This is a genomic window from Aquimarina aggregata, assembly GCF_001632745.1.
GTDB classification, from domain to species: Bacteria; Bacteroidota; Bacteroidia; order Flavobacteriales; family Flavobacteriaceae; genus Aquimarina; species Aquimarina aggregata.
Genome location: NZ_LQRT01000006.1, coordinates 1 through 115,343, shown reverse-complemented (window position 1 = coordinate 115,343; position 115,343 = coordinate 1). Strand labels below are relative to the sequence as shown.

The 115,343-nt window shown below is 32.5% G+C and carries 98 protein-coding genes, 5 tRNA genes and 1 pseudogene (1 of these 104 running past the window's edge); 52 read left to right on the top strand and 52 right to left on the bottom strand.

The window, feature by feature from the left end; translation table 11 throughout:
* The 17 genes from AWE51_RS09460 to AWE51_RS09380 form a co-directional block, all read right to left on the bottom strand.
* Positions 1 to 97: the start of a DoxX family membrane protein gene (locus AWE51_RS09460; protein ID WP_066312652.1), read on the bottom strand. 275 nt of this gene lie to the left of the window's left edge; only the first 97 of its 372 coding nucleotides appear in the window; it begins with the start codon at positions 95 to 97; the stop codon falls past the left edge of the window.
* A 36-nt stretch (positions 98 to 133) separates the two neighbouring features.
* Entirely contained in the window at positions 134 to 619 is a 486-nt protein-coding gene (locus AWE51_RS09455) for a hypothetical protein (RefSeq protein WP_066312650.1), read from the bottom strand.
* Positions 620 to 730: 111 nt separating this feature from the next.
* Positions 731 to 1,579, bottom strand: a complete 849-nt coding sequence (locus AWE51_RS09450) for a helix-turn-helix domain-containing protein (RefSeq protein ID WP_066312647.1) — start codon at positions 1,577 to 1,579, stop codon at positions 731 to 733.
* A gap of 194 nt (positions 1,580 to 1,773) precedes the next feature.
* A complete protein-coding gene (locus tag AWE51_RS09445; RefSeq protein WP_066312646.1) occupies positions 1,774 to 2,289 on the bottom strand; it encodes a hypothetical protein in 516 nt (171 codons plus the stop codon).
* Positions 2,290 to 2,312: 23 nt separating this feature from the next.
* Positions 2,313 to 4,139, bottom strand: coding sequence for an endonuclease (locus tag AWE51_RS26100; RefSeq protein WP_082832378.1), 1,827 nt, complete (start codon positions 4,137 to 4,139; stop codon positions 2,313 to 2,315).
* Positions 4,140 to 4,327: 188 nt separating this feature from the next.
* Positions 4,328 to 4,645: a hypothetical protein gene (locus AWE51_RS09435; RefSeq protein WP_066312645.1), complete on the bottom strand. Its 318-nt coding sequence runs from the start codon at positions 4,643 to 4,645 to the stop codon at positions 4,328 to 4,330.
* A 4-nt stretch (positions 4,646 to 4,649) separates the two neighbouring features.
* Positions 4,650 to 5,153, bottom strand: a complete 504-nt coding sequence (locus tag AWE51_RS09430) for a hypothetical protein (protein WP_147405071.1) — start codon at positions 5,151 to 5,153, stop codon at positions 4,650 to 4,652.
* Positions 5,154 to 5,235: 82 nt separating this feature from the next.
* Positions 5,236 to 6,627, bottom strand: a complete 1,392-nt coding sequence (locus AWE51_RS09425) for a GH1 family beta-glucosidase (RefSeq protein WP_066312642.1) — start codon at positions 6,625 to 6,627, stop codon at positions 5,236 to 5,238.
* A 55-nt stretch (positions 6,628 to 6,682) separates the two neighbouring features.
* Entirely contained in the window at positions 6,683 to 8,281 is a 1,599-nt protein-coding gene (locus AWE51_RS09420) for an MFS transporter (protein WP_066312639.1), read from the bottom strand.
* Between the two features lie 414 nt (positions 8,282 to 8,695).
* Positions 8,696 to 9,190 carry a hypothetical protein gene (locus tag AWE51_RS09415; RefSeq protein ID WP_066312637.1) on the bottom strand — a complete coding sequence of 165 codons (495 nt, stop codon included), beginning with the start codon at positions 9,188 to 9,190 and terminating at the stop codon, positions 8,696 to 8,698.
* Positions 9,191 to 9,310: 120 nt separating this feature from the next.
* On the bottom strand, positions 9,311 to 9,787 hold the full coding sequence (locus tag AWE51_RS09410) for a hypothetical protein (protein ID WP_066312627.1): 477 nt from the start codon (positions 9,785 to 9,787) through the stop codon (positions 9,311 to 9,313).
* 100 nt (positions 9,788 to 9,887) lie between these two features.
* Complete coding sequence (locus tag AWE51_RS09405) at positions 9,888 to 10,415, bottom strand: GNAT family N-acetyltransferase (RefSeq protein ID WP_066312625.1); 528 nt, start codon at positions 10,413 to 10,415, stop codon at positions 9,888 to 9,890.
* Between the two features lie 108 nt (positions 10,416 to 10,523).
* Entirely contained in the window at positions 10,524 to 10,808 is a 285-nt protein-coding gene (locus AWE51_RS09400) for a ubiquitin carboxyl-terminal hydrolase family protein (RefSeq protein WP_066312623.1), read from the bottom strand.
* Positions 10,809 to 10,812: 4 nt separating this feature from the next.
* Positions 10,813 to 12,477, bottom strand: a complete 1,665-nt coding sequence (locus tag AWE51_RS09395) for an FAD-dependent oxidoreductase (protein WP_066312622.1) — start codon at positions 12,475 to 12,477, stop codon at positions 10,813 to 10,815.
* A 3-nt stretch (positions 12,478 to 12,480) separates the two neighbouring features.
* Positions 12,481 to 13,317, bottom strand: a complete 837-nt coding sequence (locus AWE51_RS09390; RefSeq protein ID WP_066312738.1) for an aldo/keto reductase — start codon at positions 13,315 to 13,317, stop codon at positions 12,481 to 12,483.
* 11 nt (positions 13,318 to 13,328) lie between these two features.
* Positions 13,329 to 14,720, bottom strand: a complete 1,392-nt coding sequence (locus AWE51_RS09385) for an ATP-binding protein (protein WP_066312619.1) — start codon at positions 14,718 to 14,720, stop codon at positions 13,329 to 13,331.
* Positions 14,721 to 14,806: 86 nt separating this feature from the next.
* Positions 14,807 to 15,451, bottom strand: a complete 645-nt coding sequence (locus AWE51_RS09380) for a flavin reductase family protein (protein ID WP_066312616.1) — start codon at positions 15,449 to 15,451, stop codon at positions 14,807 to 14,809.
* A gap of 61 nt (positions 15,452 to 15,512) precedes the next feature.
* On the opposite strand from AWE51_RS09380, the gene AWE51_RS09375 reads away from it, so the two are divergent.
* Together AWE51_RS09375 and AWE51_RS09370 are read left to right on the top strand one after the other, a co-directional pair.
* Entirely contained in the window at positions 15,513 to 16,316 is an 804-nt protein-coding gene (locus AWE51_RS09375; protein WP_066312613.1) for a class I SAM-dependent methyltransferase, read from the top strand.
* Between the two features lie 215 nt (positions 16,317 to 16,531).
* Positions 16,532 to 17,890: an FAD-dependent oxidoreductase gene (locus AWE51_RS09370; protein ID WP_066312608.1), complete on the top strand. Its 1,359-nt coding sequence runs from the start codon at positions 16,532 to 16,534 to the stop codon at positions 17,888 to 17,890.
* Here AWE51_RS09370 and AWE51_RS09365 read toward each other — a convergent pair.
* From AWE51_RS09365 to AWE51_RS09325, 9 genes and pseudogenes are all read right to left on the bottom strand, one after another.
* On the bottom strand, positions 17,880 to 19,244 hold the full coding sequence (locus tag AWE51_RS09365) for an aldehyde dehydrogenase (RefSeq protein WP_066312605.1): 1,365 nt from the start codon (positions 19,242 to 19,244) through the stop codon (positions 17,880 to 17,882). The genes AWE51_RS09370 and AWE51_RS09365 overlap by 11 nt on opposite strands.
* A 47-nt stretch (positions 19,245 to 19,291) precedes the next feature.
* Complete coding sequence (locus AWE51_RS09360) at positions 19,292 to 20,233, bottom strand: sterol desaturase family protein (RefSeq protein WP_066312602.1); 942 nt, start codon at positions 20,231 to 20,233, stop codon at positions 19,292 to 19,294.
* A gap of 159 nt (positions 20,234 to 20,392) precedes the next feature.
* On the bottom strand, positions 20,393 to 21,268 hold the full coding sequence (locus AWE51_RS09355; protein WP_066312598.1) for a hypothetical protein: 876 nt from the start codon (positions 21,266 to 21,268) through the stop codon (positions 20,393 to 20,395).
* Between the two features lie 125 nt (positions 21,269 to 21,393).
* Positions 21,394 to 21,822 (bottom strand): VOC family protein, encoded by a 429-nt coding sequence (locus AWE51_RS09350; protein ID WP_066312596.1) that lies wholly within the window; start codon positions 21,820 to 21,822, stop codon positions 21,394 to 21,396.
* Between the two features lie 92 nt (positions 21,823 to 21,914).
* Positions 21,915 to 22,748, bottom strand: a complete 834-nt coding sequence (gene rluF, locus AWE51_RS09345) for a 23S rRNA pseudouridine(2604) synthase RluF (protein ID WP_066312594.1) — start codon at positions 22,746 to 22,748, stop codon at positions 21,915 to 21,917.
* A gap of 90 nt (positions 22,749 to 22,838) precedes the next feature.
* Entirely contained in the window at positions 22,839 to 23,678 is an 840-nt protein-coding gene (locus AWE51_RS09340; RefSeq protein ID WP_066312591.1) for an alpha/beta hydrolase, read from the bottom strand.
* A pseudogene (locus AWE51_RS09335) lies at positions 23,675 to 24,044 on the bottom strand (cupin domain-containing protein). Before AWE51_RS09335 ends, AWE51_RS09340 begins: the two are co-directional and overlap by 4 nt.
* A 13-nt stretch (positions 24,045 to 24,057) precedes the next feature.
* Positions 24,058 to 24,618, bottom strand: coding sequence for a hypothetical protein (locus AWE51_RS09330; protein WP_066312589.1), 561 nt, complete (start codon positions 24,616 to 24,618; stop codon positions 24,058 to 24,060).
* A gap of 38 nt (positions 24,619 to 24,656) precedes the next feature.
* Entirely contained in the window at positions 24,657 to 26,192 is a 1,536-nt protein-coding gene (locus AWE51_RS09325; protein WP_066312587.1) for a helicase HerA-like domain-containing protein, read from the bottom strand.
* Positions 26,193 to 26,302: 110 nt separating this feature from the next.
* Between AWE51_RS09325 and AWE51_RS09320 the strand changes: the two genes are divergently transcribed.
* Both AWE51_RS09320 and AWE51_RS09315 read left to right on the top strand, forming a co-directional pair.
* Positions 26,303 to 26,746 carry a RidA family protein gene (locus AWE51_RS09320; protein ID WP_066312585.1) on the top strand — a complete coding sequence of 148 codons (444 nt, stop codon included), beginning with the start codon at positions 26,303 to 26,305 and terminating at the stop codon, positions 26,744 to 26,746.
* Positions 26,747 to 26,814: 68 nt separating this feature from the next.
* Entirely contained in the window at positions 26,815 to 27,444 is a 630-nt protein-coding gene (locus AWE51_RS09315) for a 7-carboxy-7-deazaguanine synthase QueE (RefSeq protein WP_066312581.1), read from the top strand.
* Positions 27,445 to 29,332: 1,888 nt separating this feature from the next.
* Here the strand turns inward: AWE51_RS09315 and AWE51_RS09310 are convergent.
* Positions 29,333 to 29,866 carry a DUF2911 domain-containing protein gene (locus AWE51_RS09310; protein ID WP_066312579.1) on the bottom strand — a complete coding sequence of 178 codons (534 nt, stop codon included), beginning with the start codon at positions 29,864 to 29,866 and terminating at the stop codon, positions 29,333 to 29,335.
* A 257-nt stretch (positions 29,867 to 30,123) separates the two neighbouring features.
* Here AWE51_RS09310 and asnB point away from each other — a divergent pair, with 257 nt between their 5' ends.
* On the top strand, positions 30,124 to 31,788 hold the full coding sequence (gene asnB, locus AWE51_RS09305) for an asparagine synthase B (RefSeq protein WP_066312578.1): 1,665 nt from the start codon (positions 30,124 to 30,126) through the stop codon (positions 31,786 to 31,788).
* 373 nt (positions 31,789 to 32,161) lie between these two features.
* Here the strand turns inward: asnB and AWE51_RS09300 are convergent, their stop codons facing one another.
* The gene (locus tag AWE51_RS09300) at positions 32,162 to 33,331 is read right to left on the bottom strand and encodes a M12 family metallopeptidase (RefSeq protein WP_066312577.1); all 1,170 of its coding nucleotides are present in this window, start codon (positions 33,329 to 33,331) and stop codon (positions 32,162 to 32,164) included.
* Positions 33,332 to 33,871: 540 nt separating this feature from the next.
* Here AWE51_RS09300 and gyrB point away from each other — a divergent pair.
* The 5 genes from gyrB to secDF all read left to right on the top strand — a co-directional run bounded on the left by gyrB (position 33,872) and on the right by secDF (position 42,016).
* The gene (gene gyrB / locus AWE51_RS09295) at positions 33,872 to 35,812 is read left to right on the top strand and encodes a DNA topoisomerase (ATP-hydrolyzing) subunit B (protein WP_066312574.1); all 1,941 of its coding nucleotides are present in this window, start codon (positions 33,872 to 33,874) and stop codon (positions 35,810 to 35,812) included.
* An 87-nt stretch (positions 35,813 to 35,899) separates the two neighbouring features.
* On the top strand, positions 35,900 to 36,901 hold the full coding sequence (locus AWE51_RS09290; RefSeq protein WP_066312573.1) for a DUF6588 family protein: 1,002 nt from the start codon (positions 35,900 to 35,902) through the stop codon (positions 36,899 to 36,901).
* Between the two features lie 88 nt (positions 36,902 to 36,989).
* Positions 36,990 to 37,916, top strand: a complete 927-nt coding sequence (mdh, locus tag AWE51_RS09285; protein ID WP_066312572.1) for a malate dehydrogenase — start codon at positions 36,990 to 36,992, stop codon at positions 37,914 to 37,916.
* Positions 37,917 to 38,141: 225 nt separating this feature from the next.
* Positions 38,142 to 38,756 carry a hypothetical protein gene (locus tag AWE51_RS09280; RefSeq protein WP_118502711.1) on the top strand — a complete coding sequence of 205 codons (615 nt, stop codon included), beginning with the start codon at positions 38,142 to 38,144 and terminating at the stop codon, positions 38,754 to 38,756.
* 230 nt (positions 38,757 to 38,986) lie between these two features.
* Positions 38,987 to 42,016, top strand: a complete 3,030-nt coding sequence (gene secDF / locus AWE51_RS09275; protein ID WP_066312569.1) for a protein translocase subunit SecDF — start codon at positions 38,987 to 38,989, stop codon at positions 42,014 to 42,016.
* A gap of 191 nt (positions 42,017 to 42,207) precedes the next feature.
* Here secDF and AWE51_RS09270 read toward each other — a convergent pair whose 3' ends face one another.
* The 14 genes from AWE51_RS09270 to AWE51_RS09210 all read right to left on the bottom strand — a co-directional run bounded on the left by AWE51_RS09270 (position 42,208) and on the right by AWE51_RS09210 (position 54,531).
* Positions 42,208 to 43,977 (bottom strand): tectonin domain-containing protein, encoded by a 1,770-nt coding sequence (locus AWE51_RS09270; RefSeq protein ID WP_066312568.1) that lies wholly within the window; start codon positions 43,975 to 43,977, stop codon positions 42,208 to 42,210.
* A gap of 345 nt (positions 43,978 to 44,322) precedes the next feature.
* Complete coding sequence (locus tag AWE51_RS09265) at positions 44,323 to 45,960, bottom strand: AraC family transcriptional regulator (protein ID WP_066312566.1); 1,638 nt, start codon at positions 45,958 to 45,960, stop codon at positions 44,323 to 44,325.
* A gap of 22 nt (positions 45,961 to 45,982) precedes the next feature.
* Complete coding sequence (locus AWE51_RS09260; RefSeq protein ID WP_066312735.1) at positions 45,983 to 46,483, bottom strand: DUF192 domain-containing protein; 501 nt, start codon at positions 46,481 to 46,483, stop codon at positions 45,983 to 45,985.
* A 101-nt stretch (positions 46,484 to 46,584) separates the two neighbouring features.
* On the bottom strand, positions 46,585 to 46,962 hold the full coding sequence (locus tag AWE51_RS09255) for a hypothetical protein (RefSeq protein WP_066312564.1): 378 nt from the start codon (positions 46,960 to 46,962) through the stop codon (positions 46,585 to 46,587).
* On the bottom strand, positions 46,962 to 47,111 hold the full coding sequence (locus AWE51_RS26430; RefSeq protein WP_157766054.1) for a hypothetical protein: 150 nt from the start codon (positions 47,109 to 47,111) through the stop codon (positions 46,962 to 46,964). The genes AWE51_RS09255 and AWE51_RS26430 overlap by 1 nt, the downstream gene beginning before the upstream one ends.
* A 58-nt stretch (positions 47,112 to 47,169) precedes the next feature.
* On the bottom strand, positions 47,170 to 48,525 hold the full coding sequence (gene creD / locus AWE51_RS09250; RefSeq protein WP_066312562.1) for a cell envelope integrity protein CreD: 1,356 nt from the start codon (positions 48,523 to 48,525) through the stop codon (positions 47,170 to 47,172).
* Positions 48,526 to 48,551: 26 nt separating this feature from the next.
* Positions 48,552 to 49,196, bottom strand: a complete 645-nt coding sequence (locus tag AWE51_RS09245) for a DUF1361 domain-containing protein (protein ID WP_082832377.1) — start codon at positions 49,194 to 49,196, stop codon at positions 48,552 to 48,554.
* Between the two features lie 11 nt (positions 49,197 to 49,207).
* A complete protein-coding gene (locus AWE51_RS09240) occupies positions 49,208 to 49,498 on the bottom strand; it encodes a hypothetical protein (protein ID WP_066312561.1) in 291 nt (96 codons plus the stop codon).
* Positions 49,489 to 49,956 (bottom strand): Coq4 family protein, encoded by a 468-nt coding sequence (locus AWE51_RS09235; protein ID WP_066312560.1) that lies wholly within the window; start codon positions 49,954 to 49,956, stop codon positions 49,489 to 49,491. The genes AWE51_RS09240 and AWE51_RS09235 overlap by 10 nt, the downstream gene beginning before the upstream one ends.
* Before the next feature lie 53 nt (positions 49,957 to 50,009).
* Positions 50,010 to 50,303, bottom strand: a complete 294-nt coding sequence (locus tag AWE51_RS09230) for a winged helix-turn-helix domain-containing protein (RefSeq protein WP_066312558.1) — start codon at positions 50,301 to 50,303, stop codon at positions 50,010 to 50,012.
* A gap of 65 nt (positions 50,304 to 50,368) precedes the next feature.
* Positions 50,369 to 50,974 (bottom strand): hypothetical protein, encoded by a 606-nt coding sequence (locus AWE51_RS09225; protein ID WP_066312555.1) that lies wholly within the window; start codon positions 50,972 to 50,974, stop codon positions 50,369 to 50,371.
* Between the two features lie 194 nt (positions 50,975 to 51,168).
* Positions 51,169 to 51,702: an ankyrin repeat domain-containing protein gene (locus tag AWE51_RS09220; RefSeq protein WP_082832376.1), complete on the bottom strand. Its 534-nt coding sequence runs from the start codon at positions 51,700 to 51,702 to the stop codon at positions 51,169 to 51,171.
* A gap of 87 nt (positions 51,703 to 51,789) precedes the next feature.
* A complete protein-coding gene (locus AWE51_RS09215; RefSeq protein ID WP_066312553.1) occupies positions 51,790 to 53,310 on the bottom strand; it encodes a catalase in 1,521 nt (506 codons plus the stop codon).
* A 291-nt stretch (positions 53,311 to 53,601) separates the two neighbouring features.
* Positions 53,602 to 54,531 carry a hydrogen peroxide-inducible genes activator gene (locus AWE51_RS09210; protein ID WP_066312730.1) on the bottom strand — a complete coding sequence of 310 codons (930 nt, stop codon included), beginning with the start codon at positions 54,529 to 54,531 and terminating at the stop codon, positions 53,602 to 53,604.
* Positions 54,532 to 54,887: 356 nt separating this feature from the next.
* Between AWE51_RS09210 and AWE51_RS09205 the strand changes: the two genes are divergently transcribed.
* A complete protein-coding gene (locus AWE51_RS09205; RefSeq protein ID WP_066312728.1) occupies positions 54,888 to 55,244 on the top strand; it encodes a DUF1801 domain-containing protein in 357 nt (118 codons plus the stop codon).
* Positions 55,245 to 55,253: 9 nt separating this feature from the next.
* On the opposite strand, the gene kdsA is transcribed toward AWE51_RS09205, so the two are convergent.
* The gene (kdsA, locus tag AWE51_RS09200) at positions 55,254 to 56,072 is read right to left on the bottom strand and encodes a 3-deoxy-8-phosphooctulonate synthase (RefSeq protein ID WP_066312551.1); all 819 of its coding nucleotides are present in this window, start codon (positions 56,070 to 56,072) and stop codon (positions 55,254 to 55,256) included.
* 123 nt (positions 56,073 to 56,195) lie between these two features.
* Here kdsA and AWE51_RS09195 point away from each other — a divergent pair, with 123 nt between their 5' ends.
* Together AWE51_RS09195 and typA are read left to right on the top strand one after the other, a co-directional pair.
* Complete coding sequence (locus AWE51_RS09195) at positions 56,196 to 56,732, top strand: DUF3575 domain-containing protein (protein ID WP_066312549.1); 537 nt, start codon at positions 56,196 to 56,198, stop codon at positions 56,730 to 56,732.
* A gap of 151 nt (positions 56,733 to 56,883) precedes the next feature.
* Positions 56,884 to 58,683 (top strand): translational GTPase TypA, encoded by a 1,800-nt coding sequence (gene typA, locus AWE51_RS09190; protein ID WP_066312548.1) that lies wholly within the window; start codon positions 56,884 to 56,886, stop codon positions 58,681 to 58,683.
* 103 nt (positions 58,684 to 58,786) lie between these two features.
* Here typA and AWE51_RS09185 read toward each other — a convergent pair whose 3' ends face one another.
* Positions 58,787 to 59,440, bottom strand: a complete 654-nt coding sequence (locus tag AWE51_RS09185; protein ID WP_066312540.1) for a hypothetical protein — start codon at positions 59,438 to 59,440, stop codon at positions 58,787 to 58,789.
* A gap of 1,169 nt (positions 59,441 to 60,609) precedes the next feature.
* Here AWE51_RS09185 and AWE51_RS09180 point away from each other — a divergent pair.
* A complete protein-coding gene (locus AWE51_RS09180) occupies positions 60,610 to 60,948 on the top strand; it encodes a tRNA-binding protein (RefSeq protein ID WP_066312538.1) in 339 nt (112 codons plus the stop codon).
* A 5-nt stretch (positions 60,949 to 60,953) separates the two neighbouring features.
* Here AWE51_RS09180 and AWE51_RS09175 read toward each other — a convergent pair whose 3' ends face one another.
* Positions 60,954 to 61,637: a cell division ATP-binding protein FtsE gene (locus AWE51_RS09175; protein WP_066312535.1), complete on the bottom strand. Its 684-nt coding sequence runs from the start codon at positions 61,635 to 61,637 to the stop codon at positions 60,954 to 60,956.
* A gap of 515 nt (positions 61,638 to 62,152) precedes the next feature.
* On the opposite strand from AWE51_RS09175, the gene AWE51_RS09170 reads away from it, so the two are divergent.
* The 6 genes from AWE51_RS09170 (at position 62,153) to AWE51_RS09145 (ending at position 72,020) form a co-directional block, all read left to right on the top strand.
* Entirely contained in the window at positions 62,153 to 65,179 is a 3,027-nt protein-coding gene (locus AWE51_RS09170; protein ID WP_066312534.1) for a tetratricopeptide repeat protein, read from the top strand.
* A gap of 29 nt (positions 65,180 to 65,208) precedes the next feature.
* Entirely contained in the window at positions 65,209 to 66,951 is a 1,743-nt protein-coding gene (locus AWE51_RS09165; RefSeq protein ID WP_066312532.1) for a TonB-dependent receptor, read from the top strand.
* 46 nt (positions 66,952 to 66,997) lie between these two features.
* Positions 66,998 to 67,810, top strand: coding sequence for a M23 family metallopeptidase (locus AWE51_RS09160; protein WP_066312531.1), 813 nt, complete (start codon positions 66,998 to 67,000; stop codon positions 67,808 to 67,810).
* A gap of 81 nt (positions 67,811 to 67,891) precedes the next feature.
* Positions 67,892 to 68,494 (top strand): GNAT family N-acetyltransferase, encoded by a 603-nt coding sequence (locus tag AWE51_RS09155; protein WP_066312530.1) that lies wholly within the window; start codon positions 67,892 to 67,894, stop codon positions 68,492 to 68,494.
* A gap of 191 nt (positions 68,495 to 68,685) precedes the next feature.
* On the top strand, positions 68,686 to 70,053 hold the full coding sequence (locus tag AWE51_RS09150) for a right-handed parallel beta-helix repeat-containing protein (RefSeq protein WP_082832374.1): 1,368 nt from the start codon (positions 68,686 to 68,688) through the stop codon (positions 70,051 to 70,053).
* Positions 70,054 to 70,229: 176 nt separating this feature from the next.
* A complete protein-coding gene (locus tag AWE51_RS09145) occupies positions 70,230 to 72,020 on the top strand; it encodes a DUF885 domain-containing protein (protein WP_066312525.1) in 1,791 nt (596 codons plus the stop codon).
* A gap of 97 nt (positions 72,021 to 72,117) precedes the next feature.
* On the opposite strand, the gene AWE51_RS09140 is transcribed toward AWE51_RS09145, so the two are convergent.
* Entirely contained in the window at positions 72,118 to 72,606 is a 489-nt protein-coding gene (locus AWE51_RS09140) for a GNAT family N-acetyltransferase (RefSeq protein ID WP_066312524.1), read from the bottom strand.
* A gap of 26 nt (positions 72,607 to 72,632) precedes the next feature.
* On the bottom strand, positions 72,633 to 73,070 hold the full coding sequence (locus AWE51_RS09135; protein ID WP_066312523.1) for a hypothetical protein: 438 nt from the start codon (positions 73,068 to 73,070) through the stop codon (positions 72,633 to 72,635).
* Between the two features lie 285 nt (positions 73,071 to 73,355).
* Between AWE51_RS09135 and AWE51_RS09130 the strand changes: the two genes are divergently transcribed.
* On the top strand, positions 73,356 to 74,981 hold the full coding sequence (locus AWE51_RS09130; RefSeq protein WP_066312522.1) for an amidohydrolase: 1,626 nt from the start codon (positions 73,356 to 73,358) through the stop codon (positions 74,979 to 74,981).
* 76 nt (positions 74,982 to 75,057) lie between these two features.
* On the opposite strand, the gene AWE51_RS09125 is transcribed toward AWE51_RS09130, so the two are convergent.
* Together AWE51_RS09125 and AWE51_RS09120 are read right to left on the bottom strand one after the other, a co-directional pair.
* Positions 75,058 to 75,840, bottom strand: a complete 783-nt coding sequence (locus tag AWE51_RS09125) for a hypothetical protein (RefSeq protein ID WP_232517369.1) — start codon at positions 75,838 to 75,840, stop codon at positions 75,058 to 75,060.
* Between the two features lie 127 nt (positions 75,841 to 75,967).
* On the bottom strand, positions 75,968 to 76,681 hold the full coding sequence (locus AWE51_RS09120) for a class I SAM-dependent methyltransferase (RefSeq protein ID WP_066312520.1): 714 nt from the start codon (positions 76,679 to 76,681) through the stop codon (positions 75,968 to 75,970).
* Between the two features lie 52 nt (positions 76,682 to 76,733).
* Here AWE51_RS09120 and AWE51_RS09115 point away from each other — a divergent pair, with 52 nt between their 5' ends.
* Positions 76,734 to 77,252, top strand: coding sequence for a YkgJ family cysteine cluster protein (locus tag AWE51_RS09115; RefSeq protein WP_066312722.1), 519 nt, complete (start codon positions 76,734 to 76,736; stop codon positions 77,250 to 77,252).
* Positions 77,253 to 77,325: 73 nt separating this feature from the next.
* Here the strand turns inward: AWE51_RS09115 and AWE51_RS09110 are convergent, their stop codons facing one another.
* Positions 77,326 to 78,633 carry an exo-beta-N-acetylmuramidase NamZ family protein gene (locus AWE51_RS09110; protein WP_066312518.1) on the bottom strand — a complete coding sequence of 436 codons (1,308 nt, stop codon included), beginning with the start codon at positions 78,631 to 78,633 and terminating at the stop codon, positions 77,326 to 77,328.
* An 8-nt stretch (positions 78,634 to 78,641) separates the two neighbouring features.
* On the opposite strand from AWE51_RS09110, the gene AWE51_RS09105 reads away from it, so the two are divergent.
* The 3 genes from AWE51_RS09105 to AWE51_RS09095 all read left to right on the top strand — a co-directional run bounded on the left by AWE51_RS09105 (position 78,642) and on the right by AWE51_RS09095 (position 82,549).
* On the top strand, positions 78,642 to 79,949 hold the full coding sequence (locus AWE51_RS09105; RefSeq protein WP_066312516.1) for an ABC transporter permease: 1,308 nt from the start codon (positions 78,642 to 78,644) through the stop codon (positions 79,947 to 79,949).
* 96 nt (positions 79,950 to 80,045) lie between these two features.
* Entirely contained in the window at positions 80,046 to 81,407 is a 1,362-nt protein-coding gene (locus AWE51_RS09100; protein WP_066312498.1) for a pyridoxal-phosphate dependent enzyme, read from the top strand.
* A 161-nt stretch (positions 81,408 to 81,568) separates the two neighbouring features.
* The gene (locus tag AWE51_RS09095) at positions 81,569 to 82,549 is read left to right on the top strand and encodes a helix-turn-helix domain-containing protein (protein ID WP_066312497.1); all 981 of its coding nucleotides are present in this window, start codon (positions 81,569 to 81,571) and stop codon (positions 82,547 to 82,549) included.
* Between the two features lie 296 nt (positions 82,550 to 82,845).
* On the opposite strand, the gene AWE51_RS09090 is transcribed toward AWE51_RS09095, so the two are convergent.
* On the bottom strand, positions 82,846 to 83,703 hold the full coding sequence (locus AWE51_RS09090) for a peroxiredoxin family protein (protein ID WP_066312495.1): 858 nt from the start codon (positions 83,701 to 83,703) through the stop codon (positions 82,846 to 82,848).
* A 201-nt stretch (positions 83,704 to 83,904) separates the two neighbouring features.
* Between AWE51_RS09090 and AWE51_RS09085 the strand changes: the two genes are divergently transcribed.
* From AWE51_RS09085 to AWE51_RS08960, 26 genes are all read left to right on the top strand, one after another.
* Positions 83,905 to 85,185, top strand: a complete 1,281-nt coding sequence (locus AWE51_RS09085) for a DUF2851 family protein (protein WP_066312490.1) — start codon at positions 83,905 to 83,907, stop codon at positions 85,183 to 85,185.
* A gap of 29 nt (positions 85,186 to 85,214) precedes the next feature.
* On the top strand, positions 85,215 to 85,436 hold the full coding sequence (locus AWE51_RS09080; RefSeq protein WP_066312488.1) for a PspC domain-containing protein: 222 nt from the start codon (positions 85,215 to 85,217) through the stop codon (positions 85,434 to 85,436).
* Positions 85,433 to 86,449, top strand: coding sequence for a potassium channel family protein (locus tag AWE51_RS09075; RefSeq protein ID WP_066312482.1), 1,017 nt, complete (start codon positions 85,433 to 85,435; stop codon positions 86,447 to 86,449). Before AWE51_RS09080 ends, AWE51_RS09075 begins: the two co-directional genes overlap by 4 nt.
* Positions 86,450 to 86,549: 100 nt before the next feature.
* Entirely contained in the window at positions 86,550 to 88,151 is a 1,602-nt protein-coding gene (locus AWE51_RS09070; RefSeq protein WP_066312478.1) for an alanine/glycine:cation symporter family protein, read from the top strand.
* Between the two features lie 13 nt (positions 88,152 to 88,164).
* Positions 88,165 to 89,025, top strand: a complete 861-nt coding sequence (locus AWE51_RS09065; RefSeq protein ID WP_066312475.1) for a ComEA family DNA-binding protein — start codon at positions 88,165 to 88,167, stop codon at positions 89,023 to 89,025.
* A gap of 228 nt (positions 89,026 to 89,253) precedes the next feature.
* Positions 89,254 to 90,420, top strand: a complete 1,167-nt coding sequence (locus AWE51_RS09060) for an acyl-CoA dehydrogenase family protein (RefSeq protein ID WP_066312472.1) — start codon at positions 89,254 to 89,256, stop codon at positions 90,418 to 90,420.
* Positions 90,421 to 90,625: 205 nt separating this feature from the next.
* Positions 90,626 to 92,005 carry an alpha-amylase gene (locus AWE51_RS09055; RefSeq protein WP_066312470.1) on the top strand — a complete coding sequence of 460 codons (1,380 nt, stop codon included), beginning with the start codon at positions 90,626 to 90,628 and terminating at the stop codon, positions 92,003 to 92,005.
* 86 nt (positions 92,006 to 92,091) lie between these two features.
* Positions 92,092 to 92,286: a 30S ribosomal protein S21 gene (rpsU, locus tag AWE51_RS09050; RefSeq protein WP_024768892.1), complete on the top strand. Its 195-nt coding sequence runs from the start codon at positions 92,092 to 92,094 to the stop codon at positions 92,284 to 92,286.
* Positions 92,287 to 92,406: 120 nt separating this feature from the next.
* Entirely contained in the window at positions 92,407 to 93,297 is an 891-nt protein-coding gene (locus tag AWE51_RS09045; protein WP_066312468.1) for a tyrosine-type recombinase/integrase, read from the top strand.
* 73 nt (positions 93,298 to 93,370) lie between these two features.
* Positions 93,371 to 93,673 (top strand): ribosome hibernation-promoting factor, HPF/YfiA family, encoded by a 303-nt coding sequence (gene hpf / locus AWE51_RS09040; RefSeq protein WP_066312466.1) that lies wholly within the window; start codon positions 93,371 to 93,373, stop codon positions 93,671 to 93,673.
* A gap of 101 nt (positions 93,674 to 93,774) precedes the next feature.
* A tRNA-Thr gene (locus tag AWE51_RS09035) sits at positions 93,775 to 93,848 on the top strand.
* A 124-nt stretch (positions 93,849 to 93,972) separates the two neighbouring features.
* Positions 93,973 to 94,054: transfer RNA gene (locus AWE51_RS09030), tRNA-Tyr, on the top strand.
* A 135-nt stretch (positions 94,055 to 94,189) separates the two neighbouring features.
* A tRNA-Gly gene (locus AWE51_RS09025) sits at positions 94,190 to 94,262 on the top strand.
* A gap of 126 nt (positions 94,263 to 94,388) precedes the next feature.
* Positions 94,389 to 94,460, top strand: a tRNA-Thr gene (locus AWE51_RS09020).
* A gap of 58 nt (positions 94,461 to 94,518) precedes the next feature.
* Positions 94,519 to 95,706 (top strand): elongation factor Tu, encoded by a 1,188-nt coding sequence (tuf, locus tag AWE51_RS09015; protein WP_066312464.1) that lies wholly within the window; start codon positions 94,519 to 94,521, stop codon positions 95,704 to 95,706.
* A 62-nt stretch (positions 95,707 to 95,768) separates the two neighbouring features.
* A tRNA-Trp gene (locus tag AWE51_RS09010) sits at positions 95,769 to 95,841 on the top strand.
* Between the two features lie 101 nt (positions 95,842 to 95,942).
* Positions 95,943 to 96,140: a preprotein translocase subunit SecE gene (gene secE / locus AWE51_RS09005; protein ID WP_066312461.1), complete on the top strand. Its 198-nt coding sequence runs from the start codon at positions 95,943 to 95,945 to the stop codon at positions 96,138 to 96,140.
* A 9-nt stretch (positions 96,141 to 96,149) separates the two neighbouring features.
* Positions 96,150 to 96,704, top strand: a complete 555-nt coding sequence (gene nusG, locus AWE51_RS09000) for a transcription termination/antitermination protein NusG (RefSeq protein ID WP_066312456.1) — start codon at positions 96,150 to 96,152, stop codon at positions 96,702 to 96,704.
* Positions 96,705 to 96,780: 76 nt separating this feature from the next.
* Complete coding sequence (gene rplK, locus AWE51_RS08995) at positions 96,781 to 97,218, top strand: 50S ribosomal protein L11 (RefSeq protein ID WP_066312455.1); 438 nt, start codon at positions 96,781 to 96,783, stop codon at positions 97,216 to 97,218.
* An 18-nt stretch (positions 97,219 to 97,236) separates the two neighbouring features.
* Positions 97,237 to 97,932, top strand: coding sequence for a 50S ribosomal protein L1 (gene rplA, locus AWE51_RS08990; RefSeq protein WP_066312454.1), 696 nt, complete (start codon positions 97,237 to 97,239; stop codon positions 97,930 to 97,932).
* Between the two features lie 15 nt (positions 97,933 to 97,947).
* The gene (rplJ, locus tag AWE51_RS08985) at positions 97,948 to 98,469 is read left to right on the top strand and encodes a 50S ribosomal protein L10 (protein WP_066312448.1); all 522 of its coding nucleotides are present in this window, start codon (positions 97,948 to 97,950) and stop codon (positions 98,467 to 98,469) included.
* 69 nt (positions 98,470 to 98,538) lie between these two features.
* Positions 98,539 to 98,916 carry a 50S ribosomal protein L7/L12 gene (gene rplL / locus AWE51_RS08980; protein ID WP_066312445.1) on the top strand — a complete coding sequence of 126 codons (378 nt, stop codon included), beginning with the start codon at positions 98,539 to 98,541 and terminating at the stop codon, positions 98,914 to 98,916.
* A 242-nt stretch (positions 98,917 to 99,158) separates the two neighbouring features.
* Complete coding sequence (gene rpoB / locus AWE51_RS08975) at positions 99,159 to 102,968, top strand: DNA-directed RNA polymerase subunit beta (RefSeq protein WP_066312443.1); 3,810 nt, start codon at positions 99,159 to 99,161, stop codon at positions 102,966 to 102,968.
* Positions 102,969 to 103,072: 104 nt separating this feature from the next.
* The gene (gene rpoC / locus AWE51_RS08970; protein ID WP_066312441.1) at positions 103,073 to 107,374 is read left to right on the top strand and encodes a DNA-directed RNA polymerase subunit beta'; all 4,302 of its coding nucleotides are present in this window, start codon (positions 103,073 to 103,075) and stop codon (positions 107,372 to 107,374) included.
* A gap of 145 nt (positions 107,375 to 107,519) precedes the next feature.
* Positions 107,520 to 107,834 (top strand): DUF3467 domain-containing protein, encoded by a 315-nt coding sequence (locus AWE51_RS08965; RefSeq protein ID WP_066312438.1) that lies wholly within the window; start codon positions 107,520 to 107,522, stop codon positions 107,832 to 107,834.
* Positions 107,835 to 107,994: 160 nt separating this feature from the next.
* Positions 107,995 to 108,315 carry a DUF962 domain-containing protein gene (locus AWE51_RS08960; protein ID WP_066312437.1) on the top strand — a complete coding sequence of 107 codons (321 nt, stop codon included), beginning with the start codon at positions 107,995 to 107,997 and terminating at the stop codon, positions 108,313 to 108,315.
* A gap of 194 nt (positions 108,316 to 108,509) precedes the next feature.
* On the opposite strand, the gene AWE51_RS08955 is transcribed toward AWE51_RS08960, so the two are convergent.
* Positions 108,510 to 110,096 (bottom strand): peptide chain release factor 3, encoded by a 1,587-nt coding sequence (locus AWE51_RS08955; protein ID WP_066312436.1) that lies wholly within the window; start codon positions 110,094 to 110,096, stop codon positions 108,510 to 108,512.
* Between the two features lie 583 nt (positions 110,097 to 110,679).
* On the opposite strand from AWE51_RS08955, the gene AWE51_RS08950 reads away from it, so the two are divergent.
* Positions 110,680 to 115,343, top strand: a 4,664-nt coding sequence (locus tag AWE51_RS08950; protein WP_157766053.1) for a GEVED domain-containing protein, incomplete at its 3' end; no start/stop codon positions are given.

Genomic DNA, 115,343 nt, shown 5'->3' with positions numbered 1-115,343 from the left:
ATACGCTATCAGGATGCGCTGTAAATTTAAATCTAAGTGTTTGAATCAAAATAATTGCAACGATAATTCGTAGCAATAGGGGTGCTATTTTTTTCATGGTTGGAGTTTGTGTTGATTACGTTTTTAAGGGATTTTAGAAATCTATAGAAAGTACACTAGGCAAATCATCTATTTTACCATTAAAAGTACTTTTTCTTGAAACACTATATAGTTGTTGTAAATTATTGTCTTTTTTAAACTGATGTTTTAATTCGGGTAATTTATCTCTAAGAAAAGCAGCAAAAGCTTCAGCATCACGACTTCGATTTGCCCCTTTGCGAATAGTTTTTAAATATCCTGCAGTCAAAATTTCTAAATTACTTCTTTCCGAAAGAAAAAGTAAAAAGCGTCCTTCTAGTTTTGCTTTTTTAATTTGTTTTCTAAAATCAATTTCATCAGAAGAAATTAAATTTTCGTTATAATTACTAAAATTATTTGTGTATACAACTTCTTCAAGATTGTCATTTAGATAAACAGTCTCTAACTCTTCTTCATATCTTGTTTGGGCATTACTTACGGCAAAAGCCAAAAACAAAATGCTGAGTAATCCTAGTTTAATTTTAATTATCAAATTTTTCATATCTATCCCCTTTATTCGAAATTTGTTTTCAATGATATATTTTACTTTTTTGTTCAACAAAGTTGCAACAAAATTAGGTGTGATAGAATGGAGCTTTTTCCTTTACATTTGTCAATAATTCCCTTGAGGTTCTAATTTTAATTGTTTTTTGAACTCCGACGGAGAAAATGATGTATGCTTTTTAAACATTCTGCTAAGATGAGAAGCATCCTCAAAACCTAATTCATAGGCTATTTCTTTAGCAGTTTTATCAGTATATATAAGTAGGCGTTTGGCTTCCAAAATTACGCGATCATGAATGATCTGCAAAGGACTTTTCTTAAGTTTAACAAAATTATTGGATAATGTTTTAGGTGATTTAAACAATTTTTCTGCATAAAATGCTACAGAATGTTCTTTTCTGAAATGAGTATCGACAAGCATATTAAACGATCGGATCAAGTCTCCTTGGTCCTCAACATGATCAAAATTACTTTGTTGCTTAATAAGACGAGTGGTAGTGATAATAAATCTGGCCATTAACATGCGTAGCATCTCTGCCTGAATGGTATCTACAGTATCAAGTTCATCTAAAAATACACTATGTAGTTGTTCTAGTTTATTACGTTCAGAAACACCAAGTTTAACTAAAGAAACGGCACTGTTGCCATGAAATAAAACACCCATACAGCTTACTTCTTTATCGTGATCCTTAATACAATAAAATTCACGATTAAATTGATAAACTATAAGATCAGAGCCGCTTAAGTATTTAAAATATTGATTTGGAGTTAGAACAACAATACTATCTTTTTCTAGGGTTGTTACAATTCCATCAATTTCGATAATTACTTTACCATTTTTAGACCAAATGAAAGTATAAAGACTAATTAGTTTTGATACTTTATAGTCTAATAACAACTCTTCATCGGCTACTTTTAATAAAGCTTCGGTTGAAAATTCTTTAAACTCCTTAATCATATGAGATGTTTGTCGATTTTTTGTTAGCTACATTACAAATAATAAAGGTAAGTTTTTTTTGGTTTTATTATCGACAGGGTTATTATTTTCATAAAAGTAATTGGGGGTAGCTTTTATAATTATGATAGTAATATCCTTTTGTTTAAGATTAGAATATAGGTGTCTATTTTGTGTTTTTAATTCTTCTAACGTATTTATTCTTGTTTTTTAAACCCTTCTGGAAGTTCCCAAGTTTTAGATGACTTTTTTATTGTTTGTGCCACAGAATAACCTAAACTGTACAGTTGTTTTTTATCGTTTGTCGAGATGTTTTTAAAATTCACTTTTTGAAGCTTTTTAATAAATTCTCCAAGTTCTACCATTTTAGCTTCTACCTCACGGTCTTCTACAGCAGATAATTCTACCCAATACAATTGCCAGAATCTTTTTAGAGCATGCTTACATTCTTTGGATTGATAATCATCTGCATAAATTATACTAGATATTGTTTCGGTAGTTTCTTTATATTTAATTGATTGGATTTCTTTGAATTTTGAAATGGCTTCAAACTGATTTCCCAGATGTATTTTTTTGAGTTCAAATGCCCTTTGTTCTAGTTCGTTTTCTTGTAATTTTCTTTGTCCTTTATTAAACTGATATACCCCAATTAGTATTCCTGCTAGAGTTACAACAGAGGTTAGTGACTTGATTATTAATTCTGATTGTGTCATAGTTATTAGATTTTATTGAGTAATTATAATCCTTTCTTGAAATCAATCTTATCGCCCAATTCCGGAAAATCAATTAAAGGGTTTCTATTGCCTTGCATTTGATGAATTTTATAGTTTCTATGTTTTTCATAAATAGTTACTGGGTGTTTTTGATTCCATTGTAGTAGTGTGTTTAGTCTTGATTCGTCATAATTATTATCTAACATTCTTGGGTATCTTAGTAAATAATAGAGTGTGGCTCGAGCTACTGCTCCTTTGTTAAATTCGGGCTCGAATTTTTTACCCTCTCTTTTTCCGCATTCTTCTTGAACTACTTCTTCAATTTGAGCAGGATTATAATCTGCAAAATCATAGTAGGGGATATTACTTCTAAAACTGTTGCATCTAGACTCACAAGCAAAGAGATGATGTAAGTCACCTTTCATAGGATTGCGTTTGGTAAACCAAGATTGAGGGACAACATGTTCGCAATTATAGGGTAGACTATACTCTATGCTATCTATAGAGGCTGAATAATCTTCAAGTAATACTAGATTATTATTTTTCTTAAGTTCTAATAATTTTGATTTCCTTTCTAAATCAACTCGATCATCTTCTAGTATAAGCTCTTCTACTGTAAATTCTTTTCCTGAGTAAATACTGCGAATTTTTCCGTTTTCTTGTACATCGACTTCAGGATATACATATTTAGAAGGCTTATACGGTAAAATATTTTGGTGAGATCTACGAAGTAATATATTTAGGTCATTAAATAATTGATCATTATTATTTAGATCAATAGTTGTATAATATTCTTTGATTTTTAAATTATCCTTTTCACTATTATAATAATCATTATCTACCCCAATACTGGGTCTTTTTATGGAGCCATTTACAAGATTATTGCCTTGTAGAATTTGACGTAAGAAGACTTTTTGATTTTCTGTAGCATTTAACCGAAGGTACTTAATGATTGAGCTAATTCGTATTCCCTCATTGGCTATCCAGTTAATAGCTTCTTCCCCGTCAAAATGACTCCATATTCTTCCGTCTTTAGTAAGAATATTACCTTTAGCATCTCTTTCTGGAACACCAGAATGATGTAACGCAACTACTTCCCAATCCTCGTTAAAGACAGACGATCCCGATGATCCGGGTTCAGTATCAGTTTTATAATGTACAAATTGATCAAAAATATCAATTACTTCATTATTCCTTAGAGCAATTTGTTTTCTTTCTCCATTTGGATGTTGAATTATAGATACTTTTTCTCCTATTTGCAATTTCCCGATTTCTTCAATTAATTTAAGACTTCCAAAATCTGTTAAATTACTTCTTCCGTCATAAGAGACACCTTTTACAAATACAATTGTAAAATCAAGATCTTTTGATGTTATAAAAAGTTTATCTGGTTCAAAATTAAAAGCAACAGGATTTGTGGGATATGAATTCTGATCTTCTTGATAATTAAACTCTATATAGCTTTTATGTGCATCACTTTTAGAGGTAATAACATGATTATTGGTAATCATTAAATTTTCCCCGATCAAAAAGCCAGTACCATAGCCTTGCCCGTTATCAGAGTTAATTGTGATACGACCTACTGCATGTGATGCATGCAATCCCTTTGATAAAAAATTAATATTTAGTAAATCATCAGTTCCAATAAGTCGTTCTCGTGTTATTTTATCTGTAAACAAAACGCTATTACTTTCTAACCCTTTGTATTCTAGTCTTTTAAGAAGTTGACTTGTGTCAATGTATTTTCCAGAAGGTTTGAGTGCATTTACTTCTGTTCTGTAATCTTTTCTTCTTTCATATCTTTTTTCTGTTATAGATAGATTTTCTAAAAAGCGGTCTACGATGATCATTTGGTGGTGTATTTAGTGAATAATAATTTGTTGTTTCAAAATTATCTTCATTAAAGACATAGTTCAATACCCAATAATAGGTATATTGAAAATGATTGATATACAGTTGTTTAGGAGAGGATGAATAGTCAAACAAAATTTTCTACATGTACAAATAATACTGAGAATTCCGTAGATTTAAGAAGTTGTTATTTCACTGTAGAATCAATGACTTTCCAAAGGACATCAATAATAGCATTCCAAACGGTCTCTATGGTTGCAGATAAAATACCTTTAAGTGTATTTACAAAATTTGTTGTCATAGCTTCTAAGCCATCTAAAAAGAATTCTTTTAATTCTTTATCAATATCGCCATTTTCAACTCCTTTTTGAATAATTATAGTTTGTTTAGCAATAGCTTCTACTTGGCGTTCACTAAAACCTCTAACACTAGAGATGTCTTTTTCTAAAATCAAAGAAGCAACATTTTTAATCTCTGTAATGAGATTTACTACTTTTTCGTCCATTATATTATCGTTTTAAAAAGCTTTCATAGGTTATTGCTTGATCAAGAAAGATTTCTATTTGACCTTTAAATGCTTCTACAGCAAATGGTTTAATGCCTTTAGATCTATCGGTATCTTTCATTTTAGTTAGTGTTTCTGCTATTTTTTGAAATGCAAATGCACTAGGGTAATATTCATCTTTTACAGTTGTATGCCCTTTGATTTTAAGGAGCTTGTTAATTTGTTTTGTAGCTACATTTCGAGGCACAGGTCTGGCTCTTGCCTGAAGTTTTAATGCATCAAAAGCACCTATTAAGTAATTGTATATTGGTTCTCGATTTTTAAAAGTTTCCTGAGTAACACCATTACTTACAGATGCCACAAAACTCATCGTCTTTTGACTTGTAACACTAACACTCTCTACAATAGCTTTATCATATTCTGGTGCTAGTACTGTTTTGCAGCTTGTTATAAAAAGCATACTGCATAGTAAAGTAAGTTGAACAAACCTTATACTTATGATACTCATAGAGCTATTTTTGTATTAAAAGTTATTCTCTTTTAACACGGAAGATAAGAACTATTTTTTGAATTTTAGAAGGATCAAAAAATTATAGCAAGTCTATATTAGCGCTATTGTTTTTTATTGCTTCTCTAAACCAAAGTGCCGATTTTTTTGGTTTACGCTGTAGTGTTTCAAAATCTACGTAATGTAGCCCAAATCTTTTGTCGTATCCAGAAGCCCATTCAAAGTTATCCATAAAGGACCATGCAAAATAACCTTTTAATTTTACGCCACCTTCAATAGCCTGTTGACAGGCATTTAAGTATCCTTTGTAAAACTCTAAACGTTCTTGATCATTAACTTTTCCGTCGATGAGTTGATCGGCATAGGCGCATCCGTTTTCTGTAATGTAAATTTCTGGTTTATCATAACGATTATCGATCCATTCTAACATTTTTTTACATCCCCAAGGTACAACAGCCCAGTTCATTAAAGTAAGATCCCAATTTTTATCCAACGACAGATCCACTTCTTGATCTTCAGAGATACCACCATTTCCATAAACATTTCGGTCTTTAGGACTACCATCATCATGGGCTGCATACATTGTAGTATAGTGATTTAATCCAAAAAAATCAGAAGTGCCTTTAATCATTTTTTGTTCTTCTAAAGAAAATTTTGGTAATCTATCTCCTAAACGTTCTTTCATTGTTTCAGGATAATCTCCTTTGTATATAGGATCTGCAAACCAAGCCAGAAAAAACTGTAAAGCTCTTTCTGCAGCCTCTTTATCTTCATTACTATCTGTAAGGGGTTCTCTCCAGTCACAATTATTAGTGATCCCTATTTGGCCTTTTTGATGTTTATATTTTTTTCTATAGATATGTACGGCCTTAGCATGAGCAAGAATTAATTGGTGACCCGCTAAATACGGTTCAGAAGTAGAAACTCTACCAGGAGCAAATACACCTTGTCCATAACCAAGAATGGCAACAACCCAAGGTTCATTTAGGGTTATCCAGTTTTTTACACGATCTCCAAAACGTTCAAAGCATAAGTCAGCGTAAGTGGCAAAATGATCCGATATTGAATCTCCTAACCAACCATCGTCCTCTAATTGAAGCGCTAATGGCAAATCCCAATGATATAAAGTCACCCAAGGAACAATATCTGCTTTTATAAGTTCATCGATTAATTCAGAGTAAAATTTAATTCCTTCTTCATTAATTTTTCCTTTTCCTGTTGGCATAATTCTAGACCACGCTATTGAAAAACGATAGGCTTTAATCCCAAGATCTTTCATGAGTTGGATGTCTTCTTTGAACTTATGATAGTGATCACAAGCAATTTCACCTGTTTCGCCATTATGTGTTTTACCTGGAATACTCGAAAAAGCATCCCAAATAGAAGGCCCTTTGCCATTTTTTGTTGCAGCACCCTCTATTTGATAAGAAGAAGTAGCGGTACCCCATATAAAATCATTTGGAAATGTGTTCATTTTTAAAAATTGTGTAAGTATGGTTATTGATAAGAGCTAGTTAATTTATAATTTGTTATTCTGAAATTCTTCTTTGATTTAAATCAGAAGTTATTTGTCCCATTTTTTTACTAGTTAAAGGGTACATAAGCATCATAGCTGCAGCAATGAGTGCCACTATAGTAGGAATCCAGCTCATCAACATAATCATACCGGGAATAGCACCTTCTATAGTTAACGTATCTTGCCCATTGTAATTAAAAGCACTTAAAGTAAAACCGACTATAGCACCAGCTATCCCACCACCAAATTTTGTGGCAAAAGAGCCTGCAGAGTAAATGAGTCCTGTTGCTCTTCTTCCGTTTTTCCATTCTGAAAAATCTGCTGCATCTCCTAACATTACAAAAAATAAAGTAGGAAACATTGCAGAAGCGAATTCTGATATAATTCCTATTGAGAATATTGCACCGATGCTTTCTTTTGTGCAGAATACAAATAAGGCATTTACAACACCAGAAAAAATTAAGGCATAAATAAATAGATTTCTTTTTCCGAATTTTTTACTCAATGGGGCAGTGAAAAATGCTCCTGCAATTGAAGCTAGCATTAAGCCTACTAAATAAGAGGCGGATAGCAATTGATCATTTAAATAATGAGTGAAATAAATAATTACAATACCTTGTTTAATAGAGTTGTATATATTAAACAATAGACCTATAATAAGTAAAACAACCCAAGGTTTATTGGTAAACAGATTTTTGAAATCTTTCCATAAATTACTTTTTTGATCTTTTGGAGGTAATATTCGCTCCTTAGTGGTCAAAAATGTAATTAACATTAATAGGGCTAATAATGCCGACATTACAAACATAGATTTACTATATCCCTGTTTTTGATCAATAATTGAAATGTCATCATTTGATAGTTCTTTCTCTCCAGTAATTGTAAAGCTATAATTTTGCCCTTTTGTCATTTGAAAACTCTTACCTGTAGTTGGTGCATTTTCAGTTTTGTTTGGGTCGTTCCATACAAAAGTGGCAATACCATCTTTAGTTTTAATGTTTACATGCTCAACATCTTTCGAAGCTAAAATATCTACTTTGAACGTTTCTTCATTTATTTTGGAAATTTGGATTGATGGATCTACATTACCAAAATAAGCTACCAAAAAGAGTAAAGCTCCTTGAACTAGCATACCTCCTGCAAAAGCTCCTGCCATTCTAAAAGAACCAATACTGGTGCGTTCTTTATCATCACCAGTCATTACACCCATAAGCGCCCCATAAGGGATGTTATTTGCGGTATAAACTAAAGTAAAAAATAGATAACTGGCATATGCATAAAATATTTTGCCATTTTCTCCTAACTCAGGAGTAATAAATAATAAAGATAGAGATAAGCCTAGAGGTATAGCAGTCCACAAAATCCATGGGCGAAATTTACCATATTTAGAATTGGTTCGATCACCAATAATACCCATTAATATATCACTAATACCATCGCTTGATCTGGCAACAAGTAATACGAGACCTGCAGTTGCAGGAGTTAAACCAAAGACATCGGTATAAAAAATAAATAAAAAGGTAGCAACACCTCTCCATGCAATATTTGCAGCACCATCACCAAGTGCGTAACCTATTTTTTCTTTTAACGAGACTTTGTTATTTGTTTCCATCTAATATGGTTTTCTAAAAGTTTATATTTTGGATTTTGCCTCATGGATATGTTTCTTCTTTTCAAAGAATTCTATTAACTCATGTGGTAAGTATGGGGTATAGAAGAGTGAAATAAGAAAGTATCACAGACAAAAGATGTTGTTCTATCGGTCAATTTAATATGACTATTGTCACTCAAATATATATTTTTAACTTCACAATAGAATGTTTAGATATGAACTTTACTAGACAATTTTAAAAATAAGAGGAGATTTTTCGAATTTAAGTAAATTTGTTAAGATTTATTAAAGATTTAATTTTCGACAAAAATTGAAAATTGAGATGTAAAGATGATTAATTCGTAAAGTTAAATAACAAAATGTAATACATTTTCTAAAATTACTTTTATTATATGTCAATACTATAAGTTTGGATTAGTTTTGTTCTGAGATTAATTTTTCATTTAGTTTTTGAAGATAAACTTTTTGGAGTTTACTCCAGTAACTTGAAGTCATAGGGCTTTTATATAACTTTTCTGTTTTTCTGTCCAGAATAGAAAATTTCTTTACGCTATATAGGTAATCTCTTTGTTTCGAATAGTTGTATCCAGCAGATTGATAGTTGTAATCAAAAATAAACCTATAGATATCGGTATTTTTGTATTTCTCATCTTCTAAGAATTCACTTTCAGTAACAAACTCGTACTTGCCTTTGTAAATCTTCTTGACATTCTTTTTTAAATATTTATTGTAACTTCTGTGATGTGTTATAAATATCATTGTAGTAGTATCATCCTTTCCAAATTCTACGGGGATGGCTCCTTTTTCTTCTGTTAGTTTTTTGTTTGCAACTGATTTGGTAATAGCTCCACAAGAACTTAGTAAAAAAGAAAAGAGTATTAAAAAGACTGTTTTTTTGAGAGTATTCATAGTAAACTTGTTAAGGTTTTATTGTTCGATTGATGCTTTCCTGTTTACTAAAATACAGATTAATCTTGTACAGATTTTTGTGGACTTATCTAATGGGTAAAAATATATAAGTGTGTGATGTTATTTTAATCTCCTGTAAAGTTCAATATTCTGGTAAATAGTGTCGTTATTTTTATATTGAATGATCTGTTTTAATACATCTTCTTTAGATAGATCTATTTTTATTGGATAGATGTTAGTATATGCTCTTAAAGGAATTGACATTGATGTTAATGTTTCTGTTAGAGTATCACTTTTATATGTATAAGTTCCGTAACCATGCCATTCTAAAGAATCAATAGTTGCATTAGATGTCCACATTACGTAGCCATCAAGGTAAATTTTATGTTGGACTTTAGTACTATCCGAGATTATTGTATCACTATTTGAAAGACGGTAGAAGTTGGTTTGTTTCCATACACCTTCTAAGGGATCTATTGTTTTATGAATTGAAGTATGCTCTAATTTCTGTTTACAAGAGCAATGCATAAATGTAAACCAAAAGAAAAGAACTAAATACCTTAAAATCCTAATAGTAATAAAACTAGTGCTTTTCATTATGGTTTGAGTTTAATGATTGAAGGTAGTGATTATTAAGATAGGAATTTAAAAGAATTTGAGTTGTTACAAGATAAAGATTTGATTTAATCTATTCTTCCTATTCATTGGCAGAAACAGTAAGGTTTATTTCGAATAAACAAACTGGACCTTGCTTATAGTGTTCAGGTAATCCTTGAGTATTTTTCAGGTCAAAAAAACCTAGAAAATCAAACCCAGATTTTTTATAATGAGCTATTAATTTTTCATTATTACCTATGGTGTCTAATCGAATATACTTTTTATGTGCTTTTTGTGCATATTCTTTTGCCCACTCTACAATTTTTGTCACAAAGTTGTGTCCTCGAAAATCTGGATTAGTAGCAATTCGATGTATATAAATTGCGGGATCACTATTTTTTTCTTCCCAAATTTGTTCATCGCTAAATGTTGTAGCCCAAATACAAGCGATTTGATTATCAATAATTATTTTCCATTGGTGATTTTCTGTAATCTCTTGAGTTATAAGTTCTCTTTGAAACTTAGGCCATAGAACTACTGTTTCTTTTGATTTTTGATATGCTGTAGCAATTTTATATAATCTAAATATTTCATCAATGTCGGTGATAGTAGAATTTTCTATATTCATAATGGTCCTATTTTGTGAATACAAATATCTTAGTAATTTTTAGGGAATAGAACCCGAAACTTGCTAAGGTTTAAAAATTAAACAAGAGTCATATAATCTGTAAACGGTTTAATATTGTAAGAAAGATTTGTGTTCATAGCACCATGCCCATTTTTCATTTGGTTCAGCAGAGATTATGACAGAATGTGCATTGTGTGATGCATAATGATTGCTCGCATGTTTATTGGGTGAAGAATCACAACAAAGTGTAATACCACATTCCTGACAAGTTCTTAAATGAACCCAAGAGTCTCCTGTTTTGATACATTCTGAACATTGATAACTATCGTTTTTTTTGATCGTATTTTTATCAAAATGTTGTAAATGATCACATATTTTTGGTTTAAAAGCCATAGTCTTATCTTTCTGCTAAATATTCGTGTACAAATTTTATAGCCATAGCTCCTTCACCTACAGCAGAAGCAACTCTATTCATAGCGCCTGCTCTAACATCTCCAGATGCAAATATTCCAGGACTGCAGGTTTCTAATAAAAATGGTTCTCTATCTTTTTTCCAGATTTTTCTAAAATTATCATATCTGGTTAAATCTCTACCTGTTTCAATAAAGCCTCGTTCATTTTTAATAATATCAAGAGCTAACCAATCAGTATAAGGTCTCGCACCAATAAAAATAAATAATGCATCTGCCTTTACTGTTTTTGTTTCTGCAGTAGCGCTGTTGCTAAGTTTTAATTCTTGAAGACGTTCGTTTTTGCCAATTGCTTTGGTGATATTAGTATGTCCTAATACGATAATATTTTCAATAGCATCTATCTGATCAATAAGATAACTAGACATACTACTTGATAGGTCTTTTTTACGAATTACAATATGTACATTTTTTGCAAATTTGGAAAGGTATACAGCTGATTGTCCGGCAGAGTTTCCTCCTCCAACGATATAAACTTCTTTATTATGACATGCTTGCGCTTCGGTCATTGATGATCCGTAGTAAATCCCTGCTCCTGTATATTCTTCGATACCTTCTGAGTCTAGTTTTCGGTAATTGACGCCTGTGGTTATGACTACACTTTTTGTACTAATAGATTCCCCATTACCCAACATAATATTTTTATAGCCATCTTTTTCTGAAATAGAAGTAACTTCCTGAGGGGATAAGAATTCTATTCCAAATCGTTTAGCTTGAGTGATAGCTCGATGTGTTAATTCTTGACCACTTAGTCCGTTAGGAAACCCTAAATAGTTTTCTATTCTAGAACTGGTGCCGGCTTGGCCTCCTGGCGCATGTTTCTCAATTAATAAAGTTTTTAAACCTTCGGATCCTCCGTATACGGCAGCAGCAAGTCCCGATGGTCCAGCACCTATGATGACTACGTCATATAGATTGTCTTTAGGATGTGCATTTAATCCAAGTGCTACAGCAATATCTACAATGTTTGGGTTTTTTAAACATTCCCCATTTTGTAAAGAAACAACAGGCATATCCTTTGCGGTAAGACCATAAAGATTGATAATCTCTTTAGCTTTTTCATTATTTTCTACATCTAACCACTGAAAAGGAAACAAATTGGCTGATAAAAAATCTTTTATATCATGAGATTTAGGAGAAAATTGATACCCTAAAACTTTAATACCGTCAAATTCTGGTTGGAAATCTAGTTGCCAAACGTCTAATAAGTCATCTAATGTTGGATAGAGCTTTTCTTCAGGCGGATTCCAAGGTTTAGTTAAGTAATAGTCTAGCTGAACATCATTAATAGCTTTAATAGCTGCATCAGTATCAGAATATGCAGTTAGTAACACTTTTTTTGCTTTCGGATAATATGCTTTGGCTTTCGTTAAAAATTCTACACCTAACATTTCGGGCATTCTTTGATCTACTAAAAAGAGTGCAATAGTCTCACTTTTCTTTTTTAAATCAACTAACGCTTCAAGTGCATCATTTGCAGAATCAGTACTCATGATCCTGTAATTACTTCGATACTCTGATTTTAAATCTCTAGTTACAGCGCGTAATACCTGTGGATCATCATCTAATGCAAATATGATAGGTTTCTTCATGTTTTAAAAATTGAAATTATCAGGATCTGGCCCAGTTCTTTGATTTTTATCTAATGCATCGATATAATTCATATCCTCAGCAGATAATTCAAAATCAAATAGATTTGCATTAGCGATAATACGTTCTTTTTTAACGGACTTCGGAATTGTAATAACCCCTTTTTGTAAATTCCAGCGTAATACAATTTGAGCTACAGTTTTTTGATATTTATGAGCTAAATTATCTAGTATTGATAGTTCGAAAATTTTTCCTTGCATCATAGGTGACCATGCTTCATAAATAATTTTATGTTTATTACAAAAATCGATTAGGTTTTGTTGTACCAAATGAGGATGAAATTCCATTTGGTTTACCATAGGAATAATTTCTGAATGGGATATTAAATCTTCTAAATGATGTTGCATAAAATTACTAACACCGATAGCTCTTATGCGTTTTTGTTTATACAACGTTTCTAATGCTTTCCAGGTGTCATTATATTTACCTTTTACTGGCCAATGTATCAAATATAAGTCTAGGTAATCCAGTTGTAATCTTTGAAGACTTTCCTCAAATGCTTTGATGGTGGTGTCATAACCTTGATCAGAATTCCACACTTTACTAACAATAAAAAGTTCTTCTCGCGATACTGAAGCAGTACGAATCGCTTTACCAACACCTTCTTCGTTTTTGTAAATACTTGCAGTATCAATATGTCGATAGCCATGGTCAATAGCCCAATGTATAGCATTAATTACTTCACTATCGTTATCGGCAAGATATACCCCCAATCCTAAATAGGGCATTTTAATGCCATTATGTAAATCAAAAGTTCCTTTGATATTTGTAATGTTACTCATTTGTATTTGTGTTAATTGATAGGTAAGCATACGGTAAATATTGTTTCTCCTTTTGTTGAGGTAACTTTAATACTTCCGTTATGTTGATTAATAATTCGTTGAACAACTTCTAATCCCATTCCTGTGCCTTTACCAATACTTTTTGTCGTAAAGAAAGGATCAAAGACGGCATTAATATGTTCTTTAGATATTCCTTTTCCGTTATCGATGATTTCGATTTTTATGAAATCCCCATCATCTTTTGTTGTTATAATAGTTAATGTGCCACCGTGGTCCATAGCATCAATTGCATTGTCAATGAGATTAGTCCACACTTGGTTGATCTCACTAACAAAAATCTTAGGAGCAATGAGATTGTCTTGAAATTGTTTTTTTATAATAATGCCTTTTTGCTTTAACTTATGATTTAGCATTGTTAATGTACTTTTTATACCTGTATGAATATCTGTGGCAACCTTTTCTGGAGTTTGATCCATATGCGTATAGCTTTTTACAGATTGTACAAGATTAGAAATTCGATCAGAAGCTTCTTCTATTTCATCTACCATTTTTTCGGTAGTTAGTACATTTTCAATCCATTCAATAGTCGTAGGAAAACTTTTAGCTCCTATTTCTTTATGGATACTTTTTATTGCAGAAACGTCAATACAAAAATCTAATAGTGTTTCTGTTAGTTCATAGGCATTAGTGACATTATGGTTTTCTAGCCAATCTTCAAGTTGATCTTCTTTTTCATTACGCTCTATTAGCGACATATTATTTTCAGGACGATTGGTGATTTTATCAAATAGCAGGTTGTTAACAATATCTATTTCTTCGTTGGTGGCCTGAATTGAAATAATTCTTTTAAACTTTTCTGGCACATGTGATAAGTGTTTTTTAAGAGCTTTTGCACTGCGCAACATAGCAGAGGCGGGGTTATTTAATTCATGCGCTAGTCCTGCAGATAATTTACCAAGTGCCATCATTTTTTCAGATTGTAAATTGTTTTTTGTAAACTCTCTGACTCTTGATGTCATGTTATGCACTAAACTTTCTGTAAGTTCATAGTGTTTAGCGATCATTTCTTTAAAAAATGATTTCTCTAAGATTAAAAGCTCTGTATCTTCAGTTACTTCACCATAACCAAGTGCAGACTGAGCTCTAGAAAAAGGGAGTAGACCACCAATGGTGTTGGTATTGATGTAACTAACAAATTTATAATTTCCGTTTTGTTTGATTTTTATAGCAATTTGACCTTTAAGCACAATAAATAAACTATCAATGGCGTCACCTTTTTCAAAAGAGAAATCTCCAATGTTATATTTCTGAAGATGCGAGTGATCTATAAGCCATTGCAATTGGTCATCAGGTACGGTACTAAAATCAGGAATTTTATGAAGATGATCTACAGAAATTTTCATCCTTTAAAATTAGTCAATAAAAAAAGCCTCTGCAATATTTCGAAACGTTTGAATTCTTAAGGTTTTTATAAAATTAACTGTAGTTCTTATGAATTGTTTAGCAAAGATTTTGTTTTTAGGTCTGGTTTAGCATAAGCAAATCGATCAAGTAATGTGGGTAATGCATATCCATCTAAACCAATAGAAGCAACCGTTTGAGCTTTATCAAGTTGTACCCAACCATCTGTATGGATGTAATCATTATTAATATACAAATGTTCAACAGATCCAATAACTAAAATTGTGTCGTTTTCTTTTATTAGATATTCATTTACATACTTACAGCCTAATTTTATAGGACTATCTTGAACATAAGGAGGATAAAAGTTATCAAGGAATACTTCGTTGAGGTTTGTCTTTTCAAATTCTGAAATATCTTCATCGTATTTAGCAGCGGTATGATGCGCATCTTTAATCATATGCTCAGATACTTGATTAATAGTAAAAAAATCTGTTTCCCTGATATTTTTATAGGTGTTTCTAGGAACTGTTGTTGGACGCATTATAAAACCAATCATTGGGGGATTACTACCAATATGAACGATAGAGTTAAAGATTGCTGCATTTGTAGTTCCATTTTTACTTTTTGTTGCAATAATATTACAGGGTTTATATCCTGTGCAGCTATTCATTAAATTTGCGCGATATCTAGAGGGTAATTCTTTAAGTTGTTCTGATGTAAAATGATTCATTTATATTTAAAGATTATTTTGATAAAATAATTGTTATTCAAATCTAATTAATCTTAAAGCGATGTCTGAAAAATTTAAAGAGTATTTTGAAACTAATAAAGAAACTTGGAATAAAAAAGTTAGTGTTCATGCCAAAAGTGCTTTTTATGATATTGACAACTTTAAGAAAGGTGAAACCTCATTAAAAAAGTTTGAATTAGAAGCCCTTGGCGATGTATCTGGTAAATCTATATTGCATTTGCAATGTCATTTTGGACAAGATACTTTAAGTTGGAGTAGGATGGGAGCTAAATGTACAGGGGTAGATTTATCAGAAGAAGCGATTATATTGGCAGAACAATTAAATTTAGAATTAAATCAAGACGCTAAATTTGTATGCTGTAATGTTTTGGATACGTCTACTTTTGTTAAAGATAAATTTGACATTGTTTATACAAGTTATGGTGTTATTGGTTGGTTACCAGATTTAAAACCTTGGGGTAAAATGATCGCCGAACGTTTAAAGTCAGGAGGAACTTTTTATATTGCAGAGTTTCATCCTATTGTTTGGATGTTTGATTACTTAGAAAGTGTACCGACTCTCAAGTATGGATATCATCAAAAAGATGTTATTTATGAAGAGTATCAAGGAACCTATGCTGATCAGGATTCTAAAATGATTAGTAAAGAATTTGCCTGGAATCATGGTTTAGGAGAAGTGGTTTCGGCACTTGCCGAAGCAGGACTTACGATAGAATATTTAAGAGAGTATGATGAATCTCCTTATGAAATCTTTCCGGATTTAATTCAAAATAGCAAAAAAATGTTTGAAACTAAAGATAAATTGTATCCTTTACTTTTTACGATTAAAGCTACACTTAAGTAAATTATACTTAGCACATCCGTTCGTATTAATTTGAGATGTATCAGATTGTAGATGATTGTATATTAATTCGCTAATAATCGTTACATTTACCGAAGGTTTTAATGTCTGCATATGCTCTTTATAAAGATTGTAGCTTACTTTGTTGGATGCATTAAAACTCGAATCTTTCCAGATTGTATGTAGTATTCCAACTTGTTGTTAATTGCAAATAATATATGCAAACAAAAAATATAGCTATAATAGGTAGTGGGCTTGTCGGTTCATTATTAGCACTCTATTTAAGAAAAAGAGAATATACAGTTACAGTTTTTGATAGAAGACCCGACATACGAACGATAGAGTTTAGCGGTCGTTCTATTAATTTGGCAATGTCTGTTAGAGGTTGGAAAACACTTGATAAAATAGGAATAGGTGATGAAGTTAGAAAACTGGCTATCCCTATGAACAAGAGAACAATGCATGTAACGGGAGAACCGATTTATCATCAATATTATGGTAAAGATGGGGAAGCTATTTCTTCAATTCCTAGAGGGATATTGAACAAAAAAATGATAACCCTTGCAGAGGAAGCTGGAGCAGTTTTTAGATTTAATGAAAAAGTATGGGATATTAATTTGCCAGAGGCAAAGATTTATACAGGAGAAACGGAAAGAGGAGAGTGGAAAGAATATAAATACGATATGATTTTTGGGTGTGATGGCGCTTTTTCTAGAGTACGTCATAAAATGCAAAGAAGAAGTAGATTTAATTATTCTCAGAAATTTTTAGATACGGGGTATAAAGAATTAGGAATTCCTGCTAATACCGATGGGACTCATAAATTAGATAAAAATTCATTGCATATTTGGCCAAGAGGTAAATTTATGCTTATCGCATTACCTAATCTTGATGGTAGTTTTACGTGTACATTGTTTATGCCCCATGAAGGTGATAGTTCTTTTGAAAAATTGACAAACGATGAAGCCGTAATGCAGTTTTGGAAACAATATTTTCCTGATACAATTGCTATCATGCCGACTTTACTCGAAGATTTTAAAAGTAATCCTACTAGTGCATTAGTTACGATGAAATGCTACCCTTGGACCTATTGGGATAAAGTAGCGTTAGTAGGAGATTCTGCGCATGCAATAGTGCCTTTTTACGGACAAGGTATGAATGCTGGTTTTGAAGATATTTCAATTTTGGACGAAATTATAGAAAATGAAGGAGATAAGAATTGGGAAGAGATTTTTGAAATGTATCAAAAATCTCGTAAACCTAATGCCGATGCGATTGCAGAACTTTCATACCGTAACTTTATAGAAATGAGTAGCAAAACAGCAGATCCAGAGTTTATTTTAAGAAAAAGAATTGAAAAACAATTCTCTCAAAAATATCCTGATAAATGGTTACCGTTATATTCTAGAGTGACATTTAGTCGTAGACCATATTCTGAAGCTCTTAATATTGGAGATCAACAAGCTGCAATTATGGATAAAGTAATGAAGTTAGATGATATAGAGAACATATGGGATACCGAGCAAGTAGAACACTATATTCTTGGACTTTTAGAAGATAAAAAAGTTATCCAATAATTTTCTTAAGCCATTTTAATTTTTTGGCGCTATATGGGGCATATTTTAAATCAAGCTCTATTAAAAATGATTTTTGTAGGATGCTTTTGTAATGTGAAAAAGTTTCGAAACCATATTTTCCATGGTAATTTCCTATTCCGCTATCACCAACACCTCCAAATGGAAGTTTTTGTTCAGTAAAATGCATAACAGCATCATTTACGGCACCACCTCCAAAAGAGATTTCATTTAAGATCTTATTCTTTAGTGCTATGTTTTTAGTAAAAACATAGCAAGACAAAGGTTTTGACAATGTTTTTATTTGTTTAATAGCATCGTTAATATTAGTATACTCTATAATAGGTAAAATAGGTCCAAATATTTCATCTTGCATAACCTTATCTTCAAAATCTACACCTGTTAGAATGGTAGGAGGGATGATGCGATTTTCTTTATTGCAATTTCCTCCAATATAGATTTTATCACTGTCAATTAAACTCTCGAGACGTTCAAAATTCTTATCATTAATAATTTGAGTATAATTATGATTGTCTACATTATAATCAGCTTTTTCGATTTGTTTCTTTATCGCCGATAAAAATGTTTCTTTTATGCTAGATTCGACCATAACATAATCAGGAGCTATACAGGTTTGACCTGCATTTAAAAATTTACCCCAGACTAATCTTTTAGCGGTCATTTCTATATTGACATCTTTAGTAATAATTGCGGGACTTTTGCCACCTAATTCTAAGGTTACCGGTGTCAAATGTTTTGCCGCTGCTTGGTAGATGATTTTACCAACAACTGCACTACCTGTAAAAAATATCTTATCAAACTTGTGATTAAGCAAGGCTGTAGTTTCTTTTACACTTCCTTCTACTACTTTAAAAATTTTCGGATCAAAATTTTCATTAACCAATTCAGCCATTATAGCTGCAGTTTGTGAAGGTATTTCACTAGGTTTTAAGATTACGGTGCACCCAGCCGCAATTGCTGCAATTGCAGGGCAGAGAGATAATTGATACGGATAATTCCAAGCGCCAATAACTAAAACAGTTCCATAGGGTTCAGGAATAATATAGCTTTTCCCTGGGAGGTTAGCCAAGCCTGTTGATACCCTGCGTTTTTTTGCCCATTTTTTTACTTTTGAAACCGCAAGATCAATTTCATGATAAATAATAGATAATTCTGTAGTATATGTTTCGAATTCTGATTTTTTAAAATCTTGATAGATCGCTTCATATAAACGTGTTTCATTTTTTAACAAAACACTTTTTAAACGTTTTAACTCATTAATTCTATACGAAAGGTCTTTTGTAGTATTTGTATTGAAAAAATGACGCTGTTGATCAATAAGGTGCTGATAACTCATGGTAAAACTAGCAATGGATTATAAAAACAAGAAACGTATGGTTGATACTAAGTTAAACTTTTTTGTTTATTTAATTCAAGTTCGCGTTGCATTTGTTTTACCGTTAATGTGCTGCCATCATGACTCCATCCTGGAGGTCCAAAAATGTACATAAATTTGTGGTACCAGTTTTTAGATTTTTTAGTGTCATTCCATATATCCTTGTACTCATGAGTTAAGATTACCCATGGGTTATAAGAATTGGGAGCGTGAGTTACTCCATACTGTACTTCTATATTTTCATCTAATTCTTTCCAAGTACCAAATATTTTATCGAATATATTAAGAAATCCACCATGATTTTTATCCATGTACTCTACATTTTTAGCATGGTGTACTTGATGCATAGTATGGGTGTTAAATACCTTTTCTATAATTCCCATTTTGGGTATGTAAACAGAATGTAACTGGAATTGCCATAGTGCTTCTATACCAAGGCAAACAATAACCATTTCAGGAGGAAATCCAATAGCTGGCATCCACATATAAAATAAGGGTTTATATAAAAGTGTAAACCAACCGTTACGTACTGCTGTTCCTAAATTGAAATTATCTGAAGAATGGTGTACTATATGTGCAGCCCACAAGGCTCTTACCATATGGTTTTGTCTATGAAACCAATAGTATGTGTAATCATCTGCTAATTGACATAAAAGCCAAATATACCAAGCATAACCAAAAGATTGCCAACCCATAATGTTTGTGCGGACCCCATTAACCTCAGGATTAAAAAATTCATATACATAATGAAAAAGGACAATCGAAAAAACAGTTTTAATTAATGGCCCCAGTATTGCGGAACCTACCCCCATAAATACGCTTGCACCAAGATCTTTCCATTTGTAAAGATCTTTTTTGTCATGATCATGAGTTTTACTGTAAGTAAGTTCTACTAAAATTAGTCCTAAAAAGCAAGGCACTCCATAGACTAAGGGGTTTGTTAAATCCATTTTTTCTTTTTCGAGTTATTCTGGGAGCGGAATATATGAAGATTTTTTTAGTATACCTTTAACAATATACCGGTAATTATACAAAAGTTGTTTTTTTAACGATTGTCTAATGTTAAATATTGTTTCTGTGTCTAAAAGAAGTGTCGAATACTTTTTTTATCACTTAATATTTCCACCAAGTGCCACATATGCTTCTAAAACATTTTTGATAGCTTTCTTTTCATTTTTGCTAATCGTTCTGGTACTTACATCATCTTTTCCTACAAATCTTATCTTGGCAATTTTACTAGAAGCGATAGCTTTAGTCATTAGCATATCTTCATTTTTTATTACGCGATCTAACCATTCTCTTTTTCCTCCTGATTCTTCTTTAGAATTAAATTCACCAGGCGTATTTTCTTCTAATTCGAATGTCTTCTTATCGGCTATAATTTCTATTCTTTCTATAAATAGCCATTTCTTTTTAGAGAAATAGTTAATAGATATTCCTATCCATGGTTTTTTTTCTTTTTTGCCAATATATGCTTGAATATAATTTTTGGTATTCAATTTGGTTGAAGATTTGTCGGAATACCAAGTGACATCATCATTGATATCGTATTTTTTGTTCATTTTGGCAATTGCGGCTTCTTTCTTTTTTTGTCTCGCTTTTCTTTCTTTCTCTTCTTTTTCGCTTAAACCTTCATTTTTCTCCTCTTCTTCAACCTCGGTATCTTGATCATTTTGAGCACGAGCTGTTTCTAATATTTTGTTCTCTACCCTTTTTAGTAATCTTTTGCCTTTTTTTCCTTCATCAGAATTAGCATACTTTGCAATCAAAGTCTTAAGTTTTTCACGACTTTTAGTGAAATCCGAAGCATCATAATAAACATTGGCCTTTTCTAAAATTTCTGCAGGAGTTAACTCACACTCAGCAATTTCTTTTTTTAGCTTTTCGTTTTCTTTTTTTAGTCTATCAAAATCCGCTTGTGGAACACCACAGCTTACACTAAATAACAACAATAACGTGTAGGTTAATAGGGTAACGTTTTTCATGGTTAGGGAGTATTTATCACTTGATTATGAATATTTTAGCGATTAAATATACTAAAAAAGTGTTAACCTTTGTGATTTTATGTTAAAACCCTAATGTTTTTGTTTGTAAAATGTGGTATATGTAGTTATTTGGCAAAAATTTGTGAAGTATTTTTAAAGGCTTTAAATTCTAAGGCGTTTCCGCATGGATCGTAAAAAAACATTGTGCCTTGTTCTCCGGTTTCTCCTTTAAATCGAATGTAGGGTTCTATTACAAATTTAATTTCTTTTTTAGTTAATTTTTCTGCAAGTGTTTCCCATGTATTCCATTCTAAAATAACTCCGAAATGTGGAACCGGAACGTCTTTACCATCCACAGGGTTGCTGTATGTAGTTTCGTGATCTGATTTGGCTTTATAATGAATGACTAATTGATGACCAAAGAAATTAAAATCTACCCAATGCTGACTAGATCTGCCTTCTTCAAGCTCTAAGATGTCACGATAAAATTGCCTAGCTTTTTTTAAATCATCTACTGGTATGGCTAAATGGAATGGTGAAATTTGTGTGTTCATGCTCTATAATGTAATAAGTAAGAAATTTACTTAATCTATAGAATATGTATTAGTGAATACTTGAAATTGACATTTAATTAACAATTAACCTTTTAACGATCTCGACGTCTTTTATTTCTTGGTTTATGGGTAGTGTGTGTCTTTTTAGGGGTTGAGTTATTAAATCGTGTTTTTCGTTTTGGGGTTTCTAAGATAGACGCTTCTTCTGTTTTACTAGAGTCATCAACATCAGAGTTAAGCACCTTTAATTCTTCGTCACTTAAATAGCGCCATTGGCCAACAGCAACATCTAATGCTACATTCATAATGCGAATTCTTTTTAAGCTAGTAACTTCATATCCTAAATATTCACACATTCTACGAATTTGCCTATTAAGCCCCTGAGTTAAAACAATTCTGAAATTGTATTTGTTTATTTGTTCTACTTCACATTTACGAGTAATTGTATCTAGAATTGGAATACCATTACTCATTCGTTTAATAAATTGAGGACTTATTAGTTTATTAACGGTAACTACATACTCCTTTTCATGATTATTGCGAGCTCTTAGAATTTTATTTACAATATCTCCGTCACTAGTTAAGAAAATAAGGCCTTCACTGGGTTTGTCTAATCTACCAATAGGAAAAATTCGTTTGGGATAATTAATATAGTCTATAATATTATCTTTTTCATTTTGTGCTGTAGTACATACGATTCCAACAGGTTTATTAAAAGCAAGATACACATGTTTTTCTTTAGGTGCACTAATCAATTCACCATCAACATGTACTGTGTCATCCGGACTAACTTTAGTTCCCATTTCGGGAATTTGACCATTTATAGTAACCCTTTTTTGATCGATTAATTTATCGGCTTCGCGACGAGAACAATACCCTACTTCACTTAGGTATTTATTTAATCTGGTAAGTTTAGAATTTTCCACGCACAAAGGTAAATAATATAAAATTATGAATACCTAATTATTGGTTTTTGAATATTAGTACTTTATATAATAACATCAATACGATATTGATTATTTGCTTAAAAAATCCAAAATCATAGTATCGACCTCATTAAAGAAGAGAGAGTGCCCATAATTCTCGGTTGTAATAAAATTAATTCCGCTCCAATTATTCGCTATTCGTTCTGCTTCTGCATAAGGTGCAATGTCATCGTTTTTATCATGAATTAAAAGCCCTTTTTGAGAAATTTTTTTTGCAAATTCAGAAATTGTAAACTCTTCAAAATAATGTCCATGTTTATCCTTAAAATATTGATTTAATGCTTGCATGAATTTTTGAGAAAGTTTCAATATTCCTTGATACTGTTTCATAATTCTTGATAAATCTGATGGAGGAGCCAGAATTACTAGCTTATCTATTTCTTGATCAGGATAGGTGTATTGATGAAATATGGTAGTCATGCCACCTACAGAATGACCTATAATGTGATTTGGACGATATAAGGCTATCATTTTTTGAAGACATTCTGTATATAAAGGTACATTTAAGATTTTACCCGATGAATTGCCATGTGCAGGCGCATCAAAAGCGATGATGTTATATCCTTTTTTGTGTAATTTTTGTATAATATTTTTCCAGCGGTGTGTATTACTTTCCCATCCGTGAACCATTAATATTGTTTCCCCAAGACTAGGCCATCTATAGGTTTGAAGACGCAAAGATTCTAGTGATATTAATTCATCTTTGGCATCTTCTAAAAAATCTTCTTGTTCAGGTAATACCTTACCTTTTCTAGGAGTACAAAATAATGTATACGCTTTACGAATTGCTTTTTTAGGGAAAAAAAAGAATAAGAATTGGAAATATTTTCCAATCAAGACGGGTAGATGTTTTTTAAACTTTTCTTTCATTCATTTTCTCGATGTACAGATTCTGGTGTAAATGCAGGTGTGCAAATTGCCAGATATTCGCAAACTGTGTCAAAGGGGTTGGGTATATTGAACCCTAGTGTTTTTTTCAATTTTAATAGATTGACCTGATGATAATATTACAATTTCTCCATCAATAGTGAATTGCTTTTTACCTTTTATAATATAAGTGTACTCATCAAATTCTGGAGTTTGAAACGGCTCACTCCAACCAGGTGGTGCTATCATATGTGCAATACTAATTTTAGAATTACCATCTGTAGCTTTACCAAAATGCTCTTCAATTAATTTACCATCGGTTGTAGGTACCACAAAAGGAGAATCTTGAACTGTATATTTTTTTGCCATCTTCATTTAATTATCATTCCCATTGTAACCAGAAATGTTTAATTCTAGCAGTATCAGGAATATCTGAAATTTCAATTTTTGAATCTGTATTAAACTTAAATTTTTCGGGTAACTCCTTTTTGTCAATAGTAAAATAAGCTTGTAGACTATCCACAAAAATTACAGCAGTACTTAATGTATTATTAATTTTAGAAACATTGTATTGTTCTTTTATATCTTTAAAAGTACTGTTAGAGGATAAACCTGAAGCTGTCTTATATCTAGGGTCTATAACCTGTATATTCCCTATAGTAGAAGAAACGTCTGTGTCTTTCTTAGGTTCAAGAACAAGTAATTTAGCTCCTCCTTTTTCATAAATCTCTATTTCATTTGTGGTGCCTAATAATTTATTATCAGGAGAACTTTTGGCAATAGAATCATTTGCAAAAATAGAATCTAATTTGTTAATAGGGATTTCATTTGTTAATAATCCAATCCTATTGATCGAAATTTCAAAAGGGTTTTGTTTTTTTTCTTTTTGGCAACTTAATATAAGTACTAATGCCAGTGCTGTTTGAAAAATTCTACTTTTCATAATTGATTAAATAATTTGGTTTTATATGTAAACGAAAATTATTTTAATAACTTATTTAGGACTCCTAATGCACCTCTAATAAAAGTTGCACTGGTTAAAACTTTGATAACGGCTTTTTCTGTTGCACTTGTTCTACTTCTTCGAGATCTAGAGCCGGAAGAGGTTTTTTCAAGTTTTTCTCGTTCTTTTTTTGCTGCCGCTTTAGCTTCGTCAGCTTCAGCTTTTTCTATTTTCTCATTTAAAAGTTCATAGGCACTTTCTCTATCAATCTCTTTATTATATTTTGAAGAAAGTTTAGATCTTTTTAATAGGTCTTTTAATTCACTATCGGTTAACACATCCATTCTACTCATGGGTGCTCTTAACATTGTAGCAGCTAGAGGGGTGGGGCGGCCTTTTTCGTCAAGAGCAGATACCAATGCTTCTCCAATCCCTAAGGATGTTAGTATTTCTTTGGTGTCATAATATTTTGAATCCGGGTAATTCTCTGCAGTGAGTTTAATGGCCTTTCTGTCTTTTGCAGTAAAAGCTCTTAGAGCATGTTGTACTTTTAACCCTAGTTGACTTAAAATTCCATCAGGAACATCAGTTGGGTTTTGTGTTACAAAATATAAACCTACTCCTTTAGAGCGTATTAATTTAACAATACTTTCGATTTGATCCATTAGTGCATTCGAAGCTTCTTTAAAAATCAAATGTGCCTCATCCAGAAATATTACCAATTCGGGTCTTCCGCTATCACCTTGCTCAGGAAAAGTACCATATATTTCAGCAAGAAGACTCAACATAAAGGTTGAAAATAACTTTGGTTTATCTTGTATGTCAGTTAACCTGATAATGTTGATCATACCTCTTCCGTTATCATCTAATCTACATAAATCTTGAACATCGAAGGATGTTTCTCCAAAAAATAGATCAGCTCCTTGTTGCTCTAGTTCTACTATTTTTCGCAAGATAGCCCCAGTAGAGGCTGTAGAAATTCGACCATAATCTTTTTCTAATTCTTTTTTTCCTTCTTGTGTAGCAAATTGTAGTACCTTTTTTAGATCTTTTAGGTCTAATAAAGGTAGTTTGTTGTCGTCACAATATTTAAATATGACAGATATAATACCTGCTTGTGTAGTCGTAACATCCAGAATTCTAGATAGTAATACAGGTCCAAATTCACTAACAGTAGCTCTAAGTCTAACACCGTTTTGTTCTGATAACGATAAAATCTCTACCGGAAACCCTTTTGCTTCGAACGGGATTCCAATTTTTTCATGGCGTTCATCGATTTTAGGGTGTCCTGGACTTGCAGCCGCAATACCACTAAGATCTCCTTTTATATCCATTAACAGGACCGGTATTCCTTGATCACTTAAATTTTCTGCTATTACTTGTAACGTTTTAGTTTTTCCTGTACCCGTTGCTCCCGCAATCAAACCATGGCGGTTTAATGTTTTTAATGGCACCTTAACATGAGCATTTGTAACAGTTTCGCCTTCATGCATGGCAGCTCCCATGGTTAAAAAATCACCTTTGGTTTTATAACCTTCATTAATATGATCCAGAAATTCTTGATGGTCACTCATAATAGCTTTAATTTTTGATAAAAATAGGAATCTTAACTTTTCTATAGAAATTATAGTTTACTTTTAATGTAAAATACGTTTAATTTAGAACTTTTAATAGTATTAAGTTTATGAAAAAATTAGTGATGATCATTTGTCTTTTTTTAATGGGTATAGGTTGCAATGCACAGTCAACTGAAGTTACTTTTCATAAAACCCATGAGCCTAAAAAAGAAGGAGCTCCGTTTTCAGACGCAGTTCAAGTAGGTAATTTGTACTTTTTATCAGGACAGGTGGGTATGGATCATACTACCAGGAAATTAGTTGAAGGAGGAATTAAAAACGAAACAAAACAAACGTTAGAAAATATTAAAGCTGTTTTAAACCATCATAGTCTGACTATGAATGATGTAGTTAAGTGTACCGTAATATTGGCAGATATAAATGATTTTTCTGCATTTAATGAAATATATAAAACATATTTTCCTCAGAAACCAGCGCGTACAACTTTTGCTGCAAAAGGTCTTGCTGTAGGAGCAAGTATAGAAATAGAATGTATCGCCGTTAAAAAGTAATACAGCTTTTGTATTGATACTAAAGATTTCAAGAATAATTATTTTATGTTGCGTACCTTTGCGCTCTTATGCAAGAGAGTGTACAAAAATTGGTAAATATTGGAGAAATGCTTCCTTTAATGGAAGAGTTCTATACAATACAAGGAGAGGGATATCATAAAGGAACGGCCGCTTATTTTATTAGAATCGGAGGTTGTGATGTAGGATGTCATTGGTGTGATGTAAAAGAAAGTTGGAATGCAGATTTACATCCTCCTACGCTTACAGAAAAAATAGTTGATAACGCTTTGAAATATAGTAATGTAGTTGTTGTAACAGGAGGAGAGCCCCTTACTTGGGATATGACATTGCTTACTCAAGGACTTAAAAGTAAAGGTGCCCAAACTCATATCGAAACTTCTGGAGCGTATCCTCTTACCGGTGACTGGGATTGGATTTGTCTTTCTCCTAAAAAGGTAAAACGACCTACTAAACAAATTTATGGGGTGGCCAATGAATTAAAATGTATCATTTATAACAAAAGTGATTTTGCATTTGCAGAGGAGCAAGCTGCTAAAGTTTCAGAAGATTGTATATTGTATTTACAACCTGAATGGAGTGTGAGAGATAAAATGATACCTCTTATGGTAGATTTTGTAATGAAGAATCCAAAATGGAGAGTGTCTTTACAGACGCATAAGTACTTAAATATCCCGTAAAAAAAGTAAGGTAAATAACAATATAGAGATTTTGTTGAAAACACAAGTGTTTGATTATAAATACTTTACGGTTTTTCCGTAAGAAATAGAGAAATCTCCCTTAGTTTTTAATGTTAAAAAGTGAGTAATTCCTTACTTAAATTGTTAAAAATTTACATTTTTATTACCAATAATCTTATTCAATAATTATTCTGTCGATTTTCTATCTTTTATTTTAACATTTATTTGGAATAAAAACTAATTGTTGTTAGTTTTAAATAAGTAATTTAAAATCAAGGGGCTATGAAACAATTCTACACTATTTTTGAATCAAATTTCAAAACTTTCGTTAATTTTTTAAGCGAATTACCTGGTGCATCTAGATATGCAATGCGTAAATAATAATAAGATCCTAATATGACATTAGAATTTTAGTATTGCTTAGGCAATTGGTATAGTATAAAGAGAGATTATCATAATTGATAATCTCTCTTTATTTTAATAAACTTCAGAAATTAATATGTTTATTTAAGTATTCTCTATAAAAAAGCATTTAATAAAATAGATTTAGACAGAGTTCCTTAGTTTGCTAAGTATGGTTTTATGTTATAATCCTAAACCAGTGGTCTAATAGTATAGTAATTTAAAATAGACTACGTGAAAAATAATGAGGTGTTTAATTGTCACAATTACTTTCTATTCTGTAAAGTTCATTGTTTTTTATCCTAGTATAATGATATAACATCAAAAACTAAGATTGAAAAGTATGTCAAAAAGGGGGAGAATACCCCTAAAACAGCACTTTTTTAAGTAAGAATTTTCTTATTTTTATTTAGCAACATAAGCTTTTATTATGTTTTTTATCTAAGCTAACATGTTTTATATCTAAAACGATTAAGAGTAAATGTTAATTTTTTTATTGAATTGTAAGATGCAATGTATCTTTGTAAAGCAAATAGTAACAAATTATAAATCAACATATTATGAAACTTTTTTTCGGTATTTTAGTAATTAATGTAAAAGCTTTAAAAAGATTTATTGGAGAATTACCTGCTGCAAGTAGTAATGCAATTCATAGGTAGATTTTACTAGTTTATCTTTTGCTTCTTTATTCTTTAAGAAGCGCTTGTAAATAACAAATTAGGGAATTGATACATAGATAATTTAAGGGAAATTACCCGGTGCATTAAAAAAAACACACATATATAAACTGATATTAAATTAATTAATGTGTTTTGTTTCGAGAAGGACTTTGAAATGCGTTTAGTTAGGGAAATAAATACTTTTGATAATATCTTTTAGTAGTACACTGTACTAATTTTTGTAAAAAATTAAAAACCAATTGATTATGAAGCTATTTTACGGAATAATCACTATAGATATAAAGGCTTTAAAGAAATTTTTGAAACAATTACCAGCAGCATGCAGTAATGCAATTCATAGATGATTTTTATGAATTTGGGATTAAATTGTTGTCAATATTGAAATAAAAGAGATAATATTTTTGGGGAAATTACCCTATTTATCTTTGTAAAAAATAACAATTACTTGTAAATATGATTGTTAGTTTTTGTCACTCTGTGTATGTTATCGATAAAATCTTAAATTATAACTAATTTATATATAAATCATTGACATCATGTTATTAAGATGTTATATTTGTTCAATTAATTAAAAATAAAAATATGGGGCTATTTTACACAAAATTTAGAATTACTTTTAGGATTGTAATGGATTTTTTATCTGAATTACCAGGGGCGTCGAGTCACGCTATTCACAGATAAGATATCTAAGGAAAAAATTGTATTATCATTTGATAATAGTATAATCATTCATTTTGGGCTTGAATGATCATTAGAAATAATAGCTCGGTAACTTAGTTACCGAGCTATCTTTTTATATATACTTACTATAGGTAAAAAGGAACTTCTACACGTGCAGTATCCCACCCCATAACCATGTGGTAACCTTTGTCTACTTTTTTAAAGGCTATAGAAAATACTTCTAAAGCGTCGCCAGAAGCAGCTGGTACTTTTATTCTTGCAACATCTTTGCTTTCGTCATATGTATATGCACCCCATACATCTAGAGTAGAGCTAAGTATAATTGTCCATTCTTTTTCTCCAGGAATAGTAAAAAGTGAATATGTTCCAGCTTTTACTGTTTTGTCTCCCATTTTTACATCTTTAAAGAACTTAATCTCAGTAGCTTCGTCAGCCCCGGTTCTCCAAACCTTGTCAAATTTTACTAATTCTCCAAAGACTTTTCTTCCTTTTTTCTGAGGACGACTATAAACAACTTTAATTGCTGGCGCAGCATTTCTATCTGCTTTAGCATATGTAATATCTGTTGGACTTTTTTGTAATCCAGCAAATTTTTGCGCAGTAATAGTAGATAAACTACCTAATAGCATAATGGCTACAAGTAAGAGTGATTTTTTCATAATAGTGATTTTATTTTAATTATTGACGTAAAGATATAGGCGAACTTACAAGCTAAATGTTAATCGAGTCTATAATTTCTGTTAAATATTAAGAATAACAGATTGATAGTATGTCTTCAAAATTTTAATAAAATAGTTGTTATTCGTTATTAATAATCTTGTTTTAGTTATAATTATTAATTAAAAGATGTTTTAATGTTTAATAAATGTAATCTATATCTCATATTTGAATTCTCAAATAAAAGAAAAAGAAGATTATGTGCGGAATTGTATGTGCTTTTGATTTAAAGCAAGATTCAGAGGTGTTAAGACCTCAATTATTAGAAATGTCAAAAAAAATTCGTCATAGAGGCCCGGATTGGAGCGGTATATATTCAAATACAAATGCAATACTTGCTCATGAGCGTTTAGCAATTGTAGATCCAGTTTCAGGAAAACAACCTTTATTTAGCGAGGATAAAAAGTTAATACTAGCAGCAAACGGAGAAATCTATAACCATAGTGAGTTGCGTGAGCAATTCGAAGGTAAATATAATTTTCAAACAGAATCTGATTGCGAAATCATATTGGCACTTTATAAAGAAAAAGGAGTAGACTTTTTAGATGATCTTAATGGTATTTTTGCTTTTGCTTTATATGATGTAGAAAAAGATATTTATTTAATTTCTAGAGACCATATGGGGATTATTCCATTATATATGGGGTGGGATCAAAACGGAACATTTTATGTAGCATCAGAACTTAAAGCCTTAGAAGGTGTTTGTTCAAAAATTGAATTGTTTCCTCCAGGTCATTATTTATATGGTAACGATAGTGAGTTAAAAAAATGGTATGTTAGAGATTGGTCAGAGTATGAAACAGTAAAAGAAAACCAAACTAGTATAGATGAGCTTAGAGATGCTTTAGAGGCTGCGGTTCATAGACAATTGATGTCTGACGTCCCTTACGGAGTTCTTTTGTCAGGAGGATTAGATTCTTCTGTAACTTCTGCGATAGCAAAGAAGTATTCAGAAAAAAGAATAGAGTCTGGAGATACTAAAGAAGCTTGGTGGCCTCAATTGCATTCCTTTTCTGTGGGGTTAGAAGGATCTCCAGATTTAGCTGCGGCACAAAAAGTAGCTGACCATATAGGTACTGTACATCATGAAATAAAATTCACAATACAAGAAGGATTAGATGCGATTAAAGATGTGATTTATAATTTAGAAACCTATGATATCACAACTATTAGAGCGTCTACGCCAATGTATCTTATGGCAAGAGTGATTAAGTCAATGGGCGTGAAAATGGTACTATCCGGCGAAGGTGCAGATGAAATTTTTGGGGGTTACCTTTATTTTCATAAAGCTCCTAATGCACAAGAATTTCATGAAGAAACAGTACGTAAATTAGATAAACTACATATGTACGATTGTTTACGAGCTAATAAGTCATTGGCTGCTTGGGGTATTGAAGGACGTGTGCCATTTTTGGATAAAGAATTTATGGATGTAGCAATGCGAATCAATCCTAAGGATAAAATGATCAATGGAGAACGAATGGAAAAATGGGTGATTCGTAAAGCATTTGAGTCTTACTTGCCAGAGAGTGTAGCATGGAGACAAAAAGAGCAGTTCTCTGATGGTGTAGGGTATAGTTGGATAGATACTTTAAAAATGGTGGTAGATAACGAGGTGTCTGATGAACAAATGGCAAATGCACATTTCAGATTCCCGATACAAACACCACAAAACAAAGAAGAGTTTTACTATCGTACAATATTCGAAGGACATTTTCCTAGCGATGCAGCAGCTTTAAGTGTGCCGCAAGAACCATCTGTTGCTTGTAGTACTAAAATTGCATTAGAGTGGGATGAAGCCTTTAAAAACATGAATGACCCAAGTGGAAGAGCAGTGGCTAATGTACACGATGAAGCGTATTAAAATATTTAAGATAACCAACAGCCTTTATAGCTGAAAGTTGAGTAAATTGAGAAGTAAAACCCCGAAAAATCTTTCGGGGTTTTCGTTTGTTATGACTTAAATTTAATGTTGTTTAAGTATTTTTATACTTATGGTATTGATGTGTTTTGAATGGTTGGAGTGCAAAACAGCGTCTTTTGTATGTTTTGTCTGCTTGGATTTAAGGGTGGTGAGATAATAGAGAAATTGAAAACAGTTTTTTCATCGCGATAGGAGTAAGTGATAGTGTGAAAAGCAAAGAAATTAAAATTGTTTTAAATCAAAACTTAAGCGTATTAAAAAAGGCTATGGTGAAAACCATAGCCTTAATGTTATAATGAATTTAAAAATGTTCTTAATTAGCACATTGTCCTAAATTAGACCATCTTCCATTACTTTGTAACTCGTATAAGAATCCTTGAAAAGTAACTCGATCTCCAGCTCTATATCTTGTACCTCTATTATATGCGGCTACACCCTCGCAAATATCTTGAGGAGTTGTTGCATCACATTCTTTGATACGATTCCATCTAGAAAAATCTCTTTCATATAAAGAACCTCTGTAGGTTACTCTGTCTCCAACAGTATATTGTCTTCCTCTTACCCATTCGTCAACGCCTTCGCAAGTGTCAGTGTCTCCACCGCCATCACCACCGTCACCACCTGGGTATAATTGGTTGGTTCCTGCAATATCACCAGCAGATAATCTTGATCTAAACGGTATACGACTACCGTCTAATTCTAACATTACCGGTTGTCCATTTTTAGAAAATGTGAAACTACTATAGATCATAATAGATTCTACATCAAATCTTCCTGGATTTACTGAGTTGTTATCCACTCTAAATTGGCTAATAGCTCCATCTTGAATATTTTCTGGAAAAATTCGAACAAATTGATCCCTGTCACTACGATTTTGCTCATGTAAATACCCTAAAGTATGCCCGATTTCGTGTGTCATTACTCCAAACCCAGTTCTTACTCCCATATTGATAGTACCACGAGTACCCTGAACTCCAAGAGATGCAGAGGCACAATTACATTGAGCACCACTGTTACGGATTGTTACATAAAAACTTTCATTAGTTCTTTCTTTGAAACGAATATTAGTTTTGTTTTTCCATTCATCCATAGCATCAAAAGTAACTTGACGTTGATTACTTGATAAACTGTTGTCTAGAACATAAATAATGGTATTGTTGGGCCATTTTCTAACACCTCCAGCTAATCCTAACTTAGGATCTGAACTTAAACCTGCGCCTGGTTCTGGATTCGCGTCATACGCTACTATTTCATCAGAAAGTTGAGCTGAGTCAAATAAAACATCTCCAAATTTAAAAGTATTGTTTCCTATGTCTTCAACCTGTATTAGGTCTCCTTTAAAATATTTGTCAACAAGTTGTTCTTGTTCTCCGCCTGTTTCTTCTGGTAAGTCTTCAATACTCTCATTAGAACAAGAGGTAAAGAAAAGTCCCAAACTTAATGCTGAAACTTTAGCAAGATTAATAAGATTTTTAGTTTTCATTTTTTAAATTAATTGTTTTGAGTTTGTAAATTATTTCAGTGCTGATAACTGATTTGATGAGCCCGTTATTTCAAATGAGCGGGTTAAAAGTATTGTAAATAGTGTTAATTCCTGTTAACAGTTGATTATTCGTTAGGGATTAGTTATTAAGCGTATTCGTTTTTTTTGAATTTGTAAATTAAATAATAGTACTTGTATAAATAATTAAAAATTTGATGGGATGTATTGTTGAAAACGATCACACTAAAAGAGGGTCGAGGTTGGGAAATATAAAGTAGACCGATACAAAGAAATTATGATAATGATTTTAAAGCCTCCAGATCGAGTTTTAGAAATGTTATAGAAATTATAAAATAACAGCAAATCTTGTTTAAGGTTGTTTTTAGCTATTTTAAGCGAGTTTTTTCTTTTTCTGGTACTTTTCTTAACGAATTGTTGATAACTCTTTAAATCATCTTTGGTAAAACGCTTTCATCCTTTTACTGTTTTTTTATCTTTGTTTGTTGTCAAAAAAATAAAATAATTAATAAGGGATATTTTATGAGCGAAGAAGCTAATAAGAAAAACTATTCAGCAGACAGTATTCAGGCACTCGAAGGAATGGAGCACGTACGTATGCGTCCGTCGATGTATATTGGAGATGTAGGGTCTCGTGGTTTGCACCATTTAGTATATGAGGTTGTTGATAATTCTATCGATGAAGCACTAGGTGGATATTGTGACGCTATAGATGTTACTATTAATGAAGATAATTCTATCACAACCAAAGATAATGGTCGTGGTATTCCTGTAGGGATACATAAAAAAGAAGGTGTCTCTGCTCTTGAAGTTGTAATGACAAAGATTGGAGCTGGGGGTAAATTTGATAAAGATTCATATAAGGTTTCTGGTGGTTTGCACGGGGTTGGAGTTTCTTGTGTGAATGCATTATCTGATCATTTGCATGCAATTGTGCATAAAGATGGTAAGGTATGGGAGCAAGAGTATGAAAGAGGTAAGCCTGTATACCCTGTAAAATCAACAGGAGATACTGATTTTAATGGTACAATAGTTACATTCAAGCCTGATGCCAGTATTTTTACACAAACACTAGAGTATAATTATGATACTTTGGCAAGTCGTATGAGAGAATTGGCATACCTTAATAAAGGTATTACAATAACGCTTACAGATTTGCGCCATCAGGATGAAAAAGGAAATAATGTTTCCGAAACTTTTCACTCTCAAGAAGGATTAAAAGAATTTGTAAGATTTCTAGATGCTAGTCGTAGTTCGATCATTGCAGAAGTGATTTCTATGGAGGGTGAGAAAAATGATATTCCTGTAGAAGTTGCTATGATTTATAATGACTCCTATGCAGAAAACTTACATTCTTATGTAAATAATATTAATACTCATGAAGGAGGTACACACCTTTCTGGTTTTAGACGAGGGTTAACAGCTACTCTTAAAAAATATGCAGATGCTTCGGGGTTATTAGATAAATTAAAGTTTGAAATAGCGGGAGATGATTTCCGAGAAGGATTAACGGCAATTGTTTCTGTAAAAGTTCAGGAGCCACAGTTTGAAGGGCAAACAAAAACCAAATTAGGAAATAGAGAAGTAACATCTGCAGTGTCTCAGGCTGTGTCTGAGATGTTAGAAAACTATCTTGAAGAAAATCCTAATGATGCCAAAACCATTGTGCAAAAAGTAATTCTTGCTGCTCAGGCACGTCATGCTGCCAAAAAAGCACGTGAGATGGTACAACGTAAATCCGTAATGAGTATTGGTGGTTTACCAGGTAAACTTTCGGATTGTTCAGAGCAAGATCCTGCATTATGTGAAGTGTTTCTTGTCGAGGGTGATTCGGCAGGTGGAACTGCAAAACAAGGACGTGATCGTATGTTTCAGGCAATTCTTCCACTTCGTGGTAAGATATTGAATGTAGAAAAAGCCATGCATCATAAAGTTTTTGAAAACGAAGAGATTAAAAATATATTTACTGCCTTAGGTGTTACAATTGGTACAGAAGAGGATAGTAAAGCATTGAACCTTTCAAAATTAAGATATCATAAAGTAGTTATTATGTGTGATGCCGATGTCGATGGTAGTCATATCTCTACTTTGATTCTTACCTTCTTTTTCCGTTATATGAAAGAATTAATTGAAGCGGGACATATTTATATTGCAGCACCACCATTGTATTTAGTGAAAAAAGGAGCTAAAAAACAATATGCTTGGAATGATGATCAACGCGATAGAATCGTTAAAGAATATGGAGAAAATTCGAAAATTCAACGATATAAAGGTCTTGGAGAGATGAACGCAGAACAGTTGTGGGATACTACAATGAATCCAGAGTTTAGAACAATGAGACAGGTAACAATAGATAATCTAACAGAAGCAGATAGAATTTTCTCAATGCTTATGGGAGATGAGGTTCCTCCACGTAGAGAATTTATCGAGAAGAATGCCGTTTATGCTAATATTGATGCATAAATAGTATTTTAAAAACGTATTTAAAATCCGCTATATCTTGGTATAGCGGATTTTTTTTATATTGCACTGCCTATTAAATCTAAACTTATGAAAAAACTTACAGTATTAATCTTTTTGTGTTTGAGTCAAGTTACCTTTTCTCAAACAGATATCGATCAAATCCTTGAAATAGGTGTCGAAAATGCACAGAAGTTTAGTGAGGATTATTTTGCCCCTGCTGGCGAAGCTCTGATTAATAATATGTCTAACGGTTGGTATACAACAGCAAAAACAAAAAAACTTTGGCATTTCGAAGTGGGATTTGTGGGTAACCTTTCTTTTGTGAGAGAGGATAAGCAATCCTTTATTTTAAATGTAGTCGAGTATGATAATTTGACCTTTAGTAATGGTCAGTTTAGTCAATCAGTAGCAAGTACGTTAGGAAATAATACAGATAATATTTCTGTAATTATTAATGAAGGACAAGCTTCTGAGTTAGAAGTTGTGTTACCAGATGGTATAGGGAGTTCTGTAATTAAATCTTTACCGTCGGGCTTTATTCAAGCATCAATGGGATTAATAAAAAGTACCGAGGTTAAGATACGTGTTTTACCTAGAATAAAAGCAGTAGAAGATGCAGAGATACAGTTATATGGTATAGCATTTCAACACGAAGTTACAGATTGGGTGTATTCATTAAGAAGATGGCCAGTTAAACTTGCAGCCCTAATTGGGTATACAAATGTAAAAGGATTTTATGATTTAAATGCAAATACCGGCGTTGTAGGAACAGATCAAGAAGTTCGCTTAAATTCTAACTCTTGGTTACTTACTACGATTGTATCCACCAAAATGCCTGTTTTCAATTTTTATGGTGGTTTAGGGTATTATTTTGGTGCTAATAATGCAGATTTATTAGGGACATATCAAATTCAAAATGGACCATTCACTTCAGATGAAATTACAGATCCTATTAGTGTTAAAACAAAAACAAAAGGAGTAAAGGCGACTTTAGGAGCTAGAGCGACTTTTGGAGTTTTTAAAGCTAATCTGGATTATACACTTCAGAATTTTAATAATCTGTCTTTAGGACTTAGTTTTGGCTGGTAATTAACACTTTATTTGTTAATTAATTCATTAAAGAATTCGTATTTTCGCGGGACAAATAAATTTTTAATTTCATTCAAAAAAATATATCATGAAAGTTACAGTAGTAGGAGCTGGTGCAGTAGGTGCAAGTTGTGCTGAGTATATTGCCATAAAGAATTTTGCTTCAGAAGTAGTATTGTTAGATATCAAAGAAGGATATGCAGAAGGTAAGGCGATGGATCTTATGCAAACTGCGTCGTTAAACGGATTTGATACAAAAATAACAGGAACTACAGGGGATTATTCTAAAACTGCTGGGAGTGATATTGCTGTAATTACTTCAGGAATTCCTCGTAAACCAGGAATGACACGAGAAGAGTTAATAGGAATCAATGCAGGGATCGTAAAAACAGTTTCTTCTAGTTTGATAGAGCATTCTCCAAATACAATTATTATTGTAGTAAGTAACCCTATGGATACAATGACGTATCTAGTGCATAAAACCACAAACCTTCCTAAGAACAGAATTATAGGTATGGGTGGAGCATTAGATAGCGCTCGCTTTAAATATAGATTAGCTGAAGCTTTAGGAGCACCAATATCTGATGTAGACGGAATGGTAATTGGTGGTCACAGTGATAAAGGAATGGTTCCTTTAACAAGATTGGCAACTAGAAATAGTGTTCCTGTTTCAGAATATATTTCTGATGAAAGATTAGAGCAAGTAGCAGCTGATACCAAAGTAGGTGGAGCTACACTTACTGGATTATTAGGAACATCTGCTTGGTATGCACCAGGAGCCGCAGTGTCTGGATTAGTGCAGGCAATAGCTTGTGATCAAAAGAAAATATTTCCTTGTTCTACACTTTTAGAAGGAGAGTACGGGTTAAATGATCTTTGTATCGGAGCTCCAGTTGTTTTAGGTAGCAATGGTATCGAAAAAATAGTAGAAATAAATCTTAGCGATGCTGAAAAAGCAAAATTAGCAGAAAGTGCTGAAGGTGTTAAGAAAACAAATGGATTATTAGAATTATAATCTAAATAACAATATTTTAGAATAAGGAGCTACTGAATGAAGTAGCTCCTTTTTTTGTTTAGAAATACTGTGGCTACAGTTTTAATTGATTGTTTTTGTGATTTTAGATGGGTTTGTTGGTTTTAAGTTTTTGCATGTCAAATAGTTACTAGTGTTAGAAAAAGGGCAATAGATATTTGTAAGAAGACGTTATAAATGCAGTTTATATTTTTTATATTTGCGACGATGAAGAAAAAATGGTATTTCGGAATTTTGATTACTGCATTTACAGCGCTTGTTGTAATGCAGGATAATGCCGTTATACCAAATCAAGAAATTGTATTAGAATTTGTTGATATAGAGATTAGTTCTCAGGAAGCTCAAAATGCCGTAGCATCAGTAAAAATAAAACTAGAATCTTTAGGAGTAAAAAATCCAAAAATTTCTAAAGAACTAGAAAAAGGAAAACTTAAAATTTCTTACTACAGTGATGCAGATGCGAGTTTTATAAAAAAGATACTATCTAAAGAAAAAAATATAGCGCTTGATCATGTTTTATATGATCAAAATAATAAAGAAAACCAGTTTCCTAAACACAAAAATCTTAAAGACTATAATCTAGATGTCTATGAACTTCAGAAAAGCTTAGACTCTGATGTTGATTTTAATGGGAAATATGTTTTAGAAATAGAACAAGAAGGATATGCTAATTTTAGTGCCCTTAACTTTATTACACTATCAAACGAAGATGATGTATACCGGCGCGTTAGAGTAGCTCAAAAAGTAAATGATCGTATTGCAATAGCAATAGATACTATTTCTTATGTAATTCCCGAGGTAAGAGCTGGCCCAATTTCTTAATTGGAATTCGAAGCTTTTAAAGATTCCCTACTACTATAGTTTTTTATTAAAAGTTACACATCACTTTTGTAAAGTGATGCCAAAAAGCAGGTTAACTTTTCAATAGAGCTGTTGTCAATAAACTGATAACACTCAATCACAAAAAAGTAAATAATTTATAAACAACTGTCAAATCTTAAATGAGCTATAAAGATGCTTGTTTGTATAGATTTGACTAAAATAACTCAATAATGCAAAATAAAGGTATTGTTAGGATATTTGCGGTTTTATTTGGTTTGGTATGTATTTACCAATTATCATATACGTATTTGACCTACACAAAAGAAAAAGAAGCAGAGGCTTATGCTATACAAAAACATCCAGGAGAAGATGCTTCTAGATTAAGAGAAGTAGCACAACGTGTATATTTAGATTCTATTGGTAAAGAAGAAATCTTTGCTGGTATTTCATATAACGATGCAAAGGATAAAGAGCTTAATAAAGGGCTTGACCTTGAAGGAGGTATTAATGTTATTCTACAAATTTCTGTAAAAGACATTTTAAAAGGGTTGGCGAATAATTCTAAAGATCCATCTTTTAACCAAGCATTACTTGCAACGGATGAATTACAAAAGGATAGTCAAAATAACTATATAGACGATTTCTTTTCTGAGTTCGAAAAAATTCCTGATGCAAAATTAGCATCTCCAGATATTTTTGCAAACAAAAACCTGAGTGATGATATCATTTATGATATGACAAACGATCAGGTAGAGCCAGTGCTTAAAAAGAAAATAGATGAGTCTATTGCTTCTGCATTTGAAGTGTTACGTAAACGTATCGATAAATTTGGGGTTACTCAACCAAACATTCAACGTCTGGGAGAATCAGGGCGTATTTTGGTTGAACTTCCAGGTGCCAAAGATATTGAGCGTGTAAGAAGTTTAGTAACTAGTACAGCTCAACTTGAATTTTGGGACGTGTACAAGTCTGAAGAAATGTTCTCTTTCTTGTTTTCTGCCAATAACTTATTAAAAGAACAAACTGATAAGGTTGAGAAGATTAAGGAAAATGTTGAGGAGAATACAGAAGTAGATAGTACAAACATAGATACGACTCAAGTTGATTCTCTTAAAACAGATGCAGATGCTGCAATTGATGATCTATTAGCAGATGCAGAAGATTCAACAAATGTAGAAACACAAGTAAATCCATTATTTGATCTTGTTGCTGGTCAAGGAGGTCAAGGAGGTCCAGTACTTGTTTCTGTATTAAAAAAGAATGCTGATCAGTTCATGGCATATCTTAATGATCCAAAAGTAAGAGCACTATTACCTGCAGAGCAGCGATATGCGAAATTTGCATGGGGTAAAGCAGAAAAAGATTCTGAGATTTTAGATTTATATGCTATTAAAGGCAATCGTGATAATAGCCCAGAATTAAGTGGTGGAGTTATTACAGATGCAAGACAAGAATTTAATCAGGTTGGTAAAGTTACTGTTACTATGCAAATGGATGGTAAAGGAGCTAAGAAATGGGAAGAAATGACAGGTCGAGCATTTACGCAAAGAAGTCAAATTGCAGTTGTGCTTGATAATGTAGTGTATTCTGCACCAGGTGTTACTACAGGAGCAATTAGTGGAGGAAGAAGTGAGATCACCGGAGATTTTTCTATTGAAGAAGGGCAAGATTTAGCAAATGTATTAAGAGCAGGTAAATTACCAGCTTCAGCAGATATTATCCAAAGTGAAGTAGTGGGACCATCTTTAGGTCAAGAAGCTATTGACAGTGGTATTATGTCATTTGCTATTGCATTAGTATTAATATTAATTTGGATGATATTTTACTATGGTAAAGCAGGTGCTTTTGCAGATGTAGCCTTAGTAGTTAATATTCTATTTATTTTTGGTGTATTAGCTGGTTTAAAAGCAGTATTAACATTACCTGGTATTGCAGGTATTGTATTAACCATTGGTATGTCGGTGGATGCAAACGTGTTAATATTTGAAAGAATTAGAGAAGAACTTGCTAAAGGCAAGTCACAAGCCGATGCTATAAAAGATGGATTTAGTAATGCATTATCTTCAATCTTAGATGCAAACATTACTACAGGTCTTACAGGATTAATCTTATTGATTATTGGTACAGGTCCAATTAAAGGTTTTGCAACTACATTATTAATAGGTATTCTTACATCATTATTTACAGCGATTTTTGTAACAAGATTGTTTATTGATGGTTATGGTAAAAATGGTAAAGAACTTGCATTCTCTACGGGAGCAACTAAGAACTTGTTTAAAAATGTAAATATTGATTTCTTAAAGAAACGTAAGGTTGCTTACGCAATTTCTTTAGTGATCATTTTAGCAGGAGCAGGGTCATTAGCAACTCAAGGGTTGGATTATGGAGTTGATTTTGTTGGAGGTAGAACATATACTGTACGTTTTGCAAAAGATGTTGTACCTACAGATGTTGAAAAAGATCTTATCGCAACGTTTGAGAGTGCTCAAGCAAAAATATATGGATCAAATAATCAATTAAAAATTACAACAAAATATAAGGTTGATGAAACTGGTGAAGAAATAGATGCAGAAATTTCTAATAAATTATATACTGCTTTACAACCGTATTTAACAGATGGATTAACGTATGATGAATTTACTAATGGGGATGAAGATAAGCAAGTGGGTATTATGCGTTCTATGAAAGTTGGACCTACTATTGCCGATGATATTAAACAAGCAGCTTTTTGGTCTGTATTAGGGTCATTAATTGTAGTGTTTATGTATATTTTATTACGATTTAGAAGATGGCAATTTAGTTTAGGAGCAGTAGCCGCTGTATTCCACGATGTTCTTATTGTATTAGGGATCTTCTCACTTACCTATAAGTTCATGCCGTTTAATATGGAAATTGATCAAGCATTTATTGCAGCCATATTAACGGTTATTGGATATTCATTGAATGATACGGTGGTAGTATTTGATAGAATTCGAGAGTTTTTTAAAGAACATACTGGCTGGTCATTAGATAAAAATGTAAACGGAGCTTTAAATAGTACATTAAGTCGTACGTTAAACACCTCGTTAACTACTTTATTAGTGCTTATAGCTATCTTTATATTTGCTGTGCCTTTAAGAGGATTTATGTTTTCATTAATAATAGGGGTGTTAGTAGGTACGTATTCTTCATTGTTTATTGCAACACCAATAATGCATGATACAATTAGGAAAGTTGGACTTAAAGATAAAGCACCAAAAGAAGAAGAAAAGAAAAAGTAATTTCAATGGGTTTAACTTTTATAGTTGAACCCTTTTTTTAAATATTGATAGAGACTATTATAGAATTTTGACTATACGTCTTTGATAACATTAAAAACCCCCCAAGAATTAAATTCTTGGGGGGTTTTAATGTTAATACCAATACTAATGTTTTAGTGAAAACCAATCATACTTTTTAAATATTGAATAGGTTATAAAACAAATTTGATCGTTTTAGTTTCACCATTAAGTACAACTTTGGCAATATACATTCCAGAAGCTAAAGTTCCTTCAATTAGTCGAACAGTTAGATTTGTCGAAGGAGTGTTAAAAGATTTTGAATATACTTTTTGACCTGAACCTAAAACACTATATACATCAACTTTAAGATCGCCTCCGTTTTGAGACTTAATATTTAAATCAATGTTTCCATACCTTTCATGTACCGCAGATAAGCTAAAAGCGCCGGTATCTGATGTTATTTTTACAGACTTGGCAGCATTGGCCATTCTATAAATTTTGGTATTTACGTCTGTTATCCATACCGATCCATCTGTACCGCATCCGACATCATTTACATTTTGTCTCATATTGGTCCAAGTATTGTTAGAAGGATTATATCTATAAAGGGTGTTATTATTAGTTACTACCCATGCTCTTCCTTGTTTATCAACATCAACTCTTGTTGCTCCGCCACCACTGGTTTGAGACCAACTGTTGTTATTATAAAAGAAAATTCTACCATTAGAATCAACTCTGTATATAGAACCACTAGTACCGCTACAACCAATATCTACGGCATTGCCAGGAATTCGTGTCCAGTTTCCTCCATCTCTCCTGTAAATCTGATTGCCAGCATTCACTACCCATGTTCTACCTTGATTGTCTACATCTACTTTTAATGCTGTACCTCCTAATCTACTAAAGTTATTATTAATGCTATTATTATTTTTTGAAGAAATCTGGCTATTTGTCTCTGTAATTGAAACACCAAGTCCTGCACCAGCATCTTGTACATTTCCTCTAATGAAACTCCAAGAATTACCATTTCTTGCATACATCTGTCCACCTGCGGCAACTACCCAGGCTTTACCAGCATTATCAACAGATACGTTTGAAGCGCCTCCACCAATTTCGACCCATCCAGAGCCACCAGGAGGGTTACCGCCCCCAGATTTTGGTTTCCAAGTTCGTATGTATTTAAACCTAGCAACCTTTTGGTATCTGTTATCTATAGCACCTTCGACCTGTTGGATAGAAGGAAAAGGTGTCATCCAACTATAGGTTTCTGTATTAAGCAAAGCATGCATGGGTTCAAGAGTGCTGTTTGTAACTAAGTCTCTTACTAAATTTCCATCTAAATAAAAATGAATTCGACTTCTACCGACCCAATGTAATCCGTAGGTTACAAAATCAGTACTAACTGTTTTTCCGTTAGGTAGGGTAAATGATTGCGGTTGTGGTTGATCGTTTGTAAAATTAGGTTGTGGATTGTGAACGTTTGTATTATGTTGATTTCTTGAAGCAATACCTCCAAATGCTTCTTGAATATCGATTTCATCGGCTCTACGGTTAGCATCCAGATCATTGTTTACTAACCAGAACCCCGAACCTATTCGTAATCCAGAGGCCTTGTATTGAGCTTCTATATACATTCCTTGTTTCATGGCTTTCGATGCGCTATATATAGCACCACATCTAAGATAATCTCCCTGACCATTTCTGTTTTGGACAGACGTTTCCATCCATAACTCTCCATCTCTAGTATAGGCATTTCTGCCTTGACCAAATAAACAAGGTGTTCTTCCTTTCCAAAATGGGTGTCCGAATTTCCATTTGTTAGTGTTTAATGGATTGTTAAATTCATCAGTAATTTCGGGTACAGCTTCCCACGCTCCGGGGTTTTGTTGTATAGGTGATTGAGCGGTTACTCCCAGAAATGTTAAATAAACAAGTAGGGTAAATAAATACTTTGTTTTCATAGTGATATTTGTGTTAAGTGTTAGTTAACAACAAGTTATTGTTTAAAACAAGCGAAAACTTTAACTAAATTACCTTATGGTTGTATATAATTATCTTTTGTTGGTGTATTTGTCTGAATATCAATATCTTCTGAAGTATGTGGATGTGTTAGAACTCTTTAACTAGTGGAGAGATAAAACTAACTAGACTTCTTTTTGTAAAAAAGGTATAATTATTACTATTATTATAATCAATGTTGACTAGACAATTTTAGGATATTCATTGATACTCTTATACTTTGGATTGAGCGAGTGTAAGAATATCTTGTAAATATTGATTGACTTTTTCAAAGGAACTATAAATCCTTATAATGTTATAAGTTTTAAAGATTCTTCTCTGTATTCTGAAGGAGTTTTCCCCACTAGTTGTTTGAATACTCTGTTAAAAGATGTTTTACTATTAAAACCTGCTTCATATCCTATTGCTAAAATTTTGAAGTCTTTATATTTTGGATTTTTTATTAAGTTTTTAGCTTCGTTTACGCGATAAAGATTTATAAAACTATTAAAGTTTTTTTCTAGACATACATTTAATACTTCAGAGAATTGATGAATGGTCATAGATAAGTTTTTGGCTATATCTGATTGTTTGATTTCAAAATCTAAATAAGGTTTTTCGTTATCCATATAATCAAGAATCTTTTTCATATAAATCTCTCTATCTTTTTGTGACAATAAAGATTTCTGATAAGGAATTTGAGTTTTTTCTTTTGATGAACTTAAGGCTAAATTTTGTTTAGCAAGAATCTGTAGGTTTGTTTTCAGTGTTTCATTTTCATTCCTTAAAAGTATCCGATCCTTTTTTAACTGCTCGGCTTCTTGACTAACTCTTTTATTCTTTCTAAGGTAATAAAACAATACGCATAGCAGTATTGAAATAAAAATAATACTAGATAGATAGAGTATCTTTTTTTCTCTAGATATTTCTCTTAAGTCCTCTTCGATTTTTTTTATCTCTATTTCCGTTTCTAAACGTTTGGCTTTGGACAAAGAATTATAGTATAATCCTTTTACACGATCATGGCCTTTTTGATGATTTACAGCTTTTTCAAACTTTCCAAGTTTGTCGTATATGTAAGCAAGCTTTTTGTGCGTATACATTTCTGTTCTTCTGTACTCATACGTAAAAGCCAGTCCCAAAGCCACTTGTAAGGGTTTTTCTGCCTCCTCTAATCGATTAAGTTTTATCAGTGCACTACCCATATTATAATGGGTTGATGCATTGAGTTCTTTAGATAGTTTTTGATCATTTAGTGTTAATGCTTCTTCACTATACTTTACAGATTGCTCATACTGTTTTAATTGATAATAACTATCGGCTATACTATTTAGAGCAGATACAATGATATCATTGCGTCTAAGTTTTTCTCCTATTTCTTTTGATTTTTTGAAGTATTCTAATGCTTCTTTATATTTAGTATTGGCTACGGTTAATTCTCCTAAACCTGAATAAGTAGCCATTCTATATATGTCTGGTCCCTCGTGCTTGTTTATATACCCTAGTGCTTCTTCAAATACTAATTTGGCTTTATTGTGATATTCAATCTCATTATAGATATTTCCCAGGTTAATTAAAATAACAGTGCGCCTCTTGTAGCTTTCAGGTATTGATGTAACTAATTCTAAAGATTTCAGGTAGTAGTTTAAAGCTTTGTCATATTCAGCTTTCTTTTTATAGTAAATCCCTAGCCGAGTGATTGCATCAATTTCAATCTCCTTTAGATTATTTTTTCTTGCAATACGTAAAATAGAATCTGTAAATATTTTGAATCGTTCGTATTCACCTTTGTTGTAATAATCTCCCTGTAGTTTTGTTAGTCTATCAATAGTTTCATTAACTATAGTTTTATGTTTTTGTGTGGCTCCATTTTTTTCTTGAGCGCCGATATGTGTTACAGAACAAATACATAGGACAAGTACTATTTTTAAAACTAGGTTAGTCATATGATAAAAGAAGATTTAGTATCTAAAGTTTTGAAAAGGAAATAGAATCCCCTGTTTTAAGATTCCAGAGATCAGTTAGTTTCGCATTTACTTCAAGAATGTATTTGGCAGGACCTTTTGAAACTAAAGATTTTTCATCAAGAGGTTTTGCCTCTTTTTGTATGCTTACTACTTTGTGCCCTTGATCTATATAGATAATATCTAATGGAATTAGTGTGTTTTTCATATAAAAGCTTTGAACCTTATTTTCTTCAGATATGAATAACATTCCTTGTTTATTTTCCATAGTTTTTCTGTACATCAAGCCTGTCTCACGTTCATAATCCGAATCGGCAATTTCGATATCTAATTGGGTAATAAGTTTAGGGATTGAGTCTTCTAAAGTAAACAAAGATAGTTCTCCTTCTTTGGTGAAACTTATTTCTTTAGTAATTGTTGTATTGCTTTTTTGGTCTGTTTTGCAAGAAAACATAGCCAGAGTTATACATAAGAGACTAAGCGAATAAATATGTGTGGTTTTCATGTTATTTTCTTTTGTAGAAGCTAAAAGTAGCCAAAAAAGCCACATTTCAAAAATATGATATGCAGCTTTTGTTGATTAACTAGTAAGTGTGTACTATATGCTTACCATTTTACTAAATGAATGATAATAGTTTTTTCGTCTTTACAAAAACCTATAAAATGATAATCATTACCTTTATTTGATGAAGCAAAGAATACGTAATTTTGATCTCCTGTTTGCGCTTTTATCCAGTCGTAAGGTTTGCTGCCGGTATCTTGATACTCCATAAGTTTTTTAGAATTTTTTACTTCAGAAAGTAGCTTTTTAAAATCATTTTTATTTACAGATATCGCAGCAGCCGACATATATTCACCATGAAAATCTGGATATGTTGCTTTTTTAAACTTAAAATAAGCACTTTTAGGTAATTCAAGTTCTGTTATGGTTTGAAACTCTTCTGTGTAAAAATCATCTTGGGGTAAGCTATCAATATAAATCATTATGCTACTATCACATAAGGAATAACAAAAACCACCAACCCAATCATTAACGCCTTATTTGGATAATATTTTTTAATAATTTTAAAGACTATAAATGAAATTAAAAGAGGTCCTCCAATAACTATTATTAAGAAGATTAGAATTATCATGAACATAGCATTTTATTTAGTGATAGCGCAACTCCTTTTTTTTTAGATTGACGAAGCTCTAATCGTTTTTCCAATCTATTCTGCGAGAGATCATCATTATACTTCCTAGAATTAGGAATAGTCCAATGCTACCTACTAGTAATGCATAATTTTCTAATTGAATGATCACAAATATAAAGGTGTATAAAGCGGCTAGAGAAGCGGCTACAAATCCCATAAACTTTATACTTTTTAAAATAGCTTTTGCATACATGGATATAAGGATAACAACAGAGAACCCTGCAATCATATACGCATATAAAAAACTAGAATGTTCAGAAATAGAGATTAGTAATGTGTAAAACATGGTAAGTGCCAAACCTATCATTAAATATTGAAAAGGATGTATATCAATTTTGCTGATCGTTTGGATTAAAAAGAAAACTAAAAAAGTTAATGCGATTACTAGATACCCGTATTTGCTTGCGCGTTCACTTTTTTGATATTCATCGACAGGTATTAATAATTTTACTCCAAATGCAGATGAATTGATATAAGGTAATTCTCCAAAAAACTCTTGTTCAAATTCTCTATTTATTTGTAGTACTTTCCAATCTGCTTTAAATCCGTTTTCAGTTATTTCTTTAGTTTTTGTGTTTGGTAAATAATTACCATTAAAACTTGGTGATGCCCAATTCGAAACCATTGAGACATTGGTTTCTCTACCAACTGGAATGAAACGTAGTTGTTCACTACCATTAATAACTAAATCTAAATTAAAGCTAATGGCTTGATCTTTTGGTAATGAATTTTCTTTAAGAAATTTAGTTTCTAAGGTGTTGGTGTTTGAATTTTGAATGTAACGAGATCTTAGCGGGTAAGCGTTGTTTCCAATATTGAGTTCTAGGTTACTCTTAATTCCTTTAAGATTTGTAGAATTTATAATTACTGTTGCTTTATTCCATAAAATATCTTCATCCTTAATGTCCTGGATGTCAAAATTAGGAGATTCAAAAGAACCTTTAATTTTCATATCGGCGGTATATACAACAGATTCGTAGATGCTTCTTCCTAAGGTTTCGGATTCTATCTTAGACTTTATATCTAAAGTATTAGGAAAGAAAAATGCATGTTTTATTGTAATGATATCTTCTTCATTATAGGCTTTAGTCTTGTCATCCCAGGTTTTTTTGAGAGAGTGGATTTGATAGGGTATTTTAAGAACTGGACCATATAAAAGTACCTCATTTCCCCATTTTTGGTTAATTTCTTTTACGACTTCTTCTTGACGATAAGCACGCTCTTGTATTAAATTTTTTATATAGGATAAGGGAATCAATAAAACTAAAATCAAAATACCAACCATAAGCATACGTATGGTGATAGATGTTTTGATCCATTGTCCAAATGACTTTTTTTGTTTTTGAGTTTCCATAGTTTTTAAAATTATATTGTTACTAATTATTTGTTTTCTTGACAGTATTGTATTAGCCGATATGTAATGATCAAAAAGAATCCAAAACCAATAGTGAATGCCCATGTGTTTATGTGTTCAATAGGAAATAGAACTCTTTTAAAAATATCAGATAGAATTGCTAAAGGGTTTTGAAGAATATCCCAACTGTTCCATCTTAATACTCTTCCTAAATAGATTCCGAAACCACAAAGTAATAATGTAGCATTGATGATGATATGAGTTTTGAGTTTTGAAAATTGTGCTTGTAGTAGTTTTTGCATCATTTGTAATGAAACAAACCCGATGATCATACCGTTGATAGCAAAGGATAAAATAAGGAGTACATCAAACCAAATCGTCTGTAGAGTGCTAATTCTAATATGCTGTAAGTCAGTTAAGATATAAGGCGCATTGGGAAGAAATACTAACCAGATTGTAAAACCAAGCCAGAACACAAAACGATTTGTAGTTTTTATACCTAGTAAAAATGTTACTAAATAAGGGATACATGCTAAAAAGAGATTCCATACAAGAAATAAGTAATAAATAGAATCAGTTTTTATAATTCTGATTAGTAAGAGTATAAAGCTAAAACCTACAGAGATAGTAAAGCCTTTTATAAAAGGTAATTGTTTGTATATGGTATTCATTGTCTTAAGTGCTATAAAATGATGGTTAATATGTATCCAATAGTAATCGGGATGTTGAGTAAAAAAATCAAAATCGTCATTCTGTTTTCTTTCTGGTATTGCGGATTTATAAAAGAGCTAATTGCAAGATCAATTAGAATAATGGTATTTAATACTGCTGCGATTATTACATACAATAATCCTATTCTTACTATTTGTAGAGTTTGATGTAAATGAAAGGTTAGCAAGAGTATTGTGCCGATTAAGAAGCTGATCAAAGCAATTATAAGGGCAGTTTTGTTTTTAGTTTGTGTTATTTCCATAAGGGTATAATTGAAAGCGTTGTTTGTAATTCTTTTAAAGGTTGATATAAGAGGTTTTTATAATTTAATTGATGAAAAGGATGCGCTTTTCGCCCTTTTATATAGAATGACTTGAATGTCTTTAGTTTATCGGGGTAGAGTAGACTTCCTAAAAGGATTACAGAGAATAAATAGATGCTTCGTTTGCCATTTCCTAAAAGATAAAATTGCATTGATATTTCTTCTGAAACAGATATGCCAATACCTGTAAGTACATGAAAGACATCATGGTTCTCTAATTTTGGTTGAGGTGTGAAATCATGTTTAAGTAAGAAACATCCTAAATGAAAACCAAGACTATTCTTGGGATAGTAGATTAATTGTTTAATCGATATATCCCAAGGGATTTCTTTTTTGAACCACTTTTTATATGGTTTTTTACTCCACTCGTATATAGTTTCTAGTATAAATGCTCTCATTTTTATGTTTTAAAAGTACTTTGAAATTCAAAGTAAAAGAATAAAAAAAATACCTATCCTTTTAATAATTTTTCAATGGCTTCTACGTGTTTTTTAAAAGCTTCTCGCCCTTTTTTAGTGGCGCTATAACGTGTGTTAGGCTTACGACCGATAAATGATTTTTCAACTTTTACGTATTCTTCTTTTTCTAGTGCTTTTGTGTGACTTGCCAGATTACCATCGGTAGCACCAAGAAGTTCTTTTAGCATTTTAAAATCGGCAAACTCATTTACGACTAGTATGGACATAATTCCTAACCGAATTCTATGATCAAAAGCTTTATTTATATTGTCAATTATGTTTTTCATCTGTGATTCCTGTTTTTATCAGGAATTTTTTGTTATGCTTCGAAATCTATGATTACTGTATGATTTTATCTATCATGATTGAAGTAAATCAGGCTCCCGTAAACGATATGCATTACTCCAAAACCAAGTACCCAAAACCAAAAACCATACCCTGGATAAATTGCGCAGATCAAACCTAATACAATTTCTGTATATCCCAAATATTTTACATTACCAATAGTGTATTTTGATGCATTCACTAATGCTAGACCATAAAAAATAAGCATTAATGATCCAGTTAACCCATAATGATGACTAGAGATTTTTATAAGAATATAGGCTCCACCAGTGAGTAATGGTATCAAAAAAGCGGTAATTAATCGTTGTGAAGCACTATTCCATAAAGTTTCACTGTTTTTTCGTGCTTTTCTAGTGCTTAAAAAAATAGCTGTGACTATACTTAAGGTAGCTACGACTATTAGGTCAAGCAATATATAACTGAATATTTTGCCATCAAGGATTAAATAGTCTCTCCCGCTTATACTTACAAGGTAGTACGCAATTGCAGCGCCTATAAGTGCATAGATACCTGCCATGATTCCTGATAAACCACTAAGCGAAAAAAATCGTGATGATTTATTCATCATATCCTTGATCTCGGTAATGTCTTTTAGATAATCTTCTGTGCTCATATTAAAAGTACTTTGAAATGCAAAGTAAAATTAAAATATTGAATTGTGCAAATTTTAAACGAGTTATACTTCTCCAAACAATAATTAATGAGTGGTTTTTGAGTTAGGAGATGTTATATAGTAGTGTTGTATGTCCGGTTTTGTGATGAACTAAAAAAATGAGTCCAAAATTTTTAGACTCATTTAGCTTTTGGTTACCTAAGGATATTTGCAAGTTCTACATTGGCTTGCTTTTTTGCTAGATCATAAGGAGTGTCACCATAACTATTCTTTATGGTTTTGCTGGCTTTAGCTTCTATTAGTAACTCTACAATAGCTTTGTTTCCAAAAGTTGCGGCAAAGTGCAAGGCAGTGGCGCCATTGTAATTTTGCTGATCAATGCTCACTTTATTTTTGATTAATATTCTAGCGATATCTGTATACCCTTGAAAAGCTACTCCCATTAAAGCAGTATTCCCTGAGGTGTCTGCAAGGTTAATATTTGCGTTTTTAGAGATTAAGTATTTTACTATTTCTGATTGATTATTATAAGATGCTAATATTAATAAAGAGAAACCTTTAGAGTTTTGATAATGTAATAAATCGTTATTTTTTTTAATAGCTTCTTGTAATATTTCAAGTTTCCCTTCTCTTACGACTTGTTCTAAAAGATGAAAATCTTGACTCTTTATGATATTTGGTATTATCAAACTTAGAAATACCATAGTTAACCATATTTTTGTTTTCATAACTATGTTTAGTAGTGTTAAAAATCAAATAGCCTTTAAAAGAAATTAAGAATAGGTTCTGTTAAAGGCTATTTTGTAATGTGTTATTTATCTAAAATCTTTAGCAGAAAAACCTAAAGCTTTTGCTACTCTCATGCCGTAATCTTTATCGGCACGATAAAAATGAGTAATCATTTTCTTTTGAACATCTTTACTATTAACCTGACTTAAATCTCCTACAAGATTTGCGATTAAATGTTCCTTTTCTGTATCAGTTAGAGAACGATAAAATTCACCTGCCTGACCATAATTATTTGTTTTATTTATAGGAGATTGCACAATGATTGCTTTCTCTGCAGAGCTATAAGATGCATTTCTATACTTATTTTCTTCGGCTACAGGTATATGATTACTTGGTTCATAATTAATGTCTGGATTGGGAAAACTACTGTTTCTAGAACTGTTCCAACTATCTGAATTATAGTTTATAACTTTGTTCTTAGGTTGATTAACCTTTATTTGTTGAAAGTTACCACCAAGTCTATGACGTTGCGTATCAAAATACGAAAATAATCTTCCTTGTAACATTTTATCTTCAGAAGGTTCTACACCTGGAATTAGATTTCCGGGAGCCATTGCTATTGATTCTACTTCTTCAAAAAAGTTAACCGGATTGCGGTTCAGAGTCATAGTTCCAATTTTAATTAAAGGAAATTTTTTCTCTGACCAATGTTTGGTGTCATCTAGAGGCCAAAAGTCAAAACTATTAAGATCTTCTGGTTTAATGAACTGAACATATAAATCCCATTGTGGAAATTTTTTAGTTTCTATATCTTTTCGTAAGCTTTCTGTAGCGTGACCAACATTTTTGGCTTGGATTGCAGATGCTTCTGCTGGAGTAAGGTTTTGAACTCCTTGTTTGGTTTTCCAGGTATACTTTAGGTATACTACTTTTCCTTCTTTATTTACCCATTTAAATCCATGAACACTACTTCCATCCATGTATTGATACCCTTTTGGGATCCCTAAGTCAGTAAATAACCTTGTCACCATATGTGTTGCTTCTGGTGAAAGACTCCAAAAATCAAAATATCGATTGGGGTCTTGTTTATTTGTCACAGGAGATGGTTTTACAGTATGAATAAAATCAGGAAATTTTATTGCATCTCTAATAAAAAATATAGGAAGATGATTTCCTACAATATCATAGTTTCCTTCTTCTGTATAAAATTTTACTGCAAACCCTCTTGGGTCTCTTGCAGTTTCTGCGGACCCCTTACCATGGGCGACTGTAGAGAACCGTACAGCTACATCAGTCTTTTTTCCGATTTTTTGAAAAGGAACAGCCATTGTATATTCAGACATGTCAGCAGAGGCTTCAAAATAACCAAAAGCTCCAGTACCTCTTGCATGAACAACTCTTTCAGGAATACGTTCTCTATCAAAAGCAGCAAGTTTTTCGATTAAATGAATGTCTTGTAATAAAACAGGGCCATTTACACCCATAGTTTGTGAATTTTGATTGTCTCCAACCGGGGCGCCAAAATTCGTTGTCAATTTTTGAGAAAAGCCATTTAAATAGAGGCTTAAAACCAAAAGTAATACTAGTGTTTTCTTTTGTGTGATCATGAATAAATTATTTAAAATATATTTAGTTGCACACAAAACTAATTACAAAACAACATTAATAATTTGGACTTTAGTATCCATAAATTATACAGTTATAACTAAAACTTATAGCTTTGTTAAATCAATAAATTTTAATTATCAAAAATAAATGAAACTCAAATCGATATAGTGGTATGGTAATCTGATAGGGTTTTCATTAGCGTATATTATATTTTATAATAAATATTACGAAGAAGATACGGTACGAATTGGATCTTTAAAATATTTGGTGTAGTTAGGCTTGAGTTTGAATTATCGCCATGCTACCTTACGGTAATTATTGATTTCTTTTAGATTATCAGGAATGCTCTTTTTGATAGTCAAATGCAGATCATCTATAAGTTTTTCTTTTGTAAAATTTTTATTAATGACAATACTGATTTCTCTTGTAGGCATAGGGTTTAAAAACGATTTTATAAATCTATCTTCTGATGGGTGGTTAACAGATAGTTGAGGCACTAAACTATACCCTAGACCAGCTTTTACTAATCTTTTAATGGTTTGAATAGAGCCACTTTTAAAGCTAAAATGGTGGTTTGAATGTTCTTTTTTATGCTTACAAATATTTAAGACTTGATTTCTAAAACAGTGCCCTTCTTCTAGTAGCAAAAGTTTTTCTGGAGTGAGATCATCTTGATTTACTTTTTCTGATTGGCTAAATTGTTTTGGATCTTTACAATATAAAAGAAAGGGTTCTTGATAAAGGTGTACTTCTTTCAAACCTGGATCTTCTAGAGGGGTAGATATTATACTAATATCTAAAGTGCCATTATGTAATGCTTTAACGATATGTTCGGTTTGCATTTCTTTAATGGTTAGTTTAATATTTGGATGAGTAGTTAAAAACTCTTCAAGAAAAAGAGGAAGAAGGTAAGGAGCTATTGTTGGTATAATACCTAATGTATATTCTCCAGAAATATTAGTCTTGTCTCCATAAGCATATTCATTAAATTCATTTACTTCGCGTAAAATAGATTTCGCTTTTGCAATCAATATTACGCCGATGGGAGTAGGTTCAAGAGGAGTTTTTTCTCTGTTAAAAATTGTTGAACCAATTTCGTCTTCTAATTTTTTTACTTGAATAGTTAATGTGGGTTGCGTTACAAAACATTCTTCTGCAGCTTTTACGTAGTGTCGTTTATGGTCAAGGGCGACTATATACTTGAGTTGTTGGAGTGTCATATATGTTGGTTGGTTATTGATAATATAAATACTCGTATTTATATTATCAATTTGACGTAAAAAATTATAATAACTTACTTTGTATGTAGAACTATTTTCGAATCTGTTAAAAATACACATGCTAAGATCAGTTACATGTTTTAGAATAGATGTTGATTTTAGTCGACTAGTAATTACTATTTTCCGATTTTTTAATTTCAGTAACTATTAGTGATGCAGTATTAATTCTGTAGTATTACACATATCGTTGAAGCTATCTACCACTTGTTTTTTGCAACATTTGTAAAGAGTAAGTGGTTAGATTTTTCAATTTGAAAAGGAATATTTATATTGTCATATCTTGATTGTATAATGATATGAATCCAGCAGAAACCTATATTCTTAATCAACAAGAACCGTATAAAACTATACTACTACATTTACAAGTGTTAATAGAGAATACGGTTTCTTCAGTAGAACTACTTTATAAGTACAAAATACCCTTTTATTATATTGATGGTAGACCATTTTGTTACTTAAATGTAGCTAAGGATTATGTAGATTTAGGGTTTTGGAATGCTGGTCATATTACTGTGCACTCTGATCAAATGGTCACCGCAGGACGTAAGGTCATGAAATCTCTACGATATAGAAATATTGAAGAGATTAATGAGATGGTTTTAATTGAAATTCTAGAAAATGCCTATCAAGTAAAAGATAAGAAGTTTTACTAATAAGTATGTCTATAGATTATTAATTGTTTGTCTTATTGCAACTAAATTACTTAATAACTTTTCTAAGTATTGTAAGTCTAGCATATTTGCTCCATCACTTTTCGCATTTGCAGGGTCGAAATGTGTCTCTATAAATAAACCATCAACACCAGTTGCAATACCTGCACGTGCTATAGTTTCTATCATATCAGGTCTTCCTCCAGTAACGCCACTTGATTGATTTGGTTGCTGTAAAGAATGTGTAACATCTAAAACCGTTGTACCATATTGTTTCATTGTAGGTATTCCTCTAAAATCCACAACCATATCTTGATATCCAAACATGGTTCCTCTATCTGTAATCATAGCTTTAGAATTACCAGAATCTGTAACCTTTTTTACAGCATGTTGCATGGCCTCTGGGCTCATGAATTGACCTTTTTTTAGGTTAACTGTTTTTCCGGTATTAGCTGCAGCCACAACAAGATCAGTTTGACGTACAAGAAACGCTGGGATTTGTAGGATATCCACATATTCTGCTGCTAGTGTAGCGTCTTCGTTTTCGTGAATATCTGTTACTGTTGGGATTTCAAAAGTTTCTCCAACTTTACGTAAAATTTTTAATGCCTTTTCATTGCCAATTCCTGTAAAACTATCTATACGACTGCGGTTGGCTTTTTTAAAAGAACCCTTAAAAACATATGGTATCTTCAGTTTTGATGTGATCTCTACGACTTTTTCTGCTATGCGTAGGGCCATTTCTTCTCCTTCTATAGCGCAAGGCCCAGCAAGTAAGAAAAAGTTATTGGCATCAAGATTTTTTAAGTTTTCAATTTCAGAAAGATCCATATGATATTTTTAAAAAGGCAAAGATAGGATTTTTAATAGTTGAAGTAAAGAATTATTGGTAAAAGTAACTATGGCAAGATGTTTGATTTCGACATAGACATTCACATAAAAAAACTTAGTATAATGAAAAAAATATTCACAGCATTTTTATTTTTAACTGTAGCTTTTGTAAACGCTCAAGGAAACACAAATGAAGTAGAAAAACATCAATTTAAAGCAAATCTATTACTAACTCCTGGAATAGAATATGAAGTTGGGCTCAATAAAAAAACTACCTTAGATTTTAGACTAGGTACCGGGCTTATATATGTGAAATCTAATGATGAAGAGGAGTATGGTGTTTTTTTGACCTTTGAAGGTGCATATCGATATTATTATAATTTTGAGAAAAGAGCACGTAAAGGGAAAAAGACATCTGGTAATTCTGCAAATTATATCGCTTTAACCTCATTGTACACGAATTTAGACCCGATACTGGGAGACATAGATATTAATGATAGCTATTTGGTACAGGTTGGACCTGTTTGGGGATTTCAACGCACATATAATTCTGGTTTAAATCTTGGTTTGGACTTGGGTGTTGGTTTTGCATCTACCGATGACTATGGTATTATAACACCAATTGTTAATTTTAGATTAGGTTGGGCATTTGGGAAATAATGTAGAATAAGAAGTATTAATTTTTTAAAATACAAGCAGCTTTATATGAAGGTTTTGTAAACTTTAATATAAAGCTTTTTTAATAATTAAGTTTTCATATACAACCTGTTGAAATAACTCGTACCTTTGCAGCCTTAAAAATGAGGCGTTTATGACAGCTATAAAAAATATTGCGATAATTGCTCACGTAGATCATGGTAAAACTACGTTGGTAGATAAGATTATGTACCATTGCCAATTATTTCGTGAGAATGAAAATACTGGTGATTTAATTTTAGACAACAATGACCTGGAACGTGAAAGAGGTATTACCATTACTTCTAAAAATGTTTCTGTCATATACAAAGACACTAAAATTAATATTATAGACACTCCTGGTCACGCCGATTTTGGAGGAGAAGTAGAGCGTGTATTAAACATGGCAGATGGAGTATTATTACTTGTTGATGCTTTCGAGGGACCTATGCCTCAAACACGATTTGTACTACAAAAAGCTATTGATCTTGGTTTAAAACCTTGTGTAGTTGTTAATAAGGTGGATAAAGAAAACTGTACTCCAGATGAAGTTCATGAGAAAGTATTTGACCTTATGTTCGAATTAGGTGCAGAAGAATGGCAATTGGACTTTCCAACAGTATATGGTTCTGCAAAGAATAACTGGATGAGTGAAGACTGGAAAAATGAGACGGATAACATCGAGCCATTATTAGATATGGTAATAGAACATATTCCTGCTCCAAAAATAGAAGAAGGTACAACTCAAATGTTGATTACTTCGTTAGATTTTTCTTCATTTACAGGACGTATTGCTATCGGTCGTTTACAAAGAGGTACATTAACTGAAGGAATGCAAGTTTCTCTGGTAAAACGTGATGGATCTATTAAGAAATCAAAAATAAAAGAACTTCATACTTTCGAAGGTTTAGGAAGAATGAAAGTAGAAAAAGTCGAAGCTGGAGATATATGTGCCTTAGTTGGACTAGAAGGTTTCGAAATAGGTGATACAGTAGCCGATATTGAAAATCCTGAAGGATTAAAAACTATCGCTATTGATGAGCCAACAATGAGTATGTTGTTTACAATTAATGACTCACCTTTCTTTGGAAAAGATGGGAAATTTGTAACCTCAAGACATATTAAAGAAAGACTAGAGAAAGAACTTGAAAAAAACTTGGCATTACGAGTTAATGAAACAAATAGTGCTGATAAATTTTTAGTATTTGGTCGTGGTGTATTGCATTTATCTGTCCTTATCGAAACAATGAGAAGAGAAGGTTATGAGTTGCAGATTGGTCAACCTCAGGTAATTATAAAAGAGATTGATGGCGTAAAATGTGAACCAATAGAAGAGTTAACTATAGATTTACCTGAAAATGTTTCAGGAAAAGCTGTGGAAATGGTTACCCTACGTAAAGGTGAAATGCTAAGTATGGAAGCAAAGGGAGATCGTATGGTTTGCGAATTTTTAATTCCATCTAGAGGGATTATAGGTTTACGTAACCAACTTTTAACTGCTACTGCAGGTGAGGCCATTATGGCTCACCGTTTTAAAGAATATCAGCCTTTAAAAGGAGACATTCCAGGAAGAATAAATGGTTCTTTGGTTTCAATGGAAAAAGGATCTGCTATTCCATATTCAATAGATAAACTACAAGATAGAGGTAAGTTTTTTGTTGACCCAGGAGAAGATATTTATGAAGGGCAAGTTATCGGAGAGAATTCTCGTGGAGATGATATGACCGTGAATATCACCAAAACTAAAAAATTATCTAACGTACGTTCTTCTGGAGCAGATGATAAAGCTAAGATTGTACCTGCAATTAAATTTTCACTAGAAGAAGCTTTAGAATATATTCAGAAAGATGAATACGTTGAAGTGACTCCTAATCATTTAAGATTGCGTAAAGTATTCCTTACTGAAGTAGAACGTAAGAGAAATAAAATTGTATAAATATATTGTATTACATACATAAGGAAACCCCAAATCATATGATTTGGGGTTTCTTTTTTACCAGTATATGTTAATAGTAAAAACTATACAGAAAGTTAAGACTCTAGAAGAAGGTTCTATAACTCGTACGTGCATCTAATAATCCACTTTTAACACCACTTCTAAAAACTTGAATATGGTGTAAATATTGATCTAGTCCACCAACTAATCTAAAAGAATAAGATCTGTTAGTTTCTGGTAGTGGTGTAACTGATTGTCTAAAGAATCTGTTATAACCATTTCTCCCAGAAATTACATGAACCTCAGTACTTCTGCTACCTGTATTGGATTTTTTAATTGCGTACATTGTTAACCCTCCTCTTGGTGTTAGTCCTACTAAGAAATCAAAGTTTGATCCAGTTTCGTGTAGCGCTGTGCCAGTTTGTATGATGAATTTTGTAAACCCAGATTTTCCATCTAAAACATGTATTTCTGTACTTCTAGTACCAGTACTTCTGGTTTTGATTGCTACTAAGTCAGCAAACCTATCAAAATTTACATCTAAATAAAAGCGTCTAAAATTACTACCGCTAACCGAAGAAATTAGATTTTTTGAACTGGGATTGGCGATTTCTCCTGTCCATTCTTCTTCAGAAATACCTATTTCTTGTATACTTTCTTGAGTTAACTCATCTTCTTCATTTTTATCACAACTATAGGTGATAAGTAAAATAGATAATAATAAAACTGATTTTGTTAAAAGATTAATTGTTTTCATAAATAATTAGGTTTTAAAATAAAAGAGTAGTTTAAAAATCTATTGTTAGTGCCTGCTCTTTTGGGTTAATGATTTTCTTAAAACCAAAGGTAATTGTGTCATTATTAGAAATAAATCTATCGTTGTTGGGATTTATAAATTAAGAGTTTAAATTTATAAATATCATGTGTCATGTCAAGGTTTTAATTATTTAGTTATATGAATGTTACGATGTTTTTTCATGAAAAAAATAAGGTTTTGTGAACCGATAAAGTTTGTTGTAAGGGTTTAAAGTCTTTTACAAGTACTACTCGATATAGTGTCTAAAAAAAGACAATACAAAACGTAATAATTTAATATAAAAAAGCAGTCTGAAGTATATACTTCAGACTGCCTGTCGATATTTTGGGGTAAATTTGGGGTAAAATTAGTTGTTTGGTTGGGTTAAATATTTTTCGGCTAAGTCAAATATTTGTGGTTTTTCAATTTTGGGGCGAAATACCATAAAAACATTAATCTAATTTTATACTACAAAGTTAAGATTACTTTCTTGAGTAAAACTTGTAAAAATCAATAAAATATCGTTAAAAAGTTATTTTTTTACGATTAAAGGTGCATTTATTAAGGTTTTATAGGGTTTTGAGAGCTTTTTTCTTTCGTTTTTCGAACGAGAATCTAATTACAACACCTAACTTGATTTGAATGATATTTTCATAAAGCTTTTGAACTTTTATTTCATATAAAGAATAGTTCTGTTGATAGTACTAAAATGAATTAATTTGTAGATTTATAAGTGCTATCTACTTATGCTAAAAGCAGTGTTCTTAATAGGGAAGAGCTGTTTTTTTAAAGAAAAGTCCCGAGAGGGGGATCGGGACTTTAGATAATATTTTGGGGTAAATTTGGGGTTTATTTAATTTTGGGGCAATCAATTGGGCTTTTCGATTTTGGGGCGAAGTGCCAAAAACAATGTCTTAATTTTATATTACAAATGTAAGAAGAAATACCGTTTCGTAACTTGTAAAAACCAACAAATATTCGGTAAAAAGCAATTTATTTTCGACAAAAAACACATTTTTTATTTTTTACCATCAAATGTAGTACTGTTTATGCGTAAAATGTACGAACTAACATATAATCAATTAGAAACTTTATTATTTTTATCATACTACATAAAAAATGATTATTTAATGGAAACACATTTACACTGGGAAGACTTTATGAAGGTTGATATGAGGGTTGGAACAATACTAAGTGCAGAATTATTTAAAGAGGCAAAAATGCCAGCTTATAAGATGATTGTAGATTTTGGAGAGTTTGGTAAAAGAAAAACATCAGCACAAATAACAAAATTGTATGCAGCCAAAGAGTTGATAGGAAAGCAAGTAGTTGCAGTTGTTAATTTTCCACCAAAACAAATAGCCAATATGATGAGTGAATGCCTTGTACTTGGAGTAGTAGGTCTAGACAATGATGTCACCTTGTTAAGTCCTACCAAAAAAGTAATTAATGGATTGCGTATTGGCTGAAAAATTTATGCTTTTCGTTGTACTACCTCAAAAACTTTGTTGCCATCACATTTTAGAGTTTTTGAAGGATATTTAAGAAGAAGAGCGTAGTCATGGGTAGCCATAAGAATGGTATTACCATTTTTATTAATGTCTTGTAATACTTCCATAACCTCTACAGAGGTTTGTGGGTCAAGATTTCCAGTGGGTTCATCTGCTAGTATAAGTTCTGGGTCATTTAGTAATGCTCTTGCAATCGCAATACGTTGCTGCTCGCCACCAGATAATTGATAAGGATATTTAATACCTTTTGTTTTCATACCAACTTTGTCTAACACATTATCAATTTTACTGTCCATTGCTTTTTCATCTGTCCAACCGGTAGCTTTTAAAACAAATAACAGATTGTCTTTTACAGTTCGATCATTAAGTAATTTAAAATCTTGAAATACAATACCCAATTTCCTACGCAAAAAAGGGATTTGATTTTCTTGTAAACTTGGTAAATCAAAATCCACAATACTGCCTTCACCTTCTAACAAAGGTAGATCTCCATATAGGGTTTTCATAAAGCTACTTTTTCCGGTTCCGGTTTTACCGATCAGATATACAAAATCTCCTTTGTTAACTTCGACATTAACATCAGATAGAATTAAGCTTTCGCGTTGATAAATTGATGCATCTTTTAGGCTCAATACCGTATTGGACATAGTTTATAGTTCTGGATTAATAATACTTCGTAAAAGTAAAAAGTTTTCGTTAAAAAAATGACTAATATTTAAATAAGCAATTTATTATATAAATAGACCATGAGTTAGTAGAACCAAAGTTTTAAATAATTTATTGTAAAATCAGTATAAAATATATATAAAATCGGTTTTTATGTAATAGCGTTAATAATGCAAGAAGTTTTGAAAGATGAAATCTCTAAGTACTTAATCTTATAAGAACCATTAATAGTTTAAGATTGACTTATTTTTTTGATATCACAGTCATAAAGAATTCATAATTCTAATAATGAGGTGTAATTATCTCTAAAATGTTTCGTTATTAAAATGAAGATTAGGCTATCTTTAACACAAAATTTATTCGCGGGAAACGATATTTACTTTTAATTAAAAATAAGACTATTAACACCTAACAGGATTTACTCTCTAGTTATATAGATACTTGGTGTATCTATAAACAAGGGTTGGTTCTAGTTGTTGGTTTTCTAATATATTAGATGAATACTATGAAATACATCGCTTTGATGCTTTTTGTGATTAGCCTGTCAGTCGATTTAACTGCTCAGCAATCCGAAATTTATACGAATGAGTTAGTCTTGTATAATCAGGCACTAGAATTGTATAATAACAAACAATTTCTCGCAGCACAAAATCTTTTTGATAAAGTTCGTGATGCTGTAAATGACGAGAATATTGATGCGAATTGCTCATATTATATAGCAAATTGTGCAGTATGGTTAAATCAAAAAGATGCAGATCAACTTCTTGAAGATTTTGTAGTACAATATCCAACCAGTATTAAACGAAATGCGGCATATTTGGATGCAGCAACCTATTATTTTGATAATGGAAAATACGCTTATGCTAGGAAATGGTATGAAAAAGTAGATCAAGGTAGTTTAAGTAGAACCGAAAAAGAGAAATATAATTTTAATAACGGTTATGCATACTTTAAAATACAACGGTTTAACGAAGCTAAAAAGTATTTAAACCGAGTTCAAGATTCCCCGGAATATGGGGCTAAAGCAAAGTATTACCTCGGTTTTATAGCCTATGAAGGAGATAATTATCAAGAGGCAGATAAGTTATTTGATGAAGTAAAAGATTTAGATCAATACAATAAAAATCTATCCTATTTTCAGAGTGATATGAATTTTAAATCTGGAAATTTTCAAGAAGCTATTACCGAAGGAATATCGCAATTGCCAAAATCAAAACCATCAGAAAAGTCAGAGTTAAACAAGATCATAGGAGAAAGTTATTTTAATCTTGGTCAATATGATAAAGCAATACCTTACCTTAAAGGATATAAAGGAAGAAAAGGAAAATGGAATAATACAGATTATTATTTCTTGGGATATGCCTATTATAAACAAGGCGATTATCAAAATGCGATTTCTGAATTTAATAAAATTGTAGGGGGTAAAAATGCAACTGCACAAAATGCATATTACCATCTGGCAGAATCATATTTAAAAACAGACCAAAAACAGCAAGCGCTTAATGCGTTTAAAAATGCTTCAGAAATGAATTTTGAAGCTAAAATTAAAGAGGATGCGCTATATAATTATGCCAAATTAAGTTATGAAATAGGGAACTCTTATGAAAGTACACCAAAAGTTTTATTGAGATATCTAGATGAGTATCCAAGCACAGAATTTAAAGAAGAAATCAAAGAGCTTTTGATCAGTTCCTATATAACCTCTAAAAATTATAAGGAGGCAATGGACTTATTAGAAGGTAGCCGCAATTTTGCAGATAAAGAAGTGTATCAAAAAGTAGCTTTTTATCGTGCTATAGAATTATACAACGAAAACAATCATGCAGAGGCGATAACCTATTTTGATAAATCTTTGAAACAACCAGTAGATCCAAATTTTACATCTAGAGCGACATATTGGAAAGCAGAAAGTGAATATCTGCTTAACGATTATGATAGTGCTTTAATAGGATTTAAGCAGTTTCAAGGAAGCACAGGAGCTTCAACTACAGTAGAATATCAACAGATAGACTATAATTTAGGATACACATATTTTAAGTTGAAACAATATCCACAAGCAGCAAAGTATTTTGAAACTTTTTCTGAAAAAGATAATGTTGATGAAGCTAGACAAATAGATACATACCTTAGGTTAGGTGATAGTCATTTTATTTCTAGTAAATATTGGCCGGCTATGGAAGCCTATAACAAGGCAATCAAGAAAAACGGACCAGATTCTGATTATGCACATTACCAAAAAGCTATTAGTTATGGTTTTGTAAATAAGCATGATAAAAAAATACAGGATTTAGAAATGTTTCTAAAACAATACCCAAGATCAACATATAGAGATGATGCGATGTTTGCTTTAGGGGATGTTTATATTTCAGAAAATAAAACAGAACGCGGTATCCAAGCGTATGATCGTTTGATACGAGATATACCTAGAAGTTCATATGTGCCTAAAGCATTATTAAAACAAGGTCTTGTGTTTTACAATGGAGATCAAGGAAATAAAGCCTTGTCTAAATTCAAAAAAGTAGTAGCAGAGTATCCTGATACAGACGAGGCGTTACAAGCGGTAAATACTGCAAGATTAATTTATGTAGATTTAGGTAGAACCGATGAGTATGCTACTTGGGTAAAAGGGTTAAGTTTTGTTGATGTTAGTGACGCTGATCTGGATAACACCTCATATGAAGCAGCAGAAAAACAGTTTTTAGAAAATAATGATAATGCGGCTATCTCAGGATTTGAAAAATACTTAAATGAATTTCCTAATGGCTTACATGCGTTAAAAAGTCATTTTTATCTCGCACAATTATATTTCAAAAATAACGATAAAGATGTAACGATTCCTCATTATGAATATGTGCTTAAAAATGATAGAACAGAATTTACAGAGCAAGCATTGGCAAGATTGTCACAGGTGCATCTAGAAAATCGTAGCTACGAAAAAGCCATCCCGATATTAGAACGTCTAGAAAGTGATGCAGATTATCCGCAAAATATCATTTTTGCACAATCTAATTTAATGAAATCATATTATCAATTATTGAAGTATCAAAAAACAATCGAATATGCAGATAAGGTATTGGCTAATCCTAAAATTCAAAATGATGTAAAAAGTGATGCTAAAATTTTTACTGCAAGAGCAGCATTAAAAACTGTAGATATGGTACGTGCTAAAAAAGCGTATGCCGAAGTACAAAAAATAGCTACAGGAGAATTAGCAGCAGAGGCATTGTATTATGCAGCATATTTTGAAAATGACGAGGGAAAATACAAGTCGTCTAACGAAACCATTCAAAAATTGGCTAAAGATTATCCAGGATACCGATTATATGGTTCTAAAGGGTTATTATTAATGGCTAAGAATTTCTACGGACTTAAAGATGCCTATCAAGCCACGTATATTTTGGAAAGTGTGATTAAGAATTTTGCAGATTTTCCTGAAGTAATTGATGAGGCAAGTGCCGAACTCAAAAAAATCAAAGCCAAAGAGGCAAAAACAAATTCATCCATCCAAACTGAAGAGCAGTAGTAATTAGTTTTAAAAATGACGCGTATCTTATGATTAGATATTTTCAAAAAACAATACCTTTTATTTGTATGGGTATAGTAAGTTGGGGAACACTTGCACAAGAAAAAGAAGAAGAAACCCTGGATACAGAACGTGTAGTAATTGTTAAAGCTTATACGCCTACAATTAGCGATGCATTTAAGATAAAATCTACACCGATACTTAATGATTCTGTTACCCAAAAGAAAAAGCAAATACGATACAGTATTTTTTCTGTTCCAGTGGCATCTACTTATACACCTGCAAAAGGAAAAGCGGCTAATATTGATCGACCTAAACGTATTAAGATTTATGATAATTATGCAACATTAGGATTTGGAAACTTTACCTCTGCACTAGCAGAATTTTATAGTAATTTTCAAATCAATCGTTCTGATAATCTAGGGATATACTTGCATCATAATTCTTCGCAAGGGGGTATCGATGAAGTGCAATTAGATGATAAATTTTACAATTCATTTTTAGACGTTAATTATACTTCGCGTAGTAGAAAATATACTTATGGTCTAGAAGTGGGAGCAGAACACCAGTTGTATAATTGGTATGGGTTACCTGAGGTGCCCACATTGACTCAAGAACAAATTGCAGCTATAGATCCTCAACAAAGTTATTTCGGAATTAAATTAGGAGGAAAACTTCAGTTTGATGATTTATACTTTAAAAAAGCTTCTTTAAGATATCGCTTTTTTGGTGATGCTCTAGGGTCTACAGAACATCATGTGGTGGCAAAACCTACATTTGAGTTCGAAATGGGAGACTCATTAATCAATACCGATTTTATTGTAGATTATGTAAGCGGAAGTTTTGATCGTGACCTGGATCCTGTCTTACAAACCCCAAATAATTATGGGATACTTAATTTAGGTGTAAACCCCAGTTTGGTTATTTTGAGAGATAATCTTACGGTGAATTTAGGAGCAGCAGTATATTATAGTATTGATACCGAAAACAGTGATAATGATTTCTTTATTTATCCAAAAGTTACCGCATCGTATAGATTGTTAGATGAGGCTGTAATAGCTTACGGTGGGTTAGAAGGAACATTGCAACAAAACACGTATAGAAATGCAGTGCAAAAGAATCCTTTTGTTTCACCAACATTAATTTTGGAACCTACAAATATGCTTTATGATGCCTATATTGGATTAAAAGGTAAGATTTCAGATATAGTGAGTTATAATGTTCGTGGGAGTTATATTTCTGAAGATGAAAAGCCTTTATTTGTTAACAATAGAAGTGCTACACTTCAACTGGAAGGTTACGATTTTGGAAATTCTTTTTCTTATCGTTATGATGATGTAAATACAGTTATAGGTTATGGAGAACTTAATTTTGAAATCAATAAAAAGTTTAAACTAGGAGCTGCTGCAGAATATTTTAGTTATAGTAGTGAAGATGAGCAAGAAGCTTGGAATCTACCAGAAATAAAGGCATCGGTATTAGTAGACTACCAAATCAACAAGCAGTGGTTTTTAGGAGGGCAATTATTTTATGTAGGTGAACGAAAAGATATAGATAATACCGTTGCGGTTGTACCTACAGTTCCCGAAGCAACAGTTACATTAGATTCTTATTTTGATGCTAATATTAACGTCGGCTATCGATTAAATGATCAACTGTCTTTCTTTGTAAAAGGAAATAATTTAGTAGGAGATAATTATGAAAAATGGGTGAATTTTCCTGTTCAGGATATTCAAATCTTAGGAGGAGCGACATATAAGTTTGATTATTAACAAAATCAGGAATAACTTTTGTTATATTTAATAAAAGTAAACCCCTATGAAAAATACTATTCTGGTTATTTTAAGTTTATGTTCATTGATTGTCTTTTCGCAAGATAACTTTAAGCTTTATTATGAAGAAACAGATAATGGATTTGTAATTCTAGCAGATAACGATGAGTATAGTCCGGTTTCTGCCAAGATGAATTTTACACTAGAAAATCTTAAATCGTCTAATGGAAATAATAAAGTATTTGTAGTGCCAGCCATGACTAAGCGACATATAATTACTAATTTAAGCGTGATTGATCGAAAAAAACGGGTGAAATTAGGGTATGAGTCGGTGTATAATCATGGTGATCATAATCAAAAAGAGTATGATAAAGATTTCAACTATTATCTTCCCTATGGTAAAGGAAATACATTTTGGCTTTCTCAAGGGTATAATGGAGCTACTTCTCATAAAAATGAAAATGCATTAGATTTTAAAATGCCTATGGGTACCAAGATTTATGCTGCTAGAGGAGGAGTTGTTATAGATGTTGAAGAAAGTAATAGCAAAAGCTGTACAACACCAGAATGTGCGAAACTGAATAATTTTATATTGGTCTATCATAGTGATGGTACTTTTGCAGAATATACACATATCCAAAAAGGCGGAGCCAAAGTGACTGTTGGTGATCAGGTAAAAATTGGTCAGCTAATCGGTTATAGCGGAGATGTAGGTTGGGCAACAGGTCCTCATTTACATTTTATAGTGTTTCTTCAAGAGCTTAAAGATAGGGTTACTTTAAAAACAAAGTTCCTTATAGATACCGGAAAAAAAGCCATTCTACTTTCAGAAAAAGAACAATATACAAGAGCATACTAGCCTTGAATCATTTTATAGGGTTTTTGAGCATAAAATGAGGTGACCTTAATAGGTGGTAAATTAATTAATATTATTATTTAAATGCTAAATTTTGATTTTTCAAAAGTATATGTGCTCGAAGATGATTTTGTAAAACTTCGACCATTACAAATGAACGATATAGAGCATCTGTTGGATATAGCTAATGAACCTGGTATTTGGGACTACTCATTTATAAAAGGGGATGGAGAAGAGCGGCTTACAGCATATATAAAAACTGCGATAACTAATAGAAAAGCTAAAAAAGAATATCCATTTATTGTATATGATAAAATAAAAGATCAATATGCGGGTAGTACTCGATATTGCGAAATATCATCCATATTATCTGCGATACGATTGGGGTATACCTGGTATGGCTCTGCATTTAGAGGAACAGGGTTAAATAAACATTGTAAATATTTGCTTTTTGAGTTTGCTTTTGAAACCATGGGAGCACAGCGTATAGGGTTAGGTTCGTATGTCGAAAATAAAGTGAGTATCGCTGCAATGCAAAGTGTTGGTTGTGAGCAAGAAGGAGTTTTAAGAGGTGTTTTTCCTGCAATTAATGGTGAAGGAAGAACCGATGGCGTATTATTGAGTATCCTTAAAGATGAATGGTTAGCCGAAGAAAAAGCAAAACTCAAAGCAAAATTTAAAGTGTAACCTAGCAGGTAATTTACATCTTATAAAATTTGATGTAATCGATAAAATTTTCACCACCAATCTTCTTAAGGTGAGAATCTACATTTTTTTAATTAGCATAAAGAAATATTAGAAAAAAAGGTAACACTTTAGGTTTCTAAGACATTGATATTTTAGTAAGTTTTCTAATTAATTTTTAAAATCTAATAAATATGAAATTTAGGTATTTAATATTGCTATGTTTAACAATGGTATATGTTGGTTGTAGTGAAGATGAACAAGTGAATAGCGATATTGTAGCAAAGACAATATCAATTGTCAATGTATTAGATCATGGAGCATTAGGTGATGGTGTAACAAATGATACGCAAGTAATCCAAAATTTGCTTGATGATACTTCTATCCAGACAATATTATTTGAAACCAATAAAGTATTTGTAATAGATGATTTAACGATACCTTCTAATAAAACACTAATAATAGACGGGACTTTACAAGTGAATAGTAATATGAATTATGGATATGAGTATTATAACTTTATATATGGTAAAAATGTAAATGATGTAATAATTACGGGTAATGGTTTTATAGATGGTAATAAAAGAGCTCTTAATAATGGGTATTTTTCTCTTATTAAATTTGAAGATAGTAATAATATAGAAGTGTCTGTAAAAAAGATCGGTAATAATAGATTACCAAATCCAAAACATAGCTCATTGACACTTGGTTGTATATATATGATCAATTGTAATGATGTTAAGGTACAAGATATGACAATGGAAAATTGGAGTAGAGAAGGGGTTTGGCTTTTGAATTGTAAAGATTCTAATATAAATAATGTAGATTTTAATGGTGATGTTGACTCTTGGTCGGGAATTCAAGTTGGCGATGGCTCTAATAATTCAGTAAGCTTCTGCAATGTAAAAAATGCAGGAGCTAGTGGGATAAGTTTTGATACTAAATTTTCCACACTTAGTAACTGCATTGTAGAAGATAATACATTTCATCATGGATTTAATTTTGGACACTCTGGATTACCAACTGAAAATTGTCGAATTTCAGATTGTATATCCAGAAATTCAGCCGTAAACGGATTTAATTTTGGGTTCGGTTCAAATAACAATAATGTTAGTAATTGTCATGTTGATAACGCCAATGATAAGGGGTTTAATGTTTCTAATAATGCGACTAACATTGATTTTGACAATATTTCCGCAAAACAGAGTAATGTTGGATTGGCACTTTTTGAAACATCGGTCAGAGTTACTAATTCTGAGTTTTTGAATAATACTACATTCGCATTTTTTAATATTGGAAACAGTGCGGATTATGTGTTTAGAAATGTAAGATTGTCTAATGATCCAATGCAAGGGGAGATAAACTTTACAGACCCAGAAATAGATTTTACAAATTTTAGAATCTCAAATGGAAATGTTCGTAAACTTTCTAAAATAAGACTAGAGTCCGCTCAAGGTAATACAGCAGTAGCTTTTCTTAAAGAAATAGGGAATGGATATTTTGTTGTAGAAACAGCGTTAGAACCAAATAGTTCTGCGCATTTAAAATATTATATCGAATAATGTATATTTAAAATAAAAAATCAGTAAAAGCTTTGAGGCATAGAAGAAATTCTATGCCTTCTTTTTATAATAGTATAACTCAAAGCAAAACTTAGGACTTAAGATGTTGTTAAGCAGTAAATCTTCTAGAGCAAATTTTGCTATCTTTCAACACTCAAAACAAAACACATAATACCATGATTAAAAGAATACTTACTGTAGTTTATCTAGCAGTAGTTTTTACCGCATGTAAAAATGAAGTCACTACAAAAGAACCTGAGGCCAATGTTGATGTTAGTGCCAAGTTTAATAAAATGCTGGATAATTATTATGAAGAAGGACTTAAACTAAACCCTGTACAAGCTACCTTTGCAGGGGATAATCGTTTTAATGATCAGTTTCCTAATCCATTAGCAGATGAAACAGTAGCAAAAGTAAAAGCATATTATACTACATATAAAGAAATGCTAGATCAATTTGATGATGCTTCTCTTTCTGCTAGTGAAAAAATGAGCAAAGCTATCCTAAAATGGGAGTGTGATATTAACCTAGAAGCTTTTAAATTTAAAAAAGAGTATTTCCCGATTGATCAAATGTGGTCGATTAATCTTGTTGCAGGTCAGTTAGCAAGTGGTGCAAGTGCACAACCTTTTGAAACGGTAGAAGATTATAATAATTGGCTAAAACGTCTTGAAGGGTATTTAGAATGGTTGACTTCAGCAGAGTCAAAAATGAAAGAAGGTATGCAAGCGGGATACGTTCTTCCTAAATCTTTAATTACAAAAGTCCTTCCGCAGTTAGAAGCGTTAACAGTAGAAGATTTAGATAAGCATCTTTTTTATACACCAGTCAAAAATTTTCCAGAAGGTTTTTCAGAAGAAGATAAAAAACAACTCACTGAAGCATATACTAAAATGGTTTCAGAAAAAATTGTTCCTGCATACAAAAGTTTGCATAAGTTCATGAGTGCTGAGTATATGGAAGCAGGTAGAGCAAGTTCTGGGATTTCCGATATTCCAAACGGAGCTGATCTATATAAGTATCAGATTAAATTGTATACTACTACAAATATGACTGCCGATGAGATTCATGAATTAGGATTGTCTGAAGTGGCACGTATTTCTGCGGCAATGGAAAAGATTAAAAATGAAGTAGGATATAAAGGGGATTTAAAATCATTCTTTGATTATGTACGTACTAAGAAGGAACTAATGCCTTTTAAAGATCCTCAAGAAGTGATCGATAATTTTAATGCGATTCATAACCGCATGAAACCACAGATTGAAAAATTATTCGATGTTAAACCTAAAACGCCTTTTGAGGTACGTCGTACCGAAGCGTTTCGTGAGAAATCTGCAAGTGCAGAATATAACCCAGGTTCTTTAGATGGTACTCGTCCTGGGATTTTTTACACACCAATACCAGATGTAACAAAGTATAATACCTATAGTGATGAGTCTTTGTTTTTGCATGAGGCAATTCCTGGACATCACTATCAAATTTCATTAACGCAAGAAAGTAAAGATCTTCCGCAGTTTAGAAAAACACTTTGGTATAGTGGTTATGGAGAAGGTTGGGCTTTATATAGCGAATCTTTGGGTAAAGAACTTGGATTATATACCGATCCTTATCAATATTTTGGAATGTTAGGAGCAGAAATGCATAGAGCGGTTCGTTTAGTAGTGGATACAGGGCTTCATGCTAAGGGTTGGACACGAGAGCAAGCAATACAATATTCTTTGGATAATGAAGCAGAATCTGAAGCAGGAATAACTTCTGAAATTGAACGATATATGGCTAATCCTGGACAGGCACTATCTTATAAAATTGGACAATTGAAAATAAGAGAACTTCGAGCTAAAGCAGAGGTAGCATTAGGAGATAAATTTGATATTCGTGAGTTTCATAATCAAGTTTTAGAAACAGGTTGTGTGCCATTGGCGTTGTTAGAAGATAAAATAAGTACTTGGATTATTGCAAGTAAATAATCTAGAAGTTTTTCAAAAAAAACACACCCAAAATCTATTGATTTTGGGTGTGTTTTTTTTGAAACAGATCTAATGTATGATATGGATTTGAGTAAAGTTAAAGTTTACGGTAAAAAATATGAGCATCAACATATCCTTCCTGATAATGATGAAAACCTTCTGGGATAGTGCCAATAATTTTAAAACCATTATCTAACCATGTTTTTATTGCTCCTTTGTTTGTGCTTACTACTAAGTTAAATTGCATAGCTTTATATCCTACTTCTTTGGCTTTGATTATAGAATGCGCACATAATTGATGTCCGATTCGTAATCCTCTTCGTTCTGATTTTACCATATACGAAGCATTTGCGATATGATTGCCATAACCTGGTTGATTATCTTTAAAAATATAAGCACCTACAACTTCATTTTCTATAGTAGCAACATAGATATGGTTTGTAAGATTAATCCAACTTTTTTCAATTGTTGCTCTTGTTGAAGTATGATTATATGAAAAGTAAATCTTTTGTGCCATAACATCATGCCACATCTGCCAGATAAACTCTAGGTCATCAACTTCAGCTCTACGAATAGTAATATTCATATATTGGTTTCTTCAGTTAGTGTTATTTAATTGGGCCAGTCATAGTCGTTATCGTCGTTAAACGGAACCCCAATCTCTATATTAATTACAATTCCAAATTCTACATTAAGTGTAATCCAATAGTCATCATTGCTATGGGTTGCAAAAAAATCATAGTCCTCAATTTCCCAATCAGAAATAATGTCTCCAAATATTTTATCTTTTACAAAATCTATTTTTGAATTTATAATAGCATGTCCATTAAATTCTAATTTTGGATTCGAGGTTTGCAAATATCCTAGACGATTATCCTCATTCTTGTATATAGTTAATCTTAATTTTTGATCATTATATTCTAAAAGTTGCTGATCGTCGTCGTCGTCACTAATTCTTTTTCTATCTGGCATTCCTAGCACTTCATAAACCTCTTTTTTAGACATTCCGAATGTAAGATTATCTAAGCCCAGTTTTGGTTTTAAATCCATGTGTTTATTTTTTTAGTTTATACAAATTAAAGAAAAGAAGAACTATAATCACGATAGTTTTAAGTTTTTACCATAAGGTTATGATAAAGGTTATAATTAATAAAAAAGAATAGTATTTATTTGTCCTTTTCTAATTCTAATAAAGCGCATTTTTGTAGGTCATTTTTTGCTTAATTTATCGCTTAGGATTTTGTAAGTCAATCTTTATTAAGAAAACCTTAACCTTTTAAAATATAGATATTCCTACTTTTAAGCACTATTACATACATCAAACTCAAATACACAATGCAAAAAGTTATTCTATTATTTAGTATTACACTGTTTTTTATTTCTTGTCAAGAACCCAAAAAAGATGCAGATCTTTTGGTATTAAATGCAAACATATATACAGTAGATGATGATAAACCAAAAGCAGAAGCTTTTGTAATTAAAGACGGAAAATTTATAGCGGTTGGAACAAGTGAAACATTAATGAAACAATATAATGTTTCTGATACTTTGGATGCAAATGGAAAAACTATCGTTCCAGGATTAATAGACGCACACTGTCATTTTTATAGATTAGGATTACAGCAGCAAAAAGTTGATTTAAGAGGGACCAAAAGTTATGATGAGGTACTAGAACGTATCGTATCATTTCAAAAAGAAAATAATGTAGCTTTTATAACAGGTAGAGGTTGGGATCAAAATGATTGGGAAGTGAAAGAGTTCCCAACCAAAGAAAAATTAGATAGTTTATTTCCTAACATCCCTGTAGCGATGCGACGTGTTGATGGTCATGCTTTGTTGGTAAATCAAAAAGCATTGGATCTGGCTAAAATTACGGTAAATACTAAAGTTGAAGGAGGGGATATTATTATAAAAGGAGGTAAACTTACAGGAGTACTTATTGATAACCCAATGAGGTTAATAGAATCAACTATACCGGAGCCTAGAGTTCACGAACAAGTTCAAGCTTTAAAAGAAGCCGAAAAAATTAATTTCAGTTATGGTTTAACTACTGTTGATGATGCAGGATTGAGTCCTCAGGTAATACAATTAATTGATAGCTTACAAAACAAAAAAGAGCTTAGTATCAGGATGTATGCCATGGTTAGTAATGTGCCAGAGTATGTGGACTATTATTTAAAAAATGGAGTGCATAAAACAGATAAATTGAATGTCTCATCTTTTAAAGTGTATGCAGATGGGGCTTTGGGATCTCGTGGTGCTACTTTAAAAGAACCATATAGCGATCAAGATGAACATTTTGGAGCTATGGTAATTGGCAATGCAGAATTTAAAGCATTAGCAAAAAAATTGGCGGGATCTCCTTTTCAAATGAATACACACGCTATTGGTGATTCTGCGAACGCTGTTGTCATGAAAACGTATTATGAAGTTTTACAAAACAAATCGGATCGTAGATGGAGAGTGGAACATGCACAAGTAGTAGCTCCAGAAGAGTTTGAGATTTTAAATGATAATTTAGTCATGAGTGTACAACCTACTCATGCTACTAGTGATATGTATTGGGCAGATGAACGATTAGGAAACGAACGTATTAAGGGAGCTTATGCTTATAAAAAGTTATTAGAAAAAACCGGTAAAGTAGCTTTAGGTACTGATTACCCTGTAGAACAAGTAAGTCCTTTTTATACTTTTTATGCAGCAGTAGCAAGAAAAGATCTAAAACAATACCCAGAAGGTGGTTTTCAAAAAGAAAATGCGCTTACACGAGAAGAGACTTTAAAAGGAATGACAATATGGGCGGCTTACAGTAATTTTGAAGAAACAGAGAAAGGGAGTATAAGCATAGGTAAATTTGCAGATTTTGTAATCCTGGAAGAGAATATTATGGAAGTAGATGAAGATAGGATTCCAAATATCAAAGTGAATGCAACGTATTTAGATGGTAAAAAAGTTTTTTAAATAATAAGAAATAACTCCATTAAAAAAGCATCACTCTGTATTAAAGTGATGCTTTTTTGGTAGTATTTTGTTTTTTTTATCTTCCTCCGTTAGCACGTAAATCTGCGATACATTGTGCATCTAATTCGGGTACTATTTCTCCCATTCCCATCATACCGCTGGCAAATTCTATTGCAGCTTCCATAAGGCAGCTCTCTACGTTACAGTGACCACCTGCTTCTGGATCTTCATGATCAGATTGTAAAGGAGTACCAATGTTAACTAATCCCATAAGGTGTGCAAATTCATGATTGAGTGTTGCTGTTTCTATCGTAGGAAGAGATGGAGCTCCAGGTCTTGTGCTAAGTCTACGTAGTGTGCTTTCATAAATAACCATAGACGTATTTCTATAGGCTGTTCCTAATGTTACCTGCGTATTGGTGTCTCCTTCATTATTTCCATCAGCAAAGTACACATAAACTGTTATTTCATCCCCTGCATTAAATAGACCTCTATTTCCATCTTCAATTTCTCTGATTTCGTCTACGGTAAAAGGAGCTCTATTAGACGAAGCTACAGAGCGCTGGTTGATGGTGATTCCATCTGGTTTAAATATTCTATTTTCTAAAAACTGTCTAAAAGCATCTACTGCAGTAGATGTAGGCTCAAACCCTTGAACAGATACGATTTCTATTGTTATACTTTTAAATTGATTATCACTTAAAAGATCATTAGCAGAACTCCCAAGAGGTTGTCTGTTAGCAACATTAAAAGAATTTGGTGTATTGTTGTTATCTGGGGCTGCATCATCATCGTTAGAACAACTTACTAGTAAAAATGAAGTGATAAATAGATAACTTAGAAACTTTGTAATTTGCACGGGATATAGTTTTTAGTGAATAATAGTTAGTAAATAAAAAAGTTTAGTAGATGATTGTTTAAAAATAGGAGTTTACCCACAAATAGTATACCACTATGACATTACTTACTTTTTTAATTGCTAAAAATTAGTTAATTATTGTACATTTAACTAGGTAGTCGTTATTTTCTCCTTCAGATAACAATTCACATAAAAATCCATGGGTATTTGCTGCATTTTGTAATGTGTTATAATCTATATACAACCAATCAAACCAATCTGATTCTAAATTTTTGTACTTGAGTTTGTATTGCATTTCTCCGTAATATCCGGCAGAAGCATCAACCCAAAATCCCCCATCATTATCAGTAAACAAATATGAGATATCAGAAGAATCTATAAGAATTTGTCCTTTTGGTGCGAGAAGTGTTTTTATGTGGCTGAAAAATCGATCGATATTTGATAAATTACCTATAATTCCGCTTCCATTCATTAAAAATAGTAGCGTATCATATGTAGTATTTTTCAATTCGAATATATCCTGAATTATAGCTTTTTGTAGTCCTCTTTTTTTGCAAATATCTATAGCTCCAGCTGAAATATCAATAGCAGTTACATCTATATCTCGAGTATTTTGAAGATACAAGCTATGACTTCCTGCTCCAGAACCAACATCAAGTACTTTTCCATATGATAAATCCAATGCTTTTTTTTCTAGTTCAGGCATTTCATTATAGGATCTAAATAGATATGGTATGGGTATAATATCATCATCAAAATCAGGAGCTTGTACTATGATATCTTCAGTGTATTTCTGATTGTAAAAGTCTTTAATGGCTTCTCCAAAAATGTCTTTATTCATAATTACTGTTTCCTAAATGATAATTCATTGGTTTAGTTGTAATTTTGCATCTATGCAGCAATTTATAGATCAATTACCAAAACTGGCCAAAGATAAACATAACGAGAATAAAAAGTTCTTTACTAAGCTCAAAAAAAAGCCACCAAAGAAGTTAGACGAAATCATGCAAGATTTGCACCAAGATGAGTTTGAAAAAACAGATTGTTTAGCGTGTGGTAATTGTTGTAGAACTACTGGTCCATTATTTTTAGATAAAGATGTAGAACGAATTGCGAAGCATTTTAGAATGAAATCTAGTCAATTTGAAGCACAGTATTTACGAAGAGATGAAGATGGAGATTTGGTATTACAAGAAACACCTTGCGCTTTTCTTGGAGATGATAATTATTGTTCAATTTATGACGTAAGACCAAAGGCTTGTAGAGAATATCCACATACAGATCGCAAGAAGTTTCAGCAAATTTCTGATTTAACCTTAAAAAATGTAGCTATATGCCCTGCTGCTTATAATATCGTTGAAAAAATGAAAGCGACTATAGATCTTGAACATAAAAGCAATAGAAGGGCTTAAGCGATTATTAATATTGTTGTGAGTTGATGATTCTTTGATCCAAAAGTGTTTACTCGTAATTATCCAAATCATCTTATTTGTACAAAAGATATTGTTGTCTTTTGATTTTATACGCTTTTAAATCTTCGCTCCAAGATTTCTTGATTTCCTGAACACTTATTCCATCTTGAATTTGTTGCTGTAGTTTCTCTGTTCCAGCATGAAGTGTAAAAGATTTGGTATTAAAGAATTTGTCTTTGTCGTTTGAGTTTTTATAGGCATTTACTAACCACCATAAATTTATAGAGCTAAGCCATTTTGTTTTTCTTAAATCATTACCATAACAAACTTCTCCGCGATGTTTAGGATATTTTGCTCCAAAATTTGGTTTTGGAATGTATGCAAAATTATAATGCTCTATCGCTAGATCAGGAGATCCAAAAATTTGAAATTGTTTTTCGGTGCCTCGACCAGCATTTATAGTAGTACCTTCAAAAAAACCTAAACTTGGATATAGATTTATAGCTTTATCATTAGGTAAGTTTGGAGAAGGTCTAATCGGTAAATTATAAGAACTTTTATGGGTATAGTTTTTAAGAGGTATAATCGTAATTTCACAAGTAAGATCTTTGCCTAGCCAGCCTTCACCATTAATCATTTTAGCGTACTCACCTATAGTCATACCATGTACGAGTGGGATAGGGTGTACTCCTAAAAAACTTGAATGTTTAGGCTCTAAGGTAGGTCCATCTATATAATGCGCATTTGGGTTAGGTCTATCCAGAATTAAAACAGGAATATTGTTCTCTGCACAAGCTTGCATAACATAATGTAATGTTGATATATAGGTGTAAAACCTAACGCCAACATCTTGTATGTCAAAAACAACTATGTCAATACCAGATAGGGATGCTACAGAGGGTTTCTTGTCTTTGCCATGTAGTGAAAAAATAGGCAGACCAGTTTTAATATCCTTGCTATTTGCAACTAGTTCACCGGCATCTGCTTTGCCTCTAAAACCATGTTCTGGGGCGAATACTTTTTGTATTTTAATATTTCTAGATAATAAAGAATCAACTAAATGTGTGTACTGTTTAAATTCTGTAGATTCAATCCCTCCTTGCTCTTCAATAAGCATGTTAAGATTTGGATATCTAAAAATAACTGAAGTTTGATTACCAACTATGGCTACTTTTTTACCTTCTAATATCGGAAGATAAAGTTCTGTTTGGTTTGCACCCACAATAATTGGTGCAGTAATTTGAACACTATCTTTAGTAATAGCATTTAATTGTCTTACATTTTGACCTTGTGCAAATGTTTTTGTTACACTTCCATGAAAAATAAGAAGGGTGCAAAAGAATAAAAATGTATTTTTGAATGCATTTCTAATAAAAATCATAGTTAAGCTTGAATTTCGAGTATTTTATCGCCAAACGCCTTATCAAAGGTAAGGAACATAAAAGTAGCATTTCGACACCAATTATAAAAATTGCGATTTCGGCTATTGCTATTGGTATGGTTATGATGCTTATTACAATTGCTACTGGCATAGGTTTACAACGAAAAATAAGAGAAAAAGTTGCAGCGTTTAACGGACATGTGCTAATATCAAGCTTTGATAATAATAGTAGTTTAGAATCTTTAATTCCAATTTCGAAAGATCAAAAGTTTTACTCCAAAGAATTTAAAGCTCTAGTAGAAAATTCAGATTGGACAAATTGGATAGAAAAAGGAAGTCCATCTATATTCCCAGAGGTAAAAGGAATCGCTCATATGCAAGGAGTTGCAACTAAAATGGGTATCATACGAACTGAAACTGATTTTGATGGTGTCGTTGTTAAAGGTGTAGGCAAAGATTATAATTGGAGTTACTTTAAAGAGTATTTAATAGAAGGTAGAATACCTGATTTTAGGAATGAACTAAATGAAGAGATTTTATTGTCCTCACATATAGCAAGTCGTTTAGGACTTACTGTAGGTGATAAAGCCATTACATATTTTTTAAAAAAGAACTCTGTTTCAAATTCCAAAACATATATTAGGGCGTTTAAAATAGTTGGAATTTATAGTTCAGGTTTTCAGGAGTTTGACGAGAAATTTCTTTTTGCAGATATACGGCATATTCAAAAAATGAATAAATGGCAGACTAACGAGATCGGTAATTTTGAAGTCTTTATTGACGATTTTACTGCGATTGATACTAAAGGCCAGGAAATCTACGAAAATATACCCTCTACACTTGATAGTCAGACAATAACGTTGAAGTATGCAATGATTTTTGAATGGCTTAAACTTTTTGATCTCAATATTATTGGGATCATTGGGATTATTATTCTAGTAGCTGGGATTAATATGATTACGGCATTACTGGTTTTGATTTTAGAAAAAACCCCTATGATTGGTATTCTTAAAGCATTAGGTAGTTCTGATTGGAGCATTAGAAAGATGTTTTTATATAATGCAGCTTATTTAATTTTAATAGGTCTTTTTTGGGGTAATCTTATAGGTATAGGCTTGTTGTTAATTCAAGATTACTATGGGGTAGTTGGACTTAACCCCGAGACGTATTATGTAGATACAGCTCCCGTATATATAAACCTTGGTTATATACTATTGCTTAATGTAGGAACTATACTTTTATGTCTAATAATGCTATTAATTCCTTCATATATCGTTTCAAAAATATCTCCTACAAAATCAATTCGATTTCAATAATATCGATTATCTATTTAAAATTTTTGCATCGGTAATCTAGATTGTATCTTTGTACGATTAAATGACCTATTTCTTTAGGTTGCTAAATATACACTAGTGGAATACGCAGAAAATATATTAGAAACTATAGGCAATACACCTATGGTTAAAATGAATGCATTGGTAAAAGATGTTGATGCATTGGTGTTGGCCAAATATGAAACATTTAACCCAGGGAATTCTGTAAAAGATAGAATGGCGTTAAAAATGATAGAAGATGCTGAAGCTGATGGAAGGTTAAAACCTGGTGGTACCATTATCGAAGGGACCTCTGGTAATACAGGTATGGGATTAGCGTTGGTGGCGATTATCAAAGGATATAAATTGATTTGTGTTTTGGCGGATAAGCAATCCAAAGAAAAAATGGACATTCTGCGCGCAGTTGGCGCTAAAGTTATGGTTTGCCCAACAAATGTAGAACCCGAAGATCCAAGATCGTATTATTCTGTATCAAAAAGATTAGCAGAGGAAACTCCAAATTCATGGTATGTAAATCAATACGATAATCCATCTAATGCTTTGGCGCATTATGAAAGTACCGGTCCTGAAATTTGGAAACAAACAGATGGCAAGATTACCCATTTTATTGTTGGTGTAGGTACAGGTGGAACCATTTCTGGTGTGGGAAAGTATCTAAAAGAACAAAACCCTAATGTTAAAATTTGGGGGATAGATACTTATGGGTCAGTTTTTAAAAAATACCATGAAACAGGTGTTTTTGATGAAAACGAAATTTATTCCTATATAACAGAAGGTATTGGTGAAGATATTTTGCCTAAAAATGTGGATTTTTCTGTTATAGATGGGTTTACAAAAGTAACCGATAAGGATGCTGCAATATATACGCAAAGACTAGCCAAAGAAGAAGGAATGTTTTTAGGAAATAGTGCAGGTGCGGCTATAAAAGGATTACTTCAGTTAAAAGAAAATTTTACTAAAGATGATGTCGTAGTAATCTTATATCACGATCATGGTAGCCGATATGTTGGAAAAATGTTTAATGATGATTGGATGCGTGAGAGAGGCTTTCTTGAAGAAGAAGTTTCTAATGCCGAAGGTTTGATAAAGGATCATGCAGATAAACCATTAATTACCGTAAAAACAGAAGAACTTGTTTCTCATGCGATTGAACGTATGCGTAAATTTCAAATTTCACAAATACCGGTAATCGATACTGATGGTTTTGTAGGATCTGTAGATGAAAGTGCTTTATTTAAAGCTTTTATGGAAAATAAAGATATGGATAGTACTCCTATCAAAGAAGTAATGAAAGAACCTTTTCCTATAGTAAAAGCTAAAACGTCACTAGATGAGATATCTAAACTTATTAAAAATGGAAATCCAGCAGTTCTTGTAGCGTTAGAAAATGGCAAGCATCACATTATCACAAAATATGACGTAATCAGTCATATAAAATAAATTATTATATTTATATCAAGTTTAATATACCCCCTTTATTAGTGTACGCGCTGATAAAGGGGTTGTTTATATCTGTCGATCTTTTACAAAGGCTAATACGCAACTTAAATGAAAAGTATTGATCTTATAAGAATATAAACATATGTAAAACCTAAATGAGGATGTATAAATATTCGTTTGATTTTTCAGATATAGATAAGTTAAGAAACTATTTTAGATCACAATTAGATCCAAATAGCACTTCTGATCATATCTATTTTCCACCTGAAATAGGAGAAGGGTATTTATCATATTATAAAATCTCGCCCGAGGTTTTTTTGTTGGTCAATAATTATAAGGCAAATGCAGATATAGAGTATATAAGACAACCTATAAACGAACGAGATATTATTCTTCATTTTAGAAAGTATGCATTAGATCATCAACTAGAGAAAGATCAAATTATAAGTACATATTCTGATAGCTATACGCCAGGCAATATGAGGTGTATGGATTCACAGCAGGGAGAGCAGGTTTTTATTCCAAAAGGAGCAGTAGTTAAATCAACAATGATAGTGCTTAAAAGTTCGTATACACGGTCTTATTTTATGAAGAATAATGATATGGCCGAACGCGTAGATACTTATATACGATATTCTCATCAACACATCAACAAGTTTTACCTTTCTTATAAACAATCTAATCTTTTTGATCAGATTGTGCAACCAGATATTAATAGGGTTGAAAATTATTTATATTATATATCAAGAGGAATCCGATTATTAGAGACATTTTGGAAAGATGTTTTAAAGTGGGAGACAGAGAGTAATCCATTTAATATTAATAGTGCACAAGTTGGTAATATTTATAAAGTAAGTAACTATCTTAAGAACAATTTACATGAACCATTTATAGGAGTAGATCAGCTTGCTGCGATGGCTCACATGAGTCGAACAAATTTCTTTAATATGTTTAAAGAAATTCATAATCAAACTCCGCTAGAATTTTTTAACAATAAAAAATTAGAAAGCTCTTACAATATGATATTTGGTGAGGGGTTACCTCTTAAAGAGGTTATGGATACGCTTAATTATTCTAACTCATCTAAATTTAAAAAATCCTTTTTCAATAAGTTTGATATTTATCCTGATATTAACTTATAAAAATAAAGATGGCTATCAAAAATGACAGCCATCTATAACCTAACACAAACTCAACTTAGCTTAGGGTTTTGTAATCTTTATGTCGTTGTGAATTAATTTCCCCATTAATTGTTAAACAAAGAAAAGAAAAGTAATTGTTGTACGGTTTTCCATTAATACATAAAATCTTACCAATAGTACATTTCTACTTGTAATTAACGTAGTTTTAAGAATTAAATGTATTTATGACATTAATTATGACCTATTGTAACCTCAATTTTGTTTAGGATATTTTATTTCTAGTTTGATTAGAATATTTAGTCAATAATGTTTTGATCAAGAATTTTAAGAAAAGTTTCGGGCTCTGGTCTTACTCTATAGTTATTGGTAAGATCGGCAAAGATAATTTTTCCAAATTTATCGGTTATAATTACTGTTGGCATTACGGTGTCACTTGTATATCCTAGGGCTTGAAAACCCATAGGTAATCCATTTTCTGCAAGAATTTTAAGCTCTTTGGCTACTTTATTTCCTTGATCTACTAGAAAATTAAAGTTTACATTAAATTTCTCTGCAAGAGTTTTAGTGTATTTGTGTGGTTGCGGGCTTACCAAAACCATATTTACATTTCTTTTTTCTAGTTCTTTGTATTGCTCGGCAATTTCTTTAATTTGAGCCATACATAAAGGACACCAATTTCCTCTGTAAAATAAAAAGATAGAAGGGTTGCCGATAAAACCAGACATAGGCACAGTATTTTTATCAGAGTCCTCTAATTCAAAAGAAGGAAGTTGTTTGCCAACTTGAATTGTGGTATTTGATTTACGATCTGTAAAAATAGAATACCATTTGATATAAAGAATCCATCCTAAGAATAATCCAACGCTAGGTAATGAGCCATTGATATCCTTTTCGATAAGACCACCAAATACAATGCTGATTAAGAATCCAATTGCAATTAAAATGGTATTGATTTTTAAATTAGCATCTGTTCTCGCCACAGGTTTTATAAATAGCATAGCAAAGAAAAATAATATAGAAAAAGATGCAATTAACCTACCAATATATCTGTAAGACAATCCATGATTGGTTAAATGTAATATGCCGTCTATCGAAAAATATAAAGCAATAAGCGGAAATACCGAAATAAAAATGGATTTAAGTACTGAATTCATGATGGATAGTATTTATTATTAGTCTGTATTGGTCAAGGTTCTAATTGATGACTTACAAGATTAAAGTAAATTTTAGTATTTTCACATTCAAATTTAGATAAGCTAAAGCATTTGTCTTAATCCTACCCAAAATGTAAATAGCATCTTTCTGTGGTTATCAATAATTGATCTGCAGAATAACAAAGCTATATACAAAAACACATGAAAGAAGATTTTCTCCAGTTTCTCTGGAAATACAAGAAGTTTAACCCTTCTTGTTTAAGGACTACCGATAACCACGAAGTGATTATTAAGCAGGTCGGAACACACAATGTAGAAAATTCTGGGCCAGACTTTTTTAATGCGCAAATAACAATACATAATCAAAAATGGGCAGGGAATGTCGAGATTCATATCAAATCTAGTGATTGGTATGCACATCATCATGAAAACGATCTTGCTTATAATAATGTTATTCTACATGTTGTATGGTTTGATGATATAAAGGTCTTTAGAAAAGATAATAGTAGTATTCCCACATTAGTGTTAAAAGACTATATAGATGAGAAACTTTTATTTAGGTATCAAAAACTTTTTGAGCGTACTTTTAAAAAATGGATTTTATGCGAAAATCAATTGTCAAATGTTTCAGATTTCGTCCTAGTAAACTGGCAAGATAGATTGTATTTAGAACGATTAGAGCAAAAGTCTATTCTAATTTCAGAATTATTGAAAAGCTCTGCAAATAATTGGGAAACTGTAATGTTTAAAATGTTAGCAAAAAACTTTGGGTTAAAAGTAAACGGAGATGCCTTTTTAAGTTTTGCAAACTCATTTAATTTCTCTGTACTTAGAAAATGTACTCATGATCTGGGTCAATTAGAAGCTTTGTTTTTTGGACAAGCCGGTTTTTTAGAAAAAGAAAAAGATAATTATTATTCAAAAAAACTTAAAATAGAATATGATTTTCTAAAAACTAAGTTTGGCCTTAAACCAATACATACAATTTCAATGCAGTTTTTTAGGTTAAGACCGTCAAACTTTCCAACAATACGATTAGCGCAATTGGCTAAATTATATTTTAAAAATGACAGACTGTTTAGTAGAATTATTCAGACATATGATATAAACGAATTCTATCAGATCTTTAATGTTGGTACTAGTAGTTTTTGGGAGCGTCATTATACCTTTGATAAAGAGTCAAAACCTCGGCAAAAACAGATAACTAAGCAATTTGTGGATTTAATAGTGATAAATACTATAATCCCTATGCAATTTAGTTATGCCCGTAGTCAAGGAAAATATGTAGAAGAGGAAATTTTTAAGTTAATTTCTCAAATATCTTATGAGAAAAATACTATTATAGATAATTTCATAAAACATAAAGTGCCTATCAAAACGGCAATGCACTCTCAAGCGATGTTACAACTTAAGAATATGTATTGTGATCAAAAAAAATGTTTAAAATGTGCAATTGGTAATAATTTACTAAATCAAGATTAAAGTTTGAGATAATATAATTATTTTGCAGGATGCTATATAATCTAAGACACTTTTTAGAACGAAATGGATTTTATGTATCATCACGATTAGCTGATAGATTGGGTATGCGTGCAAAAATTGTACGTTTGTTTTTTATTTATTTGACTTTTGCTACAGCTGGTTTAGGTTTTGTGATTTATCTAAACATGGCATTTTGGCTAAAAATAAAAGATTTAGTGTATACTAAAAGAACTTCAGTATTTGACCTATGATAAAAATTTACAATTGGGGTAGAAAAAAGGTCTATATCGCTTTAATTTTATTAATTGTTGTCATATTGATCGGCGTATTAGGATTTCGATTTTTTTCTGATTATTCTTGGATTGATGCTTTGTATATGACGGTAATAACCATGTCTACCGTTGGTTTTAGTGAAGTACATCCACTCGATGAAAATGCCAAATTATTCACTATCTTCTTGATTGCTACGAGTGTTTCTATATTTGCATATTCTGTATCTGTAATTACAGACTATATCGTTAGTAAAAATGACCCGAAAAGAGTTCAATATCGAAAAATACAAAAAATGATACATAAGCTAGAAAACCATATTATTATCATTGGTTATGGTCGAAATGGAAAACAATCGGCAGTAAAATTATTAGCGTATAATAAACCATTTATTATTATTGAAAAAGACGATGAGATAATAGAACGATATCAGAATGATCAATTATTATTTCTTAAGGGTAATGCAACAGAAGATCAAGTTTTAATTGAAGCTGGTATCAAAAATGCTGCTTGTCTAATATGTACATTGCCAGAGGATGCAGACAATCTATTTATAGTGCTGTCTGCAAGACAGATTAATAAGAAACTTAAAATAATTAGTAGAGCTTCTGAAGATGCCTCATATAAAAAAATAAGATTGGCAGGAGCCGATAATGTAATCATGCCAGACCGTATAGGTGGAGATCATATGGCTTCGTTAGTGGTAGTGCCGGATTTAATAGAGTTCCTCGACAATCTTTCTATTGTAGGAAAACGATCTATAAATATTGAAGAAGTTTCTTTTGAAGATATGTTTGATGACCATCAAGAGCGAACTATACTTAATATAGATATGCGATCAAGAACAGGTTGCACAATTATAGGGTATAAATCACCAAATGGAGAATATATTGTAAACCCCGAAGCAAGTACAGTGTTAAAACCGGGTTCAAAGGTTGTTGTTTTGGGTCGTCCAGAACAAATTAATTTACTTAATAAAGAGTTTAATATTTAACCGTTACAAAACATTTAACTTCCTAAAAATTGTACACGACCGTTTTTTTTAGCATCTTGCTAACCTCATAAATAACTAAATTTAATTAACTCACAGAATTATGAAGAGAATTCTTCTTTCATTTTTAGCGCTTACAATTCCATTTTTATCATTTGCACAAGAAGTTACAGAAAAAGGTTTAGATCAGAAAATTGACGAGGCTTTTAAGCCATTTTCTGATACAATTTCTAGTATCATCTTTTTTGAAGTATTTGATGGTGCACCATTTGTAATTATACTATTAGTATTAAGTGCATTATTTTTTACGCTTTATTTTGGTTTTCCTAATATTAGATATTTTGGAAAAGCAATTAATGTAGTACGAGGAAAATACGATGATGTTGAAGGACATGGTCTAGGAGATTCTTCTGCAGCGGTAGATGGTGATATTAAAGATACTATCAGAGATGAATCTAAAGAAGGAGAAGTTTCTCATTTTCAGGCACTAGCAACTGCAGTGTCAGGAACTGTGGGTAATGGTAATATTGCAGGGGTGGCATTGGCAATTGCTTTAGGCGGTCCTGGAGCTACTTTTTGGATGATCATCTGTGGGTTACTAGGTATGTCTACTAAATTTGTAGAATGTACACTTGGTGTTCAATATAGAGATGTTGGTGAAGATGGTACTATATATGGTGGGCCTATGTATTATTTAAGCAAAGGACTTAAAGAAAAAGGTTTCGTGACATTAGGTAAAATTGCAGCAGCAATATTTGCAGTATTTTGTATAGGAGGATCTTTTGGTGGTGGAAACGCTGCACAATCAAATCAGGCGACTATAGTTTTAAAAGAACTAATGGGACTTGAAAGCACGGGAGCTGGTTTTTGGATAGGAATAATACTAGCTATTTTAGTAGGAATTATAATTATCGGAGGAATAAAACGTATTGCTTCGGTTACAGAAAAAGTAGTGCCTTTTATGGCAATCATGTATTTGTTAGCATGTTTGTATATCATTTTTAGTAACTTCTCTTTTGTGGATGATGCTCTTGGATTGATTGTTACAGAAGCTTTTAATCCTAAAGCTATTGGAGTAGGAGGAGTTATAGGAGTGTTACTAGTAGGATTTAAAAGAGCAGCATTTTCTAACGAAGCTGGAGCTGGTTCTGCATCAATTGCCCACTCTGCTGTAAAAACTAAATATTCTGCCAGTGAAGGACTTGTTGCCTTGTTAGAGCCATTTATTGATACAGTGGTTATATGTACAATGACAGCTTTAGTAATCATAATTTTTAATTCAGGAGGAGCCTTTACTTATGGTGGTGATGGAAGTGGTTCTGTTTTAATCGATGGTGTTGCTTATGAAGGTGCTGGTATAACAGCCCAAGCTTTTGGGAAATATATACCATATTCTAATATATTTTTAACTATTGCAGTGGTATTGTTTGCAGTATCTACTATGATATCATGGTCGTACTATGGTTTACAATCATGGAAATTTTTATTCGGTAGAGGAAAAGTAGCTGATTTAGTTTATAAACTATTGTTCTTGAGCTTTGTGGTTATAGGAGCTGCTGCAAGTATGAATTCTATATGGGCGTTCTCTGATGCAATGATTTTTGCAATGGTATTCCCTAATATGGTAGGATTGTTTTTCTTGTTCCCAGTAGTTAAAAAACAACTAGCACGATATTTTGAAGCGATAAAAGCTTCGAATAAATAAGATTTAATACATCATGAATAATATAAAATCCCATTTCGATATACATTCACGTTTTCGAAATGGGATTTTTATTTTAACCCTTATCCTTTTGGTAAGTATACTGGGGTATTTTTTTTATCCTAAGTCTACACATGTAGAAAACGATTTGGTTGAACTTACTACCTTTCAAGTTCAAATAGATTCCTTAAAATCCATTGCAGAGCAGAAAAAACAGAAGTTTAAATTAAAACCTTTTAATCCTAATTTTATTTCAGATTATAAAGGCTATCAATTAGGATTGTCTCCTGATGAACTCGATAGAATTTATCGGTTTAGGAAACAAGATAAATGGATAAATTCTATTTCTGATTTTAAAAAGGTATCAGGAGTGTCGGACTCACTTCTTAAAGTAATTGCTCCATTGTTTAAGTTTCCTGAATGGAAAAAGAAAAAAACAGCTGCAAAGAAAAGTACTTTTACTAAACCATATACAGAAAAAGAGGATCTGAATAAAGTATTGGCAAAACAACTTATAGATGATTTGCAAGTTCCCGACTTTATAGCCGAAAGAATAATTAAATACAGAAATAAAATAGGTGGATTTTTAGATGATGAACAGCTTAAAGATATTAAAGGTCTTTATGATTTTCAAAGAAAGAAGATTTTATCCAACTTTACTGTCAAATCTTCACCAAACATAAAAAAAATTAACCTGAATAGCGCTTCAGTTAAAGATCTGATAGAAATACCTTACTTCGATTTTGAAACAGCCCTAGAAATAACTGATTTTATTAAAAAGAATGGAAGTGTTTCAAATTTTAACGAATTAGGAAAAATCGAAGGTTTTTCTTTAGAAAAAATTGACAGAATAGCTTTATATTTGACATTAAATTAAAAATCGGAAAAAATTGCTGTGAATTTTGATAAATCCTCAATTAATAATACAAAAACTATTGTTGGATTACGATATCTTTATTTTTGCTGATAATCTCAATACACGGCCTATATTAATTAAAACAGTCAAAATTACCATATGTAAATAGTTTGGTGCATAACAATAAGAATTGCACTATAATATTGGTAAATTCTATCTGACGTTTTTAAAAAAAAAGAAAAAGAACAGATGAATAGTATGTATTTTACAGAAGAGCATGAATTGTTTAGAGAAAGCCTTAAAGAGTTTTTGAAAAAAGAAGTTGTTCCGCATATCGATAAATGGGAAAAAACAGGAGATATAGAGCGCTTTATTTGGAGTAAATTTGGTGAAATGGGATATTTTGGCATTGCTTATCCCGAAAAATATGGAGGTCTAGACCTGGATCTTTTTTATACTGTTATCTTTTTAGAAGAGTTACAGAAAATTAATTCGGGTGGTTTTGCAGCGGCTATGTGGGCTCATGCGTATCTGGCAATGACTCATATCAATAAAGAAGGAGACGATAGAATAAAAGAAGAATATTTAACACCAAGTATTTCTGGTGAAAAAATAGGATGTTTAGCAATAACAGAACCATTTGGAGGTTCTGATGTTGCAGGGATGAGAACTACAGCGGTTAAAGAAGGAGATCATTATGTAATTAATGGATCTAAAACTTTTATCACTAATGGGGTATATAGTGATTATCTTGTAGTGGCAGCAAAAACAAGTCCAGAATTGGGTAATAAAGGTATAAGTATCTTTGTTATGGATAGAGATACTCCGGGTATTTCTGCTACAAAACTTGATAAACTAGGATGGAAAGCTTCAGATACTGGAGAGATTGCTTTTGATAATGTGAAAATTCCTGTAAATAACCTTATGGGAGAAGAAAATAAAGGCTTTTCATATATTATGCAGCATTTTGCTCTAGAACGATTAATTATGGGGGTTAACTCTCATGCACGCGCAGAGTATGCTGTAGATTATGTTCTAAAATATATGTCAGAAAGAGAGGCTTTTGGAAAGACAATTGATAGATTTCAAGCATTAAGACATACAGTAGCTGATATGGCGAGTGAAGTAGAAATGTGTAAAGAATTTAATTACTCAATTACCAAAAGACTAAATGATGGCCAATATGTAGTTAAAGAAGCAAGTATGTCTAAATTACTTTCGACTAAAATGGCAGATGAAGTTATTTATAAAGCACTGCAACTTTTAGGAGGGTATGGTTATATGGAAGAATATCCTTTAGCACGTTTGCTTAGAGATAGTAGATTAGGGCCTATTGGTGGAGGAACTTCGGAAATCTTAAGAGAAATTATAGCAAAAATGATTATTGATAAAAAAGAATATAAACCTGCAACTTAGTAGAGTTATTCTTTTAGTAAGTATATAAACAAATACCCCGAGGCAATACCTCGGGGTATTTGTTTACTAACATCTTTTTCAAACTAATGATAATGTTAAAGTTTTAAATTTTATCAACACGCAAACGTTTTAGTGAAATTTCAAACGTTTTCGATACTCTGAAATAATTAATTTGATAATAATTTAACACAAATATCAATTAATTATGAAAAACAAGACTTTTTTTTACGGAATTCTTTCCGTCGTACTGCTGTATTCGAGCTGTGTCAAAGATGAACTTATAGATGAAGCAGAAGAACAAACCGTAAACCTTGAGAAAGAGGTTTCTTCTAAAGCTCTAAAACAAATAGGTTCTGGAGTAATGATGCAAGCATTTTATTGGGATGTACCGGCAGGGGGTAATTGGTGGAATACGATCAAAGGAAAAGTGAGTGATTGGAGTAATGCAGGAATAGATGCTATATGGTTACCACCGGTAAGCAAAGCTCAGAACGGACGTTTTTCTATGGGTTATGATCCTTTTGATTATTATGATTTTGGAGAATTTAATCAGATGGGTAGTACAGAAACTAGATTTGGTTCAAGATCCGAGCTAACTAGTTTAATAACAACTGCGCATAATAATAGGTTGAGTGTAATAGCAGATATTGTGATTAATCATAATAGTGGTGGTGATTTAGAGTCAAATGAATTTGCTGGGAAAGAGACATACACAAAATTTACTCCAATGTCTGGTAAATTTAACAGAACAAAATATGATTTTCACCCTAATGATAAATATGACGCAGATAGTGGTTTTTTTGGAGGTTTTCCAGATCTAAGTCACAAGAAACCTTATGTTCAAGATTGGTTATGGAAAAAATCCAATTCGGTAGCCAAATATTATAAAAATACAATGAAGTTTGATGGTTGGAGATTCGATTATGTAAAAGGTTTTGAACCTTGGGTAGCAAGACAATTTAATCAAGCTGTTGGTGGTTTTGCGGTAGGCGAGTATTGGGATGGTAATGTAAACGCTCTAAAGTGGTGGACTGATAATGCGCAGATGTCGGCTTTTGATTTTGGATGTTATTATAAAATGAGAGATGCATTCATGGGGAATAATTTAAATGCGCTAAGTGGTGATATGCTATGGAAAAGAAATTCGACTAGAGCAGTAACTTTTGTGGCTAATCATGATACAGACGAGATTATTAATAATAAAATATTAGCATATGCTTATATATTAACTCATGAAGGATATCCAGCAATTTTTTATCGAGATTATGAAGATTGGTTGAGTAAAAGTAAAATGAATAATTTAATATGGATTCATAATAACCTTGCAGGAGGAAGCACCACAAATTTATGGACAGATAATGATGAATACATTGCTAAAAGAAATGGGGGTAATGGAAAACAAGGATTGATTGTGTATATCAATAACTCTAATTCATGGCAAGAGAGATGGGTACAAACAAATTGGTCTAGTAGAAAAATTAAAGATTACACTGGAAATTCAGGTTGGGAACCAACAACTCAAGGAGGAAAATGGGTTAAAATTCAAGCACCTCCAAAAGGATATACTGTGTGGTCTTTGAAATAATATTAAATATTTTAATAGAAAGCTTTGTCAGTAATACTTTTGTATTATCTTTGCATCCTAATTTTTAAAGAAAGGAGGTACCCACTATGTTAATTATACCAGTAAAGGACGGAGAAAATATAGATAGAGCGTTAAAACGTTTTAAAAGAAAATTTGATCGAACAGGGACAATGCGTCAGCTTCGTAAACGTCAAGCGTTTTCAAAACCTTCTGTTGAAAGAAGAGCGCAAATCCAAAAAGCGCAGTACATTCAGCACTTAAGAGATCAAGAAGAGATTTAAAAAGTTCAAACGTGGTCTATAGTTCTTTCTGAGTTCTAGAAAGACTTCGTTTTTCAGTATAAAATTTAAAACCGTTAGGATAGCAAAAGTTTCATACTTTTGTGTCCTAACGGTTTTTTTATGTTTATTTCTGAGTTTCTTGATTACTTACTTCTTGAAAAAAAATATTCTGAACATACAGTCAAAGCGTACAAGACTGATTTGTCAGCTTTTCTTATGTTTTATCAAAATGAATATGAGAATACTTTGCTTGCTGAAGCAAATTATCAGCAAATTAGATCCTGGATTGTGTCTTTGGTAGATACAGGGGTTTCTAATCGATCCATAAATAGAAAGGTGTCTTCATTAAAAACGTATTATAAATTCCTGCTTAAGATTGATCAGATTGAGAGCAATCCATTAGCTAAGCATCATGCTTTGAAAAGTCCTAAAAAACTTCAAATTCCATTTTCTGTTAAGGAAGTAGAGGAGGTGTTGGGTAATTTTGTCGATAACGAAGATTTTGAAAGCGTTAGAGATAAACTGATCGTTGAGCTTTTTTATGCAACAGGAATTAGAAGAATAGAGCTAGTTGGTCTAAAAATGACTGATATTGATTTAGCAAATATGCAAATTAAAGTAATGGGGAAAAGAAGTAAAGAGCGTTATTTGCCATTGCTTCCATCTGTTAGTGAAACATTAAAACAATATTTAAAAATAAGATCAGGTGTTTTGTTAAGTGATGATGAATCTTCGTTATTATTGACTAAAAAAGGAGTTAAAATATATGAAACACTTGTTTATCGCATCATAAATGGCTATTTTAGTAAGGTATCTTCAAAAGTTAAAAAGAGTCCGCATATACTAAGACATTCGTTTGCTACTCACTTACTTAATGAAGGTGCTAATCTTAATGCCGTAAAAGAATTGCTTGGTCATTCCAGTTTAGCAGCTACTCAAGTGTATACACATCATAGTGTAGCTCAATTAACAAAAGTGTATAAACAGTCTCATCCAAGGAACAAAAAGTAAAAAAAAAACAAGCCCCCTAGTTTGTTCTTCTTTTAGGCTTAAAATATTTTTTAAACCAATTAAACTAGCGCTTATGAAAGTAAACTTGCAGTCCGTAAATTTTAATGTAGATCAAAAGTTGGTTGATTTTACCCAAAATAAATTAGATAAACTAGAAACGCATTTTAATCGAATAATTCATGCTGATGTATTTTTGAAAGTTATGAATACAAGTAGTAAAGAAAATAAAATAACAGAAATTTTATTGAGTGTGCCTGGAGATGAGTTTATAATTAAAAAAATCAACAAATCGTTTGAAGGAGGTGTAGATGAGTGTGTTAGTTCTTTAGAAAGACAATTGAGAAAACGTAAAGAAAAATTAAATGCACATGTTTGATTATTTTTTTTGAAAAATAGTTTTGTGTAATAAATAATTTATATACATTTGCAGTCCGTTAGAAATAGCGGACTTTTTTATGCCTTAAAAAGCATTAAAAAGCCGATGTAGCTCAGCTGGCTAGAGCAGCTGATTTGTAATCAGCAGGTCGTGGGTTCGAGTCCCTCCATCGGCTCTTAAAAAGCTAAAATTTTGAAAAAAAATAGAAGCTTTTGAAATGAAATTTTGAATTGTAAAATATTTGATTACTTTTGCGCTCGAAATTTATAAGTTCATTATAAAATATTGAAATGATATTAGGGGAGATACTCAAGCGGCCAACGAGGGCAGACTGTAAATCTGCTGACTATGTCTTCGCAGGTTCGAATCCTGCTCTCCCCACAATTTTTTGAAATATAATTTGTTTCAAAAAATGATTGATTTATAATCGATCAAGATCAATTTTTTTATTTGATCTATTTGTGAAATATCATATGTTTCAAATTACTTTTATATAAGTGATTTGAAATTTCAAACGCGGGAGTAGCTCAGTTGGTAGAGCGTCAGCCTTCCAAGCTGAATGTCGCCGGTTCGAACCCGGTCTCCCGCTCTAAATAGAGCTAATTTTAATAATCACAAATTAATATTGGATTTTTAAAATAGATATAATGATTTGTCAGATTTCTTTCTAAGATTTAGATAAGGTGTTCTGGTTTATCATTATACTCATTAAAAAGCCGGTGTAGCTCAGGGGTAGAGCGTTTCCTTGGTAAGGAAGAGGTCACGAGTTCAAATCTCGTCATTGGCTCTATGTTCAGGATTTTAAATTGAACACTAATATATAACTAAGATTAAATAAATTAATTATGGCAAAGGAAACTTTTGATCGTTCCAAACCGCACTTAAATATTGGTACTATTGGACACGTTGATCACGGTAAAACGACTTTAACTGCCGCTATTACTAAGGTTTTAGCTGATGCAGGTCTTTCTGAGGCAAGAGATTTCGATCAAATCGATAATGCTCCTGAAGAAAAAGAAAGAGGTATTACTATTAACACATCTCACGTAGAGTATCAAACAGAAAATCGTCATTACGCTCACGTTGACTGTCCTGGTCACGCCGATTACGTAAAGAACATGGTTACTGGTGCTGCTCAAATGGATGGTGCGATCTTAGTGGTTGCTGCGACAGATGGTCCAATGCCACAAACTCGTGAGCATATCCTTTTAGGACGTCAGGTTGGTATTCCAAGAATTGTTGTATTCATGAATAAAGTGGATATGGTTGATGATGAGGAATTACTTGAATTAGTAGAAATGGAAATTAGAGATTTATTATCTTTCTATGAGTATGATGGAGATAATGGACCTGTAATCGCTGGATCTGCTTTAGGAGCACTTAATGGTGAGCAAAAGTGGGTTGATACAGTAATGGAATTAATGAAAGCAGTTGATGCATGGATTGAAGAGCCATTACGTGAAATTGATAAAGATTTCTTAATGCCTATTGAAGATGTATTCTCTATTACTGGACGTGGTACAGTAGCAACTGGTCGTATAGAAACTGGTATTGCTAACACTGGAGATCCTGTAGAGATCATCGGTATGGGAGCTGAGAAATTAACTTCTACTATAACAGGTATTGAAATGTTCCGTCAGATCCTTGATAGAGGTGAGGCTGGAGATAATGCAGGTATCTTATTAAGAGGTATTGAGAAAACTCAAATCTCTAGAGGTATGGTAATTACTAAGCCGGGTTCTGTAACTCCACATAAGAAGTTCAAAGCTGAGGTTTATATCCTTAAAAAAGAAGAAGGTGGACGTCACACTCCATTCCATAATAACTACCGTCCTCAGTTCTACGTACGTACTACTGATGTAACTGGAAATATTGCACTTCCTGATGGAGTTGAGATGGTTATGCCTGGAGATAACTTAACAATAACAGTTGAGTTAATTCAAACAATTGCAATGAATGTTGGTCTTCGTTTTGCTATCCGTGAAGGAGGTAGAACAGTAGGTGCTGGTCAGGTAACCGAAATTTTAGACTAATTTAGTATATATTATAGATAAGTGAGGTATTCGTCTCGGCGAATACCTTGACTTATGTATATACGGGTTTAGCTCAGTTGGTAGAGCACTGGTCTCCAAAACCAGGTGTCGGGAGTTCGAGCCTCTCAACCCGTGCTTAGAAATTGTTTGTTGTTATGTAAGCAATTTTGAAATGAAAAATTAACGTGACTATATTTCTTTTTAAGATTTATATTCCGTGTTAAAAAATAGATAAGATGGCTGGATTAGTAGATTATATATCAGAATCATATAACGAATTGAAAAATCATGTAACATGGACTCCTTGGGCAGAAGCTCAAAGACTTACGGTTGTTGTGATTGTTTTTTCAATTATCTTCTCTCTTGCAATCTGGGGGATAGACACTGTCTTTAGTAATTTGATAGAGTTTTATTTTGCTAAAATTAAATCTTAATTAGTTAGAATGGCCGAGGTGGATAATACAAAGAAGTGGTACGTTGTTAGAGCGGTTAGTGGTCAAGAAAATAAGATCAAAGATTATATAGAGCGAGAGATTGCTCATATGGGTCTTGAAGATTATGTGGCTCAAATTCTAGTTCCTACAGAGAAAGTGATTCAAATCCGTAATGGAAAGAAAATTAATAAGGAAAGAGTATATTTTCCAGGGTATGTCATGATAGAGGCAAACCTTTCTGGAGAAATACCACATATCATAAAGTCAATAAATGGTGTTATAGGCTTTCTAGGAGAGGTAAAAGGAGGAGATCCTGTGCCTTTGAGAAAAGCTGAGATCAATAGAATGTTAGGTAAAGTTGATGAATTAGCTGTGAAAACAGATAATGTAGCGATACCATACACGGTTGGTGAGACTGTTAAAGTTATTGATGGGCCGTTTAACGGATTTAATGGTACTGTAGAAAAAGTAAATGAAGAAAAGCGTAAACTAGAGGTGATGGTTAAGATTTTCGGAAGAAAAACACCATTAGAGCTAAGTTATATGCAAGTAGAAAAAGTATAATAATTGTTACATTATATATCCAGGATTGTTCTTTTGCTTCCACTTATAGAACAAGACTAAATTTAAACTTAGAAAAATGGCTAAAGAGTTAAGTAAGGTTGTAAAATTACAAGTACGTGGAGGCGCGGCGAACCCGTCCCCACCAGTTGGACCTGCTTTAGGTGCTGCCGGAGTAAATATCATGGAATTCTGTAAGCAATTCAATGGTAGAACACAGGATAAAGCTGGTAAAGTATTACCAGTAGTTATTAATGTGTACAAAGACAAGTCTTTTGACTTTGTTATTAAAACTCCACCTGCAGCTGTTCAAATACTGGAAGCAGCAAAACAAAAGAAAGGTTCTGGAGAGCCTAATCGTAAAAAAGTAGCAAGTGTTACTTGGGATCAAGTTCGTACAATAGCAGAAGATAAAATGGCAGATTTAAATGCATTTACTGTTGAGTCAGCTATGAAAATGATTGCTGGTACCGCTCGTTCTATGGGTGTAACTGTAAAAGGACAGGCTCCTTTTTAATCCAAAAACGTTTACAAAATGGCAAAAGTAACTAAAAAGCAAAAAGAAGTAAGTGCTAAGGTTGATAGCAACAAAGCATATTCAGTAGAAGAAGCTTCAGCTTTAGTAAAAGAGATAACAACCGTTAATTTTGATGCTTCTGTAGATCTTGCTGTTCGTTTGAACGTAGATCCGCGCAAAGCAAATCAAATGGTACGTGGTGTGGTAACATTACCACATGGAACAGGAAAAGATGTAAAAGTATTAGCATTAGTAACACCAGATAAAGAAGCAGAGGCTAAAGAAGCTGGAGCTGATTTCGTTGGTCTTGATGAATACTTGGATAAAATCAAAGGCGGATGGACAGATGTTGATGTGATCATCACAATGCCTAGTGTTATGGGGAAATTAGGACCACTTGGTAGAGTATTAGGACCTCGTGGATTAATGCCTAACCCAAAAACAGGAACAGTAACAATGGATGTAGCAAAAGCTGTTTCTGATGTTAAAGCTGGTAAAATTGATTTTAAAGTTGATAAAACTGGTATCGTTCACGCGGCTATTGGAAAGTCTTCTTTCGACGCAGAAAAAATAGCCGGTAATGCTAAAGAATTAATAACAACATTGGTAAAGTTGAAACCACAGGCTGCTAAAGGTATTTATATTAAATCAATATATATGTCTTCAACAATGAGCTCAGGTATCGAAATAGATAGTAAAAACTTTGCTGGGTAATTAAGAAAAACGATTATGACAAGAGAAGAAAAATCACTAGTAATTGAAGACTTGACTGCTCAGTTAGCTGAAAATGCTAATATCTATTTAGCCGATATTTCGGGATTAGATGCAGGTACGACTTCAAATTTACGTAGAGCTTGTTTTAAAGCTAATGTATCATTAAAAGTAATTAAGAACACACTCCTTGCAAAGGCAATGGAGAACTCTGATAAGGATTTTGGAGAATTACCAAACGTTTTAAAAGGTAATACTTCATTAATGTTTGCAGAAACTGGTAATGCACCTGCAAAGGTAATTAAAGAGTTTCGTAAGAAATCAGAAAAACCCTTATTAAAAGGAGCTTTTGTTGAGGAAGCAATTTTTATTGGTGACGAAAACTTAGACACCTTAGTTAATATCAAGTCTAAAGAAGAAGTTATCGGTGAAATTATTGGCTTATTACAGTCTCCTGCTAAGAATGTTATTTCAGCATTAAAGTCAGGTGGAGGTACTATAGCTGGTATCCTTAAAACATTATCCGAAAAAGAAGGATAATCAATAGTAGTGTACGCACTTTTTAACAATTATATTTCAATTAAAAAAAATTATTTAAAACGATAGAAAATGGCAGATTTAAAAGATTTCGCAGAACAATTAGTTAACTTAACGGTAAAAGAAGTTAATGAGTTAGCAGATATATTAAAAGAAGAATATGGTATAGAGCCTGCTGCTGCTGCTGTAGCTGTAGCTGCTGGTGGAGGTGCTGCTGGTGGAGACGCTGCTGAGGAGAAATCAGAATTTGATGTAATCCTTAAGTCAGCTGGTGCTTCTAAACTAGCGGTTGTTAAATTAGTAAAAGAACTTACTGGTTTAGGTCTTAAAGATGCTAAAGGATTAGTTGATGAGGCTCCTAAAGCAATCAAAGAAGGAATTGCTAAAGACGAAGCAGAAGCTCTTAAAGCTCAATTAGAAGAGGCTGGAGCAGAGGTTGAGCTTAAGTAAGCTTACCATAGATTAACACTTAGGTTTAGACCCAGAGAATTTTCTCTGAGGTCTAAACCCATTTTGTGTATATAAATAGTATATAATTTTTACGATACATAGAAATATAAAAAAATGAAGTATTTTTATTTTGAAACATTAGATAAAACCTTCATTTTAATTTAGTAATTTTAAGTATAAGTTATATTGAATTGTAGATTACACAACCCTTTTTTAAAATTTTAATTTAATTCCGTCCATTGATGTTAGCAACGCAAACTGAAAGATTGAATTTCTCTTCTGTAAAGAATAGACCTGATTATCCTGATTTTCTAGATATTCAGATCAAATCCTTTCAGGATTTCTTTCAATTAGAAACAAAATCTGAAGAAAGAGGAAACGAAGGTCTATACAATACCTTCATGGAAAACTTCCCGATTACAGATACACGTAATCAATTTGTATTAGAATTTATAGATTATTTCGTTGATCCTCCAAGATATGACCTTCAGGAGTGTATAGAGAGAGGACTTACCTATAGTGTGCCTTTAAAAGCACGACTTAAACTGTTTTGTACAGATCCAGAGCATGAAGATTTTGAAACAATTGTACAGGATGTGTATTTAGGAACAATTCCTTATATGACACCAAGTGGTACTTTTTGTATCAACGGTGCAGAACGTGTAGTAGTTTCTCAATTACACCGTTCTCCAGGTGTGTTCTTTGGACAATCTTTCCATGCAAATGGAACAAAATTATATTCTGCAAGAGTAATTCCTTTTAAAGGATCTTGGATAGAATTTGCTACCGATATTAATAGCGTAATGTATGCTTATATCGATAGAAAGAAAAAATTACCGGTAACTACACTTTTCCGTGCAATTGGTTTTGAACGTGATAAAGATATATTAGAGATTTTTGATCTTGCAGAAGAAATAAAAGTTTCTAAATCCGGATTAAAGAAAGTATTAGGCCGTAAATTGGCGGCACGTGTTTTGAATACATGGCACGAGGATTTTGTTGATGAAGATACTGGAGAAGTAGTATCTATTGAGCGTAATGAAATTGTCTTGGATCGTGATACAATTCTAGATAAAGATCATTTAGAAGAAATTATCGAATCTGGAGCAAAAACAATTTTACTTCATAAAGAGGATAATCAAAAAGGAGATTACGCAATTATTCACAATACATTGCAAAAAGATCCTACCAATTCTGAAAAAGAAGCGGTAGAACATATATACCGTCAACTGCGTAATGCAGAGCCGCCTGATGAAGAGACTGCAAGAGGTATTATTGACAAATTGTTCTTCTCAGATCAACGTTATAACCTTGGAGAGGTTGGACGTTATAGAATGAATAAAAAATTAGGTCTTGATATTGCCATGGATAAGCAAGTGCTTACCAAAGAAGATATTATTACCATTATTAAATATTTAATTGAATTAATTAACTCTAAGGCAGAGATCGATGATATTGATCACCTTTCTAATCGTCGTGTTAGAACTGTAGGAGAACAATTATCTCAACAGTTTGGTGTTGGTTTGGCTCGTATGGCACGTACTATTCGTGAGCGTATGAATGTAAGGGATAATGAAGTTTTTACGCCGATTGACCTTATTAATGCAAAGACATTATCTTCTGTAATTAATTCATTTTTTGGAACAAATCAGTTATCTCAATTTATGGATCAAACAAATCCATTAGCAGAGATTACTCATAAGCGTAGACTGTCTGCTCTTGGGCCTGGTGGTTTATCTCGTGAACGTGCTGGATTTGAGGTTCGAGATGTACACTATACTCATTATGGTCGTTTATGTCCAATTGAAACTCCTGAAGGACCAAATATTGGATTAATATCTTCACTAGCGGTATTTGCTAAAGTGAATTCTATGGGATTCCTTGAAACACCGTATCGTAAAGTAACTGATGGTAAGGTTGATATCAATGAGTTTAGATATCTTAGTGCAGAAGAAGAAGAAGAGAAATTAATAGCGCAAGCTAATATTCCCATGACAGAAGAAGGTAGTATTACCTCTGAGAAAGTAATTGCACGTATGGAAGGGGATTTCCCAGTGATTGATCCTACAAATGTGAATTATGCGGATGTTGCACCTAATCAGATTGCTTCTATTTCAGCATCTTTAATTCCTTTCTTAGAACATGATGATGCAAACCGTGCATTGATGGGATCAAATATGATGCGTCAGGCAGTACCATTATTAAGAGTTGACGCTCCTATTGTTGGAACAGGTTTAGAACGTCAAGTGGCTTCTGATTCAAGAGTATTGATTAATGCAGAAGGTTCAGGTGAAGTTGAGTACGTAGATGCACAAAAGATCACTATTAAGTACGATAGAACCGATGAGCAAAGAATGGTAAGTTTTGATACTGATTCTAAAACTTATAATCTGATAAAATTCCGTAAGACTAATCAAGGTACAAGTATTAACCTTAAACCAATCGTAAGAGTTGGGGATAGAGTAAATAAAGGTCAAGTATTATGTCAAGGATATGCTACAGAAAATGGAGAGCTTGCTTTAGGTAGAAATATGAAAGTAGCCTTTATGCCTTGGAAAGGGTATAATTTTGAGGATGCAATCGTAATTTCTGAAAAAGTAGTAAGAGATGATATTTTTACATCGATCCATATCGACGAATATTCTCTGGAAGTAAGAGACACAAAACTTGGTAATGAAGAATTAACAAATGATATTCCTAATGTTTCAGAAGAGGCTACTAAAGACTTGGATGAAAACGGAATGATTCGAGTTGGTGCCGAAATTAAGCCAGGAGATATTCTTATCGGTAAGATTACTCCAAAAGGAGAAAGTGATCCTACACCAGAAGAAAAATTATTAAGAGCAATTTTTGGAGATAAAGCAGGAGATGTTAAAGATGCGTCTTTAAAAGCTTCACCTTCATTACATGGTGTTGTAATTGATAAGAAATTATTTGCAAGAGCAGTAAAAGATAAGAGAAAACGTTCTCAGGATAAAGAAGATATCGATATTCTAGAAAGATCTTATGATACTAAATTTGAGTTGTTAAAATCCGAATTAATAGATAAATTATTTATCATCGTAGGAGGAAAAACTTCTCAAGGAGTAATGAATGATCTAGGAGAAGAAGTACTTCCAAAAGGTAAGAAGTATACTCAAAAAATGCTTAACAGTGTTGATGATTATGCTCACCTTACTAAAGGAACTTGGACTACTGACGATGACTTAAATTCTATGGTTGCGGATCTTATCCATAACTATAAGATTAAAGAGAATGATTTACAAGGTAATTTAAGAAGAGAGAAATTTACAATCTCTGTAGGAGATGAATTACCAGCCGGAATAATAAAACTTGCTAAGGTTTATATTGCTAAAAAGCGTAAACTGAAAGTAGGAGATAAAATGGCAGGACGTCACGGTAACAAAGGTATCGTAGCACGTATTGTAAGAGAAGAGGATATGCCTTTCTTAGAAGATGGAACACCAGTTGATATTGTATTAAATCCACTCGGGGTACCATCTCGTATGAATATCGGACAGATATATGAGACAGTATTAGGATGGGCAGGACAAAAATTAAATAGAAAATTTGCTACACCTATTTTTGATGGAGCATCTTTAGATCAAATTAACGGATTTACAGACGAGGCTGGAATTCCAAGATTTGGACATACATATCTATTTGATGGAGGTACTGGAGATCGTTTTGATCAACCTGCAACAGTAGGTGTGATTTATATGCTTAAGCTAGGGCATATGGTAGACGATAAGATGCACGCACGTTCTATTGGTCCATACTCATTGATCACTCAGCAACCACTTGGTGGTAAGGCTCAGTTTGGAGGTCAACGTTTTGGAGAAATGGAAGTTTGGGCTCTTGAAGCATATGGTGCTTCTGCCACGCTGCGTGAGATACTGACAGTTAAGTCTGATGATGTTATAGGAAGAGCCAAAACATACGAAAGTATCGTTAAAGGTGAGCCTATGCCAGAACCAGGATTACCAGAATCTTTTAATGTATTAATGCATGAATTAAAAGGTCTTGGTCTGGATATCAGATTAGAAGAATAATATAAAAACAATCAAACTGTTTTCCTGAGCTTGTCGAAGGAAACAGTTTGATATCATATGTTATTCAATTTTAAATTACAATAATTCTTTAGCAACCATATATTATGGCAAGAAATAATGATAAGAATACAGTAAAGAGATTTAACAAAATCTCTATTGGTTTAGCTTCTCCAGAATCTATTTTGGCAGTTTCTCAAGGAGAAGTACTTAAACCTGAAACTATCAATTATCGTACTCATAAACCAGAGCGTGATGGTTTATTCTGTGAGCGTATTTTTGGACCTGTAAAGGACTTTGAATGTGCTTGTGGTAAATATAAAAGGATTCGTTACAAAGGGATCGTATGTGATCGATGTGGAGTAGAAGTAACAGAAAAGAAAGTACGTAGAGATCGTGTTGGTCACATTAACTTAGTGGTTCCTGTGGCTCATATTTGGTATTTCCGTTCTTTACCAAATAAAATAGGATATTTACTTGGATTACCATCTAAGAAATTAGATATGATCATTTACTACGAACGTTATGTAGTAATTCAACCAGGTATTGCAAAAAACGAAGAAGGAGAACCAGTACAAAAAATGGATTTCCTTACAGAAGAAGAGTACCTTAACATCCTAGATAGTCTTCCTCAAGAAAACCTTTACCTTGACGATACAGACCCAAATAAGTTTATCGCTAAAATGGGTGCAGAATGTCTTATTGAGATTTTAAGAAGAATTGATCTTGATGGACTTTCTTATGAGTTAAGACATAAAGCAAATAACGAAACTTCTAAACAACGTAAAACTGAAGCATTAAAAAGACTTCAAGTTGTAGAGTCGTTACGTGATGCAAATAAAAATAGAGAGAATCGTCCAGAATGGATGATCTTAAAAGTGGTTCCCGTAATTCCACCAGAATTACGTCCGTTAGTGCCTTTAGATGGTGGTCGTTTTGCGACATCGGATCTTAATGATTTATATCGACGTGTAATTATTCGTAATAATCGTTTAAAACGTTTGATGGAAATTAAAGCTCCTGAAGTAATTTTACGTAATGAAAAACGTATGCTTCAGGAATCAGTAGATTCATTATTTGATAACACGCGTAAAGCATCTGCGGTTAAGACAGACTCTAACAGACCATTAAAATCTTTATCAGATTCATTAAAAGGTAAGCAAGGACGTTTCCGTCAGAACTTACTTGGTAAACGTGTAGATTATTCAGCACGTTCTGTAATTGTTGTAGGACCAGAATTAAAATTATTTGAGTGTGGTCTTCCAAAAAATATGGCAGCAGAATTATACAAGCCATTTGTTATCAGAAAACTGATTGAGCGTGGTATTGTAAAAACAGTTAAATCTGCTAAAAAGATTATAGATAGAAAAGAGCCTGTAGTATGGGATATTTTAGAGAATGTCTTAAAAGGACATCCTGTATTATTAAACCGTGCTCCTACGCTTCACCGTCTGGGTATTCAGGCATTCCAGCCTAAACTTATCGAGGGTAAAGCAATACAGTTACACCCATTAGTATGTACTGCATTTAACGCCGATTTTGATGGAGATCAGATGGCGGTGCATTTACCATTAGGACCAGAGGCAATATTAGAAGCTCAGTTATTAATGCTGGCATCTCATAATATCTTGAATCCAGCGAATGGTTCACCGGTAACCGTTCCTTCACAAGATATGGTACTTGGTCTATACTATATGACAAAATCTCGTAGATCTACGCCAGAATTAGAGATAAAAGGTGAAGATCTTACGTTCTATTCTCCAGAAGAAGTAGTTATTGCATATAACGAAAAAAGACTTGATATTAATGCTAATATTAAAGTACGTACAAAGGATATTAATGAAGAAGGAGAAATAGTAACTAAGATTATAGAAACTACAACAGGTAGAGTTCTATTTAATGATAAAGTTCCTGAAAAAGCAGGTTATATTAATGAAGTTTTAACTAAAAAATCTCTTAGAGATATTATTGGTGGAATTCTTAAAGTAACTAGTGTTCCTGAAACGGCTGCTTTCTTGGATGAAATAAAAACTCTAGGGTATAATTTTGCATTTAGAGGTGGTTTATCATTTAGTTTAGGAGATATTATTATTCCTAAAGAAAAACACACCATGATTGCTGATGCAAATTCGCAAGTAGATAATATTGTTGCGAATTATAACATGGGACTTATTACGAATAATGAACGTTACAATCAGGTTATTGATATATGGACTTCTACGAATGCAGAATTGACAGAATTGTCAATGAAACGTATTAGAGAAGATCAACAAGGATTTAACTCTGTATATATGATGCTTGATTCTGGAGCAAGGGGATCTAAAGAACAGATTCGTCAGTTAACCGGAATGCGTGGATTAATGGCTAAGCCTAAGAAATCGAATTCTGCAGGTGGAGAAATTATTGAGAATCCAATTCTTTCTAACTTTAAAGAAGGTCTTTCAATTTTAGAATACTTTATCTCTACTCACGGTGCACGTAAAGGTCTTGCGGATACGGCTCTTAAAACGGCAGATGCAGGGTACTTAACTCGTCGTTTAGTAGATGTTGCTCAAGATGTTATTGTTAATATCGAAGATTGTGGCACGCTTAGAGGTGTTGAAGTTGCTCCGTTAAAGAAAAACGAAGAGATTATCGAAGGCCTTGGAGCGAGAATAGTAGGTAGAACAGCATTAACAGATGTGATCAACCCACTAACGCAAGAGGTACTAATTGAGGCTGGAACAGAAATAGATGATGCAACGGCTAAACTTATTGAAAACTCACCAGTAGAAACTGTTGAAGTACGTTCTGCACTTACTTGTGAAGCTAAGAAAGGAATTTGTGTAAAATGTTATGGTCGTAACCTTGCTACTGGTAAAACGGTACAAAGAGGTGAAGCTGTAGGTGTTGTAGCTGCCCAGTCAATTGGAGAACCAGGTACACAGCTTACGTTACGTACATTCCACGTAGGAGGTATTGCAGGTAACATCTCTGAAGATAACCAATTAAAATCTAAATTTGCTGGTAAAGCAGAAATAGAAGAACTTAAGACGGTTAAAGGAGAAGATAATGATGGAAAAGAAATTGATGTAGTAATTTCTCGTACTTCTGAAGTAAAAGTTATAGATCCAAAGACAAAAATTGTATTAAGTACTAACCTAATCCCTTATGGATCACAGTTGTTCATTAAGGATGGTGATAAGTTAGAAGCTGATCAGGTTATCTGTCAGTGGGATCCATATAATGGTGTTATTATTTCAGAATTTGCTGGTAAAGTAAAATATGAAAATATAGAGCAAGGTATTACATATCAAGTAGAGATTGATGAACAAACTGGTTTCCAGGAAAAAGTAATTTCTGAATCTCGTGATAAGAAAAAGATACCTACACTTTTAATTATGGGTAAAGGAGACGAAGTTCTTCGTTCTTATAACCTTCCGGTAGGAGCTCACTTAATGGTGGATGATAATGATAAGATTGGAGTTGGTAAAATTTTAGTTAAGATTCCTCGTAAATCTGCAAAAGCGGGTGATATTACAGGAGGTCTTCCTAGAGTTACCGAGTTGTTTGAGGCGCGTAATCCATCTAACCCAGCTGTGGTTAGTGAGATTGATGGTGTTGTTTCTTTTGGTAAGATCAAACGTGGTAATCGTGAGATCATAGTAGAATCAAGAATAGGTGAGATCAAGAAGTACTTGGTTAAGCTTTCTAATCAGATTCTTGTTCAGGAAAATGATTATGTACGTGCAGGAATGCCGTTGTCTGATGGTTCAACTACACCAGAAGATATTCTTAAGATCAAAGGCCCATCTGCGGTACAACAATACCTTGTAAACGAAGTACAAGAAGTATATAGATTACAAGGTGTGAAAATTAACGATAAGCATTTTGAGGTAGTAGTACGTCAAATGATGCGTAAAGTTAGAATTCAAGATCCGGGAGATACTATTTTCTTAGAAAATCAACTAGTTCATAAATCAGATTTTATCGAAGAAAACGATGAGATTTTTGGAATGAAAGTAGTTGAAGATGCTGGAGATAGTGCTAACCTTAAAGCAGGACAGATTATTTCTCCTCGTGATTTAAGAGATGAAAATTCTGTATTGCGTAGAGATGATAAGAATCTTGTTACTGCAAGAGACGTATCGCCAGCGACTGCAACTCCAATACTACAAGGTATTACAAGAGCATCGCTACAAACGAAATCGTTTATATCTGCTGCGTCATTCCAGGAAACTACCAAAGTATTAAACGAAGCTGCTGTAAGCGGAAAAGTTGATACGCTAGAAGGTCTTAAAGAAAATGTAATTGTTGGTCACAGAATTCCAGCAGGTACAGGTATGAGAGATTATGAAAGCATCATCGTAGGATCAAATGAAGAATTTGAAGAGCGAATGGAACAGCGACAAGAAGTAAATTATAACTAAATTATAATAGCCTGCCTTTTTAGGCAGGCTTTCTTTTTTAAATAGAAAAGTAAACATAAAACCGGAAGTACTATACATTCGGTTTTTCTTTTCTAAAAAACCAAAAAAATAATGGCAACCCAAACGGGTTACAAAAAAAAGTGACATGGCAGAGAATAAAAACCCAAAGCAGAATCAATTAAATATAGAATTAGATGAGTCAATCGCGGATGGCATATACAGTAATCTTGCAATTATTAATCACTCTGTATCAGAATTTGTAGTTGATTTTGTGAATATAATGCCGGGAAGACCTAAAAGTAAAGTAAAAAGTAGAATTATCTTAACACCACAACATGCAAAAAGACTATCTAAAGCTCTTATTGATAATGTAAATAGATTCGAAGCTGCTCATGGTGAAATTATAGATTACGAGCAACCACCTATCCCTATGAATTTTGGACCAACTGGTGAGGCTTAGTGCTAACTACTTTGTTAGAGATCTAATTTTTATACACATTAAGTTACTCTATTATATAATAAACGTATAGAAAATGCTTTTTTTTGATGATAAATAAAGACTAATTTTTAAAAGTTATGTTTTTAGTATATTTGAGATAAACATATAAATTAGATATGTAATGTCTGATAGAATCAAAACATTTAAGGAGTTTTATAAATTTTATTTAACAGAACACCAAAATAAAACAAGCCGCACGTTACATTTTATAGGAACATTTTTAGTTTTTATATGTATAGGAATTGCCATCTATTTTAATTGGACCTGGAAATGGTTTATCGTACCTATTATAGGTTATGGTTTTGCATGGGTTGGTCATGCTTTTTTTGAGAAAAATAAACCAGCTACATTTAAATATCCCTTTTGGAGTTTGATTTCGGATTTTAAATTATTTTTTGAGATCCTGTTCGGTCAACGTTCGTTAGACAGTGGTAAAGATTAATAATAAAAAAAATCTATATAAGTAGTAATAGTCATTGGTTTTAAGAATATAAATATAAAAACGGCTTGCAATAAATCGATTGCAAGCCGTTTTGTTTTATAATAGTATATATGTCTGTTTTGATCTATTATTTGTCCTTAAATAGCTTTAAAATCTTTTTAAGGATAGTTATCTATATATTGGTCTGAGTTGTTTTAAAATTCGGATGTGAAATGAAAAACAATAGAAGGATATTTTTGTTGTGTCATTTGTAAGCTAAATGATGAATCTGCAAAAAACACTAATTGACCCTGCTTATCTTTTGCCAGAAATTTACTTTTTACTCGTTTAAAATCCTTAAACTCATTTTCATCTGCATCTTTAATATCTACCCAGCATGCTTTATGTACATTTAAATTTTCATAAGTACATTTAGCTCCATATTCATGCTCTAATCGGTATTGTATTACTTCATACTGAAGTGCTCCAACTGTACCAATAACTTTTCTTCCATTCAGTTCAAGTGTAAAAAGCTGGGCTACTCCTTCATCCATTAATTGATCAATCCCTTTGGCCAATTGTTTTGATTTCATTGGATCAGCATTATTGATATATCTAAAGTGTTCTGGAGAAAAACTTGGTATTCCTTTATAATGTAAGATCTCGCCTTGAGTAAGGGTATCACCAATTTTAAAGTTTCCGGTATCATGTAATCCCACAATATCTCCAGGGTATGAGGTATCTACTATTTCTTTTTTCTCTGCAAAAAAGGCATTTGGACTAGAAAATTTTAATTTTTTATTGTGTCTTGTGTGCAAGTAGGGTACATTTCTTTCGAATACCCCAGAAACAATTTTTATAAAAGCTAAGCGATCTCTATGTTTAGGATCCATATTTGCATGAATCTTAAATACAAATCCAGTAAAGTCTTTTTCTTCTGGATTTACGACACGGGTATCACTTTCTTTTGGCCTTGGCTTAGGAGCAATAGAGATAAAACAATCTAATAATTCTCTAACACCAAAATTGTTCAAAGCAGAACCAAAAAATACAGGTTGCAATGTTCCATTTTGATAGGCATCTTTCTCAAATTTAGGATAAATCCCTTCTACTAATTCGAGTTCTTCTCTTAAAGTTTCGGCTGCACTGTCACCAATGGTAGTATTAAGTTCTTTAGATGATAAGTCAGAAATCTCAATAGTTTCTTCAATGTTTTTACGATTATCACCACTAAAAAGATTAATGTTTTTTTCCCAAATGTTATAAATTCCTTTAAAGTCATAACCCATCCCAATAGGAAAACTTAGAGGTGTAACAGTTAAACCAAGTTTTTGTTCTATTTCATCTAGTAATTCAAATGCATCTTTACCCTCTCTGTCTAATTTATTAATGAAAACAATCATTGGGATATTTCGCATTCTACATACAGAAACTAGTTTTTCTGTTTGTTCCTCAACACCTTTTGCTACATCTATAACAACGATGACACTATCAACAGCGGTAAGTGTTCTAAAAGTATCTTCGGCAAAATCCTTGTGTCCAGGGGTATCTAATATATTAACTTTGATGTTTTTATATTCAAAAGCTAGAACCGATGTAGCTACCGAAATCCCACGCTGTCGTTCGATTTCCATAAAGTCACTAGTCGCTCCTTTTTTTATTTTATTAGATTTTACAGCCCCAGCTTCTTGTATGGCACCACCAAAAAGTAATAATTTTTCAGTTAAAGTAGTTTTTCCTGCATCTGGGTGAGATATAATTCCAAAGGTTCTTCGTCTCCCTATTTCTTCAATAAATTTCATAAAATCTTTATAGTAAGGATGCAAATATAATATTAAATAGAATATATGTAGGGGAGAATACTAAGACAATATTATAAGAGCGCGCGTAGGATTATAGGAATAAATTTTATTTGTAATGTATTTTATCGTTAAAAAAATTATTACATCGATTTCCTTGAGGTTTTCCATAAACTTAAACTTTAATCTTTATAAATTTATATGAAATTTGATGTTATTGAGCATGTTAGATATGATTAGTGTATTTAATGCTCGAGCTTTAGTTGCTATTAAAATTAAAAAAAGAGTCGATTAAATTATTCCATACTATACTATGAGAACTAGTATTTTTTATAAAAGTGTAAGTAGTATTTACTAAAGGGATGTGTATTTTATCGTGTTAAATATGTATTTCGTCGATATATTTAACTAAATAATGAGGTTGGCGCCTAGTAATTTAACTTTATTTTCTTAATTTTGAATCAGGGACTACGGTAAAACCATAATTTTTATACGCCTTAAATGTATTTTAAAGGTGTTTTTGTTATAATTTATGAAAACCGACCCTAACATGTTTTCGTAGATATATTTGTAAACACATTGTTATATGAAAAAAATTACCCAAGTCTTAAGGGGTTTAAAAAGAAGTATTTCTTTTTTAACTCTTATTTTTCTTTTCAGCACTAGTATTTCTGCTCAATTTTCTACAGCAGGATCTGGATTGTATTTGGATGAAATTTACTGGTTAGATTTCTCAAGTATGATTCCTGATAATGATGTATCTGGAGAAACTTTTGGTCCTACCGTTTTTAATGTACCTGGAGGTATAGTATTAAGTGTTACAGTTCAAGAAATTTCTTCTGGTGTGCAATCACAAGTTGCTGGTGCACCTAGAGCGATTACTCCTTTATATACTTCAGTTTTAGAAAGAACGTTAAGGAATAGGAATGTTAGCTCAGATGCGACTATTAAAGTTATTGTATCAGCTACATTAAATGGTAACCCGTATCCAATTGGAATTGTCATGGCAGATGGTGAGGCATCTGGAACTGGTGAAGATTTTGTGTTGACAATAAATAGTAATACGGGAACAAATTGGGCTAAAATAGATGAAATTAATCCTACTCTCTTCTCTGATTCAGGAGTAGGTACACAGACATATTCTTTTTTTGGAGCAGGATCGGTTCCAGGTCCAAGTGGTTATGGTACACCAATAATGTATACAGAACAAGCTGCTTTAGCTAATCCATTAGATATTAATGCAGAGTTGATTAGGACAGCAGGAGGTACGGGTATAGCAATTGGTGTATTTGTACATACCGATTATGGGGATGCACCTGGGTATGCAGAAGCAATACATACTTTTTCGGGTCAGTTTACACCAACAACTAATTTGTTTTTAGGTACAACAATGCCAGATAGTGATGGTGTTATCGCAGATAGAACAAATGCTACTGCAACAGCTGATAGGGATGAAGGAGTTCCTGTATTTGATCTTCTTACTACCAATACATCTTCATATAGTGTAGATGTTACAGTAAATAATAATGAAGGAGTAACTGCTAATCTTGCAGGATGGATTGATTTTGATAATAACGGTATTTTTGATACAGATGAGTACGCCACAGCTAGTGTGCCTGATGGCACAACTAATGGTATAGTTACGCTTACATGGAATAATATTAATAGTTCAGGACCCAATAGTGTAGAATCTTCTACTTTTGCTAGATTTAGGTTATCTACAGAAACGTTAACCGCTAGTGACGCGTCAGGTAATGTTAGCAATGGTGAAGTTGAGGATTATCAATTAAATGTTGTATTAAGAGATAATGATGGTGATGGAGTCGATGATAGCACAGATTTAGATGATGATAATGATGGTATTACTGATATAAACGAAGGATTAAATTGTGCATCTGGTGTGATCAACGTTGGAACAGCTCCTTCTGGAAATCAAAATGGGGTTGGAGCAATTAACGATATTTATGATTTTGATGGGGTTAATGTAGATGTGACTGCCGTAGCAAATACAATAGATGGAGGTTCATTGTCCCAGTTATTAGTAGAAAATACAACTTCTTTAAGAATACAGGGACAGCAAATAGATGATGGTATAGGAGAAACAGTAACGTATACATTTACGTTTAATCAGACGGTTTCTGGTGTTAAGTTTAGGTGGTCAGGTATTGATCAAGGGGATAGAGTTACTGTAAATGCAACTGGACCTAATGTCGAATCTGTATATATGGGTAATTTGATGGATCCATCATCATTTCCTAATGCAGACTACTTGGCTACTTCTAATGGTAATTCTCATATTATAGAGAATAATAATAGTTTGTCTCCAACGATAACGGCATATTCTGATGGTGTTGTAAATACTGCACTTAATTACACAGAAGTAACAATAAATGGGCAAGTAACTTCCTTTAATGTTATTACAAGAAAACAAAGGCAAGATGGTGATGTAACCAATAATGGTAATGTAACATTTTTGTTTTCAAATTTTGAATACTGTTCATTAGATGATACAGATGGAGATAATATACCAAATTATTTAGATACAGATAGTGATAATGATAGTTGTTTTGATGCTTTAGAAGGTAACGGGGGGATTTTGGCAACTCAGGTAAATAATAGTACTGGAGAAATTACAGGAGGAGTAAATACGGGAACAGGAGTTCCAAATACTGCTGGTTCTGGTCAAAGCGATGTAAGTAGTACAGATAACACTACAACAGGAGCACAGTGTGATGATGATAATGACGGAGTTGTTAATGTCAGTGATGTATGTCCTAATTTTGATGATTCAGTAGATACCGATGGAGATTTGGTTCCTGATGGTTGTGATTTAGATAATGATAATGATGGTATTTCAGATATAACAGAAGGTTGTAATTCACTTACTTTAAATATAGACGGTACAGAAGATTCCAGTTTTCCAACCGGGTATTGGGCAGCTTCATATTATGAAGGACATCAGGCAGTAGCTGCCTCTAGTTTTACCGTAGAAAGAGACGGATCAGGAAATCCAGGTTCAAGAACTTTTAGAGGGGAGTCATTTTTTGGTGTTAATAGTAATTCAGCAACATATTCGTCTGGAGGTTCGGCAATAAATGATAGGTGGAGTCAAATGGAAACACCAACAATTCCTTTACGTCCAGATAACTATATAGGTACTACATGGGCTTCTTCAGGGAATCCGTATTATGAAATTGATTTTAGAAGAACTTTTCCAACTGCAGGAACACTTTCTTTTGGAGGTGGGGCTAATGAAATCGTAGATGATGTTATTGAAGTTTTTGTTGATGGGGTTAGAGAATATGCTTATTTCCCTAGCGGAGGAGCACCTGATCCAAGACCGGGTAGTGGAGTTGCAGCGTCTATTCCAATTACAGCAGGAGCAGAAGTAGAAATAAGATTCATGAATTTAGGTTTTATAGGAGGTTTAACGTTTACTTTTAATAGCCCTGCAGAACCTCTTGTAGAAGTATTTAGAGATTCAGATGGTGACTCAATACCTGATTGTTTAGAGTTAGATAGTGATGATGATGGGTGTAGTGATGCTGATGAAGCTTATAATGATACAGATGCAGATGGTACAGATGGAGGCCAATTTGGAGATGGTACTCCTGCGAATATAAACCCGGCAAATGGACTGGTTGATGCTCCTGGAGTAGATTATGGTTTGGCATTAAATGCTGGGGTGACTGACGATACAATTAATATTTGTACAGTACTATCCGGACAAATTTTTATAGATGTTAACGGAAATGGAATTTTTGAAGGGGCTGAACCTAAAGCAAGAAATGTTGATGTTAGAGTTACTGATGCTCTTAATAATGTCCAAGTTGTAACAACAAATTTTAATGGTATCTGGACAGCGACATCTTTAGCTCCTGGAACAGCAACTGTTGATATTATAGATCCAGATTATGGAACTACTTTTACGCAAACACTAGGAACAGATCCTAGCAGTCATTCAGTAACAGTCAATGTATCAAATGATGGGGGAATAGACGGATTTGTACTTCCTCCTCCAAATGTGCTTCATACAACTCCTGCTTGTGATGGTACGTTGTATAGCCTTAATTGGGATACAGTACCTGAAGCTACAGCAGATAATGAATTTGATTGGGCACCAGATGGGGCTTTAACAAATACATTTAATGATGTTAATAGTTCAGGAATTAATATAACACATACTTTTACAGGAGAGACAGGTACTTTATCAGCTTGGCCTGGTTCAACACTTTCTCCAAATATTGGATTTAATGCAACAGTAAATACGCAAGAAGTATTACAAATACATACTGACGGATTGGCTACAGGTAGTGCTGGGATTATACAAACGATAACATTTTCGGATGGTAGCGGTGCCACTAATATTTATTCTATAGGTTTTGACTTATTTGATATAGATTTTTCTTCTTTAGAAAGTAGTGGAGATAGAGTAACAATTACAGCAATAGATGGTTTAGGAAATACAATATTCCCGACGTTTACAACAGGCGCTACACCTAATTTCACAGTAGATGGTGCTACCGGTGTTGTTAATGCTAATAATGGAACTAGTAATGTAGAAGATAGTCAGCTAGGAGTTAACTTTTTAGATACTGATGGAATTACGAGTATAAGTATTGTATGGAATAATTGTGCAGGCTGTGCTCCTTTAGAATCTCGAGGAATTGGTTTTGGGAATACACGATTTTGTACTGAGTTCCCTCCTACATTAAGTATTAGTAGCCCTACGGTTACAGAAGGTTCTAATTTAGATTTTGCGATAAGTTTAAGTAATGCGAGTACGAATGCTATAGAATTTACACCAGCTTTAGCGGGTACAGGAGTTAATCCAGCGACTATAGGAACCGATACGGGTACTCCGTTACAGGTACAGATTGGCAGTGGTGCTTTTGTAGATTATACAGGAGGAAGTATTACGATTCCTGCAGGTGAGACCAGTGTTACCTTTAGAGTTCCTACTACCAATGATACGATAGATGAGCCAAATGAGACCTTAAACCTTAATATTACCGGTATTACCAATAGTAGTAATACTACTGCTAGTGGCACCGGAACAATTACCGATGATGATAATGCTCCTACAGTAAGTACAGTAAGTAGTCCAACGGAAGAAGAAGGCGATGCTTTGGTTCATACAGTTACGTTGAGTAATGGTAGTAGTAGTGCAATCAGTATCGGAGCGAGTGTTGCAAATGGTACAGCAGGTAATGGTGATTATGATAATGACTTAGCCAATGCTACGTTTAG

Excerpts from the sequence above, each read along its gene's own strand:
- AWE51_RS09455 (WP_066312650.1), bottom strand. The coding sequence starts at position 619 with ATGAAAAATTTGATAATTAAAATTAAACTAGGATTACTCAGCATTTTG.
- AWE51_RS09450 (WP_066312647.1), bottom strand. The coding sequence starts at position 1,579 with ATGATTAAGGAGTTTAAAGAATTTTCAACCGAAGCTTTATTAAAAGTA.
- AWE51_RS09445 (WP_066312646.1), bottom strand. The coding sequence starts at position 2,289 with ATGACACAATCAGAATTAATAATCAAGTCACTAACCTCTGTTGTAACT.
- AWE51_RS26100 (WP_082832378.1), bottom strand. The coding sequence starts at position 4,139 with ATGATCATCGTAGACCGCTTTTTAGAAAATCTATCTATAACAGAAAAA.
- AWE51_RS09435 (WP_066312645.1), bottom strand. The coding sequence starts at position 4,645 with ATGGACGAAAAAGTAGTAAATCTCATTACAGAGATTAAAAATGTTGCT.
- AWE51_RS09430 (WP_147405071.1), bottom strand. The coding sequence starts at position 5,153 with ATGAGTATCATAAGTATAAGGTTTGTTCAACTTACTTTACTATGCAGT.
- AWE51_RS09425 (WP_066312642.1), bottom strand. The coding sequence starts at position 6,627 with ATGAACACATTTCCAAATGATTTTATATGGGGTACCGCTACTTCTTCT.
- AWE51_RS09420 (WP_066312639.1), bottom strand. The coding sequence starts at position 8,281 with ATGGAAACAAATAACAAAGTCTCGTTAAAAGAAAAAATAGGTTACGCA.
- AWE51_RS09415 (WP_066312637.1), bottom strand. The coding sequence starts at position 9,190 with ATGAATACTCTCAAAAAAACAGTCTTTTTAATACTCTTTTCTTTTTTA.
- AWE51_RS09410 (WP_066312627.1), bottom strand. The coding sequence starts at position 9,787 with ATGAAAAGCACTAGTTTTATTACTATTAGGATTTTAAGGTATTTAGTT.
- AWE51_RS09405 (WP_066312625.1), bottom strand. The coding sequence starts at position 10,415 with ATGAATATAGAAAATTCTACTATCACCGACATTGATGAAATATTTAGA.
- AWE51_RS09400 (WP_066312623.1), bottom strand. The coding sequence starts at position 10,808 with ATGGCTTTTAAACCAAAAATATGTGATCATTTACAACATTTTGATAAA.
- AWE51_RS09395 (WP_066312622.1), bottom strand. The coding sequence starts at position 12,477 with ATGAAGAAACCTATCATATTTGCATTAGATGATGATCCACAGGTATTA.
- AWE51_RS09390 (WP_066312738.1), bottom strand. The coding sequence starts at position 13,317 with ATGAGTAACATTACAAATATCAAAGGAACTTTTGATTTACATAATGGC.
- AWE51_RS09385 (WP_066312619.1), bottom strand. The coding sequence starts at position 14,720 with ATGAAAATTTCTGTAGATCATCTTCATAAAATTCCTGATTTTAGTACC.
- AWE51_RS09380 (WP_066312616.1), bottom strand. The coding sequence starts at position 15,451 with ATGAATCATTTTACATCAGAACAACTTAAAGAATTACCCTCTAGATAT.
- AWE51_RS09375 (WP_066312613.1), top strand. The coding sequence starts at position 15,513 with ATGTCTGAAAAATTTAAAGAGTATTTTGAAACTAATAAAGAAACTTGG.
- AWE51_RS09370 (WP_066312608.1), top strand. The coding sequence starts at position 16,532 with ATGCAAACAAAAAATATAGCTATAATAGGTAGTGGGCTTGTCGGTTCA.
- AWE51_RS09365 (WP_066312605.1), bottom strand. The coding sequence starts at position 19,244 with ATGAGTTATCAGCACCTTATTGATCAACAGCGTCATTTTTTCAATACA.
- AWE51_RS09360 (WP_066312602.1), bottom strand. The coding sequence starts at position 20,233 with ATGGATTTAACAAACCCCTTAGTCTATGGAGTGCCTTGCTTTTTAGGA.
- AWE51_RS09355 (WP_066312598.1), bottom strand. The coding sequence starts at position 21,268 with ATGAAAAACGTTACCCTATTAACCTACACGTTATTGTTGTTATTTAGT.
- AWE51_RS09350 (WP_066312596.1), bottom strand. The coding sequence starts at position 21,822 with ATGAACACACAAATTTCACCATTCCATTTAGCCATACCAGTAGATGAT.
- AWE51_RS09340 (WP_066312591.1), bottom strand. The coding sequence starts at position 23,678 with ATGAAAGAAAAGTTTAAAAAACATCTACCCGTCTTGATTGGAAAATAT.
- AWE51_RS09330 (WP_066312589.1), bottom strand. The coding sequence starts at position 24,618 with ATGAAAAGTAGAATTTTTCAAACAGCACTGGCATTAGTACTTATATTA.
- AWE51_RS09325 (WP_066312587.1), bottom strand. The coding sequence starts at position 26,192 with ATGAGTGACCATCAAGAATTTCTGGATCATATTAATGAAGGTTATAAA.
- AWE51_RS09320 (WP_066312585.1), top strand. The coding sequence starts at position 26,303 with ATGAAAAAATTAGTGATGATCATTTGTCTTTTTTTAATGGGTATAGGT.
- AWE51_RS09315 (WP_066312581.1), top strand. The coding sequence starts at position 26,815 with ATGCAAGAGAGTGTACAAAAATTGGTAAATATTGGAGAAATGCTTCCT.
- AWE51_RS09310 (WP_066312579.1), bottom strand. The coding sequence starts at position 29,866 with ATGAAAAAATCACTCTTACTTGTAGCCATTATGCTATTAGGTAGTTTA.
- asnB (WP_066312578.1), top strand. The coding sequence starts at position 30,124 with ATGTGCGGAATTGTATGTGCTTTTGATTTAAAGCAAGATTCAGAGGTG.
- AWE51_RS09300 (WP_066312577.1), bottom strand. The coding sequence starts at position 33,331 with ATGAAAACTAAAAATCTTATTAATCTTGCTAAAGTTTCAGCATTAAGT.
- gyrB (WP_066312574.1), top strand. The coding sequence starts at position 33,872 with ATGAGCGAAGAAGCTAATAAGAAAAACTATTCAGCAGACAGTATTCAG.
- AWE51_RS09290 (WP_066312573.1), top strand. The coding sequence starts at position 35,900 with ATGAAAAAACTTACAGTATTAATCTTTTTGTGTTTGAGTCAAGTTACC.
- mdh (WP_066312572.1), top strand. The coding sequence starts at position 36,990 with ATGAAAGTTACAGTAGTAGGAGCTGGTGCAGTAGGTGCAAGTTGTGCT.
- AWE51_RS09280 (WP_118502711.1), top strand. The coding sequence starts at position 38,142 with ATGAAGAAAAAATGGTATTTCGGAATTTTGATTACTGCATTTACAGCG.
- secDF (WP_066312569.1), top strand. The coding sequence starts at position 38,987 with ATGCAAAATAAAGGTATTGTTAGGATATTTGCGGTTTTATTTGGTTTG.
- AWE51_RS09270 (WP_066312568.1), bottom strand. The coding sequence starts at position 43,977 with ATGAAAACAAAGTATTTATTTACCCTACTTGTTTATTTAACATTTCTG.
- AWE51_RS09265 (WP_066312566.1), bottom strand. The coding sequence starts at position 45,960 with ATGACTAACCTAGTTTTAAAAATAGTACTTGTCCTATGTATTTGTTCT.
- AWE51_RS09260 (WP_066312735.1), bottom strand. The coding sequence starts at position 46,483 with ATGAAAACCACACATATTTATTCGCTTAGTCTCTTATGTATAACTCTG.
- AWE51_RS09255 (WP_066312564.1), bottom strand. The coding sequence starts at position 46,962 with ATGATTTATATTGATAGCTTACCCCAAGATGATTTTTACACAGAAGAG.
- AWE51_RS26430 (WP_157766054.1), bottom strand. The coding sequence starts at position 47,111 with ATGATAATTCTAATCTTCTTAATAATAGTTATTGGAGGACCTCTTTTA.
- creD (WP_066312562.1), bottom strand. The coding sequence starts at position 48,525 with ATGGAAACTCAAAAACAAAAAAAGTCATTTGGACAATGGATCAAAACA.
- AWE51_RS09245 (WP_082832377.1), bottom strand. The coding sequence starts at position 49,196 with ATGAATACCATATACAAACAATTACCTTTTATAAAAGGCTTTACTATC.
- AWE51_RS09240 (WP_066312561.1), bottom strand. The coding sequence starts at position 49,498 with ATGGAAATAACACAAACTAAAAACAAAACTGCCCTTATAATTGCTTTG.
- AWE51_RS09235 (WP_066312560.1), bottom strand. The coding sequence starts at position 49,956 with ATGAGAGCATTTATACTAGAAACTATATACGAGTGGAGTAAAAAACCA.
- AWE51_RS09230 (WP_066312558.1), bottom strand. The coding sequence starts at position 50,303 with ATGAAAAACATAATTGACAATATAAATAAAGCTTTTGATCATAGAATT.
- AWE51_RS09225 (WP_066312555.1), bottom strand. The coding sequence starts at position 50,974 with ATGAGCACAGAAGATTATCTAAAAGACATTACCGAGATCAAGGATATG.
- AWE51_RS09220 (WP_082832376.1), bottom strand. The coding sequence starts at position 51,702 with ATGAAAACAAAAATATGGTTAACTATGGTATTTCTAAGTTTGATAATA.
- AWE51_RS09215 (WP_066312553.1), bottom strand. The coding sequence starts at position 53,310 with ATGATCACACAAAAGAAAACACTAGTATTACTTTTGGTTTTAAGCCTC.
- AWE51_RS09210 (WP_066312730.1), bottom strand. The coding sequence starts at position 54,531 with ATGACACTCCAACAACTCAAGTATATAGTCGCCCTTGACCATAAACGA.
- AWE51_RS09205 (WP_066312728.1), top strand. The coding sequence starts at position 54,888 with ATGAATCCAGCAGAAACCTATATTCTTAATCAACAAGAACCGTATAAA.
- kdsA (WP_066312551.1), bottom strand. The coding sequence starts at position 56,072 with ATGGATCTTTCTGAAATTGAAAACTTAAAAAATCTTGATGCCAATAAC.
- AWE51_RS09195 (WP_066312549.1), top strand. The coding sequence starts at position 56,196 with ATGAAAAAAATATTCACAGCATTTTTATTTTTAACTGTAGCTTTTGTA.
- typA (WP_066312548.1), top strand. The coding sequence starts at position 56,884 with ATGACAGCTATAAAAAATATTGCGATAATTGCTCACGTAGATCATGGT.
- AWE51_RS09185 (WP_066312540.1), bottom strand. The coding sequence starts at position 59,440 with ATGAAAACAATTAATCTTTTAACAAAATCAGTTTTATTATTATCTATT.
- AWE51_RS09180 (WP_066312538.1), top strand. The coding sequence starts at position 60,610 with ATGGAAACACATTTACACTGGGAAGACTTTATGAAGGTTGATATGAGG.
- AWE51_RS09175 (WP_066312535.1), bottom strand. The coding sequence starts at position 61,637 with ATGTCCAATACGGTATTGAGCCTAAAAGATGCATCAATTTATCAACGC.
- AWE51_RS09170 (WP_066312534.1), top strand. The coding sequence starts at position 62,153 with ATGAATACTATGAAATACATCGCTTTGATGCTTTTTGTGATTAGCCTG.
- AWE51_RS09165 (WP_066312532.1), top strand. The coding sequence starts at position 65,209 with ATGATTAGATATTTTCAAAAAACAATACCTTTTATTTGTATGGGTATA.
- AWE51_RS09160 (WP_066312531.1), top strand. The coding sequence starts at position 66,998 with ATGAAAAATACTATTCTGGTTATTTTAAGTTTATGTTCATTGATTGTC.
- AWE51_RS09155 (WP_066312530.1), top strand. The coding sequence starts at position 67,892 with ATGCTAAATTTTGATTTTTCAAAAGTATATGTGCTCGAAGATGATTTT.
- AWE51_RS09150 (WP_082832374.1), top strand. The coding sequence starts at position 68,686 with ATGAAATTTAGGTATTTAATATTGCTATGTTTAACAATGGTATATGTT.
- AWE51_RS09145 (WP_066312525.1), top strand. The coding sequence starts at position 70,230 with ATGATTAAAAGAATACTTACTGTAGTTTATCTAGCAGTAGTTTTTACC.
- AWE51_RS09140 (WP_066312524.1), bottom strand. The coding sequence starts at position 72,606 with ATGAATATTACTATTCGTAGAGCTGAAGTTGATGACCTAGAGTTTATC.
- AWE51_RS09135 (WP_066312523.1), bottom strand. The coding sequence starts at position 73,070 with ATGGATTTAAAACCAAAACTGGGCTTAGATAATCTTACATTCGGAATG.
- AWE51_RS09130 (WP_066312522.1), top strand. The coding sequence starts at position 73,356 with ATGCAAAAAGTTATTCTATTATTTAGTATTACACTGTTTTTTATTTCT.
- AWE51_RS09120 (WP_066312520.1), bottom strand. The coding sequence starts at position 76,681 with ATGAATAAAGACATTTTTGGAGAAGCCATTAAAGACTTTTACAATCAG.
- AWE51_RS09115 (WP_066312722.1), top strand. The coding sequence starts at position 76,734 with ATGCAGCAATTTATAGATCAATTACCAAAACTGGCCAAAGATAAACAT.
- AWE51_RS09110 (WP_066312518.1), bottom strand. The coding sequence starts at position 78,633 with ATGATTTTTATTAGAAATGCATTCAAAAATACATTTTTATTCTTTTGC.
- AWE51_RS09095 (WP_066312497.1), top strand. The coding sequence starts at position 81,569 with ATGTATAAATATTCGTTTGATTTTTCAGATATAGATAAGTTAAGAAAC.
- AWE51_RS09090 (WP_066312495.1), bottom strand. The coding sequence starts at position 83,703 with ATGAATTCAGTACTTAAATCCATTTTTATTTCGGTATTTCCGCTTATT.
- AWE51_RS09085 (WP_066312490.1), top strand. The coding sequence starts at position 83,905 with ATGAAAGAAGATTTTCTCCAGTTTCTCTGGAAATACAAGAAGTTTAAC.
- AWE51_RS09080 (WP_066312488.1), top strand. The coding sequence starts at position 85,215 with ATGCTATATAATCTAAGACACTTTTTAGAACGAAATGGATTTTATGTA.
- AWE51_RS09075 (WP_066312482.1), top strand. The coding sequence starts at position 85,433 with ATGATAAAAATTTACAATTGGGGTAGAAAAAAGGTCTATATCGCTTTA.
- AWE51_RS09070 (WP_066312478.1), top strand. The coding sequence starts at position 86,550 with ATGAAGAGAATTCTTCTTTCATTTTTAGCGCTTACAATTCCATTTTTA.
- AWE51_RS09065 (WP_066312475.1), top strand. The coding sequence starts at position 88,165 with ATGAATAATATAAAATCCCATTTCGATATACATTCACGTTTTCGAAAT.
- AWE51_RS09060 (WP_066312472.1), top strand. The coding sequence starts at position 89,254 with ATGAATAGTATGTATTTTACAGAAGAGCATGAATTGTTTAGAGAAAGC.
- AWE51_RS09055 (WP_066312470.1), top strand. The coding sequence starts at position 90,626 with ATGAAAAACAAGACTTTTTTTTACGGAATTCTTTCCGTCGTACTGCTG.
- rpsU (WP_024768892.1), top strand. The coding sequence starts at position 92,092 with ATGTTAATTATACCAGTAAAGGACGGAGAAAATATAGATAGAGCGTTA.
- AWE51_RS09045 (WP_066312468.1), top strand. The coding sequence starts at position 92,407 with ATGTTTATTTCTGAGTTTCTTGATTACTTACTTCTTGAAAAAAAATAT.
- hpf (WP_066312466.1), top strand. The coding sequence starts at position 93,371 with ATGAAAGTAAACTTGCAGTCCGTAAATTTTAATGTAGATCAAAAGTTG.
- tuf (WP_066312464.1), top strand. The coding sequence starts at position 94,519 with ATGGCAAAGGAAACTTTTGATCGTTCCAAACCGCACTTAAATATTGGT.
- secE (WP_066312461.1), top strand. The coding sequence starts at position 95,943 with ATGGCTGGATTAGTAGATTATATATCAGAATCATATAACGAATTGAAA.
- nusG (WP_066312456.1), top strand. The coding sequence starts at position 96,150 with ATGGCCGAGGTGGATAATACAAAGAAGTGGTACGTTGTTAGAGCGGTT.
- rplK (WP_066312455.1), top strand. The coding sequence starts at position 96,781 with ATGGCTAAAGAGTTAAGTAAGGTTGTAAAATTACAAGTACGTGGAGGC.
- rplA (WP_066312454.1), top strand. The coding sequence starts at position 97,237 with ATGGCAAAAGTAACTAAAAAGCAAAAAGAAGTAAGTGCTAAGGTTGAT.
- rplJ (WP_066312448.1), top strand. The coding sequence starts at position 97,948 with ATGACAAGAGAAGAAAAATCACTAGTAATTGAAGACTTGACTGCTCAG.
- rplL (WP_066312445.1), top strand. The coding sequence starts at position 98,539 with ATGGCAGATTTAAAAGATTTCGCAGAACAATTAGTTAACTTAACGGTA.
- rpoB (WP_066312443.1), top strand. The coding sequence starts at position 99,159 with ATGTTAGCAACGCAAACTGAAAGATTGAATTTCTCTTCTGTAAAGAAT.
- rpoC (WP_066312441.1), top strand. The coding sequence starts at position 103,073 with ATGGCAAGAAATAATGATAAGAATACAGTAAAGAGATTTAACAAAATC.
- AWE51_RS08965 (WP_066312438.1), top strand. The coding sequence starts at position 107,520 with ATGGCAGAGAATAAAAACCCAAAGCAGAATCAATTAAATATAGAATTA.
- AWE51_RS08960 (WP_066312437.1), top strand. The coding sequence starts at position 107,995 with ATGTCTGATAGAATCAAAACATTTAAGGAGTTTTATAAATTTTATTTA.
- AWE51_RS08955 (WP_066312436.1), bottom strand. The coding sequence starts at position 110,096 with ATGAAATTTATTGAAGAAATAGGGAGACGAAGAACCTTTGGAATTATA.